This is a genomic window from Marinomonas alcarazii, assembly GCF_003208215.1.
GTDB classification, from domain to species: Bacteria; Pseudomonadota; Gammaproteobacteria; order Pseudomonadales; family Marinomonadaceae; genus Marinomonas; species Marinomonas alcarazii.
Genome location: NZ_QKLW01000001.1, coordinates 57,672 through 173,014 on the forward strand (window position 1 = coordinate 57,672; position 115,343 = coordinate 173,014).

106 protein-coding genes and 6 tRNA genes (1 of these 112 only partly in view) are annotated in these 115,343 nt (G+C 43.3%); 61 read left to right on the top strand and 51 right to left on the bottom strand.

All coding sequences use genetic code 11. The features are described 5' to 3' along the window. Positions 1-218 carry the 3' portion of a hypothetical protein gene (locus DFP75_RS00200; protein WP_110571504.1) on the top strand. The gene continues 58 nt to the left of window position 1, outside the view, so the window shows 218 of its 276 coding nt (coding positions 59-276); its start codon lies beyond the left edge, outside the window; the stop codon is at positions 216-218. 76 nt (positions 219-294) lie between these two features. Here DFP75_RS00200 and DFP75_RS00205 read toward each other — a convergent pair whose 3' ends face one another. Then, positions 295-1,497, bottom strand: coding sequence for an MFS transporter (locus tag DFP75_RS00205; protein ID WP_110571505.1), 1,203 nt, complete (start codon positions 1,495-1,497; stop codon positions 295-297). A 199-nt stretch (positions 1,498-1,696) separates the two neighbouring features. On the opposite strand from DFP75_RS00205, the gene DFP75_RS00210 reads away from it, so the two are divergent. Then, the gene (locus DFP75_RS00210; protein ID WP_245926895.1) at positions 1,697-2,914 is read left to right on the top strand and encodes an MFS transporter; all 1,218 of its coding nucleotides are present in this window, start codon (positions 1,697-1,699) and stop codon (positions 2,912-2,914) included. A 9-nt stretch (positions 2,915-2,923) separates the two neighbouring features. Here DFP75_RS00210 and DFP75_RS00215 read toward each other — a convergent pair whose 3' ends face one another. After that, on the bottom strand, positions 2,924-3,847 hold the full coding sequence (locus DFP75_RS00215; RefSeq protein ID WP_110571506.1) for a helix-turn-helix domain-containing protein: 924 nt from the start codon (positions 3,845-3,847) through the stop codon (positions 2,924-2,926). 217 nt (positions 3,848-4,064) lie between these two features. Between DFP75_RS00215 and exaC the strand changes: the two genes are divergently transcribed. The 5 genes from exaC to DFP75_RS00240 all read left to right on the top strand — a co-directional run bounded on the left by exaC (position 4,065) and on the right by DFP75_RS00240 (position 11,160). Next, on the top strand, positions 4,065-5,582 hold the full coding sequence (gene exaC, locus DFP75_RS00220) for an acetaldehyde dehydrogenase ExaC (RefSeq protein ID WP_110571507.1): 1,518 nt from the start codon (positions 4,065-4,067) through the stop codon (positions 5,580-5,582). A gap of 312 nt (positions 5,583-5,894) precedes the next feature. Beyond that, entirely contained in the window at positions 5,895-7,277 is a 1,383-nt protein-coding gene (locus tag DFP75_RS00225; protein ID WP_110571508.1) for an L-serine ammonia-lyase, read from the top strand. 304 nt (positions 7,278-7,581) lie between these two features. Further along, a complete protein-coding gene (locus DFP75_RS00230) occupies positions 7,582-9,156 on the top strand; it encodes an inorganic phosphate transporter (protein WP_110571509.1) in 1,575 nt (524 codons plus the stop codon). Positions 9,157-9,642: 486 nt separating this feature from the next. Further along, positions 9,643-10,425 carry a hypothetical protein gene (locus tag DFP75_RS00235; RefSeq protein WP_110571510.1) on the top strand — a complete coding sequence of 261 codons (783 nt, stop codon included), beginning with the start codon at positions 9,643-9,645 and terminating at the stop codon, positions 10,423-10,425. Between the two features lie 114 nt (positions 10,426-10,539). Then, positions 10,540-11,160 (top strand): LysE family translocator, encoded by a 621-nt coding sequence (locus tag DFP75_RS00240; RefSeq protein WP_181416986.1) that lies wholly within the window; start codon positions 10,540-10,542, stop codon positions 11,158-11,160. Positions 11,161-11,191: 31 nt separating this feature from the next. Here the strand turns inward: DFP75_RS00240 and DFP75_RS00245 are convergent, their stop codons facing one another. Then, positions 11,192-13,189, bottom strand: coding sequence for a DNA topoisomerase III (locus tag DFP75_RS00245; RefSeq protein ID WP_110571511.1), 1,998 nt, complete (start codon positions 13,187-13,189; stop codon positions 11,192-11,194). Positions 13,190-13,257: 68 nt separating this feature from the next. Continuing rightward, positions 13,258-13,740 carry a universal stress protein gene (locus DFP75_RS00250; RefSeq protein ID WP_110571512.1) on the bottom strand — a complete coding sequence of 161 codons (483 nt, stop codon included), beginning with the start codon at positions 13,738-13,740 and terminating at the stop codon, positions 13,258-13,260. 413 nt (positions 13,741-14,153) lie between these two features. On the opposite strand from DFP75_RS00250, the gene bamJ reads away from it, so the two are divergent. Then, entirely contained in the window at positions 14,154-14,774 is a 621-nt protein-coding gene (bamJ, locus tag DFP75_RS00260) for a BamJ family beta-barrel-assembly machinery protein (protein ID WP_110571514.1), read from the top strand. A 101-nt stretch (positions 14,775-14,875) separates the two neighbouring features. Here bamJ and DFP75_RS00265 read toward each other — a convergent pair whose 3' ends face one another. From DFP75_RS00265 to DFP75_RS00305, 9 genes are all read right to left on the bottom strand, one after another. Next, entirely contained in the window at positions 14,876-15,292 is a 417-nt protein-coding gene (locus DFP75_RS00265; protein ID WP_110571515.1) for a GNAT family N-acetyltransferase, read from the bottom strand. Positions 15,293-15,301: 9 nt separating this feature from the next. Continuing rightward, entirely contained in the window at positions 15,302-16,498 is a 1,197-nt protein-coding gene (locus tag DFP75_RS00270) for a cupin domain-containing protein (protein ID WP_110571516.1), read from the bottom strand. Positions 16,499-16,642: 144 nt separating this feature from the next. Next, on the bottom strand, positions 16,643-18,016 hold the full coding sequence (gene purB / locus DFP75_RS00275; protein WP_110571517.1) for an adenylosuccinate lyase: 1,374 nt from the start codon (positions 18,014-18,016) through the stop codon (positions 16,643-16,645). A 150-nt stretch (positions 18,017-18,166) separates the two neighbouring features. Continuing rightward, the gene (locus DFP75_RS00280) at positions 18,167-20,389 is read right to left on the bottom strand and encodes an NADP-dependent isocitrate dehydrogenase (RefSeq protein WP_110571518.1); all 2,223 of its coding nucleotides are present in this window, start codon (positions 20,387-20,389) and stop codon (positions 18,167-18,169) included. 246 nt (positions 20,390-20,635) lie between these two features. Next, on the bottom strand, positions 20,636-21,262 hold the full coding sequence (gene hflD / locus DFP75_RS00285) for a high frequency lysogenization protein HflD (RefSeq protein WP_110571519.1): 627 nt from the start codon (positions 21,260-21,262) through the stop codon (positions 20,636-20,638). 58 nt (positions 21,263-21,320) lie between these two features. Beyond that, positions 21,321-22,442, bottom strand: a complete 1,122-nt coding sequence (mnmA, locus tag DFP75_RS00290) for a tRNA 2-thiouridine(34) synthase MnmA (RefSeq protein ID WP_110571520.1) — start codon at positions 22,440-22,442, stop codon at positions 21,321-21,323. Positions 22,443-22,511: 69 nt separating this feature from the next. After that, a complete protein-coding gene (locus DFP75_RS00295; protein WP_245926896.1) occupies positions 22,512-22,955 on the bottom strand; it encodes an NUDIX hydrolase in 444 nt (147 codons plus the stop codon). Then, positions 22,849-23,577, bottom strand: a complete 729-nt coding sequence (locus tag DFP75_RS00300) for a pseudouridine synthase (protein WP_110571522.1) — start codon at positions 23,575-23,577, stop codon at positions 22,849-22,851. The genes DFP75_RS00295 and DFP75_RS00300 overlap by 107 nt, the downstream gene beginning before the upstream one ends. Positions 23,578-23,698: 121 nt before the next feature. Next, a complete protein-coding gene (locus DFP75_RS00305) occupies positions 23,699-23,953 on the bottom strand; it encodes a cold shock domain-containing protein (RefSeq protein ID WP_110571523.1) in 255 nt (84 codons plus the stop codon). Positions 23,954-24,251: 298 nt separating this feature from the next. Between DFP75_RS00305 and clpS the strand changes: the two genes are divergently transcribed. Together clpS and clpA are read left to right on the top strand one after the other, a co-directional pair. Continuing rightward, positions 24,252-24,602 (top strand): ATP-dependent Clp protease adapter ClpS, encoded by a 351-nt coding sequence (clpS, locus tag DFP75_RS00310; protein ID WP_110571524.1) that lies wholly within the window; start codon positions 24,252-24,254, stop codon positions 24,600-24,602. A 20-nt stretch (positions 24,603-24,622) separates the two neighbouring features. Further along, complete coding sequence (clpA, locus tag DFP75_RS00315) at positions 24,623-26,878, top strand: ATP-dependent Clp protease ATP-binding subunit ClpA (protein ID WP_110571525.1); 2,256 nt, start codon at positions 24,623-24,625, stop codon at positions 26,876-26,878. 125 nt (positions 26,879-27,003) lie between these two features. On the opposite strand, the gene infA is transcribed toward clpA, so the two are convergent. Continuing rightward, positions 27,004-27,222: a translation initiation factor IF-1 gene (infA, locus tag DFP75_RS00320; protein WP_110571526.1), complete on the bottom strand. Its 219-nt coding sequence runs from the start codon at positions 27,220-27,222 to the stop codon at positions 27,004-27,006. Between the two features lie 228 nt (positions 27,223-27,450). After that, complete coding sequence (gene aat, locus DFP75_RS00325) at positions 27,451-28,194, bottom strand: leucyl/phenylalanyl-tRNA--protein transferase (protein ID WP_110571527.1); 744 nt, start codon at positions 28,192-28,194, stop codon at positions 27,451-27,453. A gap of 539 nt (positions 28,195-28,733) precedes the next feature. On the opposite strand from aat, the gene DFP75_RS00330 reads away from it, so the two are divergent. The 7 genes from DFP75_RS00330 to cobA all read left to right on the top strand — a co-directional run bounded on the left by DFP75_RS00330 (position 28,734) and on the right by cobA (position 37,168). Next, positions 28,734-29,615: a hypothetical protein gene (locus DFP75_RS00330; RefSeq protein WP_110571528.1), complete on the top strand. Its 882-nt coding sequence runs from the start codon at positions 28,734-28,736 to the stop codon at positions 29,613-29,615. Between the two features lie 163 nt (positions 29,616-29,778). Beyond that, positions 29,779-32,520, top strand: a complete 2,742-nt coding sequence (locus DFP75_RS00335) for a DNA translocase FtsK (protein ID WP_425451206.1) — start codon at positions 29,779-29,781, stop codon at positions 32,518-32,520. A gap of 58 nt (positions 32,521-32,578) precedes the next feature. Next, positions 32,579-33,208, top strand: coding sequence for an outer membrane lipoprotein periplasmic chaperone LolA (gene lolA, locus DFP75_RS00340; protein WP_245926898.1), 630 nt, complete (start codon positions 32,579-32,581; stop codon positions 33,206-33,208). Then, positions 33,208-34,551 (top strand): replication-associated recombination protein A, encoded by a 1,344-nt coding sequence (locus DFP75_RS00345; RefSeq protein WP_110571529.1) that lies wholly within the window; start codon positions 33,208-33,210, stop codon positions 34,549-34,551. The genes lolA and DFP75_RS00345 overlap by 1 nt, the downstream gene beginning before the upstream one ends. Further along, a complete protein-coding gene (gene crcB / locus DFP75_RS00350) occupies positions 34,548-34,919 on the top strand; it encodes a fluoride efflux transporter CrcB (protein WP_110571530.1) in 372 nt (123 codons plus the stop codon). Before DFP75_RS00345 ends, crcB begins: the two co-directional genes overlap by 4 nt. A gap of 67 nt (positions 34,920-34,986) precedes the next feature. Beyond that, positions 34,987-36,288 carry a serine--tRNA ligase gene (serS, locus tag DFP75_RS00355; RefSeq protein WP_110571531.1) on the top strand — a complete coding sequence of 434 codons (1,302 nt, stop codon included), beginning with the start codon at positions 34,987-34,989 and terminating at the stop codon, positions 36,286-36,288. 136 nt (positions 36,289-36,424) lie between these two features. Beyond that, positions 36,425-37,168: a uroporphyrinogen-III C-methyltransferase gene (gene cobA, locus DFP75_RS00360; protein WP_110571532.1), complete on the top strand. Its 744-nt coding sequence runs from the start codon at positions 36,425-36,427 to the stop codon at positions 37,166-37,168. Between the two features lie 247 nt (positions 37,169-37,415). Here cobA and DFP75_RS00365 read toward each other — a convergent pair whose 3' ends face one another. The 6 genes from DFP75_RS00365 to hpf form a co-directional block, all read right to left on the bottom strand. Then, a complete protein-coding gene (locus DFP75_RS00365) occupies positions 37,416-37,736 on the bottom strand; it encodes a TusE/DsrC/DsvC family sulfur relay protein (RefSeq protein WP_110571533.1) in 321 nt (106 codons plus the stop codon). Between the two features lie 5 nt (positions 37,737-37,741). Continuing rightward, positions 37,742-38,029, bottom strand: a complete 288-nt coding sequence (locus DFP75_RS00370; protein ID WP_110571534.1) for a DsrH/TusB family sulfur metabolism protein — start codon at positions 38,027-38,029, stop codon at positions 37,742-37,744. 2 nt (positions 38,030-38,031) lie between these two features. Continuing rightward, on the bottom strand, positions 38,032-38,379 hold the full coding sequence (locus tag DFP75_RS00375; RefSeq protein WP_110571535.1) for a DsrE family protein: 348 nt from the start codon (positions 38,377-38,379) through the stop codon (positions 38,032-38,034). Positions 38,380-38,383: 4 nt separating this feature from the next. Next, positions 38,384-38,776, bottom strand: a complete 393-nt coding sequence (gene tusD / locus DFP75_RS00380; protein WP_110571536.1) for a sulfurtransferase complex subunit TusD — start codon at positions 38,774-38,776, stop codon at positions 38,384-38,386. Positions 38,777-38,861: 85 nt separating this feature from the next. Next, positions 38,862-39,518, bottom strand: a complete 657-nt coding sequence (locus DFP75_RS00385) for a Bax inhibitor-1/YccA family protein (RefSeq protein ID WP_110571537.1) — start codon at positions 39,516-39,518, stop codon at positions 38,862-38,864. 171 nt (positions 39,519-39,689) lie between these two features. Next, on the bottom strand, positions 39,690-40,001 hold the full coding sequence (gene hpf, locus DFP75_RS00390; RefSeq protein WP_110571538.1) for a ribosome hibernation-promoting factor, HPF/YfiA family: 312 nt from the start codon (positions 39,999-40,001) through the stop codon (positions 39,690-39,692). Between the two features lie 231 nt (positions 40,002-40,232). On the opposite strand from hpf, the gene DFP75_RS00395 reads away from it, so the two are divergent. From DFP75_RS00395 to DFP75_RS00465, 15 genes are all read left to right on the top strand, one after another. Beyond that, positions 40,233-41,042: a DnaT-like ssDNA-binding domain-containing protein gene (locus tag DFP75_RS00395; protein WP_110571539.1), complete on the top strand. Its 810-nt coding sequence runs from the start codon at positions 40,233-40,235 to the stop codon at positions 41,040-41,042. Further along, on the top strand, positions 40,951-41,766 hold the full coding sequence (locus DFP75_RS00400) for a replication protein P (protein WP_245926900.1): 816 nt from the start codon (positions 40,951-40,953) through the stop codon (positions 41,764-41,766). The genes DFP75_RS00395 and DFP75_RS00400 overlap by 92 nt, the downstream gene beginning before the upstream one ends. Positions 41,767-41,879: 113 nt before the next feature. Continuing rightward, the gene (locus DFP75_RS00405; RefSeq protein ID WP_110571541.1) at positions 41,880-42,521 is read left to right on the top strand and encodes a response regulator; all 642 of its coding nucleotides are present in this window, start codon (positions 41,880-41,882) and stop codon (positions 42,519-42,521) included. Positions 42,522-42,539: 18 nt separating this feature from the next. Beyond that, on the top strand, positions 42,540-44,363 hold the full coding sequence (gene uvrC, locus DFP75_RS00410; protein WP_110571542.1) for an excinuclease ABC subunit UvrC: 1,824 nt from the start codon (positions 42,540-42,542) through the stop codon (positions 44,361-44,363). Positions 44,364-44,426: 63 nt separating this feature from the next. Continuing rightward, entirely contained in the window at positions 44,427-44,987 is a 561-nt protein-coding gene (pgsA, locus tag DFP75_RS00415) for a CDP-diacylglycerol--glycerol-3-phosphate 3-phosphatidyltransferase (RefSeq protein ID WP_110571543.1), read from the top strand. Positions 44,988-45,083: 96 nt separating this feature from the next. Continuing rightward, positions 45,084-45,158 (top strand) — tRNA-Gly (locus DFP75_RS00420). A gap of 21 nt (positions 45,159-45,179) precedes the next feature. After that, a tRNA-Cys gene (locus DFP75_RS00425) sits at positions 45,180-45,253 on the top strand. An 11-nt stretch (positions 45,254-45,264) separates the two neighbouring features. Then, positions 45,265-45,351, top strand: a tRNA-Leu gene (locus DFP75_RS00430). 174 nt (positions 45,352-45,525) lie between these two features. Further along, positions 45,526-46,545 carry a tyrosine-type recombinase/integrase gene (locus DFP75_RS00435; protein ID WP_110571544.1) on the top strand — a complete coding sequence of 340 codons (1,020 nt, stop codon included), beginning with the start codon at positions 45,526-45,528 and terminating at the stop codon, positions 46,543-46,545. 33 nt (positions 46,546-46,578) lie between these two features. After that, positions 46,579-47,187 (top strand): hypothetical protein, encoded by a 609-nt coding sequence (locus tag DFP75_RS00440; RefSeq protein WP_146219948.1) that lies wholly within the window; start codon positions 46,579-46,581, stop codon positions 47,185-47,187. A gap of 17 nt (positions 47,188-47,204) precedes the next feature. Further along, positions 47,205-47,726, top strand: coding sequence for a hypothetical protein (locus DFP75_RS00445; protein WP_110571546.1), 522 nt, complete (start codon positions 47,205-47,207; stop codon positions 47,724-47,726). Positions 47,727-47,765: 39 nt separating this feature from the next. Beyond that, the gene (locus DFP75_RS00450) at positions 47,766-48,203 is read left to right on the top strand and encodes an HNH endonuclease (protein ID WP_110571547.1); all 438 of its coding nucleotides are present in this window, start codon (positions 47,766-47,768) and stop codon (positions 48,201-48,203) included. Positions 48,204-48,239: 36 nt separating this feature from the next. Then, positions 48,240-48,992: a hypothetical protein gene (locus tag DFP75_RS00455; RefSeq protein WP_110571548.1), complete on the top strand. Its 753-nt coding sequence runs from the start codon at positions 48,240-48,242 to the stop codon at positions 48,990-48,992. Positions 48,993-49,080: 88 nt separating this feature from the next. Beyond that, complete coding sequence (locus tag DFP75_RS00460) at positions 49,081-49,947, top strand: BRCT domain-containing protein (protein WP_110571549.1); 867 nt, start codon at positions 49,081-49,083, stop codon at positions 49,945-49,947. A 123-nt stretch (positions 49,948-50,070) separates the two neighbouring features. Then, positions 50,071-50,907 carry a hypothetical protein gene (locus tag DFP75_RS00465; RefSeq protein WP_110571550.1) on the top strand — a complete coding sequence of 279 codons (837 nt, stop codon included), beginning with the start codon at positions 50,071-50,073 and terminating at the stop codon, positions 50,905-50,907. 184 nt (positions 50,908-51,091) lie between these two features. Here DFP75_RS00465 and DFP75_RS00470 read toward each other — a convergent pair whose 3' ends face one another. Beyond that, positions 51,092-51,289, bottom strand: coding sequence for a CPXCG motif-containing cysteine-rich protein (locus DFP75_RS00470; RefSeq protein ID WP_110571551.1), 198 nt, complete (start codon positions 51,287-51,289; stop codon positions 51,092-51,094). A 149-nt stretch (positions 51,290-51,438) separates the two neighbouring features. Between DFP75_RS00470 and DFP75_RS00475 the strand changes: the two genes are divergently transcribed. From DFP75_RS00475 to DFP75_RS00485, 3 genes are all read left to right on the top strand, one after another. Next, positions 51,439-53,352: a methyl-accepting chemotaxis protein gene (locus tag DFP75_RS00475; RefSeq protein WP_110571552.1), complete on the top strand. Its 1,914-nt coding sequence runs from the start codon at positions 51,439-51,441 to the stop codon at positions 53,350-53,352. A gap of 178 nt (positions 53,353-53,530) precedes the next feature. Further along, a complete protein-coding gene (locus DFP75_RS00480) occupies positions 53,531-53,965 on the top strand; it encodes a YbjQ family protein (protein ID WP_110571553.1) in 435 nt (144 codons plus the stop codon). A gap of 92 nt (positions 53,966-54,057) precedes the next feature. Continuing rightward, positions 54,058-54,486 (top strand): acyl-CoA thioesterase, encoded by a 429-nt coding sequence (locus DFP75_RS00485; protein ID WP_110571554.1) that lies wholly within the window; start codon positions 54,058-54,060, stop codon positions 54,484-54,486. Positions 54,487-54,555: 69 nt separating this feature from the next. Here DFP75_RS00485 and DFP75_RS00490 read toward each other — a convergent pair. Together DFP75_RS00490 and DFP75_RS00495 are read right to left on the bottom strand one after the other, a co-directional pair. Beyond that, positions 54,556-54,640: transfer RNA gene (locus tag DFP75_RS00490), tRNA-Leu, on the bottom strand. Positions 54,641-54,770: 130 nt separating this feature from the next. Next, a complete protein-coding gene (locus DFP75_RS00495) occupies positions 54,771-55,997 on the bottom strand; it encodes an EAL and HDOD domain-containing protein (protein WP_110571555.1) in 1,227 nt (408 codons plus the stop codon). A gap of 250 nt (positions 55,998-56,247) precedes the next feature. Between DFP75_RS00495 and DFP75_RS00500 the strand changes: the two genes are divergently transcribed. The 7 genes from DFP75_RS00500 to DFP75_RS00530 all read left to right on the top strand — a co-directional run bounded on the left by DFP75_RS00500 (position 56,248) and on the right by DFP75_RS00530 (position 68,129). Continuing rightward, positions 56,248-56,323, top strand: a tRNA-Ala gene (locus tag DFP75_RS00500). 115 nt (positions 56,324-56,438) lie between these two features. Then, positions 56,439-59,852 carry an exodeoxyribonuclease V subunit gamma gene (gene recC / locus DFP75_RS00505; RefSeq protein WP_110571556.1) on the top strand — a complete coding sequence of 1,138 codons (3,414 nt, stop codon included), beginning with the start codon at positions 56,439-56,441 and terminating at the stop codon, positions 59,850-59,852. After that, on the top strand, positions 59,849-63,562 hold the full coding sequence (gene recB, locus DFP75_RS00510; RefSeq protein ID WP_245926901.1) for an exodeoxyribonuclease V subunit beta: 3,714 nt from the start codon (positions 59,849-59,851) through the stop codon (positions 63,560-63,562). Before recC ends, recB begins: the two co-directional genes overlap by 4 nt. After that, a complete protein-coding gene (gene recD / locus DFP75_RS00515) occupies positions 63,549-65,468 on the top strand; it encodes an exodeoxyribonuclease V subunit alpha (RefSeq protein ID WP_110571557.1) in 1,920 nt (639 codons plus the stop codon). Before recB ends, recD begins: the two co-directional genes overlap by 14 nt. A 163-nt stretch (positions 65,469-65,631) precedes the next feature. Further along, entirely contained in the window at positions 65,632-66,639 is a 1,008-nt protein-coding gene (locus tag DFP75_RS00520) for a tryptophan--tRNA ligase (RefSeq protein WP_110571558.1), read from the top strand. Positions 66,640-66,650: 11 nt separating this feature from the next. Beyond that, positions 66,651-67,514, top strand: coding sequence for a Tim44 domain-containing protein (locus tag DFP75_RS00525; RefSeq protein ID WP_110571559.1), 864 nt, complete (start codon positions 66,651-66,653; stop codon positions 67,512-67,514). A gap of 105 nt (positions 67,515-67,619) precedes the next feature. Next, positions 67,620-68,129, top strand: coding sequence for a chemotaxis protein CheW (locus DFP75_RS00530; protein ID WP_175404901.1), 510 nt, complete (start codon positions 67,620-67,622; stop codon positions 68,127-68,129). 95 nt (positions 68,130-68,224) lie between these two features. Here DFP75_RS00530 and DFP75_RS00535 read toward each other — a convergent pair whose 3' ends face one another. Continuing rightward, positions 68,225-69,523: an inosine/guanosine kinase gene (locus tag DFP75_RS00535; RefSeq protein ID WP_110571560.1), complete on the bottom strand. Its 1,299-nt coding sequence runs from the start codon at positions 69,521-69,523 to the stop codon at positions 68,225-68,227. Positions 69,524-69,610: 87 nt separating this feature from the next. On the opposite strand from DFP75_RS00535, the gene DFP75_RS00540 reads away from it, so the two are divergent. Together DFP75_RS00540 and trxB are read left to right on the top strand one after the other, a co-directional pair. Continuing rightward, positions 69,611-70,381: a HesA/MoeB/ThiF family protein gene (locus DFP75_RS00540; RefSeq protein ID WP_110571561.1), complete on the top strand. Its 771-nt coding sequence runs from the start codon at positions 69,611-69,613 to the stop codon at positions 70,379-70,381. A gap of 127 nt (positions 70,382-70,508) precedes the next feature. Next, complete coding sequence (gene trxB, locus DFP75_RS00545; protein WP_110571562.1) at positions 70,509-71,462, top strand: thioredoxin-disulfide reductase; 954 nt, start codon at positions 70,509-70,511, stop codon at positions 71,460-71,462. Positions 71,463-71,540: 78 nt separating this feature from the next. On the opposite strand, the gene ppa is transcribed toward trxB, so the two are convergent. Further along, positions 71,541-72,071, bottom strand: a complete 531-nt coding sequence (gene ppa, locus DFP75_RS00550; RefSeq protein WP_110571563.1) for an inorganic diphosphatase — start codon at positions 72,069-72,071, stop codon at positions 71,541-71,543. A 207-nt stretch (positions 72,072-72,278) separates the two neighbouring features. Between ppa and ihfB the strand changes: the two genes are divergently transcribed. The 5 genes from ihfB to DFP75_RS00575 all read left to right on the top strand — a co-directional run bounded on the left by ihfB (position 72,279) and on the right by DFP75_RS00575 (position 75,419). Beyond that, positions 72,279-72,587, top strand: a complete 309-nt coding sequence (ihfB, locus tag DFP75_RS00555) for an integration host factor subunit beta (RefSeq protein ID WP_110571564.1) — start codon at positions 72,279-72,281, stop codon at positions 72,585-72,587. 74 nt (positions 72,588-72,661) lie between these two features. Then, complete coding sequence (locus DFP75_RS00560; protein ID WP_110571565.1) at positions 72,662-72,985, top strand: lipopolysaccharide assembly protein LapA domain-containing protein; 324 nt, start codon at positions 72,662-72,664, stop codon at positions 72,983-72,985. Between the two features lie 5 nt (positions 72,986-72,990). Then, on the top strand, positions 72,991-74,169 hold the full coding sequence (lapB, locus tag DFP75_RS00565; protein WP_110571566.1) for a lipopolysaccharide assembly protein LapB: 1,179 nt from the start codon (positions 72,991-72,993) through the stop codon (positions 74,167-74,169). A 78-nt stretch (positions 74,170-74,247) separates the two neighbouring features. Further along, on the top strand, positions 74,248-74,955 hold the full coding sequence (pyrF, locus tag DFP75_RS00570; protein ID WP_110571567.1) for an orotidine-5'-phosphate decarboxylase: 708 nt from the start codon (positions 74,248-74,250) through the stop codon (positions 74,953-74,955). A gap of 149 nt (positions 74,956-75,104) precedes the next feature. After that, positions 75,105-75,419: a ComEA family DNA-binding protein gene (locus DFP75_RS00575; protein ID WP_110571568.1), complete on the top strand. Its 315-nt coding sequence runs from the start codon at positions 75,105-75,107 to the stop codon at positions 75,417-75,419. A 45-nt stretch (positions 75,420-75,464) separates the two neighbouring features. On the opposite strand, the gene DFP75_RS00580 is transcribed toward DFP75_RS00575, so the two are convergent. Next, entirely contained in the window at positions 75,465-77,177 is a 1,713-nt protein-coding gene (locus tag DFP75_RS00580) for a SulP family inorganic anion transporter (RefSeq protein ID WP_110571569.1), read from the bottom strand. A 251-nt stretch (positions 77,178-77,428) separates the two neighbouring features. Between DFP75_RS00580 and uvrB the strand changes: the two genes are divergently transcribed. The 3 genes from uvrB (at position 77,429) to DFP75_RS00595 (ending at position 79,820) form a co-directional block, all read left to right on the top strand. Then, complete coding sequence (uvrB, locus tag DFP75_RS00585) at positions 77,429-79,453, top strand: excinuclease ABC subunit UvrB (RefSeq protein WP_110571570.1); 2,025 nt, start codon at positions 77,429-77,431, stop codon at positions 79,451-79,453. Positions 79,454-79,472: 19 nt separating this feature from the next. Further along, positions 79,473-79,661, top strand: coding sequence for a hypothetical protein (locus DFP75_RS00590; RefSeq protein ID WP_072841210.1), 189 nt, complete (start codon positions 79,473-79,475; stop codon positions 79,659-79,661). Between the two features lie 82 nt (positions 79,662-79,743). Beyond that, a tRNA-Val gene (locus DFP75_RS00595) sits at positions 79,744-79,820 on the top strand. A gap of 120 nt (positions 79,821-79,940) precedes the next feature. On the opposite strand, the gene DFP75_RS00600 is transcribed toward DFP75_RS00595, so the two are convergent. The 4 genes from DFP75_RS00600 to DFP75_RS00615 all read right to left on the bottom strand — a co-directional run bounded on the left by DFP75_RS00600 (position 79,941) and on the right by DFP75_RS00615 (position 82,318). Then, entirely contained in the window at positions 79,941-80,192 is a 252-nt protein-coding gene (locus DFP75_RS00600) for a hypothetical protein (protein ID WP_220032602.1), read from the bottom strand. Positions 80,193-80,284: 92 nt separating this feature from the next. Next, entirely contained in the window at positions 80,285-80,482 is a 198-nt protein-coding gene (locus DFP75_RS18475) for a hypothetical protein (RefSeq protein WP_220032603.1), read from the bottom strand. A gap of 367 nt (positions 80,483-80,849) precedes the next feature. Next, the gene (locus tag DFP75_RS00610; protein ID WP_110571571.1) at positions 80,850-81,137 is read right to left on the bottom strand and encodes a hypothetical protein; all 288 of its coding nucleotides are present in this window, start codon (positions 81,135-81,137) and stop codon (positions 80,850-80,852) included. A gap of 80 nt (positions 81,138-81,217) precedes the next feature. Continuing rightward, positions 81,218-82,318 carry a Fic family protein gene (locus tag DFP75_RS00615; RefSeq protein ID WP_110571572.1) on the bottom strand — a complete coding sequence of 367 codons (1,101 nt, stop codon included), beginning with the start codon at positions 82,316-82,318 and terminating at the stop codon, positions 81,218-81,220. Positions 82,319-82,966: 648 nt separating this feature from the next. Here DFP75_RS00615 and DFP75_RS00620 point away from each other — a divergent pair. The 3 genes from DFP75_RS00620 to iolB all read left to right on the top strand — a co-directional run bounded on the left by DFP75_RS00620 (position 82,967) and on the right by iolB (position 85,612). Further along, positions 82,967-83,200: a hypothetical protein gene (locus DFP75_RS00620; RefSeq protein ID WP_146219949.1), complete on the top strand. Its 234-nt coding sequence runs from the start codon at positions 82,967-82,969 to the stop codon at positions 83,198-83,200. A gap of 371 nt (positions 83,201-83,571) precedes the next feature. Further along, the gene (locus DFP75_RS00625; RefSeq protein WP_220032604.1) at positions 83,572-84,741 is read left to right on the top strand and encodes a Gfo/Idh/MocA family protein; all 1,170 of its coding nucleotides are present in this window, start codon (positions 83,572-83,574) and stop codon (positions 84,739-84,741) included. A gap of 55 nt (positions 84,742-84,796) precedes the next feature. Then, complete coding sequence (gene iolB, locus DFP75_RS00630) at positions 84,797-85,612, top strand: 5-deoxy-glucuronate isomerase (protein ID WP_110571574.1); 816 nt, start codon at positions 84,797-84,799, stop codon at positions 85,610-85,612. 732 nt (positions 85,613-86,344) lie between these two features. Here the strand turns inward: iolB and DFP75_RS00635 are convergent. Then, a complete protein-coding gene (locus DFP75_RS00635; RefSeq protein ID WP_110571575.1) occupies positions 86,345-87,268 on the bottom strand; it encodes a DMT family transporter in 924 nt (307 codons plus the stop codon). Between the two features lie 126 nt (positions 87,269-87,394). On the opposite strand from DFP75_RS00635, the gene DFP75_RS00640 reads away from it, so the two are divergent. Further along, on the top strand, positions 87,395-88,225 hold the full coding sequence (locus tag DFP75_RS00640) for a LysR substrate-binding domain-containing protein (RefSeq protein ID WP_245926969.1): 831 nt from the start codon (positions 87,395-87,397) through the stop codon (positions 88,223-88,225). Positions 88,226-88,507: 282 nt separating this feature from the next. Here the strand turns inward: DFP75_RS00640 and DFP75_RS00645 are convergent, their stop codons facing one another. From DFP75_RS00645 to DFP75_RS00705, 13 genes are all read right to left on the bottom strand, one after another. After that, entirely contained in the window at positions 88,508-89,440 is a 933-nt protein-coding gene (locus tag DFP75_RS00645; protein ID WP_110571577.1) for a sugar ABC transporter substrate-binding protein, read from the bottom strand. Between the two features lie 73 nt (positions 89,441-89,513). Next, the gene (locus DFP75_RS00650) at positions 89,514-91,016 is read right to left on the bottom strand and encodes a CoA-acylating methylmalonate-semialdehyde dehydrogenase (RefSeq protein WP_110571578.1); all 1,503 of its coding nucleotides are present in this window, start codon (positions 91,014-91,016) and stop codon (positions 89,514-89,516) included. Between the two features lie 83 nt (positions 91,017-91,099). Further along, positions 91,100-91,999 (bottom strand): myo-inosose-2 dehydratase, encoded by a 900-nt coding sequence (gene iolE, locus DFP75_RS00655; protein ID WP_110571579.1) that lies wholly within the window; start codon positions 91,997-91,999, stop codon positions 91,100-91,102. A 27-nt stretch (positions 92,000-92,026) separates the two neighbouring features. Then, positions 92,027-93,877, bottom strand: a complete 1,851-nt coding sequence (gene iolD, locus DFP75_RS00660; protein ID WP_110571580.1) for a 3D-(3,5/4)-trihydroxycyclohexane-1,2-dione acylhydrolase (decyclizing) — start codon at positions 93,875-93,877, stop codon at positions 92,027-92,029. Positions 93,878-93,888: 11 nt separating this feature from the next. Next, on the bottom strand, positions 93,889-95,826 hold the full coding sequence (locus DFP75_RS00665) for a bifunctional 5-dehydro-2-deoxygluconokinase/5-dehydro-2-deoxyphosphogluconate aldolase (protein WP_110571581.1): 1,938 nt from the start codon (positions 95,824-95,826) through the stop codon (positions 93,889-93,891). A 278-nt stretch (positions 95,827-96,104) separates the two neighbouring features. Continuing rightward, positions 96,105-96,950: a sugar phosphate isomerase/epimerase family protein gene (locus tag DFP75_RS00670; protein WP_110571582.1), complete on the bottom strand. Its 846-nt coding sequence runs from the start codon at positions 96,948-96,950 to the stop codon at positions 96,105-96,107. Positions 96,951-96,960: 10 nt separating this feature from the next. Next, the gene (locus tag DFP75_RS00675) at positions 96,961-98,196 is read right to left on the bottom strand and encodes an NAD(P)/FAD-dependent oxidoreductase (protein ID WP_110571583.1); all 1,236 of its coding nucleotides are present in this window, start codon (positions 98,194-98,196) and stop codon (positions 96,961-96,963) included. A 26-nt stretch (positions 98,197-98,222) separates the two neighbouring features. After that, complete coding sequence (locus DFP75_RS00680) at positions 98,223-98,543, bottom strand: MocE family 2Fe-2S type ferredoxin (RefSeq protein WP_245926902.1); 321 nt, start codon at positions 98,541-98,543, stop codon at positions 98,223-98,225. Between the two features lie 85 nt (positions 98,544-98,628). Next, positions 98,629-99,675, bottom strand: coding sequence for a fatty acid desaturase family protein (locus DFP75_RS00685; RefSeq protein ID WP_220032605.1), 1,047 nt, complete (start codon positions 99,673-99,675; stop codon positions 98,629-98,631). Positions 99,676-99,928: 253 nt separating this feature from the next. After that, on the bottom strand, positions 99,929-100,738 hold the full coding sequence (locus DFP75_RS00690) for an AraC family transcriptional regulator (protein WP_110571586.1): 810 nt from the start codon (positions 100,736-100,738) through the stop codon (positions 99,929-99,931). Positions 100,739-100,830: 92 nt separating this feature from the next. After that, a complete protein-coding gene (iolG, locus tag DFP75_RS00695; protein ID WP_110571587.1) occupies positions 100,831-101,841 on the bottom strand; it encodes a bifunctional inositol 2-dehydrogenase/D-chiro-inositol 1-dehydrogenase in 1,011 nt (336 codons plus the stop codon). A 52-nt stretch (positions 101,842-101,893) separates the two neighbouring features. Beyond that, positions 101,894-102,790, bottom strand: a complete 897-nt coding sequence (locus tag DFP75_RS00700) for a sugar phosphate isomerase/epimerase family protein (RefSeq protein WP_110571588.1) — start codon at positions 102,788-102,790, stop codon at positions 101,894-101,896. Positions 102,791-102,843: 53 nt separating this feature from the next. After that, positions 102,844-103,650, bottom strand: a complete 807-nt coding sequence (locus tag DFP75_RS00705; protein ID WP_110571589.1) for a TIM barrel protein — start codon at positions 103,648-103,650, stop codon at positions 102,844-102,846. Between the two features lie 547 nt (positions 103,651-104,197). Here DFP75_RS00705 and DFP75_RS00710 point away from each other — a divergent pair. From DFP75_RS00710 to DFP75_RS00720, 3 genes are read left to right on the top strand one after another with little or no spacing between them, the layout of a single operon-like run. Beyond that, complete coding sequence (locus DFP75_RS00710; RefSeq protein ID WP_110571590.1) at positions 104,198-105,121, top strand: sugar ABC transporter substrate-binding protein; 924 nt, start codon at positions 104,198-104,200, stop codon at positions 105,119-105,121. 54 nt (positions 105,122-105,175) lie between these two features. After that, positions 105,176-106,729 (top strand): sugar ABC transporter ATP-binding protein, encoded by a 1,554-nt coding sequence (locus DFP75_RS00715; RefSeq protein ID WP_110571591.1) that lies wholly within the window; start codon positions 105,176-105,178, stop codon positions 106,727-106,729. A gap of 28 nt (positions 106,730-106,757) precedes the next feature. Continuing rightward, positions 106,758-107,801 (top strand): ABC transporter permease, encoded by a 1,044-nt coding sequence (locus tag DFP75_RS00720; RefSeq protein WP_110571592.1) that lies wholly within the window; start codon positions 106,758-106,760, stop codon positions 107,799-107,801. A 227-nt stretch (positions 107,802-108,028) separates the two neighbouring features. Here DFP75_RS00720 and DFP75_RS00725 read toward each other — a convergent pair whose 3' ends face one another. Then, positions 108,029-109,060 (bottom strand): LacI family DNA-binding transcriptional regulator, encoded by a 1,032-nt coding sequence (locus DFP75_RS00725; protein ID WP_110571593.1) that lies wholly within the window; start codon positions 109,058-109,060, stop codon positions 108,029-108,031. Between the two features lie 71 nt (positions 109,061-109,131). Continuing rightward, complete coding sequence (locus tag DFP75_RS00730) at positions 109,132-109,320, bottom strand: hypothetical protein (protein ID WP_110571594.1); 189 nt, start codon at positions 109,318-109,320, stop codon at positions 109,132-109,134. Positions 109,321-109,514: 194 nt separating this feature from the next. On the opposite strand from DFP75_RS00730, the gene DFP75_RS00735 reads away from it, so the two are divergent. Together DFP75_RS00735 and DFP75_RS00740 are read left to right on the top strand one after the other, a co-directional pair. Continuing rightward, the gene (locus tag DFP75_RS00735; protein WP_110571595.1) at positions 109,515-110,360 is read left to right on the top strand and encodes a MurR/RpiR family transcriptional regulator; all 846 of its coding nucleotides are present in this window, start codon (positions 109,515-109,517) and stop codon (positions 110,358-110,360) included. A 66-nt stretch (positions 110,361-110,426) separates the two neighbouring features. Further along, on the top strand, positions 110,427-111,401 hold the full coding sequence (locus tag DFP75_RS00740) for an IS5 family transposase (RefSeq protein ID WP_110571596.1): 975 nt from the start codon (positions 110,427-110,429) through the stop codon (positions 111,399-111,401). 165 nt (positions 111,402-111,566) lie between these two features. On the opposite strand, the gene DFP75_RS00745 is transcribed toward DFP75_RS00740, so the two are convergent. The 4 genes from DFP75_RS00745 to DFP75_RS00760 form a co-directional block, all read right to left on the bottom strand. Then, positions 111,567-111,818 (bottom strand): hypothetical protein, encoded by a 252-nt coding sequence (locus DFP75_RS00745; RefSeq protein ID WP_220032606.1) that lies wholly within the window; start codon positions 111,816-111,818, stop codon positions 111,567-111,569. Between the two features lie 54 nt (positions 111,819-111,872). Continuing rightward, positions 111,873-112,214, bottom strand: coding sequence for a helix-turn-helix transcriptional regulator (locus DFP75_RS00750; RefSeq protein ID WP_110572771.1), 342 nt, complete (start codon positions 112,212-112,214; stop codon positions 111,873-111,875). Positions 112,215-112,410: 196 nt separating this feature from the next. Beyond that, a complete protein-coding gene (locus DFP75_RS00755) occupies positions 112,411-113,367 on the bottom strand; it encodes a sugar-binding transcriptional regulator (protein ID WP_110571597.1) in 957 nt (318 codons plus the stop codon). A 317-nt stretch (positions 113,368-113,684) separates the two neighbouring features. After that, positions 113,685-115,169: an FGGY family carbohydrate kinase gene (locus DFP75_RS00760; protein WP_110571598.1), complete on the bottom strand. Its 1,485-nt coding sequence runs from the start codon at positions 115,167-115,169 to the stop codon at positions 113,685-113,687. Positions 115,170-115,343: the final 174 nt, after the last annotated feature.

A 115,343-nucleotide genomic window follows, 5' to 3' on the forward strand; every position in this document is an offset into this window, starting at 1 on the left:
AGCCTGCTACGTGGCAAGGGTGGAGTGTGCTGGTCACCTATTGCTTGGTTGTGATGCTGGTGAGTTTCAAGTTCGATCCAAAAGTTGAGTTGCTCAACTGGGCTATGGCTGTTGTTGTTTGTACGATTGGCTTACTGGGTATGTATGTCTGGAAAGGCGAAGCACCAAATTGGAAATGGAAAACCATCGAAAAAGAGAAACGTAAATGGTTTAAGTAGCCGCATATTACTGATCATTTTAAGAGCGGAAAGCCTAAAATGATCAGTAAGGGAAACGCTGAACACTTTAAGGTGTTTATTGTTCCAAGGTATCTCGTTTTAATAAATTGGGGAACAAGTACATCCATAATCCCACAACCGCAATGGTGCCAACACCGCCAACTATAATCGCGGGCACAACGCCAAACCATGCTGCGGTGACCCCAGACTCAAACTCTCCAAGTTGATTCGAACTGCCAATGAAGACAGAGTTGGCTGCGCTGACTCGGCCCCGCATGTCGTCAGGTGTTTCTAATTGAACCAATGTAGAGCGTATGACCACGCTTATCATGTCTGATGATCCAAGCAAGACCAGCGCGATCATAGATAAAATAAGATTTTCAGATAGCCCAAATAGAATCGTCGCCACGCCGAATACGGCAACCGCAGCAAACATGATTTTGCCCACGCTATGGGTCAAAGGTCGGCGTGCCAAATAGATAGACATGAGTAAAGCGCCAACCGCTGGTGAACACCTTAGTAAACCAAGCCCCCATGCTTCGGTATGCAAAATGTCTTTTGCCACAATAGGCAGTAAGGCGGTAGCACCACCTAATAACACCGCAAACATATCCAGTGATACAGACCCCAAAATGACTTTATTACCTCGGATGAAGCGCAGCCCACCAAACAAATGCTCCATACTTATAGGAGACTTAGTTTTCACGGTGAAGTTGTAATGTAAGAAAAACATAATGACGCAAGAGACTAAAAAGCAGCTCATGCTGGAAAGGTAAAGCGTGGTTGGTCCAATTAGGTAAATTAAGCCACCAAGCGCAGGACCCGCAATCACCGAGATTTCACGTGCAGAGGCGATGGCGCTAACAGCGCGAGACAATAATTCATTGGGTATAAGATTTGGAAGAATGGCTTGATTTGCTGGCATTTCGAATGCCCTTGCTGTGCCAAGAAGCGCGGCACAAAGGTAAATCATATTGGCGGAAATGCTGTCAGTGATATTTCCATAGGCCAAAATGCCAACCGTCATCGCCATGGTAAAGCGTGTACAAACACAAATAAGGCGACGGTTATAGCGGTCTGCTACGTGACCAACAACCAGTGTTAGTAGTAACTGTGGGAGAAACTGGCAAAGTCCCACTAGCCCCAATGCCATTGGGCTATTGGTGAGATCATACATTTGCCATCCAATACCAACACTGAGCATTTGAAAGGCAAATGAAGAGGCGATTTGCCCAATCCAGAAGTGAACAAAATTAGGGTGTTTAAACAGTGGTGGCATGGACTTTTTATCGCCTTATTCGTGAATGCTTGCACAGATTGAGCCATAAACTTTACCAAGAATATGGTAATATAGTCGTCTGCTTTATCAGGATGATAAATTGCCCTTAAGAAACTAACAAGCTTATACCCCAAGCCTGTTTTAAGTTAATCGACACTATTTGTGGGTTAATCGATCAGTTTGACACTAAGGAATCACATTGGATACCTCTCAAAATCCTAATGCTTTTAATGAAAAAATATCCCGCTGGCTCTTGCTGTCTTGTTTGATGGCGGCGGGAATCGGGCAATCGTTTATTTTCACCTCGTTGCCACCTATTGGTCGTGAGATTGGTTTGGCTGATGTTCGAATTAGTACACTCATCACAGCGGGCGCAGCGACATTTGTAGTAGCTGCTTTTCTATGGGGCGGTATTATTAACCGAATTGGTCGAATGCGTTCTGTCATTATCGGGATGAGCAGTTACGCGGTGACGATTGCCTTAACCGGTTTTGTTCTGCAAGAAGCGCTCGCTAGAAATTTGTCCGCAGAGCAAACCTATTATTTTGTGTTTGTATTACGTATTGTTTTTTCTCTTGGTATTGCGGGGGTTTTGCCTTCTATTCAAACCTATTTGATTGCGCATACTGATATCAAACGCCGTAGTTCAACAATTGCGATGATCGGTGCATCTTTCAGTATAGGAATGATTTTAGGTCCTGCCTTTGCTTCTTTACTGAGTAGCTTAGGATTGACGGCGCCTTTTTATATCATTGCTCTTTTGGCTGGAAGTGCGGCGTTGTTGGTGGTGTTGTTCGTAAGAGATTCTAAGCATGTTCGACAACGAGAAAAACCACCGGCAATAAATTGGCTTGCTCAGCCCGTCATGCCATTTTTGTTTATGTCCTCTTTATCGATTTTATCAATGACTGGCGTACAGCAAATCATGAGCTTTTTGATTCAGGATAGGTTTCAATTAGACGTCGCGCAAACGACTCATCAGTTAGGGTTTGCGATGATGACCATGTCTTGTTTTAGTATTTTAGTGCAAATGATCTTGGTTCCACGATTTCAGCTAGGTGTTGTCACGCTTATGTTTTCTGGTGTGGGGATTGGAGTGCTTGCACAACTGGCGTTTATCTATTTGGATTCGTATACAGGTGTGCTGATCGCGATGGGGTTATTTGGTGCAGGTTTTGGCTTCTTATTTCCTGGGATAGTGACCGCACAAACTCTTTTGGTAAAAGATGAACAACAGAGTCGCTTGGCCAGTATGAACGCATCAATGCAAGGGCTGGGCGCCGCGCTAGGTCCGGTTATTTTAGCGTCACTGTATCAGCTAGGGCAGTTGGTGCCATTTTTTGGGCTGATGTTTGCGTTACTCTTTATGCTGGTGGTTTTTGTTTATTGTAAACAGAAACTAAAGCATGTTTTTTAGCTAATTTTTTTAGGAATTGAGTTTGGCTTGAGTGACTTGTCTTGGGGATATCCCAAAGTGTTGATGAAAGCGTCGACTAAAGTGGCTCAAGCTTAAATAGCCCACTTCATAACTTACCTCTGTCACTGAACGTTTTTCTTGTAAGCGTTCATAGGCACGGCTCATTCTGCGCTGGTGCTGATACTCTAACGGTGTACAACCAAGTTGTCGTTTAAAGCTTTCGTAGAAACGGCTGCGACTCATGCAAGCCATCTTAGCCAGTAAGTTAATATCCATTGGTTGGGCGAGATTTTGTTCAATCCATTGGATGACGCAGGTTAAGCCTGTTGCGTCAGGTGAATGCTGCGTGAAACGCAACAGGGCATCTCTACCATGATGCCTAATAATGCGAGTAACCAACTCACTAACGCCAAAATCAACAAGCAAGTCTCTGTCTGGGTCATTGCGTAGAAAGTCACTGGTAAGACGGTCGATAATTTGTTGGGTAGCTTGAGTATGTAATGTATGTAGATGTTGGTTTGGGTCGATAGGGCTACCTGAAGGCAATGCGGATACCATGATGTCATTCATGCGGTCACATATTTGCGCGACTCTTTCTTGTGAAATAGCGATGGTCAAACAGGTGGTTGGGTTCTGGTATTGAGCCTCTGGGAAATCGATAAAGACTTCCTCTTCAGGCGCTAGGATGAAAGATTCGTGGGGCAGAAATGGAATATTGTCATGCTCTTTGGTATGCATGACCTTTGCTCCAGTGACCATGCCGCAATAAAGCAAGGTATCGGCTTTTAAGCTGACTTTTTGGGCCTGCTCATAGGTATCGTAAATACTCAATTCTGAATGCGGTCCTGCGAAGCAGACACGGTTTTCGATCAGTTGAATTGGCGCACGTTTGTGTTGCATCAATGTTTTCTCTGTCGAGATAGAGCGACTCATTTACACACCCCTTTCGTCTTAATATTTTTTATTCTAATTGTGTGACGTAGCGAACTCTCTTCTTATCATCACTCTTGGTTGCTCATGGGTCAATACAAAAGCAGAGCAGAAATGGATTGCTAGACAAACTTCATGGACTCACAGGCAAGTTTTCTGTTCGCTTTCTTCCTACTCTTAGTTCCAGTGTTAACGAAAAACAACAAAAATGGAGAGTGTTATGATCTACGCCAAACCTGGTACTAACGGTAGCCTTATTTCCTTTGAAGCTCAGTACGGTAATTTTATCGGCGGCGAATGGGTTGCCCCTGTTAAAGGTCAATACTTCGACAATATTAGTCCTGTTAACGGTGAAGTGTTCTGTCAAATTCCTCGTTCTACTGAAGAAGATATTAACCTTGCATTGGATGCGGCACACGCTGCACGTGCTGCATGGGGAAAAACATCAGTTACAAATCGCTCCAATATTTTGCTAAAAATTGCCGATCGCATCGAGCAAAACTTAGAAGCCCTTGCTGTGGCAGAGACTTGGGATAACGGCAAAGCGGTTCGTGAGACTTTAAACGCGGATATCCCACTAGCCGCAGATCATTTCCGTTATTTTGCTGGCTGTTTGCGAGCACAAGAAGGCAGTACGGCTGAACTAGACGAACATACTGTGGCGTATCACTTTCATGAGCCATTAGGGGTTGTAGGTCAAATTATTCCGTGGAATTTTCCGATTTTGATGGCTGCATGGAAACTGGCTCCAGCGCTTGCAGCAGGTAACTGTGTGGTTCTAAAGCCAGCAGAGCAAACACCTGCGTCTATCCTAGAATTAATCAAAGTGATTCAAGACTTGTTGCCGCCGGGTGTGCTGAATATCGTTAATGGTTACGGTAAAGAAGCTGGTGAAGCGCTTGCTACCAGTAAACGTATTGCCAAAATCGCCTTTACTGGCTCGACGCCAGTGGGTTCCCATATCCTAAAATGCGCTGCTGAAAACATCATTCCGTCTACGGTTGAGCTGGGCGGAAAATCACCTAACATTTATTTTGCTGATGTTATGCAGCAGGAAGACGCTTTTATTAGTAAGTGCGTGGAAGGTCTAGTGTTAGCCTTCTTTAACCAAGGGGAAGTGTGTACTTGTCCTTCTCGTGCTTTGGTTCATGAATCAATTTATGATGATTTCATGGCGCTAGTTATTGAGCGTACCAAAACCATTAAGCGTGGTAACCCTCTTGATACCGAAGTGCAAGTTGGGGCTCAAGCGTCGAAGCAGCAATTTGATAAAATAATGAGTTATATCGACATTGGTAAGAAAGAAGGCGCAGAGTTATTAATTGGCGGTGATATTGAAGCTGTCGATGGCTTAGATAAGGGGTTTTATGTTCAGCCAACCTTGTTTAAAGGTTCTAATGAAATGCGTATTTTCCAAGAAGAGATTTTTGGACCAGTGGTCAGTGTAACCACTTTCAAAGATGAAGCGGAAGCACTTGCTATCGCCAACGATAGTGAATTTGGCCTAGGTGCTGGCGTTTGGACGCGTGACACAAATCTTGCCTATCGCATGGGGCGTAACTTAGAAGCGGGTCGCGTTTGGATGAATTGCTATCACCAATATCCTGCTCACTCTGCGTTTGGTGGATACAAAAAATCGGGTGTGGGTCGTGAAACGCATAAGGTTGCTCTAGAGCATTATCAACAAACAAAAAATATGTTGGTTAGCTACGACATCAATCCTTTGGGCTTTTTCTAACCCTGTGGACGTTTAAGTTCGGATAGAAGGATACAAATAGTCTGCATTTCTATTTGTTGACTGTTTTGAGCTAAGCCAGTGTGTCACCCACACTGGCTTTTTTTGTTTTTAAGCAGGCTTTTATTTTTTGTACAACTAGTCTTGAAACGTCATAAATTTGCCTCTTTGCTAGATGTGCCGTTATATAGCTGAAAAAATGAAGTTTCCGATTGGAAACTTCATCTAAGAAGTGATAATTTCGCCTCATTAGTAGTCCGTGTTATACAACTTAAATGCCGTTCGAGAAACATTGATCGACAGAGGAATAAAGCGATGGCAATCAGTTTATTTGATCTTTTTAAGGTAGGGATTGGTCCCTCTAGTTCCCATACTGTTGGCCCTATGATTGCGGCGAACCAGTTTGCTCATCAAATACAAAACCTTAATCTGGAATCAAAGGTAAGTCGTTTGAAAATAGACTTATACGGTTCGCTCGGTGCAACAGGCAAGGGACACGGAACAGGTGTAGCTGTATTGATGGGACTGGAAGGGGAGTTGCCTGAGCTGATTGACCCAAGCGGTGTCAATGAACGAGTAGCGGCAATTGAAGCATCTTCAAAACTGAATCTATTAGCACAGTACCCTATCTCGATTAATGTTTCGGCGGATCTTATTTATCATCGAATTGATCGCCTCGATTTTCATGCAAACGGCATGGTGTTGGTTGCATTTGATGAACAAGGCAATACGCTTCATCAAGCGACTTTTTACTCTGTTGGCGGTGGCTTCATTGTCCAAGAAGACGAGCATGGAAATGTAGAGTTAGTTGAAGACACAACAAGGCTTCCTTATGAATTTCATAGTGCTGAGGAGCTTATTAAGCTTTGTCGAGATAATGACAAAACTATCGCTCAGATTATGATGGAGAATGAGAAGTACTGGAGAACGGAAGAGGAAATAAAACAAGGCATTCTTTCTATCTGGTCTGTGATGAAGTCCTGTGTTCAAGAAGGCATTCGTCATGAGGGGATTTTGCCTGGTGGCTTGAAAGTTAAACGAAGAGCCGCGAGCCTTTATCGAGATTTAACCAGCAAAACTCGTATGGATATGATTACTCCTTCTTTAGGGGCAATGGATTGGGTTAACCTTTATGCCTTAGCAGTGAACGAAGAAAATGCGGGTGGTGGGCGTGTTGTTACTGCTCCAACAAATGGTGCTGCGGGTATAATCCCTGCTGTGTTGCATTATTACTGGGAGTTTTGCCCACGTTCTTGTGAAGAGGGGGTTATAGATTTCTTTTTGACCGCAGCGGCAATCGGTTTACTGTTCAAAGAAAATGCATCTATTTCAGGTGCTGAAGTCGGCTGTCAGGGAGAGGTTGGCTCTGCTTGTGCTATGGCAGCAGCAGGACTTGCGGCGGCAACGGGTGGCTCACCTGAGCAAATTGAAAACGCTGCTGAAATCGGTATGGAGCACAATTTGGGATTAACATGTGACCCCATTGGCGGGTTGGTGCAAGTACCATGTATAGAGCGGAATGCCATGGGCTCGATAAAGGCCATTAACTCGGCAAGTATGGCGCTTCGTGGAGATGGTACTCATTATGTATCTCTTGATAAGGTTATTCGTACGATGCGAGATACAGGCAGAGACATGAATGACAAATACAAAGAAACATCGCGTGGTGGTTTAGCTGTGAATGTGATTGAGTGCTAATTTTTTTATAAAACATGGCTTGTAATAAATCGGTCATATTTCTGTAGTATCTTTGCAACAAGTGCCTTTGATAGGCACTTTTTTTTATCTCAGCGCGTACCATTGTACTGAAAAAGTTTAGGGGTTTTTATCTGTAGACTCCCAGTGTAGAATGACGCGAAATTTACATTTCACCAAAATGTAATGGGATGACTTGAGAGCCAGATGAAATTTAAATGCTGGGATGAGCATGTCATTACCTACTCAGGCTAGCCTTGGGTCAGTAGTGGTTTGGCAAAGATTAATGATAGAAAGAAGAGCCCTTATGGATCTTACAAATAACCCGAAAGAAGAATCCACTTTACTGAGTGGTCATGAGTACATCCGTGTACTAATTGCGTTAGCATTTGTGATGCTATCTGGATTTTATGCCTCAGCGAATGGCGTAGGGATTTCTAACTTATCTATTTTGGCTATTGCTGCTGCCATTGGTGCTTACATGGCCATTAACATTGGCGCAAACGACGTTGCCAATAACGTTGGTCCTGCCGTTGGCTCTAAAGCTTTGTCGATGACAGGTGCGATATTAATTGCTGCTATATTTGAAGCTGCTGGAGCGTTAATTGCTGGTGGTAATGTCGTTGGTACGATTAAAAATGGCATTATTAACCCTAACTCTATTGGTGATGCTGAAACCTTTATCTGGGTGATGATGGCAGCACTATTAGCGGGTGCTATTTGGTTAAACTTAGCCACCTACTTAGGCGCACCCGTTTCAACAACTCACTCTATTGTTGGTGGTGTACTTGGCGCTGGTGTTGCCGCTGGCGGTTTGGATATCGCTAATTGGGACAAATTGATTGCTATTGTTGCTAGCTGGGTTATTTCACCTGTCATGGGTGGTGTCATCGCGGCGTTGTTCTTGTTCTATATAAAGCGTTCTATTACCTACAAAAATGACATGATTGATGCAGCCAAAAAAGTTGTGCCTCTACTTGTTGGCATGATGGTATGGGCGTTTTCTACTTACCTTATCTTGAAAGGTTTGAAAAAGCTGTGGGAACTGGATTTCATCACCGCAGCCTTGATTGCTTTTGCTATTGCATTAACCGTTTATTTCTTTATTCGCCCAATGGTAGACAAAGCTGCGGCGGCATTGAAAAATGATAAGGACGCTGTGAATAGCTTATTTACTTTGCCTCTCATTGTGTCTGCTGCACTGTTGAGCTTTGCTCATGGTGCAAACGATGTCGCAAACGCAATTGGACCATTAGCTGCGATTAACGATGCTTTGTTGACTGGCGCTGTATCTGGAAAAGCCACTATTCCGCTATGGATTATGATGGTAGGTGGTATCGGTATTGCCGTTGGTTTGGCACTATTTGGTCCTAAGCTGATTAAAACTGTTGGTTCTGAAATTACGGAATTGGATAAGACCCGTGCTTTCTGTGTGGCAATGGCAGCAGCGATTACCGTTATTATTGCTTCGCAACTAGGCTTACCTGTTAGTTCTACGCATATTGCTGTGGGTGGTATCTTTGGTGTGGGCTTCTTGCGTGAGTATTTGAAGCAGTCTTATGAGAAAAAACTGGCGTCAATTATCTCTCACTCTGAATCTGCAGGTCACAATGGCCAGCAAACACAAGAGTTCGTAAGACGATTCACGCAGGCTGATGTTGCTGAAAAGCGCGCAATCTTGAAAGAATTGAAAGCTGCACAAGCCGCTTCGCCAATTTCTTCCGCTGAACGTAAAGGCCTTAAGAAAGCGACTAAGAAAGAGTTAGTTAAACGTTCTGCTCTGTTGCGTATTGCTGCGGCTTGGGTAATTACAGTACCTGCCTCTGCAATATTATCGGCAGCTATCTTTTATATGTTGCTTGGTTTTTCCGTTTCTCGATAGAAAAGCCCTCTCTATAAACAACAAAAGATCAGTATTTCTGGTCTTTTTTTGTTTTCAAGAGGGAAAGGGTGTTATATAAACTAGTATTGCTTGTTTAAATTTAGACTAACCTTCAATCTACTTCAGTCTATACTTAAAATACCTTCCAAAGTATTGTGCTACTCGGTGATACGATATTGCTGTTAAGTGATGCGTGTTTTGATAGTGAGACACGTTGGTTAAGTTAAGTAAACTCGATTAAATGTAGAAGACGATTTGTTCGATTGTGCTTTTCTCTTTTGGGCTACGAGAATGTTTTCCATGACAAGCTTTTTTAAAAAAAGAGACGGCGCGCCTTTAAAACCGATACAGGATGTTGAAGAAGTTTTGTTTGCAAAAAAAGGATAAGGCAGAGCTTAAGCAGAAATGATTTGGGACAATCTATTTTGTTAGAAATAGCGCAATAAAACGGTTCCATTAACAATGTTAAGGTAAAAAACCTACTATATGACTGCTGTCACCATCACGGTACTTTTGCTGGTTATCGGTGGATTTATTGCTTTTGCAATTTTTCTACAGCTTAAAGAGCAAGCAAGATTAGAGAAGTTACGTAAAGTGGCAGCTCTAAACAATCAATTGCGCCAAGTGCGTCGATATCTTGATGAAATGCCTCCTCAGTATCAACCTAAGGATATGAAGCTGTGGCTTTTTTCTAGGATGATTGCTCTTCATGATCAGCTTATTGCCTTGCAGCCCGATGCAACCTTGACTCGTCGTCGACAGAATTTGGCCACTGAGATGAAAGAGTTTCAAGCAAGTAAACAGAAGCGGCGTGCTAAACCGATGAATGATGAGTTAGCGATTATTGAAGTCAGACGTATGTTTGAGTCCTTCAAATCGTACTTAATCCTCGCGCAAAAAGAAAAGAACATCGATGCAGATGTAGCTAATCGCTATAAAAAGCTGCTTGATTTTTTTCATTACAAAGTAAACTCCGATTACCATTCCCATCTTGCTCGAAAGGCATTTCTAAGTGGGCAGATCAGTGACGCTTTAGAAAAATACAAAGAAGCGCTTGCACAGTTAAACCCCATTAAAGACTCTGCTGAAGCTCAGGCTACCATTCTGAAATTACAAGAATTGATTCAGGAAATAGAAGATGACCTTATCTTGCAAAAGGCGGAAGAGGAAGTTAGCCGTGATATGGATACCGCAGGCGAAGAAGAACTTGACGATGAATGGAACAAATTTATGGAAGAATCTACTTTCCAGCAAAAGAAACGCTTCTAGTAAAATCTAATCGCCTGATTAACCTTATTATTGATATTTTCTGCTTGCTAGTTAATCGCAGTCGTGACAATTTTGTCATTTCCCAATACTAACCATTTTTATAAAGGACTTTCTGTGAATTTTGCGCTTTTGTCGGCTTTTATACCGACCTTCTTTTTCGTGTCTGTTACACCGGGTATGTGTATGACATTAGCGATGACGTTAGGAATGACGATTGGCGTTAAACGTGCTCTATGGATGATGCTAGGCGAGCTAGTGGGTGTTGCCATGGTGGCTATTTTATCGGCTATTGGCGTTGCTGCATTGTTACTGAATTACCCTAGTGTATTTGTTGTATTAAAATATCTTGGCGGTGCTTATCTTGCCTATGTCGGTCTGCAAATGTGGCTGTCTAAAGGCAAAATGGCGATTAAAGCCGACTCAGAAGAAAGCAAGCCTGCATCGCGTGTGGATTTGATTTCCCAAGGTTTTGTTACTGCAATTGCTAACCCGAAAGGCTGGGCTTTTTTTGTCGCCTTATTGCCGCCATTTTTGGATGCGAGCCATTCTCTCGCAAGTCAGCTTATTGTGCTGATTAGTATAATCCTTACTTTGGAATTTATTTGTTTGCTGATTTACGCAACAGGTGGAAGAACTCTGAAGTCGCTTCTTATGCAAAGCGGAAATGTGCGCATAATGAACCGTATTGCCGGTACATTGATGATCGGTGTGGGAGTGTGGCTTGCCATCGGTTGATTGTTAACCGGCTTAAAACTTTCTAGTTTTATTAAGAAGACGCTTTCGAGCGTCTTCTTGTTTTTGTGCTGCTGCTTTTTGCTCCTGTTGTTTTTCTTGTGCTCGGTGCTTTTCTACTGGTTGTGTTTTTACGTTTGGCAAAAGGGTTCTTCGTTGGAGGAGGCAAGTTTTGCAAAGCGGAAGTGGGCATGTCTCTGGAAGCGTTAAGTAGTTGGTTTAAATTGACTTCTAAGCTCTCCATGAAAGCTTGATAGCTTGCTTCACCTACACTGATACTGTTAAGAGCTGACTCCCATTTTGCCGTCATATCAGGGGTGACCAGCTGTACTGGTAGACAATCAATAAAGCCCCGACCTGTTTGGCTGGCGTGAATTTGTTTTCCCTGTCTTATTAAAAATCCGCGTTTGAACAGTAATTCTATGATGCTGGCTCGGGTTGCTTCTGTGCCAAGACCGTCGGTGTCCTTTAATATGGCTCTAATGTCTTTGTCTGTGACAAACCGACTAATGCCTGTCATCGCTGCGAGTAAGCTGGCATCAGTAAATGCGGCGGGAGGTGTGGTGACTTTTTCTTGAACTTGTCCCTGTGTGCACCACAGCTCTTCGTTTTTATTTAGTTTTGGGAGTTCATTTTGATTTTCATCTTCCGGGTCATTATTTTTCTTTTTACTTGGTAAGAGAGTTTTCCAGCCAAGTGCGAGCGGTGTGTTGCCTTTTGCTTCAAATTGACCGCCTTCGATTTCCAGCTTGATATAAGACGCTAAGTAATCGTATTCAGGGTAAAACTGCATGAGATATTGACGAGCAATCAAGTTAAAGACTAAAGCTTCTGTTTTGGATAACGATGCCGCCTTGTGTGCCTGACTGGTTGGAATGATCGCGTGATGGGCTGTGACTTGTTTATCATTCCAAGCTTTGCTTTTTCTTGAAGCGTCAGCATGTTGGGCACCTTGTTGGATTTCACCACCGGATTTAGCCAGAGCGGCAAGAATAGCAGGCGCGTCTTTATGCTGTTGTGTCGGTAAATAGCGGCAATCAGATCTTGGGTACGTGATCATCTGATGGCGCTCATAAAGGGTTTGGCAAACATCTAACACTTGCTGTGCGGAAAGAGAAAAGGCTTTTGCAGCATCGATTTGTAGGGCTGACAAGCTGTAGGGCAGTGGCGCGGCTTGCTTTTTTTGCTTGTAATTCGCTTCCATTACAATCGCTGGTTTATTAGTAATACGGTTAGCAACGTTTTTTGCCAGTGGCAAGCTGAGCACTCGATTCTCTTCATCCATATAGGGCTGGCATGCCTCGCTAGGCAGCCACTTGGCTTGGAATACAGCGCCTTCAGGTGTCTGAATGTTTGCCCATACTTGATAAAAATCTTTAGGAATAAAAGCGTCTCTCTCCTTGTCTCTAGCAACAACCAGCCCTAATACTGGAGTCTGAACTCGTCCAATTGATAAAACGCCTTGATAACCTGCTTGGCGACCTTTGATGGTATAAGCGCGGGTGAGGTTCAAGCCAAATAGCCAGTCGGCACGTGCACGACCTAGTGCTGAACGTGACAAGGCCGCAAATTCATTGTTTGAGCGTAAGTTGTTTAGTTCTTTTTTAATGGCCGAGGGTGTTAAATCGTTTACTAACAAGCGTTTCGTGTTCTTTAATTTTTGCGCAGGAACCTTGGTGTAATGCAAAACCTCATCGACTAAGAGTTGCCCTTCGCGGTCTGGGTCTCCCGCATGTACTAATGTCGTTGCTTTTTTGATCAGCTTTTTCAGAATACCAAGTTGCTTTTTGGTGTTGGCTTTTTCTTGCCATTGCCAATCGGTTGGAATAATAGGGAGGTGATCTAGGTTCCAAGACTTATAGGCAGGGTTGTATTGATGAGGCTCCGCTTGCTCTAGTAAGTGACCGATACACCAGCTGATGCAATCGCCATTAGGTAGCCAAATACAACCTTCTTCTTTTTTCTGAGGTGAAGGGAGTGCGGCGGCGATAGCTCTAGCAAGGCTGGGTTTTTCTGCAATATAAAGAATCATAAATACACTTACTGTTTATATATACAGTAAGTGTATCGAACACGGAGAAGTGTGACCAGAGTTGACTGTTATTTAATTGGTACAACAAGTACTGGAATCGTACTGGAATGAATGACTTTATTGGCAGTTGAGCCAATAATCATTTGACTAATTCGACCATGTGTTCGGCTATTCATTATAATTAAATCCGCATTTTTTTCTTTGGCGAGGCGTTGAATAGATTCAGATGGAACGCCATTTACGATCACGGTTTCAGGCGGTGTTGCTAGGCTAGAAAGTTCTGCGGAATATTTCTCCATGAATTCAGCCAATAATCTTTCCATGCGAGCTTTGATGTCTTTGATGGCATCTTTTCGCATTGTTTCTCTGATGTCTTCGCTAATGTAATTATTCATCATATTGGATGCTTGAGCGTTCAATGGCTCTATTGCATGCATCAATATGACTTTGGCTCCATGTGTATTGGCTAGGCTAAGAACGAGCTCCATAGCGGCTTGTGTTTTTCCATCTAGATCACAAGCATAAACAATAGTGTTTATTTTAGGTAACATAACAAGGTCCTCTTTCAATGTACCTATAGCTTAATCCTTTTAGCTATGCCTGCTCTGATTTAGGTCAATCATTGTTGAGCTTGTCGATCAACTGTGATTGGCGAATAAAAAACAACTCATTGATGACAGAAAAATAAAACCAATAAACAGCATGCCCCAATAGTCAGTGGTTTTTTTGGTCTCAGCGTAATTATGGTGAGGTTGGACAAAGTTCTTGGATTTCATAATGTACTCCATAGTAAGAGGTTGACTTAGATGATAATGAATATCATTTATAAAGTCTATTACATCGATTAATATATTTTTCTGGGGAAGGTTTTTCGGCGTCAATTGTTTGAAACACAAGCCCATGAGATTTGCCTATGTTATGATGTGCACTCAATTTTTTAGTTAATGAATAAGAGAGTGTAATCATGTCTGAACTGTCGTTCGACTCTAACGAATCAAAAATCGCATACGGCATTGGTCGTCAAATTGGTGATCAACTACGTGGTAGCGATCTTGGTGAATTGTCTCTAACACACCTTTTTGCAGCGATTGAAGATGCCCTAAATGGCACTGAGATGCGAGTTCCTGGTGCAGAGCTAGAAGCTGCTTTTGCTGAACTACAGCAAAAAATGGAAGAAAAAAGCCGTGCAGCGTCTGAAGAGAACGTAAAAGCAGGCGAAGCTTTCCTTGCTGCAAACAAAGAAAAAGACGGCGTTCAAACAACTGAAAGCGGTTTGCAGTTTGAAGTACTTGAAGAAGGTACTGGTGCAACACCAAGCCGTGAAGCGACAGTTCGCGTACATTACGAAGGTCGTCTAATTGATGGACAAGTATTCGATAGCTCAATCGCTCGTGGTGAGCCAATTGAATTCCCTCTAACTGGCGTTATCGCTGGTTGGACTGAAGGTCTTCAGTTGATGAAAGAGGGCGCGAAATACCGTCTTACTATTCCTGCAGAATTGGCTTACGGTGCTCAAGGCGCTGGTGCATTGATTCAACCTTTCTCTGTATTGCAATTCGATGTTGAGTTAATTGCGATTGTTTAATCGTCGCATAAACTTCTAGCAGCAAGCAGAATGTAAAAAGCGAGTCGATCCAATCGGAACGACTCGCTTTTTTGTATAAAATAGATCGGTAAAGAGAAAGGCTATATGTCTCTTTCCATGCGAATGTGCATTTTTCCTGCCTCCAAAAAGACTTTCCCATCTGTGCGAAAGTTTTGCTTTTCATAGAAGGTTTGTACGTCAACTTGAGCGTTTAAAAATACTTTGCGAATGCCCATTTCTCTGGCGACTTTCACAGCACGAATTAACAGCATTTCACCGTAGCCCTGATGTCGATAGGCGGGTAATACTGCCAAGCGGCCGATTTGCCCTTCCTCGGTTAAACGGCAAGTGCCCGTAGGAACCGCGGTGGTACCAAAGGAGACAAAGTGCACAGCGTCTTCATCTCGATCGTCCCATTCGTCTTGCGGATCGATACCTTGTTCAATGATAAAGACCTGTTTGCGAACAAAGGTCAGTTGATCCTTGCTGCTGTTCCAGTCTGATGTTAAAACCTTCATTGCTTATCCTTATTCTTCAGGTGCGACTAATTCGATAAGCCCTTGCTGACCAATCAGAAAACGCACAAGAGGTTCTAGGTCGCTGTTCTGTTGTAAATCTAGGCCTGAAAAATCGAATTCAACTTGATGACAAACCGCTTCCACGAAACCGATTAGCTCAGCATCAACCTTTAGGTTTTCACCGTTACAAAATACGCGAATGGAGTTGTCATCGCTTTGTGGTGTGTAATAACAAATTCTGGCATCGCCAGGTCGAATAAAGGTTTGACCCTGTGTTGCGTTGGCGAATGCTTCGTCTACTTCTTGCTGGTTTAACGGTGTTAGATATTCAGGGTATTTGCTTTCACTCATGGTTTCACCTAACCATTCTGCAAGCAGATCAGGTTGACTAATGAGGTTTGCCAATTCGCTTTGTAAGTACTGGATATCGTCTTTGCTAATGTGCGCGCTGTGCTGGCGACTTGCGGTTTCTGGAGCCGCAAAGCGATCTTTAACGTTATCTGTTTCGCATAATTTATCGCGAATACCGGTTAAGACATCCTGCAAGCTTGGCGCACGAAATCCGATGGAGTAAGTCATGCACTCGTCATCCAGTGAGCGTCCATTATGGGCAAAGTTAGGTGGTAAATAGAGAATGTCACCGGCTTCTAATTCCCAGTCCATTTCAGGGTTAACCGGAAAGTTATCGAGAATATGCAGCTTAATGTTTGGAATAGCGGAATCTTGATATTCGTCTGGAGCCAATACCTGCCAGCGGCGTTTGCCTGATACTTGTACTAGGAATACATCGTATTGGTCATAATGTGGACCAACGCTTCCGCCTTCTGTAGCGTAGCTGATCATGACATCGTCTAAACGCCAGCTTGGCAGAAATTCGAATTGTTCTTTTAGAGCTTGGACTTCTGGAACCCAATGGTCAACGGCCTGAACTAACAGTGTCCATTCTTTTTCTGGTAACGTGGCAAAGGTATCTTCAGTAAAAGGACCTTGGCGCATCTCCCAAGGGCTAATTCCTTTTTCGATAACAATGCGTGACTCAATCTCTTCTTCCATGGCCATGCCTGCAAGCTCATCCGCTTCTAATGGTGGAGTGAAATCGACAAGGCCGCCACGAATCAATAATGGCTTTTTTTGCCAATATTCATCGATAAAAGTTTGGGCTGTCATGCCACCAAGAATAGACAGTGGTGTGTTTAGATTTGTCATAAGTCGCTCGTTAAAAAGAACAAAGAAAATGGTCTGATGCTTTAGTGTTTACTGCCTAAAAGGCAAAAAGAGCCGATAAATCGGCCCTTTTCATTACGCTCGTTAAGAATCCCAATATACCATTGGGAAATCCCGTAGAGAAAATTAGTTGCGAATTGCTTTTGCTTGAGCGGCCGCATTACCGATATAAGTGCTTGGCGTAAGCGCTTTTAATTCGGCTTTGGCTTGCTCTGGCATTTCTAGCGTATCAACAAAGGCTTCGATCGTCGCTTGATCGATAGTGCGACCACGAGTTAGCTCTTTTAACTTCTCGTATGGAGATTCGATGCCGTAGCGACGCATGACCGTTTGGATTGGTTCAGCAAGAACTTCCCAGGCATTGTCTAGGTCTGCTTCAAGACGAGGCGCGTTGATTTCCAACTTGCTGATGCCTTTTAGTGTTGCTTGATAAGCAATTAAGCTGTGCGCCAAACCAACACCAAGATTACGTAGAACCGTAGAGTCAGTTAGGTCACGCTGCCAGCGAGAGATAGGTAATTTTGCGCTCAAATGACCCATAATGGCATTCGCAATACCCAAGTTGCCTTCGGAGTTTTCGAAGTCGATTGGGTTAACCTTGTGCGGCATAGTAGAAGAGCCGATTTCGCCTGCAATGGTTTTTTGCTTGAAGAAGCCCATGGAAATGTAGCCCCACACATCGCGATCGAAATCGATCAAGATAGTGTTGAAACGGCAAATCGCATCGTATAGTTCAGCGATGTAATCGTGTGGTTCGATTTGAGTGGTGTAAGGATTCCAAGTCAAACCTAGAGACGTCACAAACGCTTCGGCGTGTGCTTGCCAATCAACATCTGGGTATGCAGAAAGGTGAGCATTGTAGTTGCCCACTGCACCGTTGATTTTGCCTAAAAATTCAACGTTTTCGATTTGCTTAAGCTGGCGCTTCAAACGTGCAGCTACGTTCGCCATTTCTTTACCAACAGTGGTTGGTGATGCTGTTTGGCCATGTGTACGAGACAACATAGATTGCTCAGCGTGCTCAATAGCCAGGTCTTCAATGGCGTTGATGACGTTTTTAAGCTCTGGAGCAATGCCTTCTTCCAATGCTTCACGCAGCATCAAAGCGTGAGATAAGTTGTTGATGTCTTCAGACGTACAAGCGAAGTGAACAAATTCAGAAATAGCGGCAAGTTCTGCGTTGTCCGCCATTTTGTTCTTAATGAAATACTCAACCGCTTTGACATCGTGGTTAGTTGTTTTCTCAATGTCTTTAATGGCTTGTGCATCAGCTTCACTGAAGTTTTCCGCAAGTTGATCCAATAAAGCGCTTGCTTCATTGCTTAATGCTGGAACTTCGATAATTTGTGGGTGTTTGGCAAGAGCCTGTAGCCAGCGAACTTCGACTATGACTCGCATACGCAGCAAACCATACTCGCTCACAGAGCGACGTAGTACGTTGGTTTTCGATCCGTAACGACCGTCGATAGGGGAAATTGCATTTAAGCTAGTTAATTCCATTGAGATAACGCCTCGAACATGGTTTTCAGGGAGCCGCTATTATAGGCAAAAGGGCGAAGGTAATACAGGGATTCACGGAAGGGATTGGCATAAAAAAGCCCAGATAGTATCCAAAGGATACTATCTGGGCTTGGTTTTTCGAGTTTTACTTTACAGTGTTGCTAATGCAGAGTTGAAGGTAGCGCTAGGACGCATGATCTTAGCAACTTCATTTAGGTCCATGTGGTAGTAACCAGATAGGCCAGAAGGTTTGCCTTGAACGGCTGCCAGTTCAGCGACAATCTTATCTTCGTTATCAGCAAGTTGCTTCGCTAGAGGTGCGAATTTCGCTGCAAGATCCGCATCTTCTGTTTGTGCAGCAAGCTCTTGAGACCAGTAAAGCGCTAGGTAGAAGTGGCTACCACGGTTATCGATTTCACCCACTTTACGAGAAGGAGACTTGTTAGTGTCTAGCAATTTGCCTGTTGCTTTATCTAGGCACTTCGCAAGAATTTTTGCTTTTTCGTTGTTGTGCTTGATACCAAGCTCTTCGAACGATACGGCTACTGCAAGGAATTCACCTAGCGAATCCCAACGAAGGTAGTTTTCTTCCATAAGCTGTTGAACGTGCTTAGGAGCAGAACCGCCAGCGCCAGTTTCATACATACCACCGCCATTAAGCATTGGTACGATAGACAACATTTTCGCAGATGTACCCAGCTCTAGGATTGGGAACAAGTCAGTTAGGTAGTCACGTAGGATGTTACCTGTTACTGAAATAGTGTCTAAGCCACGAATGATGCGTTCCATAGAGAAACGGATCGCTTCGTTGTAAGACATAATGCGAATGTCTAAACCGCTAGTGTCGTGATCTTTTAGGTAAGTTTCTACTTTTTTACGAAGCTCGTTGTCGTGTGGACGAGCATCTTCTAGCCAGAATACCGCTGGAGTATCAGACTGACGAGCACGAGTAACGCCTAGTTTTACCCAATCTTTAATCGCCGCGTCTTTGGTTTGACAAGCGCGCCAGATGTCGCCTTTCTCAACGTTGTGTTGCATTAGGATGTTGCCGTTTGCATCGACAACGCGCATCACGCCATCGGCTTTCATTTCATATGTTTTGTCATGAGAGCCGTATTCTTCTGCTTTCTGAGCCATTAGGCCAACGTTTGGAACAGTACCCATTGTTACTGGGTTAAACGCGCCATTGGTTTTACAGAAGTTGATTGTTTCTTGGTAAATGCGAGCGTAAGTGCTGTCTGGAATAACCGCTTTGGCATCGTGTGCTTTGCCGTCACGGCCCCACATTTTGCCAGAGTTACGGATCATTGCAGGCATAGAAGCATCAACGATCACGTCGCTTGGTACGTGTAGGTTAGTGATGCCTTTATCAGAGTCAACCATCGCTAATTCAGGACGAGTTTTGTAAACGTCTTGGATGGCTTGTTTGATTTCTTCTTGTTTCGCTTCAGGAAGGCTTTGAATCTTGTCGTATACGCTACCTAAACCGTTGTTTGGGTTTACGCCGATTTCTTTGAAAAGCTCACCGTATTTTTCAAAAACGTCTTTGTAAAAAACGGTTACCGCGTGACCAAATACGATCGGGTGAGACACTTTCATCATGGTTGCTTTAAGGTGCACAGACCACATGATGTTGTCTTCTTTCGCTTCTTGCATTGTCGCTTCAAAGAATTCACGTAGCTTCTTAGTGCTGATGTTCATGCTGTCGATGATTTCGCCAGCGAGTAGAGGAAGTGATTTTTTCACTTCTACCGAGCCATCTTTTGCAACGAATTCGATCTTAACAGTTTGAGCAGTTTCCATAGTGGTGGATTGCTCGGAAGAGTAAAAATCGCCTTCACGCATGTAGTCAACGTGAGAAATAGAGGTTTTGCTCCATTTGCCCATTGAGTGAGGGTTCTTACGAGCGAAGCCTTTTACTGCTGCTGGAGCACGACGGTCAGAGTTACCTTGGCGTAGAACTGGGTTAACGGCACTGCCTAGTACTTTAGAGTAGCGAGCTTGGATGTCTTTTTCTTCGTCTGTTTGTGGGTTTTCTGGGTATTCAGGAAGACCGTAACCTTCAGCATTCAATTCTTTGATTGTCGCATAAAGCTGCGGCAAAGACGCACTGATATTAGGCAATTTAACAATGTTTGCTTCTGGTTGTGCAGTTAGATCGCCTAGGAATTTTAGGCCGTCTTCTACTTGCTTGTCAGCTGGAAGAAGGTCTGAGAACGCAGCGATAACACGACTTGCTAAAGAAATATCGGTTAGTTTTAGTTCGATGTCTGCTTCTTTCGCGAAAGCGCCAAAGATAGGAAGTAGAGACGCTGTAGCTAACGCTGGCGCCTCATCAGTAAATGTATAGTAAATGGTTTGTTTCGTTGACATGTAATTCCCCTAACATTTCAGGCCTTAGCCCATTGAATCGAAGATGACTTTTAGCCGCCATTCCCTAATTTAAACTGCTCTAATACGTTAACCCACAAAGGTTAAAAATTTGCACGATATACTACATAAAAAACCAAGATAGAGATATCGACCCTAAGATATACTGGAAATTGATTTCAATTATTCCACTGTTTAAATAAGAATCTTTAGTGCTAAAAAAAGGCCTAATAGGCCTTTTAAATAAAATTAATGACGAGCTTCTAAAGCGCTTAGTAACGCTTTGCGTTTGAAAATTAAATGCCAGCGTTTACCGCCAAGTTGTCGCCAGAGCATTGCGGCTCTAATGCCGGCCATTAAAATGGCTCTGACTTGATTGGATATTTGTGGCTGCTGTAAGAAACGACTGTCCCCATGCACTTGAATACGAAACGGTAACTTGCTCAGTGTGTCCTGATACATGCCCGAAATAGACGCCAGCATATTGTCGTGTAACACGCTTTCGTAGTGGGCTTTTTTCTGTTCGATGTTGATAATGCTTTGGCCGATCTGTGACAGCATTTCCGGTGTCTTAGACAGCTTGTTTTCTAAGTGAATTAAACTTAATGCGTATCTAAGTGTGTCTGGGTTGACACTGCTGCGTTCTTTACCAAGAGCTTGTTGTGCAATACGTCGCCCCAGAGCAAGATTGCTTCGACAATCCCATTGCCCACCATAAATATCTTCTGTAGAGGCAGCGTTCAGCATCAAAATACTGTCTAAAAGTGGCTTTAAGCTTTCGTTATCGACTTTTCCTGTTTTGGCTAAAATAGACACCAGCTCCGCTGCTTGAAAGACAGCGGATAGGGCGATAGTTTGCTCTTTTTCTCTACTCACGTTTCGTTACTCTCAAAAACTTAGGTTAGGGTGGTGTTTCATTTGGGAGTGTTAAACATTACTTATTAAAAGCCACATTAATGATTCCACCGCCCAAGCAGACGTCATCTATATAAAATACCACAGACTGTCCTGGTGTGATTGCACGTTGTGGTTCAACAAAAGACACTTCAACACGCCCGTCGGCCAACTCGTTAATGGTGCAATCTTGGTCTGCCTGACGGTAGCGACATTTGGCTTTACAGGTTAATGGAAAGCTAGGTTTCTCTCTCGCGACCCAATCGAAGTTATCAGCGATCAAGTGGGTTTTGAAAAGAGAGTCGTGCTGACCACCTTGTGTGACGATCAAGACGTTTCGCTCTAAATCCTTTTCAACGACATACCATGGGTCGTCAGAGTAATTCGCCAAACCACCAATGCCTAAACCTTGGCGCTGGCCAATGGTGTGGTACATTAGGCCGTGGTGACGAGCAATTTTGTCGCCTTCTAGGGTTTCGATATCGCCTGGTTGAGCAGGTAAATACTGTTCGAGGAAGTCTTTGAAGCGACGTTCTCCAATAAAGCAAATGCCGGTACTGTCTTTTTTGTTATGAGTGACTAAGCCGTACTCTTCCGCTAGGCGGCGTACTTCCGGTTTTTCTAGTTCACCAACAGGAAAAAGTGTTTTGGCGATTTCATCTTTACCAACAGCATACAAAAAGTAACTCTGGTCTTTGTTGCCGTCTAAGCCCTTCAAAAGCAATGGCTCACCGTCTTTTTCACCACGACGAACATAGTGTCCAGTGGCAATATAATCGGCATTGAGTGCCATGGCGTATTCCAAAAATGCTTTAAACTTGATTTCTTTATTGCACAAAATATCTGGGTTTGGTGTACGTCCAGCTTTGTATTCGGCAAGGAAGTGCTCGAAGACATTGTCCCAATATTCTGCTGCAAAATTGGCGGTATGCAGTTTGATACCTAATTTATCCGATACGGCTTGGGCATCGGCAAGGTCATCTTTTGCAGTGCAATATTCAGTGCCATCATCTTCGTCCCAGTTCTTCATGAAAAGACCTTCAACCTGATAACCCTGTTGCATCAAGATAAGTGCAGATACAGAGGAGTCGACGCCGCCGGACATGCCGACAATGACTTTTTTTGAGCTGTTTGCGTTGTTCGCAATAGGACTGTCTTTCATGTGCTGTTATTTCTCGGCTGTTAATTTGGTCAAGCGAAGAGGCAAGACCACAGATTAATTTAATATTCGTTATTGTATCACTTTCTCAGGTTGAAGAAATTGATCCGATAGGAAGCATAAGGAGATAATGGGGTTATTCAATGAATCTTCAATGCAGGCCTTAATTAATGGGCTGCGATGAGGCAGTGCCATAATTTCTTCATAACTTAGCCAGTGGCTAGAAACAATGTCATCGTCGAGCGGTTCGTCGCTTTGGCTTACGGGCTCGCATAAGAAACACAGGCGATGATAAGTGTCGGCGCCTTCGAAAGGGGTAAATGCATACATACCCAGTAAACCGACGGGTTTTACTATCCAGCCAGACTCTTCTTTTGTTTCACGGATAACGGCTTCTATAACGCTTTCATTATTTTCGACGTGACCTGCTGGCTGGTTTAGAACTAGGTTTCCGTCTTGCCACTCCTTCACCATGAGATATTTTGTTGCCTTGGGGTCTTGAGTGTCCTTTCTCACTAGGGCGGCGACGGTTAGATGTGGCAGTCTTTCTCTTTCTTTGCTCTTCAAACTGAGTGACCTCTTTTAGTAAAATGTCCGTTGGCTCTATATGTTTCCATTGGCCAATTTCTGTGTTTTCTAAAGTGTATGGGCCAATGGCATAGCGAATTAATCTGAGTGTTGGAAAGCCAACCGCGGCGGTCATTCGGCGTACTTGTCTATTTTTTCCTTCTCGAATCTGCAGTGATAGCCAACTGGTTGGGATGGCTTCACGGTAGCGAACGGGCGGTGATCTTTCCCAAACATCGGGTTCTGCCATGCGTTCCGCCTTGGCGGGTTTGGTCAGCCCATCTTTTAGCTCAACGCCTTGCCTAAGTTTTTCTAATGCGCTATCTGAAATATCACCTTCTACCTGAACCCAATAGGTCTTTGGCATTTTAAAGTCTGGAGACGCGATAATATGCTGTAACGCACCTTGGTTGGTAAGCAGTAATAATCCTTCCGAGTCAAAGTCTAGTCGTCCTGCAGGATAGAATTCAGGCGCATCAATGAAATCTGCAAGGGTGGATTTATCTCCTTCTGCAGAAAACTGACTTAGAACTCGAAAGGGTTTATTAAATAAAATTAAGTTTGAAGGCATGGAGTAAATAGATGCTTATAAGCGGGCGTTTTGAGGTTAATAAAGACTCGAGTGATCGTCTCACTCCCCGTAAAGGGAGTAAGATAACAAATTCGTCTAAGGATAGCGATTAGGCTTGATGCTATGCTGGTTGTGTTTTTGAGTCGCTCTTGGCTGAATCCTCTTGATTTGAAATAGTTGGATTTATTTCAATAGCGTGCAACCCTCTTTCCCCTGGTTCGACATCAAATGTCACTGCCTGTCCTGCTTTTAGGGTTTTATATCCTTCTACATTGATCGCAGAATAATGAATGAATAAATCTTCATTAAAATCCTCCGAGACAATGAATCCATATCCTTTCGCATTATTAAACCACTTTACTGATCCGTGATGCATGAGCCACTCCTTATCCACTCAGAACATAGTTAGCCTGTAATAGCGAGCTGTTAGATTTAAAAATATAGTTCGGATAGCTTAGATTGCTAAATAGGTGCGAATTGTTTTGGTCAATCAGTGCTAGAATTTCATCAATAAGCATTGATTGCACATTTGGTCGCCCCAATAAAAGCGTAGAAGCCCTTTTGGTATTTGTAAAATTCAAGTGGTAATCTGTTTTTAAGAAACGGCCGTATATGAGTGATAATGTTTCATATTTGGCTGTTTATGTGAAAAATTGTAGCCTCAGAGGCGTGGAATGATTGTAGATCAGAAAATTAGACTAGTATCAGAAGATGATGAACAACACGGGCATTCGAGTATTGCGATTGCTCCAGAGGAAACAGAACTAAAACCGCCTTCTATGTATCAGGTGGTGTTGTTTAATGATGATTATACGCCAATGGATTTTGTCGTATTTGTGTTACAACGTTTTTTTTCTATGGATGGGGAGAAGGCTAATCAGGTAATGTTAGAAGTACATATGAAAGGGAAAGGTGTTTGTGGAATTTATCCCTTTGATATTGCTGAAACCAAAGTAGCAATGGTACAACAGTTCGTGGAACAAAATGAGCACCCCTTAATGTGTGACCTACAAAAGGTCGACTGATTCAGAGTGAGGGAATAGCAATGTTAGATAAAGAACTAGAGCAAACCCTGAACACAGCTTTCAAGGCGGCGCGTGACAAGCGCCATGAATTCATGACGGTTGAGCATTTATTATTAGCTCTTATCGAAAATGGCGCTGCTTCAAGCGTCCTAAAAGCATGTGGTGTCAATTTAGACATCTTAAGTAAGGAGCTTGAGGAGTTTGTTAATAGCACAACGCCTCTTATTCCTGAAGACGACGAAGAGCGTGAAGTTCAACCTACCTTAGGCTTTCAGAGGGTATTGCAGCGTGCTGTTTTTCATGTTCAGTCCTCTGGTAAGCGTGAAGTGACTGGTGCGAATGTGCTGGTGGCGATTTTTAGCGAACAAGAGAGTCAGACGGTTTATCTTCTTAAGCGACATGGCGTTGCTCGAATAGATGTGGTCAATTATGTGGCGCATGGCATTTCTAAAACAGGTGACGCGGCTTCTCAAGACTTGGATCATGATGACGAAGCTGACGATACAACAACGGCACCTCTACAAAAATTTGCTACCAATCTCAACGAAGAAGCTAAAGCTGGAAAGATTGATAAATTAATTGGTCGTGAATACGAAGTAGAGCGAGTGATACAAACACTTTCTCGTCGTCGTAAAAACAACCCTCTTTTAGTTGGTGAGTCTGGCGTTGGTAAAACAGCCATTGCTGAAGGTTTAGCAAAACGTATTGTTGATGGACAGGTGCCTGATGTTATCGCTGATGGCGTTGTCTATTCCTTGGATTTGGGTGCGTTATTAGCAGGCACAAAATACCGTGGTGATTTTGAAAAACGCCTAAAGCAGTTGCTCGGCGAACTGAAAAAATTACCGAACGCCATTTTGTTTATCGATGAAATTCATACCATCATTGGGGCTGGTGCGGCTTCTGGTGGCGTTATGGACGCCTCTAACTTGCTTAAGCCTGTCTTGAGTTCTGGTGGTTTGCGCTGTATTGGTTCGACCACGTTCCAAGAATTCCGTGGCGTATTTGAAAAAGACCATGCACTGGCGCGTCGTTTCCAAAAGATCGATGTAAACGAGCCAAGTGTTGATGATACTTATCAGATTTTGAAAGGCATCATTGGTGCTTTCGAAGAACATCACAAAATTAAGTATGAAGAACCGGCTTTATTGGCTGCGGCAGAGCTTGCTCAGCGCTATGTGACGGACCGTCATATGCCAGATAAAGCCATTGATGTTGTTGATGAGGCAGGTGCCTATCAGCGCCTTCAGCCGGAAGACAAACGTAAAACAGTTATTACTGTTGCCGATATTGAAGACATTGTTTCTAAAATTGCCAGAGTACCAGTTAGAGCGGTTAACTCAGACGACAGGCAAGTGCTATCTAACCTAGAGCGCAACCTGAAAATGGTGGTGTTTGGTCAGGATAACGCGATTGATTCCCTATCAGCTGCGATTAAATTGTCTCGTGCTGGGCTGAAAGCTGAGCAGAAGCCTATCGGTTCTTTCTTGATGGCTGGCCCAACGGGGGTTGGTAAGACGGAAGTGACTAAACAGCTTGCTAAGCAGCTGGGGCTTGAGCTTATACGCTTTGATATGTCCGAATACATGGAGCGTCATGCGGTATCGCGTTTGATTGGTGCGCCACCAGGTTACGTTGGTTTTGATCAAGGCGGCTTATTAACCGAAGCGGTAACAAAGAATCCGCATAGCGTGGTGCTATTGGATGAGATCGAGAAAGCTCATCCAGAAGTCTTTAACTTGCTTTTGCAGGTAATGGACCATGGTACTTTGACCGATAATAATGGGCGCAAGGCGGATTTCCGTAATGTGATCCTGATAATGACGTCAAATGCTGGTGCAGAAGAATTAGCGCGACGTTCTATTGGTTTCTCAAGTCAGGATAATTCGACAGATGGTATGGAAGTGATTAATCGCACATTCACGCCAGAATTTAGAAACCGCCTTGACGCTGTTATTCAGTTTCAGCAGCTTGATGAGCGTATTATTTTCAATGTTGTTGATAAGTTCTTGGTGGAGTTGCAGGCGCAACTGGATCCGAAAGGGGTCTTGTTAGAGGTCTCAGACACAGCCAGAGGCTGGTTAGCGAACAAAGGTTATGATCGTCAAATGGGTGCACGTCCGATGGCGCGAGTGATCCAGGAGCATCTGAAGAAGCCTTTGGCGGATCATATCCTATTTGGGGAGCTACACGACGGTGGTCATGTCAAAGTGTCTTTGGATGAGAAAAGTGATGAACTGCAGTTTGAGGTGATTAAAGAAGCTGTGGTTCATTAGTTGATAACCCTCCTTCCTAAATCAAAGGGAGGAGGGAGATGGTGAAAAGCAGACATAAAAAAACCGGACAGTGTCCGGTTTTTTTATGTCGTTTACTTTAAGTTGCTTTGTTAAGGCAGCTTAAATTAACGTGCGCGATATACGATACGGCCTTTAGATAGGTCGTAAGGTGTTAGCTCAACTTTAACTTTGTCGCCAGTTAAAATACGAATGTAGTTTTTGCGCATTTTACCAGAGATATGTGCGATTACGATGTGTCCGTTTTCTAATTCAACACGGAACATGGTATTAGGCAACGTATCAATGATAGTGCCTTCCATTTCTAAGCCTTCTTCTTTTGCCACAATATGTGTCCTATAGTGTTAACTTACTATTTGTTTAGTAGACGCCGACCTTAAGAGCGCCAAGGTCTGCAGACGAAGAAAAAAGATGTTTCTCTTGGTCGGTTGAGCGCTAAATATCTAAATCATAATTGTGTATTTAGCGACGTCTGAATTTTGATCGAGCGTATTTTGCCTAAAAATGCAGCGTAAGGCAAACCTAGTTGCATTCTGATTGCGTCTATTTTTGTATCACAGTGGGCATTTGCCTGAATTTTTTCCGATGTTGATGAGTTTTAAATTCTTTTCTATCTTGGGAATGAGGTCAGTAAGTGCTGCGCAAAAATCATTGCGAGGCAGCTGTTTAGCCCCTAGCGAAAGTAGATGCTCTGACTCGACCTGGCAATCGATGAGCTCAATATGACAATCCTTAGCGAGGTCGCAAAATGTTTTTAATGCAATCTTAGACGCATTTGGATGCAGTGAAAACATGGATTCGCCAAAAAACATTTTGCCCATAGCTACCCCATAAAAACCACCAACCAGTTTTTCATCAAGCCAAATTTCAATTGAATGGGCATAGCCCAGTTTATGGAGTTTTGTATAGGCTGCTTTGATGTCATTGGATATCCAGGTCCCTTCCTTGTCCGCTCGTAAGGAAGAGCAGTAGCCGATAACAGACTCAAAAGCCTGGTTGACCGAATACATCCAGTTTTCTTTTCTGCAGGCTTTTTTGAGTGATTTAGAGGCATGGAAATGTTCGGGAATCAACACGCACCTCAGTTCTGGGTGCCACCACAGAATAGGGTCTGGGTCGCTAAACCACGGGAAAAAGCCCTTACTGTACAAGTGAAGTAAGCGTGTTGTTGTCAGATCCCCACCAACGGCAGAGAGGCCTTCAGGCTCTTGAAGGGCTTTATGAGGGTCCGGCGTGTCGTAGGGTGACTCTGAAAGTAACAAGAGTTCGTGAGCGTCGTTATTTTCGGAATCTGACATTTGTCTAGCTAGCCTAAATGTTTAATGTGGTCTGAGGGCGTCAATTATAGTTTTTTTAGCGCGAAAAACTATCGTAGAGAAAAAAATGACAAAAAAATTAAAGAAAAACAATCTAACTCCGATATTTGAACTGAGGAGGAAAAAACATTCTACTTGCGACTTATTGACACAATGTTATGCTTAAAGCGTAAGAATGTGCATGAATAATTAGAGCGTTTTGACCTTTGTTGCCTTTATTGGGTGTTTTTTGCTCAATAAAGGGGGCAAAATGAAAAAAAAAAGAAAAAAAGTGCAAGGAAAGCTTGACCAGTAATGGAAAACTTGGTTTTAATCGATGCAGTCCTAAACGGTAGTTCGAAAAGATTATGGAATACGGTGTTGGGAACTGCAGATAATTTACTTTTTTGGCAGGTGTCACAAAAGTGAAACTGATCGGTTTTAAGATACATGAGTCGTTGATTTAGCAACGTTTCTTGGTTAGACGAAAATCAGTAAAGGGTCTACAAGGCCACACAATATAATATAAAGGGGAATCTTGAATGAAAGCGATTAAACTTGCTTCTGTGTTTGCAGTGTCTGCTGTTGCGGCTGCTGTTTCTACTGCTACTTTTGCTGCTGAGCCAGTTTTTACTGGTACTGCTGGTCTTGAATATCAATCTAATGCAGAAGGTAGCGGTGAAAGCGATGCTGCAGCTTCTCGTGGTGAAGTGAATATCATCGGTGATACTGGTCTTGTGTACTTTGATCTTGACATGGAAAGTGGTCCAGATGGTTTTGATCTAGACGAAATCTACGTTAAACAAGGTGCAGTTCAGTTTGGTGACTTCGATGGCACTATTCTAGACTCTGTTGCTTACAATGCTGGCGTTGAAGAAGATAATGACAATGCTAAAGAAGATTTTGGTGATGACCTAGGTGTTCGTTACATGGTTAACGAAAACCTTACAGTAGCACTAGAAATTGAAGAAGGTACAAATGTAGGTTCTTTGGCTGCTGCATACACAACAGAATTTAGTGGTGTAACTTTGGGTGTATCTGCTGGCTACAAAATGTCTGACGACGTCGATAACCAGCTTTTAACTGTTGGTGTTAAAGCACCTCTTGGTATGGCAACATTGTCTTCTTTCGTTCGTGTAGGTTCAATCGATGATGCAGATGTAATGAATACAGGTATTGGTATTGATCTACCTGTTACTGAACAGCTATCTTTTGCTGCTCAATATTACACTCGTGGTGGCGAAGCAAATGCTACAAACTCTGACGATGCTGGTTTGGTTGTTGGTTCAGATCTAGTAGATCAAGGACGTACTGAATTTACTGCTTACTACACTCCAGGCGATGTAACATTCTACGCTTCTTACCTATCATACGAAGCTGATGATTCTGACTACTCTGTAGTTGGCGCTAAAGTTTCTTTCTAAGCGATTCCCCTAAAGGTCTTCTCTGAAAATGGGAACACCTTTACGAGTTAAAGCGAAAGCCAACCCTTTGGGTTGGCTTTTTTTATGGTAAGCTTAGCAAACTTATGGCTCCTTTGAATGGAGCTTATTTTGTTTTGGTTAGCATGAAATAGGAAGGCGCGTTTTGTCAGAAAAAATGAGTGAGTCTGTACGATCACCAATTTGGGAGTTGTTTGCCAAACAGGCGGCCTTTATAGCTGCTTTATTGTGTTTATTCTTTTTTGGTTTGGCGACCTATACTTATAATCCAGACGATGCTGGTTGGTTTTATTCTGGCAGCGGAGCCGCTATCCAGAATTCTATGGGGCCAATTGGCGCCATTATTGCCGATTTGGCGTCCGGCTTTTTCGGGTCTTTATTCTATTCTTTACCGCCTTTGTTCTTTTGGGTGGCGATCATTTTGTGGCGTAACCCACATTCCTTATTGCCTCTTAATAACGCCTTGCTTTGTACCATCGGTAGTATTTTGTATTTATGTTTTGGATCCGTACTGTGTTTTTTGCATTCAGTCGGTGAACCTTCTTTGCAATATGGCACGGGTGGCATTTTAGGGCGCGCACTTGGCATTTTGATGTATGGCTTCATTGGTTATGATGGTGCGACTTTAGTTAGCTTGGCGTTAGTGATTTTGTCATTCACTCTGCTTTCTCAGGTGCATTGGTTAAGTTTGATGGACCGCTTAGGTGAAAAAGCGTACAACTTTGCTATGTTTGTCCGTCAAAAATGGATTAGCAGACGAGAGCTAAAGGCCAATAAGAGGAATGAGCTTGTTGATCTAGAAGCTGTTTCTGATGAAGTAGAAGAGCCTGCTATAGTCCGAAAAAGAAGAAAGGCACAGAAAGAGCAGCCAGCGGTGGATATTTTGTTTGAGGAATCGGTTGCGGAAAATGAAGGCTCAAGTTCCGATGACTCTAAGAAATCCAAATTTAGTATGTCTGCTTTGTTTTCAAAAGTGCGATCTTCAAAAGCTAAGGAAGATAAATCCGATAAAGAATTTGTCGCTCATACGGAGCCAGAGCTTGGTGGTTTTGATGATTTAACTTCCGATGGTTTAGCCTTTGACGATAAAGACGTTAACTTTGGTGACACGCTTTATATAGAAGAGTCTTGGTCAGATCAAAGTGACGACGTAACAAAAGCTACGAGCACACCGCAATATAAACAGCCAGTAAAAGAGCCTCAAACCCAACCTGAGGCTGCTGCTGTTTCGTCCGGTATTTCCAAAGAACAAGCTGATGCGATGTTGTTTAGTTCTGATAAAGCGGCACCAGCAGAGATCCCGCCAGCACACAAACCTGCTTTTCGTACTTTGTCTGAAGCGAAGCAGTTGGATTCTCTTGGCGGTCCTTACTCTGATGAAGCGGAAAGCAGTAAAAAAACAGAGGCTTACTCTTTACCGGATCGTTCCGTTTTGACTAAGCCAAAACCTAAGCAGGGCGGTTATTCTGAAGATGAATTATTAGCCTTGTCTGAATTATTAGAGCAGCGCCTACAAGATTTTGGTGTCAAAGCCGAAGTGGTTGAAGTGAACCCAGGTCCGGTCATTACACGGTTTGAAATTCAGCCAGCGCCAGGCGTGAAAGTCTCTCGAATTACCAACTTAGCAAAAGACCTTGCGCGCTCCTTGAGTGTGATGAGTGTTCGTGTGGTTGAAGTGATTGCCGGTAAGTCGACGATCGGGATTGAAATTCCGAACCAAGTTCGTGATACCGTCTACTTTTCAGAAGTGATTAATTGCGATGCCTACGAGCGATTGTCTTCGCCATTGACCTTATCATTGGGTCATGACATTTCTGGCGAGCCTGTTGTTGTCGACCTAGCTAAAATGCCTCATGTGTTGGTTGCTGGTACGACAGGTTCTGGTAAATCGGTGGGTGTAAATGCCATGATTTTAAGTATGTTATTGAAATCGACACCTGATGAAGTGCGTATGATCATGGTCGATCCGAAAATGCTTGAATTGTCGATTTATGAAGGTATTCCGCACCTATTAACGCCTGTTATAACTGACATGAAAGACGCTGCCAATGGCTTGCGTTGGTCGGTAGATGAAATGGAGCGTCGCTACAAACTTATGTCAAAGCTTGGTGTGCGTAATATTGCGGGTTACAACAAAAAAGTTCGTGATGCTATTGAAGCAGGCAAGCCAATCGAAGATCCATTGTGGCAGCCAGAAATGGCTATGTTTTCAGAAGATGGTGTGGCGCGAACGGTGCCGTATTTAGAGCCTTTGCCGTACATTGTTATTATAGTCGATGAATTTGCCGATATGATGATGATAGTTGGTAAAAAAGTAGAAGAGCTGATTGCCCGTATAGCACAGAAGGCGAGGGCAGCGGGGATTCACTTAATTCTAGCGACCCAGCGTCCATCTGTGGATGTTATTACAGGTTTGATTAAGGCGAATATTCCAACACGTATGGCGTTTCAGGTATCGTCGAAGATTGACTCAAGAACCATACTTGATCAAGGTGGAGCGGATCAGCTTTTGGGTATGGGCGATATGTTGTACCTTCCAGCTGGCTTGCCAACCCCAATTCGTGTGCACGGTGCGTTTGTATCGGATGAGGAAGTTCATGCGGTAGTAGAAGAATGGAAACAGCGTGGAGAGCCTGAATACATTCAGGATGTTGTTGTGAACCCAGAAGACTTAATGACCGATGGTGGCGGTGAAGACAAAGATGCACTTTATGATGAAGCTGTGAAAATTGTCATTGAAACGCGTAAAGCTTCGATTTCTTCTATTCAACGTCGATTGAAAATAGGTTACAACAGAGCAGCTAACTTGGTTGAAGCAATGGAGGCCGCTGGTTTGGTTGGTCCAATGGGAACCAATGGACAAAGAGATATATTGATTCCAGAGTAAAAGTCGATGGCCCTAGTTTCGTTCTGGGGCTTTATGTTTATATGAGTGGAGATACATTTTGGTTAATAAATTCGTCACTTTCGCGCTGTTTGGCTTTTTAGCTATTTTTCAATCGACGCTAGTGCAGGCAGAGGACAATGCGTCTGGTTCAATAGAAAGTTTACTGGAAATGAACCGAAATATTGAAGGTGAGTTCCGACAAGTGACATACGATGAAAAGGGGAAGCAGCTTCAAGTGAGTGAGGGTGTCTTTCTCTTGGCTAAACCTAATCAATTTGTTTGGGACAGTGTGACGCCTTTTTCCCAGCGTATTATTTCTGATGGCAAATACATCACTGTTTGGGATGTGGATTTAGAGCAAGCAACGAAAAAACCATTGTCAGGTGCGGTTGGTAATTCGCCAGCGGCTCTTTTAGGACAACCAGCAGCGGATGTGCTTCCTCATTATGATGTGAGTGTATTGGGGGCTGAGAAATTTCGCTTGGCACCAAAAGACGATCAAGACCTCTTTCAAGCACTGACTCTGTCTTTTAAAAATAAAGTGATCAGCGCCATGAGTATTTTAGATACCCTTGGGCAAACCACGGTTATCGAATTTAAGAATGTTGAGACGCATGAAGGCGTAGCAAAAGAAAACTTTGTGTTGGATTTGCCAGCTAACGTGGATGTTATTGTAGAAGGTCAGTAATGAAAGATCTTTTTTCGGATGTGCCGCCAGAGGCCTATCAGCCTTTGGCCGCAAAAATGCGGCCAGCGAGTCTGGATGATTATATTGGCCAGTCGCATTTGGTGGGTCCGGGAAAACCGTTGCGCAGAATGGTAGAAACAGGACACTGTCATTCCTTTATTCTTTGGGGTCCTCCCGGTGTTGGTAAAACGACCTTTGCCCAGCTTTTATCTCACGCCCTTGATGCGCAATTTATTGAAATATCAGCGGTCATGTCTGGTGTTAAGGAAATTCGTGCTGCGGTAGATCAAGCAAAGCAACTACGCATGATGAATGGCACTCAGACCGTTTTATTTGTTGATGAAGTACACCGTTTTAATAAGTCACAGCAAGACGCCTTTTTGCCTTATATCGAAGATGGCACGTTTTTGTTTATCGGTGCTACTACCGAAAACCCTGCTTTTGAATTGAATTCCGCTCTGTTATCTCGGGCGCGAGTCTATCGTTTAAAAACACCAAGTGTCGAAGAAGTGGAGCTTGTATTGGTTCGGGCCCTAAAAAGCCTCGAAAATGGCTTTCAGATAGAGGATTATTTTTTATCTGTGTTGGCTCAGGCTGCTGATGGCGATATTCGACGAGGGCTTAATTTTTTAGAGATTTTGTCGGATTTGGTTGAACCTGGTTGTAAAGTTACCCAAGAACAGCTTGAAGACGTCCTTGGAGGAAGTCTTCGCCGCTTTGATCGTAAAGGCGATGTGTTTTACGATCAAATTTCCGCCTTTCATAAATCGGTTCGTGGTTCTTCTCCTGATGGTGCCTTATATTGGATGGCGCGAATGCTGGATGGTGGCTGTGATCCTTTGTATATTGCACGACGTTTATTGGCGATTGCCTCAGAAGATATTGGCAATGCCGATCCACGAGCCTTACAAATCGGTCTAAACGCATGGGATGTTTTTGAACGTGTTGGCCCAGGAGAAGGGAATCGTGCGATAGCTCAAGCGGTGGTTTACATGGCGTGTGCGCCTAAGAGTAACGCGGTATACAAAGCGTTTAACCAAGCAATGTCAGATGTTGCGGCACAGCCTAGTTATGAAGTGCCTGCGCATTTACGCAATGCTCCCACTTCATTGGCGAAAAGCATGGGGCACGGTGATGAATATCGCTACGCTCACAATGAAGAGCATGCTTACGCTGCTGGCGAAAATTATATGCCAGAAGAATTGGCGGATATGCGTTATTATCAGCCGACAGATCGCGGCCTAGAGAAAAAGATCAATGACAAACTGGCTTGGTTGTCAGATTTAGATGACCAAAGTCCATTACAACGCTATGGTTTCTTGTCTCAAGAGGACAAACTATGATGTATCTAATGATAGCTGTTGGCGGTGCGCTGGGCGCATTGAGTCGTTATGGTATGTCTAAGTGGGTTAATACCCACTGGCAATACCATTTTCCCTTCGCCACTATGGTAGTGAACGTCTTGGGTTGCGTGTTGATGGGAGTGGCGTTTGTGCTGATTAGTGAGCGTCTGCCGTCACTTGAACCTTATCGTCCATTAATTATGGTGGGTTTTTTAGGTGCATTTACTACTTTTTCCACTTTTTCATTGGAAATTGTCTCCCTTATTAACATGCAGGCTTGGCTAACTGCAGTAAGCTATTTATTATTAAGCTGCATTTTGGGTATTGTTGGTTTGGCGGTTGGAATGACGCTCGCGCGTTTGTTCTGATCTCTTATATTATTTGAAAATACCCTAATTTATTTTTATACACTGTTTGAAGGATATTGTTGCAGAGATGTTAGACATTAAAGCATTACGCGCTGACCCAGAAGCCATTGCGGCTCAACTTAAAAAGAAAGGCTATGAGTTGGATGTGGCGACTTTTTCTTCCTTAGAAGAGCGTCGTAAAGCCATTCAAGTAGAAACGGAGCAGCTGCAACAAGCCCGAAATTCAGTATCCAAAGAAATTGGTCAGGCGATGAAGTCTGGCGATAAAGAAAAAGCGGCTGAATTAAAAGCGCAAACAGCGACGCTGGGTGACGACCTTGAAGCGGCAAAAGCACAACTAACCCAAATTCAAGACGAGCTGGAAAGCTTATTAGAAGGTATTCCAAACTTACCGCATGCTTCTGTTCCAGAAGGAAAGACCGAAGACGATAACGTAGAAGTACGTCGTTGGGGTACACCTAAGCAATTCGACTTTGAACCAAAAGATCACGTTGATCTTGGTGAAGCGATGGATATGCTGGATTTTGAAGCAGCAGTGAAGATTACCGGTTCTCGCTTTGCCGTTATGCATTCTGATTTAGCGCGTCTACACCGCGCTCTAACGCAATTCATGATCAACACTCATGCTGACTTGCATGGTTATACCGAAGTGTATGTGCCTTACTTGGTGAACGCTCATTCCTTAAAAGGAACAGGCCAGCTACCTAAGTTCGAAGCGGATTTGTTTAAAGTGCCAGTGGATAAAGAAAGCGGCAACAACGATCTTTATTTGATTCCAACAGCAGAAGTGCCTGTAACAAACCTGGTGCGTGATGAAATTTTAAACGATGCGGATCTGCACAAGAAGTTTGTTGCACATACGCCTTGTTTCCGCAGTGAAGCAGGCAGCTATGGTCGTGATACTCGCGGCATGATTCGTCAGCACCAATTCGAAAAAGTTGAGCTAGTCCACGTTTGTCGTCCAGATATCTCTGAGCAGGTGCTGGAGGAATTGGTTGGTCACGCAGAAGTGATTCTACAGAAGCTAGAACTTCCTTATCGTACTGTGATCTTGTGTGGTGGTGATCTTGGTTTCTCTGCGCACAAAACTTACGATATTGAAGTATGGTTGCCTGGTCAGGGCAAATACCGTGAGATTTCTTCTTGCTCTAATATGTGGGATTTCCAAGCCCGCCGTATGCAGGCACGTTGGCGTAATCCGGAGACGGGTCGCCCAGAGCTTGCTCATACTTTAAATGGTTCTGGTTTGGCTGTGGGTCGTACTTTGGTTGCTGTGCTAGAAAATTACCAAAATGCTGACGGTAGTGTACGTGTCCCGGATGTCTTGGTGCCGTATATGGGCGGCAAAACAGTATTGCAAAAAGCGTAATTGATAGGCTTGCAGTGCAGGTAAACCTTTCAGCTGGATGGGTTTGGTTGAGAGTGTTTCGTACTGATAAGTAAATTGCTTTAAAACAAAAAAGCCTCTTAAAGAGGCTTTTTTATGTGATTGGGTAAGAAAGATTATGACGGGTAAGGTGTATTTGATCGGTGCGGGTCCGGGTGATCCAGAATTGCTGACGTTGAAAGCGCATCGATTATTAATAAAGGCAGATGTGGTGCTGTATGATCGCTTGGTTGGCAAAGAAATTATTGAGCTAATTCCTGAGTCAGCAGAAAAAATGTACGTAGGTAAAGCCAAGTCTTTGCACAGCCTTCCTCAGGATGAGATCAATAGCTTGCTCGCAAGAAAAGCCAAAGAAGGGCACATGGTGGTGCGATTAAAAGGTGGAGATCCATTTATCTTTGGGCGCGGCGGTGAAGAGCTGGAAGAGCTGATCGAAGAGGGCGTTCCTTTTGAAGTGGTTCCGGGTGTCACGGCGGCGGCTGGTTGTGCTGCGTATGCTGGGATTCCGTTAACCCATCGTGATTATGCCCAGTCGGTTCGATTTTTAACGGGTCACTTGAAAGATGGTACGACGGAGTTGCCTTGGGAAGAATTGGTGCATCCTGCGCAAACTTTAGTGATCTACATGGGGTTAACTGGGCTTAAAGACATTAGTCAGTCGTTGATACGCTTTGGTATGAGTCCGTCTATGCCAGTGGCAATTGTCGAGAAAGGTACCACGCGTGAGCAACGTGTTTTTACATCCACAATTCAAGATGTTTATGACGTATCTGTGGTAAATGAAGCTAAATCACCAGCGTTGCTTATTATTGGTGAAGTGGTGGCTTTGCAGAGTAAATTAGAATGGTATGGTAAGTATTAGTAGTCGCAAGATACCATTTTGTAATTTTTTAGGTCTTCAGACCGACAAAAAAGCACTCTATATTTAATCTGAAACCTTGTCGCGCTAAAGCACGACCTACAAAAATCAGTCACCTGTAGGTCGGTCTTTAGGCCGACAAAAAAGCACTCTATATTTAATCTGAAACCTTGTCGCGCTAAAGCACGACCTACAAAAATCAATCATCTGTAGGTCGGTCTTTAGGCCGACAGAAACATTTACAAGTGACTCACAGGCAGTTCGCGGGTTTTGGAAGACCAGCAATTTTAGCGGCTAGCTTAGGTGGGCTACCCGGGAAAAGCGTCATCAAATAAATGCTACGGCCTTTTTCCGCGCCAAGTTTTTTGGATACGGCTTTGACTAATGGTCGCATGGCGGGTGACACTTCAAATTCTTCATAGAAATCTCGTAATAAATAAATGATTTCCCAGTGCGCGTCCGTTAGCTCGATTTCAACCTCTTGGGCGAGTTGGTTAGCAAGTTCTGGTGTCCAGTCTTGCAGGTTTAGCAAATAGCCTTCTTCATCTAAAACCAAAGTATTGTCTGTCATATTGATTACCAACTTATATTTGCTTCTGCTGCAAACGTTAACTCTACCCATTCTTCGTCTGTAAGTGCGACACCGACTGTTGGCGATAAGCCATAGGCAGCAACATCACTTTGCAAATAATAAAGAGTGATCTCTTTTTCTTTTATAAGAGTTTGCATCTTCTCAGCGTACTGAATGCTTTTTAGAAAACCGTCTTCAATCAGTAAGACTTGGTCACCTGCTTGCAGGCTATTTTGCCACGTTGTTTCTAGTGAGGCAGGGTAATCGAGTTGATTTATCTGGTGGAGTCGCATAATTAAAACCGAAAAACCTGTTGGTATTGTGAAAACATTGTCTGCCACTCGGTACTATCCAGTGGTGTGACGCCTTGCCATGAAGTGGTGCTATTCAGCCATGAATGGTTTTTTTCTATATAGACGTTTTCAATATCATAAAACTCGAGTCCAGCGAGCAGCTTGTGCAGGTTTTTGCCATGTTCCGCTGTTGGTTGTTGAGCGTCAGATAAAAGCGCCAACGCCGCGCCGGATAAGCATAAATCAACAGGTTGCTCGAATGTGGCCAATACGAGAGCTAGATCTAGTCCTTCTTTACAAGCCAAGCTCGAATAGGGGCTGGTATTTAGGTGGATCAAAGTGTGTTTCATGAGGCTACCTAAACTGAATAATTTTGTTGGTTGTGTTCATAAGATCAACAAGAGTCCCCAAGCCTTCAAGCTGAAAGTGCTCCGCAAGCGTATGCTGTTCTAGTTCATAGCGACGACTTTCACCTTCATTGATAATGCCACGTCTTACCGCCGCGGCAATGCATAAATACAGTGGAATGTTATTTTGTTCTGCTATTTCTTGCCATGCTCGGGTGAGGTTGATTTCATCCCTGGGCGGCTGTGCCACTTGGTTGCCAATTAATACAGCATCTTCATAAAAGAAGACACCTTTGATGCTATCGGGGGATTTATTCAGAGCAGCACGAATGAAGCGCAGTGCAGTGTGACAGGCTTTGCTGTGATAAGGCGAACCCGTAATGAGCAGAGTGTATTGCATTAAAAATAACCTTGGCATGAGATACGGTAAATTTTACACACAAAAAAGGCCGCAGTCAGCGGCCTTTTAAAAATGCTAATTAGGATTAATCGTCGTTAGCCATGCCAAGTAAAGACAATACGCTTAGGAACATGTTGTATAGAGAAACATACAAGTTCACAGTAGCCATGATGTAGTTAGTTTCACCACCACGTACGATTTCGCTAGTCTGCAATAAGATAACCGCTGCAGAGAACAAGGCAAAACCTGCAGAGATGAAGATTTGCAACGCTGGCATCTGAACGAAAAATCCGGCAATGACAGCAAACAGCAAGACAAAGAAGCCGACTGTGATGAATCCATTTAGGAAACTAAAGTCTTTCTTAGAAATAAGTGCGTAAGCTGACAAGCCTAGGAAAGATAGGCCAGTGATGCCTAATGCGCTCATGATCAAGCTAGAGCCGTTTGATAGGCTCAAGTAAGCCGTCAGGATTGGACCAAGGGTTAAGCCCATGAAACCAGTCAGAGCGAATACACACAAAATACCAGCAGAGCTGTTTTTAAACTTGTGTGTTAGGAAAAGTAAGCCATAAAAGCCTACAAGAGTAATAATGAGTCCCGGATGTGGGAGGTTTAATGCCATGCTCATGCCCGCAGTGAAGGCGCTGAACAAAAGGGTAAGCGACAACAGCCCGTATGTATTGCGGAGCGTTTTGTTTGCCGCTTGTGACGTATGTGTCGAAAGGGCTTCTGTGTAACGCATGAGATTACTCCTTTAAGGTTTAAGACATTCAATAGACTTAATATGAGGCTGAAAGTTCCAAACTTCAAGCTAGATTATTTATTCTATGCAAAATACCAAAAAAGCACCGAGGATATCGATGCTTTTTTGGTGTTTTGTTTGCTTGGCTACGACTTGTTTCGAAACCCGTGATTAAGATGTTAACGACTTGGTTGCAGAGGCTTGTTTGGTTTTGTGTTTGTCTACCTGTCTGGTTAATTTGTCTACCATTTCATCTATCGCGTAAAACAGTCTGTCTTCTGAAGACGCCGCCGCGAAAATTTCTTTGCCCGGTAAGTGTATGCAAGCTTCTGCTTTTTGGGATTTATTGTCTTTAAGAAGAGTGACTTGAACAGAAGTAATTTGATCGGTCAGTTTTGACACTTTCTCAAGTTTTTCATTGATGTGGTCTTTAATGGCTGGGGTGACGTCGATATGGTGTCCAGAAATTTTGGTAGTGTGCATACTACTTTCCTCCAGAGTAACGTTCGCGATGCAGCACGGAGAAAAAATCAAATGGCTCGATACATGAAGACTTGATGTTCACCTTGCTGTTATTTCAGCATAGGTGTGTTTTTTTATGCTGTCAAAGACGGACTATTTTTATTAAAAGAAGCGCAGTTTGCATGTAAGGTTGTCGTGCTAATGGCAAAGCCTTTTGATAGACTGTTGTGCTAATTATGCGAAGCGAGATTTATGTTGGATAACGACTATTCATTACCGATATCATTTTCAATGGCCGCCCAGATTGGTCTAGAAGAGACAGTATTGCTGACCTTTCTAAAGCAGCATACTTACCTTTCAGGCGCGAACGTAGTGCGAATTGAAATGAATCGACTTAGTGCACAGCTGCCTTTCTGGACAGTGCCTATGCTCATGCGTTTATTAACAAATTTGCAGATTAGTCAGTTGCTAAGTTTTCAGCGCCAAGAAGAAGTCCTAGAGATTCAATTGGCGTCATCCCAAAAAGTCGCTCAAGCGATGAAACCGGCAGTAGAAAAAGTGCCGAAAGAAGATCCATTGATGGAGAAAATGGACAGATTGCATCGAGCTTCTCGGGATAAGACGGAAGAATTTACTCCGCAACCAAAAAGCTATCCTGCAAAGCAACCGGTTCGACAATACGAAACGCCGTTCACTCCCCCTGTGGTGAATGACAGACGAGGCGTGACGGATTTTGATTTATACTTAGAGCAGAAAGAACGCGCTAGGCAACCCGACCAATGGCAGCCGGAAGAGGCAACATTAGAACAAATTGGTCAGGCTGGCATTGCTCGTGATTTTGCGCTGTCTCTACAAGCCGAATTTTTGCTAAGAATCAAAGAGCAGCGGAAAAATGTCAGAACTTGGAACAGCGAATTTTTTAAATACGTAAAACGTCAGTGGCAATACAAACAATCGGATAGGTCTTCATATGAAGGAACCTCAGGCAGTACAAAATTTACTAAAACCTCTAGAGAACAAGTTAGCGACGCCCTCAACAACATCCACGACACAGACTGGTGAGTATGGTTCGGCCGGAGCTGCCCGTGATTCCGGCCCGACAGAAGCAGATCAACAAACTCGCGTACTAGTAAATATGTTGTTTGCGCGCTTTAAAGCAATTTATACCCATAAATTTGCGTCAGCTTACAGCACCACAGATGAAGTGAAGCTTGCAAAGCGTGAGTGGGCCATTGCTTTAAAAGGCTTTCAAGAGCCTCTGTTGGCGTACGCAGTAGAGCGAACCAAAGAAGTTCATGCTTGGCCTCCGACCATTGCGGACTTTTTGAAGCTAATTAATACCGCATACAAAGCCTACGGTTTGGTAGATCCTCGTTCAGCTTACCTAGAAGCGTGTGCTTGTCGCACGGATCCTTTACGGTATAAATGGAGTCACCCTGCGGTATTTTTTGCGGGCTCTGAAGTGGGTTGGTACAAATTGAAATCCGAAGAAGAGCGTGTGAGCTGGCCTTTGTTTGAGCAAAGCTACCTGAAAGTCGTCGATCGAGTGATTGCTGGTGAACGCTTAGTCATTCCTAAAGTTGTCATGATTGAAAATAAGCAAACCCTCAACGTAAAAGACTTGGCAAACGTAATCGCCAAAGAACTCTCTGTTGATGAAGAACAGATCACGCCTTTGCTTTATTACACCCAAAAAACCAGCGGAACGGGTGTACGTGCAAGGTATAGAGAAATTTGTCAGCAAAAGCTGAAAGAAATGGGTTATAAAGGCCATCTTCCTGATTAAATGAGTTTTTCGGAAAGGTTGTTATCAATATAATTGGTTATCAGCAGGATGCTTTGTGTTTTATTCTTCCTTGAAGGAGAGGCGCAGATAGAGGACAGTTTGGTGAGGTTGTTATGCTAAAAGTATTGATTGTTGACGACCATGATGTGGTTAGCCAAGGAATTGGTCGCGTATTACAGGATGTAAAAGGCGTTGATGTAGTCGGGGTTGTACATTCTGGGGAAGAAGCAATAGCGCACAGTAAAACGCTTCAGCCAGATATTATACTCATGGATATTCATATGCCTGGAATTGGTGGATTGGGTGCCACAAAAGAAATTAAGCGCATTATGCCGAGAATTAAAATTATCGGTTTGTCCGCATTGGACGACAACTTGTATCCAGTAAAATTGCTAGAAGCTGGAGCGTCAGGGTATTTGACGAAAGGCACAAAAACCTCCGAAATATTAGAGGCGATTGAAATGGTGTCCAGAGGCGAGCATTACATATCCAAAAATATCGCCCAAAAAATGGCACTTTCTAAGTTCTCGATTGATGAACAAGGTTCGCCTTTAGGGCAATTGTCCGACCGGGAGTTACAAGTAGCTCAGATGATTATTGATTGTAAAAAATCCCATGAGATAGCTGATCTACTCAATGTTAGTCCAAAAACCGTGAGCACATACCGTACTCGCATTTTTTCCAAGTTAAACATAGACAGTGATGTGGAATTGATTCATCTAGCGATACGTTACAATGTACTTGGTATGGGCTAGGCGAAAAACGAGGTTTGTTTGAGCCATTCAGAATTTGATCCTAAGCATTTTGTTAGCAACTTAACCACACGTCCGGGCGTATATCGCATGTACGACGTAAACGGTGAGTTGCTCTATGTCGGAAAAGCAAAAAATCTAAAAAATCGTGTTGCGAGCTACTTCCGTGTGACAGGGTTAACGACCAAGACCATGGCCTTGGTGAGTCGTATTCACTCCATCGAAATTGCTGTTACCAAAAGCGAAACGGAAGCCTTGCTTCTGGAGCAAACGCTTATTAAGCAGCATCGTCCGCCTTATAATATCTTGTTGCGAGACGATAAATCTTACCCATATATTCTGTTGTCGAATCACCATCATCCGGCCTTATTGTTTCGTCGTGGCGATAAAACCGACAAAGGTACCTTGTTTGGCCCGTTTCCTAGCGGCAGTGCCGTCAAAGAAAGTCTGAACACCATGCAAAAGGTCTTCAAAGTACGTCAGTGTGAAGACAGCACGTATTCGAACCGATCTCGCCCTTGTTTGCAGTATCAAATCAAACGCTGCTCAGGGCCATGTGTGAACCTGATTAGTGACGAAGAATACGAAAACGATGTGCGTCATGCGCGCATGTTCTTACAAGGCAAAGACCAAGAGCTGACCGCTGAAATAAGCGCGCAAATGAGTGCCGCCGCCGCAGACATGGAATTTGAACGCGCAGCGGAGCTGCGAGATCAAATCATCCAGCTAAAACACATCCAAGAACAGCAGCACGTTTATGGGCAAACAGGCGAAGCCGATATCATCGCCGCCATTATTCAGCCGGGTGGCTTGTGTGTGCATGTGATGATGGTGCGCAAAGGTAAGGTGGTTGGCAGCAAAAGCCACTACCCAAAAATGCCGATCGAAATCACAGAAGGCGAATTATTATCGTCTTTTATCGCTCAATTTTACCTTGGTGGTATTCAAGAGTTACCTAAGACGCTTATTATTAGTCATCAACTAGACGATGCGGAAGCGCTGGTGGAAGGTATTTTTGCCACCACGCAGAAGAAAATCGAAGTACTAGATAACGTAAGAGGCCAACGTGCTCGTTGGTTAGAGCTAGCAAAACTCAACGCAGAACAAGGCCTGCAAGCAAGGCTTTCTGATAAACGTAATCATTTTAGTCGTATCACCGCGCTGCAAAAGCTATTAGGTTTTTCAGAAGCGCCAATGCACATGGAATGTTTCGATATCAGTCACTCTAGTGGTGAAGCCACTGTGGCATCTTGCGTGGTGTTTGGCCCCGACGGCCCCGATAAAAAACGCTATCGATCTTTTAACATCGAAGGTGTGGAAGCAGGGGACGATTATGGTGCTATGAAGCAGGCTCTAACTCGTCGTTACAAACGCGTGAAAAGTGGCGAGTTGGACGCACCAGATGTTTTGCTCATTGATGGTGGTAAAGGGCAATTAACGCAAGCCGAAGCCGTATTAAAAGAGCTTGGTCTGGTCGATATCTTTTTATTGGGTGTAGCAAAAGGCGATACGCGCAAACCCGGTCTTGAAACCTTATATATTGGTTCAAAAGAAGATGAAGTGGTGCTGCCGCCAGATTCGGCCGCATTGCACCTCATTCAGCATATACGAGATGAAGCTCATAGGTTTGCGGTAAAAAGCCATCGCCGCAGACGTGACAAGAAACGACGTCACTCCGTCTTGGAAGAGATTCCCGGTATTGGGCCAAATCGCCGTAAAGAGCTACTGACGGCTTTTGGGGGCTACCAAGAACTGTTGTCAGCGAGTCAGGAAAATATCGCAAAGGTAAAAGGGATTAGCGCGAAAAAAGCGGAAGAAATTTATCTCTACCTCCATAAGAGTTAAGCTTGGCTAAGTGTTGGTGCATTTAGCGTAATAACTAGGAATGCTTTAAAAATTAGGAATAACATGAACATACCGAATATATTAACTTCCGTGCGGATCTTTATGATTCCTGTTTTGGTAGCGATCTACTATTTACCATGGGAAGGGCGTTATTACACCAGTGCGATTATATTTGCTTTGGCCGCTTTTACAGACTGGTTAGATGGTTACCTGGCTAGGAAGCTGGATCAAACCACACCCTTTGGGGCGTTTTTTGATCCCGTGGCGGATAAGTTGATGGTATCCATTGCTTTGGTGTTGTTAGTCGCAAGCTACGCAAACCCATTATTGACCTTAGCCAGTGCCGTGATTGTTGGACGAGAGATCGTTATTTCAGCATTGCGAGAATGGATGGCGGAAATGGGGAAACGCGCCAGTGTTGCGGTGTCTTTCATTGGTAAGCTGAAAACCACCATGCAAATGTTGGCGATTTTCATTTTATTGGGCAGTCGACCAGACACGGTTTCTGCTCATGTTGGGGAAGCGGTTCTAATCGCAGCGGCCTTATTAACGCTTTGGTCTATGTATATTTACCTAAAAGCGGCTTGGCCTGCGCTAATGCCTAAAGAGTCGAACAAAAACTAAACAGATTTAGAAAAAGTGCCTAAGTTAGTTATTTATTTGGATTTTTTCCTTGACGTGAAAGCTCAAATACATAGAATAGGCACCGTCTTTTGAGACGCGGGAATAGCTCAGTGGTAGAGCACAACCTTGCCAAGGTTGGGGTCGCGAGTTCGAGCCTCGTTTCCCGCTCCATCAAAAGATAATCTGATAGAAGGCCGGATGGCAGAGTGGTCATGCAGCGGACTGCAACTCCGTGAACGCCGGTTCGATTCCGACTCCGGCCTCCAAAATCAGATATGCCCGGGTGGTGAAATTGGTAGACACACAAGACTTAAAATCTTGCGCTTTAACGAGCGTACCGGTTCGATTCCGGTCCCGGGCACCATTTATGGTGCCTTTTTTTATGCCTGCACTTTCTTATCTTGCTCAATCCCTTTAAATATCTACTCTCCAGCATTTTCTTAGTGTTACTTCAAATTGTAAGCTTTTCCGCTTATATGCTATCTTTTCTGAAATTCTGCACCGAAACTGCACCGCACATTGCACCGGAGAATATTCAGTGGCGTCTATTTTTAAAACCGATGATGGATCATGGCGCGCTCAAGTGAGCGTGAAAGGTAAGCGTAAGACGAAGCGAGGCTTCTCTACAAAGCGCGATGCACAAGCGTGGGCGTCAGACTTAGAGCGCGAAGCAAAAGAAAGCACCTCTTCTGATATTCCAGATCGTCCCTTTAGTGAAGCACTAGAACGCTACCGTGATACGGTCAGTGTGACCAAGCGTGGCCAGAAATTCGAAATCCGAAGAATCGAACGCTGGTTGGGCAAAAGCGCCGACGAACCAGCAGACCCGCTTTGTTTTATTTCCCTTCAAGACCTTCAATCCGAACATTTTGCCGAATGGCGAGACAGACGCCTACAAAAAGTGGCCGTTGGCACTGTGTTACGTGAATGGACCGTGTTGTCCTCTATTTGCAGTCAGTGTGCGAAAGAATGGGGCTGGTTGAGAGAAAACCCAATGACAAGGGTAAAGCGTCCCAAAGAGCCAGAAGCAAGAACAAGACGGCTGTTACCAGGCGAATTTGAACAACTGATGATCGCCACACAATACGACATAGACATACCGCCAGAATCCAAAAGCGAGCGCATCGGCGCGGCCATCGTCTTTGCAATAGAAACCGCCATGCGTGCCGGTGAAATTTGCGGCATAACATGGGAAGACGTGAATTTAGAAAGACGGACTGTTCATCTACCCAAAACAAAGAACGGTAACCCTCGTACCGTGCCGTTATCCACCACAGCGGTGAAAGTGTTGGAAAAGCTCAAAACCTTAGATGACTGCAGGCTAAAAGCGTTTAATCTAAAATCAGATTCGCTTGATGTGAATTTCAGAAAGATACGTAACAAGTGCCTAATAGACGATCTACACTTTCACGACCTGAGATGGGAAGCACTAACGCGACTGGCCACCAAAGTGGACGTACTTAATCTAGCGAAGATATCAGGCCATACTGATCTAAGAATCTTGCAAAGGGTGTACTACGCGCCAGATATGGGTGATATTGCGTTGATGTTGGATTAACTTGATGGATTTATATATATGGGGAGTAATAGCTTGGCTTTAGGCAATATGTCAGAAGGGCTAATAAGGCAGAGGAGAAATTTGATCTCTGTTTCTGGAGTTTTGATTTTTTTAAAGTTTGCTGGTGTTGAAATTAGTAAGTTAAGTTTTCTTGGGTTAGATTTTGATGAATTAAAAAATCCTTCTGCTTTTTATTTGCTTATATGGGTAGCGTACTTCTACTTTGCACTACGTTATTACCAGTACTTTTGGCAGGAAGGCAGGTCTAAGCTAACAAGTTATTATATTAGTGGTGTGGGGCATCTTACTATTGATAAAGTATGGACCAATGCGAAAAAGAACAAAATAAATGGAGAATTTCGTACATATGAACCTAACACTTTAGAAGAATTAGAAGGTAATGATTGGAAGTATGAAGCAACTTATAGAAAAGCTGATGGGACAGAGACTGTCGTAGGAAAGGTTCTGGAGAAAAAAGAACGTGTTAAATGTAGAGTGAATACAATTATTAATCTTACATTCCATACCAGTGCGGTGACTGATTACTTACTGCCATTCTTGTTCGCTATAGGTGCGCTTTCTTATTGCTTTACTGGGTCCACATCAAGCTTGCATTGGGCTTTTAAGGCTAGTTTTTTTTAAATTAGAGGTAAACAATTTTGAACTTGAAACAAGTCCCATTTTGGACATCAGAGACTATTGTTACTTCAGTATCAATAGGAGTATCAGTTACTTTAGCTATTGCTATCTTGTTAGCGAATCAATGGTATTCGAATCGTCGAGAACGAAAGAAGTTAACGTGTGAAAAAATCGAAGCTTTTTATGAGGCTACGATAAGTTATGAAAACGCATGTGATCAGCTACTTACAGACATTCAATTGATGAAATACAAAAGGGAAAGTGGGTATTATGAAAATGATCCATTCGTATATGCTCAATTTGAGAATGCTCTAACTAAGATGACAATGTTGCATGAACTATATTTTCCTTCCGCTGATTTTGATCCAAAAGCATATGGTATAGAAAAAATGTCAATTATCTGGGCCGCAAACTCAGGAGAAATAGCTAGAAAGACAGTAAATGCAGAGGAAGAGTTTTCAAAATCACGTCAGTATGTAGAGTCCAGCTCAAAGCATTTACGTAGTTTGTGTCTTAAATTGATGCGTGAACATATGGTATAAGCCGCCAAAACGATTTACTGTAAAGGAAGTGACAACAATATGAAGCAATCGTACACTCAGATTGCAGTGCATCCACTCCAGAAAATCGCAGCACGTCACACCAGTAGTACAAGGGAAGTTATGGCTAGCAATGATAAGGGACGTGTCTTCGGCCATATTCCTAGGACCACAGTAGGTCAAATCTTTAAAGATCATGCCGCTTTAGCGAAAGCCGGCATTCATAAGTCCAACCAAACCGGGTTGTATGCCGAAGCTGTCAACATCAAACAATTAGGTCAGCCTCACAATGGGCCCGATGTAGAAAGCAACATCCTCTGCCTTTGCCCAAATCACCACGTACTCTTTGATAACGGTGGGTTCACCATTGCTGATGACCTAAGTTTGATCGGCATAGAGGGTGAATTGAAGACAGTAACAAAGCACACAGTTGATCTAGCGTTTATCCAGTATCACCGTGAACACTATCAGGTAAATTAATAGTATTTTAACTTTATAGATTCCTTGGAGGATCAGTTGGATTTAGATTTTATTAGTGATTTTTTTAAGAAAAACATAATCGTGTTGGTGGTTTGTATTTTTATTTTTTCAGGAGCTTTTGTTTTTGTCTATGATGAATATAAAGAAAATCAGAAGAATATAATTTCTTTATATGATCTTAGGTCTGATTTTGAAAAAGAAAAACAAGATTTTGAAAAATATAAAATCGAAATTAATAAATCTATTTATGATGAAAGATTGGCTTTATCTAATTTAAAAAATGAATTTGAAAAAGAAAAAAATAAAGAAAAGTTAGATCTTATTGATAAGCGTAATTTAGTTGAAAAAAGAGAAAAGGCGCTTGATGAAAGAGCGCTTGATCTTGAGATTAAATACAACGAATTAAGAAAATCTTTCGATTCTGATAGCGCTGAAAATGCATTGTTGATTTCTGAAAAAAAGAAAGAGCTAGATAGATTAATTGCTGAAAATAATGAGAAATCAAAGGATATAGAGTCTTTATATAAACACTTTTCAGAAGAGGCATTGAGAGAAAAAGCAGAAAATCAAATTCAAGAATTAATAGCGGAGTTTAGGGTTCTAGGTGTGGATTTAAGTCGTAGGAATGAATGTGATGAAGAAGGTATGAAGAAATATCGTCAAGCTCAGTCTATATTAGATCAAATATCTGCAATTGCTAACAGTCAGAAAGTTGGTGCGGGATATATGCAATTCATAAGGAGTAAAAGCGGTGGGATGGTATCAGTGTATAGTTTTGGGTGTAACTAATTGAATTCAGAATAATTGGTTGCGCAGCCGGTATTTTATTATCATTAGATTTATAAAAATAACACCTCTTCAGGTTTAAGGAGTAATCATGGACAGTACAACACCAAACTACGCGTTTTCTAGCAATAAGAAAAAAGCCATCTACTCTTTGAAGGGGATTTTGCAAGGTGTGGCGGCGGACGCCACATTGAACACGATGGAAGCCCTTTACCTAAACACTTGGTTATTGGATTCTAAGGCTCTGCGCGATGACCCCGATGTATTTGATTTGCTGGAGTTGATTAGCGATGCATTGGCGGATGGTAAGTTCACTGCGGAAGAGCTGGACGATCTAAGCGCACTCATTACCGATATTATCGAGTTTCGATCCTATGAAGACGTCACCGCTTCTGACTACCTGAACGAGTTTCTAGGGTTGATCAGTGGTATCGTGTCAGACGATCAGATTAACGCAGACGAATTTGCCTACCTCATCGAATGGCTAAATAAGCATGCCGACCTAATAGACGACGCCACGGTAAAAAGCGTTGTGGCGAAAATGGTCGAGTTTTCCGCGCTTGACCAGGTCACGCCATCCGATAAAGAAGCCTTAGTGTCTTTCCTAAAACAGACAGTTGGGATTCGCTTCCTAGAAACGGGCGCCGCCGATGCACACCCCATGGACCACATCGCAGACAGCATCGAATCCATGAACCACGAGCGTGCGGCCATTTGTTTTACCGGTGTATTCAACACAGGCACCCGCAAAGAAGTAGAAGCCATTGCCATCAAGATGGGCGCTACGCCTCGCCAAGACCCGAGCAAATCGATTCATTATGTGGTGATTGGCTCTCAAGTGTCGCCAGATTGGAAACACACCAGCTTTGGCCGCAAGATACAAAAGGCAATAGAGCTAAGAGAAAGCGGGCATCCGCTTATCATCCTAACGGAACAAGAATGGGTTAGGTTTATTTAGTCTATTATCAATAGCTAATAAGTGATGCTTAATAAGTCGATTACAATTAGGTAAAGAGCAGAGCTAACAGTTAATTTTACTCTGACTCTATTTATTAAAAGAGAGTGATTTTAGGTGTAATAGATGGAAAGTATAGATTTTTGTACATTTGTAGAAAATAGCTCTTTGTATGAAGAGGCTGAAATTAACATCGATCTTATTAACAATCATGGATATGTTAGTTTAAATGCAGAAATGATTCCAAATTTTTATTGTTCTTCTTGTGCTAGAAATCAAAAATTTGATCTGATGAATAATAACGAATCTGAAAATTACTGGAAGAAAACCTTAAGTAATATTTTTAGGGTGGTTTATCGTTGTAGAAATTGTAAAAATAGTTATAAGACCCTTAGTCTAAGAGTTGTTTCACCTAGTGACCGTTATAACTTAGGCACAGGTACTCACTCTGTTAAAGTGCAGAAGGTTGGTGAGTTTCCTGAAAGAGTTATACCTATACCAAAAAGAATAGAACGGTTGATGGGAGGAGATAGAAAGCTATTCTATAAAGGGCTTAAGTGTGAAAATCTAGGGATGGGGATTGCTGCATTTGCATATTATAGGCGAGTTATAGATTCTAAAAAAAATGTGATATTTGATGAAATTATCAAAGTACTAAAAATTGATGGTTCTGATGAGCTATTAATTGAAGAGTTAACAGCTGCAAAATCTGAAACCCAGTTTACAAAAAGTATTGGTAGAATAAAAAAAGCATTACCGAACTCTTTAAAAATACAAGGTCAAGACCCACTTAAATTGCTTTACGCGGCTTTAAGTGAAGGGTTGCATTCTAAGCAAGATGAAGAGTGCCTGCAAAATGCAAAAGATATAAAAATCATCATTTTTTACTTGATAGAAAAAATAGAGCTTGCCTTAAATGATGATGATGCGTTGAAAGAGGCAGTTAAAAGACTAAGGAAATAATAAGCTTATAATATTTCTAAATGCATAAAAAAACCGATCTTGAAGTGACCTCCAATAGTTGGACTATCCAATAACTGGGGGTCTTTTTATGTCTGCTGTAAATCATTTCAATGTGTCATTTTCTGCGCCAGTGCCCAGGACATTACGTCGCTGGCGACCCAACGCCAGCTGGTGTTTCTTCTTCTCAATACGTCTCATTTTCCGAGTGAACGGAAACGGAGGTTGAGCCATCAAAGGCAGTGTCGATGTTGAAGACAATCGGTCGGCAGCAGACTTGGCAGTCTTCGATGTATTCTTGGCTTTCGTCTAGCACTTCTATGACGACGTCGATGCTTTCGCCGCAGTAAGGGCAGGAGATGTCTTGTTCTATTAATTCGCTCATTTGGGTCTCCAATATTTCTCTTTTTTTGATTATTACTGTGTCTGTGTAAGTGTCTAAAGTTGTTTTGTAGCGTTTTGCAGTCCTGACTATTTATCCGTCAATAACTTTCCTAAACTCAGCGAGAAATAATCAACTCTTAAAGGTTTGTAATGGATAAAATTCTCTCTTCCCTCAGTGTGCAAAAAAAGCTTTTTGTCCCTGTTGTTCTGCTTACTTTCTTGCTTGTTGTTGTGGCTGTTTTCTTTTATAGAAATGAAGTCGTTGTTGATAACGCTAAGCAAGAGTTGTCAGCAAATAAGAAGACGACGGATGCCATCTCTTCTTATTTTTCTAGCGCTGAAAGTTTTATTCAGAGCCAAGAAAACTATGAGGGCGTATCTGAAAAATACAAGTTGGTCACATCTAGCTTCTCCCAGTCGAATTTGCCTGAGAAAGCGTCTTTGTTGGCCGAAATGGCAAGCATTAACAATAAGCTAGAGCAAATTCATTCGATTTACCAGGATAATGGTAAGACGGCAACGGAGCTTGTGCAGAAGCTTAGAGAATCATCAAAGGTGTCTGATGACTATCTTTATTTACAATTTGAGAAGTTGGTTGATGAGGATCAGCGTAAGGATGTAACGACGTTTGAAAGGAAGATATTGACGGCTGCGTTGATCAATACGGTGGATAATTTTGAGCTAGAGTTGATCTTCCAAAAGGTGCAGAGTGATATTTCATATGCTTCCAGATTACTTGATTACATAAGTGGTCTAGAGGCTAACAATAAAGAGGCGATCATTCAGCTTGAGGGTTCACCCGCCAAAGCAGAGGCGGAGAAGGTGCGCGACTCTTTGGTTGGAATTCGTGCGTTATCTGAGAAGTACATTGAAAACTCCAAAAAAGTGCAGGCTTTGAATGCTGAGATAAGTCGTTCTCTGGGGGCTGTGATGAGTTCTTTTTCTCAGATTGAGGATGAGAATCTACAGGTAACGTTTGAGAAAATGTCAGCAAGTTTGTTGAATATTCTTATTATTCTGTGTGTTGTTGTGGTTGTTACCATTGTTTTGTCGGTATTGTTTGCGTCCTCTATTTCTAAGCCTTTGAAAGATTTAGAACAACATATTAATGATTTGGCGAAAGCGGGAGGGGATTTAACCTTCCGTATTAAGTTGGATCGTAAAGATGAAATAGGGAAGTTGGCTGTTGGTATTAATGCTTTTATCGAAACGCTTCATGATGTGTTTAAAGGTGTCGCAACGAACAGTAACCATATTGCGCATTCGGCTAAGGAGTCTTCGCAGTTAAGTAAGACGACCTTGAAAAGCATGATGCACCAAAATTCAGAAACAGAAACAGTGGCAGCGTCTTTTGGTCAGATGGAGAGTTCTATTCATGAGATCTCTAGTAATGCTTCGTCCGCAGCGCAAGTGGTTCAGGGCGCGGTAGATAAGGCGAAGTTGGTTGTAGCGAGCATTGGCTCTACCATCAGCAATGTGGATAGCGTAAGTCGTAATCTAGAAGAGGCGACGGCGGTTATCAATAAGCTAAATGGCGACACTCAGAACATTGGTAAAATTCTTGATGTGATTCGTGATATTGCAGAGCAAACGAATTTGTTGGCGTTGAATGCGGCGATCGAGGCGGCTCGTGCTGGCGAGCAAGGGCGAGGCTTTGCTGTTGTTGCGGATGAGGTTCGTTCTTTAGCGCAGCGCACGCAGTCTTCTATTGATGAGATTGGTTCTATGATCTCGAACCTTCAAGGGGCGGCTAATCAAGCTTCAGAGGTGATTGTTCGTAGTAATGAAAGCATGGGGCAAACAACGGATCAAAGTAGACAGACTGGTGATAATGTCGACGAAATTGCGCATATGATCTCTACGATATCGGATATGAACCTGCAAGTTGCAGCCGCTGTAGAAGAGCAAAGTGCTGTTGTTCAGGAAATCAATAAATCGATCAATGAGATTAATCAGTTGGCGATCAGTTGCAGTGACGCGGCTAGATTGTCTGATCAATCTGCTGATGAACAGGCTAAGCATTCTCAGGCGCTGCAAGGTTTAATCGGTCGCTTTAAGGTGTAAAAATACCAAGAACAGTCATGTGATTGAAGAGCGGCTCAGCTAGGTTGAGCTGCTCTTTTTTATTGGATGGATATTGGGTTTGATAGTGGTTGAGTCAAAAATTCATACTTTTATCGATCTGCTTGCGTTGTCTTTGTGCAACACTGTTATGATCTGATAGTCAAAATGAGGTGCGATGATGAGTGCTATTAAATATCTATCCGTTTTAGCGTTGCCTGCTTTGTTGTTTGGTTGTTCTTCTGGTTCTCATGTTGTGACTGGGCAGCAGTTGCCCGAGATCGAGGTGGAGGAGGTGACCGTATTTGAAGAGGCGCCAGCGTTTGACTATAAAGTGATTGGTACCGTGCGCGCGTCCAGTGATGGTGGTTTTACGGAAGACGCTAGAAAAGAAAAAGCCACGGAAGAGCTAAAGGAGCAAGCCGCTAAAATAGGGGCCAATGGCGTGATCTTGGATGAGGTAACGCAGCTTTCTTTTAGACGTTTAGGAACTGGTATTGGTGTGAGTGGCAGCAGTCGAGGTGGTCTTGGAACGTCGATAGGCTCAAGTTTTTCTTTCCCAACGACAGAAGCAAAAGGAACGGCCATATCTTACGATGTTTTGATGACAAAATAGTCTTAGGCTGTGGTGTGTCTTGATGAGTATTTTTAGTTGCCTGTGATATTATTTTGCAGTGAAATTTTACACTAAGTTTTTGAGAGAGTGTTATGTCAGGGTTAGAAGAAAAGGCAAAAGGTCGTCTTACGACTAGGACGGTTGCAATGCCGGGGGATACTAACCCTGCAGGCGATATTTTTGGTGGTTGGGTGGTGTCGCAAATGGATATCGCGGCCGGGATATGTGCAGGACAGCGTGCGCAATCGCGTGTGGTAACGGTTGCTCTAGATGGAATGAGTTTTATCCGTCCGGTAAAGGTGGGCGATATCTTAGGCGTCTACACAAAGGTTGAGTCCGTTGGTCGCACTTCTATGAATATTTTGGTGGAAGCTTGGGTGCGCCGTGGTCGTATTGGTCACCGTGAAAAAGTAACGGAAGGCATGTTTAAATTCGTTGCTATCGATGAATTTGGTAAATCGATGCCGATACCGAAAGAAGAAGATTTGCCCGATTATGTTATGCAAGGGTTTGATGACTGAGCCTGTTTTTCAGGCTATTTCTTCAAGACGAAAAAAAAGCGCTTACCGAAGTAAGCGCTTTTTTAATGTTGGTACCAGTAGGCGGACTCGAACCGCCACACCCGAAGGCAACGGATTTTGAATCCGTCGTGTCTACCAATTCCACCACACTGGCCTTGAAAAGGTGAAGCGCATTCTATATTTTTTTGTATGGGTGTCAATCATTTAACGTAAAAAAAAACATTTTATTTAATTTGCCCCTATTTTTAACCATATATGGGTGAGGCGGTACTCGTGCAGAGCCCTTAATTTATCGATTGCATGACCTCTTCTGACCACAACATGGCATCTAAAAATGCTCTGTTTAGCTGCGCTCTTTCTGCTGGGTTCATGGATTGTATGTTGTCCCAATGCTGCTCTTCGCAGTCGAGTGCCAAAGAAAGATAGCTTCCTAGCTCGCCTGTGCGGTGCATGATGGCGGCACGGGATAGGTTATCTAATGCGATTTGCTCCAGCACCACGGATTTTTCTACATTGAAAACGGCGTCTATGCCAGACATCAATCCCACCATGAATGCCGAGTCAGCAAGGGCAGGTTGTTTATTTTGTGCTAGCAACTGACAGCAACGTCCACGGGTCAGCAGAATTTTAAGCAATGCTTTTGGTTGGGTCGATGAGGAGGTAAGAGTGATGAGAAGTGCCCATTTTTTCAGTTGTACCAGCCCCAAGAAAATAATGGCTTCTTGGATCGATGTCACGGTTTTAGACAAACCGCAGACGGGGCTGTTGATGATGCGTAAGAGTTGATAAGACAGCTTGGGATTTTTGGTGACTAGGTCTGACACAGTGGCTATATCGACGTCTTTTTGTTGCAGCGCATTAACTAGATGAATGGCGCCATGTGTTGCCGAGTCAATTTTTTTGCCTTTGATGATTTCGGGGCGTTGCAGGAAGTAGCCTTGAAATAAATCAAAACCAATCTTTTTGCAAAGCTCAAACATCTCTTCGTTTTCAATCTTCTCTGCCAGTAATATTAAGCCGCGCGCTTTTAGCTCGTTAATTTCCTTAATGAAATTTTCTGGCGGTGTTAAGAACACATCTATTTTGACGATCGAAACCCAAGGCAGCAGTGCCTCATAATCGGCATTGAATTGGTAGTCATCCAGTGCAAACCGATAACCTGCACCGCGCCACTTTTTCAACGCTTCGAAAAACTCAGGGGTGAGCTTTTGACTTTCGAGTATTTCTATATAAACCGTGTCTGGGGAAATCGGAAAGAAAGCGTCAGACAGCATTAGCTCTGTTGTCATATTAATGAAGAAGGGCTTTCTTAGCTGAGATTCTAGGTTGGTAATCCCAATGCATAGGTTTACCAATACTTGGCTAGTTGCAGATTCACCGTCTGAAACATTGGCGCTTAATGCGTCCTTTCCACGGAATAGCAGCTCGTAACCAAATATGTCTTTGGACTTTTTCAATATTGGTTGCTGAGCCATCATTAGATCGTCTAAGACCGTTGGAAATTCGACCATATATCTCTCTTACTCGATTGCTTCGGGGAAGTGGTTCATGTTCAGTAAAACAATAACTTATAAAAACACATATTTCTTAATTTAGGCAATCAGGATTATGTAGCAATAAGTATATTTATGGCTCGATAAAAACTGAGATGAAGTGAGTCAAAAAGGTTGACAGAGCCAAAAAGCATCCATAAAATCCCCCGCTGTCAAAACATCTTTGAAATCTCAGGACATCATGTCCACCTACGCTTATGCGTTTTGTGGGGCCTTAGCTCAGCTGGGAGAGCGGTTCGCTGGCAGCGAACAGGTCAGCGGTTCGATCCCGCTAGGCTCCACCAATAAACTTCTTTATTACCCTTTTATTTAAAGCATTCAGTCCTTCTTTTTTGGTGCGTCCAAGGTTAGGCTTATCAGTATCTTATTAAGCTCCTTTCTAACACGTAGGATTCTTGCATGTTTCAACTTTACACAGGTAACCGTCTAGAGGATTTAGCCGTGTTGCTTGCGAAGATTCTGGCTGTTTCGCCGCCAGAGAATCCGTTTGATGATGAATCTATCTTGGTGCAAAACCCAGGTATGGCGCAATGGCTGAAGATGTTCTTGGCTGAGTCCCATTCGATTGCCGCGGGTTTGGTGTTTCCGTTGCCTTCTACTTTTGTTTGGCAGACGTTTTCTCAGACACTTAACGATATTCCCGCGCAAAGTGAATTTAATAAACCTTTCTTAGTGTGGCGCTTGATGCGCTTGTTGGATACTCGCCTTGGCGAACCTGAGTTTCAGGCGCTCAGTTGGTATCTTGAAGAAGACGATACACAAATTCGTCGCTTCCAGTTATGCAGCAGCATTGCGGATATTTATGACCAATATTTGGTTTACCGTCCAGATTGGATCAAGCTTTGGGAGTCTGGCGATGTCTCTTATGGTGGCACGGACAAGGCCTTAGAAGCCTTGTTTGAACAACAGCCTTGGCAGGCGATCCTCTGGCGAGATCTGGTGGCTGATGTGAGCCAGCAGGGCACCTCGCTTTATCATCGCGGTAATCTTATTGAAGCCTTACATGACGCGACTCAATCTTCTACGCGACCTGTTGGTGTGCCTGAGCGTATCTTTATTTTCGGTGTGTCTTCTTTGCCGCCAAATACCCTTGAATCTTTGCGAGTGTTGGCCGCTTCTGGCTGGATTGATGTGCATTTATTTTTGCAGAACCCTTGCCGCTTTTACTGGGGCGATGTGGTTGATAAACATTACTTAGGTCGGGAAATAAAACGCCAAACTCTCAAGCCTGGGTTGAGTACGGATACATTGCATTTGGATGCTAATCCGCTACTGGCGAGCTGGGGGCGTTTGGGACGAGATTATATTGCTCAGCTGCAAGAAATGGCCGACAACGAATTGGAAGTCTTTGAAGATTATCTGAGCGAGCAATCGAGTGGCTTGTTGCAGTGGGTTCAGCAAGATGTGCTGACGTTAGAAAACCACGGCTCGAAAGAAGAAAGAGACGCGAATATCGACAATGCTATGTATCGACATCCCGTTGCGGTGGATGATCAAAGCATTCGTGTTCATCTTTGTCACAGTCCGTTACGGGAAGTGGAAGTCTTGCATGATCAGCTGTTGCAAATGTTCGAGAGCGATCCAAGCTTGACGCCAAAAGACATCATCGTCATGTTGCCCGACGTCAACACCTACAGCCCGTTCGTGAAAGCAGTCTTCGGTAATGTTAAAGGTAGCGCACAGGGCAGAAAACAGATTCCATTTGCTTTGATTGACCAATCTGGCGGTATGGAAAACCCAATTGTTGATGCCTATTTGTATTTGCTTGGTTTGGGCGAAAGCCGTTTCACTTTGTCTGAATTAATCAGCGTACTTGAAGTTCCAGCGGTGTTGGCGCGGTTTGAATTAACCGTTGAGGAATTAGAGCGTATTCGCCAATGGTCGACAGAAGTCGGTATTCGTTGGGGATTGGATGGTAAAACCGCTCAACAGCATGATTTGCCAATACAGGAATCACACACTTGGCTAAATGGCGTGCGTCGCATGTTATTGGGTTACGCCATGGGCCACGACCATATTTGGGAAGGCACGCTAAGTTACGGTGATGTGGAAGGTTTAGAAGCCTCGGTGGCGGGGAAACTGGCTGAGTTTTTAGTTGCCATTGACGACGCTCAAGCTAGGTTGATGGAATCCCTTGTTCCAAAAGACTGGGTTTCGACTTTGTATTATTTAGCAGAGCGTTTCTTTTTGTTGGAAGAAGATGATGCTTTTCAAGTTTTGCTGACTAAGCAACTCGACACTCTAACCTTGCAATGGCAACAAGCGCATTTTGATGCCCCATTGGATCAGCAAGTGATCCGTCAGTTGTTATCGCCTTTGTTGCAAGAGTCTCAAGGTGGTCAGCGCTTCTTAGCAGGTCGAGTGAACTTTTGTACCTTGATGCCTATGCGTTCCGTGCCCTTTAAGGTTATCTGTGTATTGGGGTTAAACGAAGGGGATTATCCACGCAGTGTTGCGCCTATGGGCTTTGACCTTATGGTTGGGCAATATCGCAGTGGCGACCGAAGCCGACGCGAAGACGATAAATATTTGTTCCTTGAAGCGCTGATGTCAGCACGAGATTGTTTCTACATCAGTTATGTGGGGCGCAGTATTCAAGACAACAGTGAGAAAAATCCGTCTATCTTGGTGAGTGAGTTATTAGAATATATCGGTCAGAGTTGCGTGTTTGAAGGCGATCAGGCATTAGCGCCAGACGAAGCGCAGAAAGCCTTGCTAGAGCGATTGATTCTGGAGCATCCTTTGCAGCCCTTTAACGCAGCCTATTATTATCAACCACAACAACATGTTCAGGAACAAGAATTGGCTGTTGCGTTTGATAAACGTCTTTACAGCTATGACGAACAATGGCTGCCAGCCTTGCTTAGCGCTCCTGTGGACGATGAACACGCTGAGTTTTCACCGCTGGATGGTTTGGAGCAGCCAAGGCTGGATCTTGCTCTGGACGAGCTGTCGCGCTTTATTGGTCATCCGACGCGTTACTTTACGCAACGCCGCTTAAAAGCCTATTTAAGCTTGCAAGAAGAGGAAGAAAAAGAAGATGAACCGTTCGCCTTGGATGGTTTGGCAGGCTATCAATTACGCGAAGGTTTGCTGCAAGCCATGCTAAAAGGCGATGAAGATCAGTTTGTCGAGCGTTTGTCCTTGATGGGCGCTTTGCCTTATGGCGCGCTCGGGCGTTTGTCTTTGGAGCAGAGTCGTGGGCAATGCCAGCGGTTGATGACTGTGTTGCAAGGTTATGCGCTGGAAGAATGCGAACCTATCGAATTGAACTTGACCCTTGGCAGTGTTGTTTTGCAGGCGTGGTTGGATTTACCAACGGCGACCACGCGTTTGTCTTATCGCATTGGCGACTTATCCGCCCATCAAAAAATGCAGGCGTGGATAGAGCATTTGGCTTTATGTGCACAAGGAACGCCAAAGCAACATCATCTTATTAACTTGAGCAAAACGGGCAAATTGCTTCAGCACAGTTTTATTGTTATCCCGCCAAAGGATGCTCAAGACTATCTAAACACGATGCTGGCGTTAATGCAGCAAGGCTTGTGTCAGCCGATTGCCTTGCCTGCCAAAAGCGCCGACGCATGGTGTAAAAGTTATTGTTCGAGCAAAACGCAAGAAGACGCAGACATAGCTTGGGAGCAGGCGTTGAAGCTGTATCAAGATAACAGCAGTGCTTTTACACGTAGTGAAGTAGATGATGCTTATTGGCAACGTTATTTCCCAGATTTGAATCGCCAAAAAGAACAGTTTGTCGCCTTGTGTGAGCAGATTTGGTTGCCCATGCACCGTCATTTGGAGGTGATCGAATGAGTCTTTCTAACGACCTAGCTTCTGTTAATGAGTCTTCAGCCAATGCCGAAGCCTTAAGTATGATACCTGAGCCGCTCGACGCCTTAACTTTTCCATTGTTTGGCAAGCGCTTAATTGAAGCCAGCGCAGGCACAGGAAAAACCTATACCATTGCGAACTTATATCTGCGATTGTTGGTGCCAACGGGTCAAGCGGGCGATTTAGACAAGGCGCTAACAGTCGATCAAATTTTGGTGGTGACCTTTACCGAAGCCGCCACCGCCGAGCTAAAAGCCCGAATTCGTGGGCGCATACGAGCGGCACGAAAAGCCTTGTTACAAGGTGAGAGTAGTGATGTGTTTTTGGCGGTTTGGCTGGCGCAAATGTCAGACGAACAACGCGCTGGTGCCATTGAAAAACTGCTGTATGCCGAGAAGCAAATGGACGAAGCGGCAGTGTTCACCATTCATGGTTTTTGTCAGCGTATGCTGAGCCAGAACGCCTTTGAAAGCCGCATGTTGTTCCAGCAAACCATTGAGACCGATGAGCTGGCGCCATTGTCTATGGCAGTGAAAGACGTTTGGCGCAGTGTGTTTTATCCGATGGACGACACCAAAGCCGCCTTGATTCAGCCCATTTGGTCAAATCCAGACGCCTTGCTGAAAGATTTGTACTTACTGAACAATCAGCCTGACGCCAAAATCGCCGTGCCAGATTACGATTGGGAGAATGCCATAAGCGAGGCGCAAGAAACCATGGCGGCGGTGCGCGCTATGTGGCTTGCTCAGTCGCAAGATATTATCGATGCTCTTGAGCGCAGCGGTATCAAGCGAACGTTTTGGCGTAAAGATCCTTCAAAAGACATTCACGCCATGACGCAATGGGCGAACTCAACGCGTTTTGAACTGGATAAGAGTTTAGAGAAATTCGACACAAATGAGCATGCTAGCCGATTGAGCAAAGGGGGCGATTTGCCCGCTCACGAATTCTTTGGCTTGGTGCAGTCTTTGCGTGAAAGTTTTCCCGATGCTGGTCGATTAAAAGCGGTCTTGCTGACTCAGCTTTGGCAGCAGACCCAAGAGCGTATGAAACGCTGGAAGCACAGTACTCAATCGCTGACGTTTACCGATTTGCTAACCTCTCTCGATGCGGCATTGTCTCAAGACGAAGCCGGTAAATTAGCCGAGCGTATTCGTCATCTTTACCCCATCGCCTTGATCGATGAGTTCCAAGACACGGATGCCGTGCAGTATCGGATTTTTTCATCTATTTATGCCCCAGCTCAAGTGGATCAAAATGCCCTTGGCTTGATCATGATCGGCGACCCAAAACAGGCGATTTATGCCTTTCGCGGTGCGGATATTTATACCTATTTGGCGGCCAAAAAACGGGTCGATAGTGTGTATTCTTTGGCAACCAATTATCGGTCTTCCGCGGCGATGATTCAGTCGGTGAATGGGCTTTTTAGCACGCAAGCGGAGCCCTTTCGAGTGGCGGGTATTCCCTTTGTTGAAGTGCAAGATCGTGGCGTTGCCAGTGGTTTTGCTCGACAGGGGCAAGCGCAAGCAGCGCTGCAATTTTTGTATCAACGCAGCGATGAGCCCGTGTCGACAAAAGACTATCGTCAGACCATGGCGGAATCTTGTGCGGCGCACCTTCATGAACTTTTGCTGGAAGGGCAGCAAGGAAAGGCGCTGATTGATGGCAAAGGCGTACGACCCAAAGATGTTGCCTTATTGGTGACTAATTTTAGCCAAGCCAATGCCCTAAAAGACGCGTTACGCCAACGCGGTATTGCCAGCGTGTATTTGAGTGATAAAGGTTCCGTGTTTGAAACCGTCGAAGCGCGAGAGCTACTGATTGTGCTGACGGCGATTTTATCCAATGGACAAGAAAGTAAACTGCGTTCAGCGTTGGCAACCAGTTTGGTCGATTGGTCACTGGAAGATTTAGACACGCTCAACCACGACGATGTGGTGTATGAAAAATGGGGACAAGCCTTCCGTGATTATCTAGAAATTTGGGATAAGCAGGGCTTGCTGCCTATGTTGCGTGAATTCATGCAGAACGTCGCTCTGGCTGCGAATATGCTCAGTCATACTGGTGGCGAGCGTCGCTTAACGGATTTTCTGCATCTGACCGAGAAATTGCAGCAGAAATCCCTTGAGCTGGATTCCAAAGAAGGCGTATTGCGTTATCTCAGGTTGGCGATTCAAAACCCGAATGGTAACAGCGACGAGCAAAAGATCCGTCTTGAAACCGATGCGGAACTGGTTCGAATCGTTACCATCCACAAAAGTAAGGGCTTGGAATACCCACTGGTGTATTTGCCGTTTGCCTTTACGCCATATCGAGACCAAGACAAATCGGCTTTATATCATGATGCGCAGCAGCAATTGTGGATTGCTATTGACCCCGATGAAACGCAAACCGACATGCATAAAGAAGAGTTATATGCCGCGGAAATTCGCTTGGCTTATGTGGCGTTAACGCGCTCTAAAGAAGCGTGTTTTATTGGCTCGATGGATGTGGGAAAAAGCGCGAATAAATCCCGAGGTGCTGTGTCAGATGTTCATCTTAGTGGCGTTGGTGCTTTGATTAGTGAAGGCGAACCAATGGAAGCAGGAGACTTGTACCCGAGTATCGAGCGCCTTTGCGAGCGCTACCAAAATGGGCAAATGTGTTTGCTGGAATTGCCTGATGAACCACCGCGCTTGCCGCGATTTAAAATGGCACAGGCTGAGTTAATTGAACCTCATGCTAGACACTTTACGGGGCGTGTAGAGCGTGATTGGTGGGTGGGGAGTTATTCCTCCTTGGTGGTGGAAGATAAAGAACACCACGATGAAAGTGTGCCAGGCTTGGATGAAATGACGCGTTTTGTCGATCCTTTGCTGGATGATATGGAGGCGCTCGATCAGGCATTAGAAGCGCAACAAAAAGAGCCACAGAAGAATCGCTTCACTTTCCCCAAAGGCGCAAAGCCGGGGACATTCTTACACGATACATTAGAAGGTAAAGCCCTGCATGATGTGTCAACTAACCCGAGCTTTAAGGATTTATTAAAAACCAGCCACCATAAATTGATGGTCGATTTTTACCAACGTCAGGGCTTTGATGAATGGCAAGATGTGCTCAGCGAATGGTTACCAGATATCGTGAATACCGAGTTAATGGACGGTATGAGCTTGGGGAGTTTGTCCCCATCGGCTTGCCGAAAAGAGATGGAGTTTTTTATTCCGGTGACAGGGATGAACGCCTTGCAGTTGGATCGGATTTCTCGTGAGCATGATGAGGTATCGCGTGTTGCACCTATGATTCAAGATCGTCCATTAAAAGGCATGCTAAAAGGCTTCATTGATTTGTTGTTCGAATATCAAGGCCGTTATTACGTGTTGGATTATAAGTCGAATTATTTGGGCGATGACTTTGCCGATTACGAAGCAGACAAACTGGTTCATGCCATTGCGGAGCACAGATACGATCTGCAATACCAGCTTTACACTCTGGCTTTGCACCGATTATTAAAGCAACGATTGCCAAATTATGATTATGAAAAACATGTGGGTGGCGTGGTGTATTTGTTCCTCCGCGGTATGCAGCCAGAACAGCAAACAGGCGTATTCAAAAGCCGATTAAGCATTGAACATCTAACCGCCCTAGACAAGCTGTTTAGCGGTGAAAGCGATAAGCCAGAAAATCACGAGGCGGTACAATATGGACTTTTCTAATCAGCTAGGTTTGCTCGACGCTTTTGAAGAAAATACCGCTAAAGTTACGTCATTTAGGCTTGCTGATTGGCAGGCAAAAGGTGTTTTGCGTGCAATTGATTGTCAGTGGATTACGCAGCTTGCGCACCATGCTAAAGAGGACAATCCAGGCAAGGGTGACAGTGCTGTTCATATCGCAGGTGCTTTGTGCAGTGCGTATCTTGGCGCGGGGCATATTTGTATCGATCTAGCCACCATTTGGCAACACCCACCAGAAGGTGTTGAGCTTGAAGAATTAAGAGCGGCATTGGCAGATTCTGGTGTAAACAGCGTGTCTTCTTGGTGTAATGCTTTGCAAGGGAGCCGTTTGGTGTCCTTGGCTGGCAATGTTGCTGAACGACCTATGGTGCTGGCTGGTACTCGCCTGTATTTATATCGTTATTTCCAATATGAGCAACAGGTGCTGAATTATCTTAAGAGCCAATTTTCCGTTGTACCTTTTGATGTTGATGCGAATTTGTTGGCGCAATTGTTCCCAGATACATCCCAGTCGGTAGATTGGCAAAAGGTCGCGGTTGCCAACGCAGCAAGTTTGCCTTTCTCGGTGATCAGCGGTGGCCCTGGAACAGGCAAGACAACCACAGTGACTCGTCTTTTGGCGCTGCTGGTGGCTCAATCATTGGCGGAAGGGAAAGTACTGCGAATTGAGCTTGCAGCGCCAACAGGTAAAGCGGCGGCGCGGCTAACAGAGTCCATCTCAAAAGCGAAAGCGGATTTACCATTAAGCGGTGACATTAAAGACGCCATACCAGAGCAGGCCAGTACTTTGCACCGCTTGTTAGGAAGCGATTTTGGTCGCAGTCGTTTTAAGCACAATAAAGCAAATCCTTTGCATTTGGATGTGTTGCTGGTGGACGAAGTATCCATGGTGGATTTGCCGATGATGGCAAAATTGATCGATGCAATGCCAACCCATGCACGACTGATTTTGCTTGGTGATAAAGATCAGCTTGCTTCGGTGGAGGCGGGCAGTGTGCTCGGTGATTTATCTTACGGCATTGATAATGTGTACTTTCAACCGGAGTGGGCCGATCGCCTTACGAGCCTTACCAGAGAAAATATTGTGCCGTTTGGTAACCCTTCAGCACCGCCAATTAGCCGAGCGCTGACGTTATTACGCACCAGTTATCGCTTTGATGCAAACAGCGGTATCGGACACTTGGCGAAAGCGATGAACGCTGGTGATAGCCAAGCGGTATTGAGCTGCCTTCAATCTGGGTACGCCGATGTGGAGTGGCGAGTACCAGAAGAAGGGCAAACGAAAGCAGACATTGCGGCATTGGCAAAAGGTTATGACGATTATTGGGACGCTGTGCGCCAGAATCTTGATATTGCCAAACTCTACGAAGTGTTTACTCGCTATCAAATTTTGACAGCGGTTCGACAAGGTGAGTTCGGTGTCGAGAAAATTAACGCACAATTAGAGAATTATTTTTATCAGCGTGGACGAGTGAAAGATCCCCATGTTTGGTATCCGGGCAAAGCGGTGATGCTGACCAGAAACGATGCGGCATTAGGCTTGTTTAACGGCGATATTGGCCTTTGTATGCCCGATGAGTTTCAGCGCCTTCGGGTGTGGTTTATGCAGCCAGATGGCTCTTTTACTGGCTTGTTGCCGAGTCGCTTAAGTGAGTTTGAGGTGGTCTTCGCCATGACGGTACATAAATCCCAAGGTTCTGAGTTCGAGCAAGTAGCCTTATTGTTGCCTATGACACCCTCGCCAGTATTAACCAAAGAATTGCTTTATACGGGCATCACTCGGGCGAAAAAGTCGTTTAGCTTATGGGGATCGAGCGGATTGATTCGGGCGGCAACCGGTGCGTGTATCCAACGTGACTCTGGTCTTATCAGCGAGCTTTGGCATTGATATTTCATTATTCGGATCCATTATGGATAAGATATTGAATATAGGAATAAATAATCTTGTTGTGCGATTCTTGATGTGATTTTTTTATGTTAGGGTAAGCGGCATTTCAACACTATAAAATTTCAAATTTCGACATTATGTAAAGTAGGAAAGAGTAGCAACAATGGCAAAAGAAATTGTTTTAACCGGTGTTACCACCACAGGCACTCCTCACTTAGGTAACTTTGTGGGTGCAATTCGTCCTGCGATCGAAGCAAGCCGTCAAGAAAATACGGAATCTTACTTCTTTCTTGCGGACTATCATGCGTTGATCAAATGTCAGGATCCTGAACGTGTGAAACAGTCTCGTTTAGAAATTGCGGCGACTTGGCTAGCGTGTGGCTTGGATACGGATAAAGCAACTTTTTATCGCCAGTCCGATATTCCTGAAATTGCTGAGCTCAATTGGTTGCTGACTTGCGTAACCGCAAAAGGTTTGATGAACCGCGCTCACGCTTATAAAGGCGCAGTGGATGAAAACCTTGCCAATGACCAAGACCCAGATTTTGGTATTACTATGGGCTTGTTTTGCTATCCAGTATTAATGGCGGCGGATATTTTGGCGTTTAATGCGCATAAAGTGCCTGTTGGTCGTGACCAAATTCAACACATCGAAATGGCGCGCGACATTGCTGGGCGTTTTAACCACTTGTTTGGTGAGCATTTTGTCTTACCTGAAGCGGTTGTGGGTGAAGAGGGCTCTATCTTGAAGGGCTTAGATGGCCGTAAGATGAGTAAGAGTTACAACAATACGATTCCATTATTTGATACCGAAAAGAAACTGCAAAAAGGTATTAATAAGATCAAAACAAACTTGCTAGAACCAGGTGAAGCGAAAGATCCTGACGACTCTACCGTGTTTGATATTTACAAGGCGTTCGCCACACCTGAGCAAACGGCGCAGATGCGTCAGAATTTTGCTGATGGCATTGCATGGGGCGAAGCGAAGAAGGAACTTTTTGCTCTGGTCAATGGTCAACTATCTGAGCCACGTGAAAAATACCTTGAGTTAATGGCTAATCCATCTCATGTAGAAGAAGTTTTACAGGCAGGGGCGGAAAAAGCACGAGCTCGTGCACGTGGAATGATTTCAGACTTACGCAATGCCGTTGGTTTGGTCAATTTTAAATAAAGGAGAGTTTTGTGAAAACAACAGTATTTGCCATGTTAATGGCGTTTGTTTTGGCAATCGGCGCTGGCGGTTATAGTGCAGATGTTCAGGCAAAGAAGTTTGGTGGTGGTAAAAGTTTTGGTAAAAGCTTTTCTATCTCTAAACCTAAAAGCACAACGAACAGCACAGCCGGTACAACCAATACAACAGCTGGCGCTAAAAAGCCTGGTTTCTTAGGTGGAATGGGCGGTGGTCTGTTAGGCGGATTGTTAGCTGGTGGTATTTTTGCTGCTTTGCTAGGAAGCGGTGCTTTTGACGGCATTTCTTTCGGTGATATTCTGCTATTTGCCTTGATTGGTTTCTTGGTTTACAAGTTCTTCATCGCACCAAAACGTCGTGCAGCTCAAGCGAACGCGGCAGGTGCTAATGGTATGTTCCGCGAAATGCCGAACTCAACCCGCGATGGTTCCCAGCCTTCTCCAATGTCTGGTATCAGTGGTTTTGGTTCTCAGCCAGCGATTCAGCTTCCGCCAGGCTTTAATGAGCAAGCGTTTGTTGCTGAAGCGAAAAACCATTACATCACTTTGCAAAAAGCATGGGATGACAATAATTTCGATGAGATTCTAGATTATGTCAGCCCAGAACTATATAACTTGTTGGTGACTGAACGTGCTTCATACGGCAATGATAAGCCTCGTACAGAAGTTGTTTCCTTGATGGTTGAGATTGTTCGTGGTGAGTATATTGGCTCTATTGCCTCTATATCTTTGCAATTCTCAGGCTGGATCAAAGAAGGTGATCAGACTTCCGAAACCAATGAAATTTGGCATTTGGAAAAGAATATGTCTGATGCAAATGGAAATTGGACAATAGTTGGGATACAACAAGACAACTAATTGTTACTTAACTTTGCTCGTAGACTCATCACATTTTGTTTACACTAGACAAAGCTCGTGATGAGTCCTACATTACTCTTATTAAACTAAATATGGATGTGAGCCATGTCTGAATTAGCGCCTATCAAAGAAAACGGGAAAGCCTTATCTGAATCGAATAAAGGTGAGTTGTTACAGTATCTAACTTTTAAGCTGATTGACGAGACTTATGGTATTAACGTCATGCAGATAAAAGAAGTACTACGCTATAGCGAAATAGCTCCGGTTCCTGGTGCGCCTTCCTATGTTTTAGGTATCGTTAATTTACGTGGTAATGTCGTGACGGTAGTCGACACTCGAGTTCGTTTTAGCTTGCCTGAGTGTACAATTACTGACGACACTCGCATTATTATTATTGAGCACGATGGTGAGCAAGTTGGTTTGCTTGTTGATGCTGTTCAAGAAGTGTTCTATTTGTACCAAGGCGAGATTGAGCAAAGTCCTAGCGTTGGTAATGACGAAGCATTGAAGTTCATTCAAGGTGTTTATCAAAAAGAAGAAGAGTTGGTTATTTTGCTTGAGCTTAACCGCATGTTTGAACGCAATGATGCACTTGGCATCGAAGCGATGAGCTAAGCGAAGCGCTTCTTTTTAAAACGATTCTCTTTTAAAGATCGAAAAAAAACCATGCATGGCATGGTTTTTTTGTGTCTGTAATAAGCGCGGTAAGCTTATCTTTCCCAGTACGCTTCTTCTAAGCTGTCTTCTCGCTCCGGCAATCCTTTTGATAAACGAGACGCGTTTTGAGCCAGTATTTCATAACTCACACGGTTTGAATATTTGCAAATTTGCGCGAAAGAAGAGTATGCCAAAAAGGGCGCTAAATGCTTGCTAGAGTTTGGCACCACTTCTTTGTGAAAGTGATTAGCAGATATGTCGTGAAGCAAGGCGGATAGAGCGCCGTCACCTGCACCATTGGTATTGCGAATTTTTTCAGGTCCGCCCATGTATGGGTCGATGTGAGAAAACACTTTTACTGGTTGCTTGCAGGCTTCTCGTAACATTGGTCGACTGAATTCCCAGCGATTGAAATCGGCCAAGCTGCCAGATTTAATCGGATTGGTGGTCTCGCGTTTTAGCTCATCATCGGTGTAACCACATAAATACATGCCATCCGGACCTGCTGTCAGCAAAACAATATCAACATACTCTAGAATCGCACTGGCGGCTTGTAGCGGATCAGCTAGACCTGTTAATGCTTCGGCTTCCAGTTCATTCATGGCGAGCACATTAACGTGCTTTTTGATGATCTCGAGTAGCTCGTCTCTGTTTTCTTCTACTAGGTGTTTGGTGCCTAGGGTTAAGACGGTTGGAACCTGATTGTTATGGGCGTATTCCAAGGCTTTCAGCATGGCTTTTTTGATCGGTTTGCCTTGATGGCGTAGTGGGTACGCACAAGTTACCAATGCGGCACCGCCTGCTATGATATGCTCTGGAATATGGTCTTCGTCCAGTTCGTCCATGTCTCCTGGGGCAATGGCAAAAGTTCGTTCGCCATCTGGTGTGATTAGGGTAATACCGCGACCAATATCACCAGCGACACCTTGTAGATGATTCATATCTACTTTGCTGCTGGTATGGCAGATATAATGGTAAGCTGGTGAGCCTAAAGTGATGTTGGCTGACATAACGCCCAGTAGAACCGATTTATCATCGGCCAATACAGAATAGTTATGGATAGTGTTGCCAATCGTTCCGCCAGCAAAGTGATCTGAGATGCTGTTCTGTGCGGTTAACTCATCATAGATAGCAGACGCTGTGTCCGCATCGACAAGGTTGGATAATCCTTTTTGGATGTTGAAAGTTTCTAAAAATTGATCAGACACATTGGCGACCACATCGACAATGGTTTCATCCAAGCCAACAATGTAGGTGTCTTTATCGGGTCTAACTTCCGATGTCGGCAAAACAGGTTTGGCTTGAGAGACTGGAAAATAGTGTTTTAGTTTGCGTCTACCGGGAAACTTCATACTGGTACTCGTGGGTAAGGTAATTAAGCGAGTTTAGCAAAGAATTGACCAGTCGGGCAGGATGATTGATAAGAAAGTAAGGTGAAAATGAACGAATCAGAGTTAGATCGTTATTGTCGACAGTTACTATTGCCGAATTTCGATATTCAAGGGCAACTTAACCTTGCTCAGACCAAGGTATTGGTTATTGGTTTGGGCGGGTTGGGGAACATTGCGGCAACTTATTTGGCAACGTCTGGCGTGGGGCATCTGATCCTTGCGGATGGGGACCAGCTAGAAAGCAGTAATTTACCTCGCCAAGTCCTTTACAACGAACAGCAGCTTGGCTTGAACAAAGTTGATGCGGCGGCGGAGCAAATAGCGCAGAAAAATTCTGCGGTTCATGTCGAGGTTTTGACGCAAAAGTTATCTGGTGAGCTTTTGTTAAACACGGTAGAGCAAGCGGATGTGGTATTGGATTGCACCGATAACTTCACTGCTAGACAGGCGATCAACCGGGCTTGTATGGCACTAAAGAAGCCTTTAGTAAGCGCCGCTGCGATTCGCTGGGAAGGGCAGTTGGTAAACTTTTTATATGATCAGCAATCGACGCCTTGTTACGAGTGTTTGTATCCATCATTGTCGGATCAACAGTTAAGCTGTAACGAAAGCGGCATAGTTGCGCCTGTGGTGGGTATGTTAGGGGTTTATCAGGCACTGGAAGCACTGAAGCTGGCAAGCGGTTGTGGAAAGGTGAAGCATGGCGTTCTGAGGTTGTTTGATGGTTTTGAGGGAAGCTGGCGTGAAATGCGTTTAACCCAAGACCCCGAGTGCTCTGCTTGTGCAATTGAAAGCAGTGAGGCGCTTGAAAACTCATAGATAGTCCCTATGTTAATAATTAATATTTTTCTCTAAGAATTTCAGTAGATTTTCGTTAGAATTCATCACAGTCTTTTTAGCCGACCATTTTAGAGTCTGGCAAGCATACATTTACAGGAGCAATAACATGAGCGATGTTAAACACGCTAAATTAATGATTTTAGGCTCTGGCCCAGCAGGTTACACAGCGGCTGTATACGCGGCCCGCGCGAACCTTAATCCTGTGATGATTACAGGTATGCAAATGGGTGGTCAGCTGACGACGACAACGGATGTAGACAACTGGCCTGGTGATGACCAAGGCGTGCAAGGTCCAGAACTGATGGATCGTATGCGTAAACACGCTGAGCGTTTTGAAACAGAAATTATTTTTGACCATGTAAACAAAGTAGATCTTAAGAATCGTCCTTTCCGCTTGGAAGGCGATAGCGGTGTTTACACTTGTGATGCCTTGATCATTTCTACTGGCGCAAGTGCTCAATATTTGGGTCTAGAAAGCGAAACGAAATTCATGGGCCAAGGTGTATCAGCTTGCGCAACCTGTGATGGTTTCTTTTACCGTAACCAAGACGTCGCTGTGATTGGCGGTGGTAACACGGCTGTAGAAGAAGCGCTTTACCTTTCTAACATTGCTAAAACGGTTACGGTTATTCACCGCCGTGACAAATTCCGCTCTGAAAAAATTCTTGCGGACAAGTTGATGGAAAAAGCGAAAAACGGCAATGTGAAAATCGAATGGCATTCCGAGCTTGACGAAGTGTTAGGTGATGACGCTGGTGTAACGGGTGTGCGTATTAAGAACACTCAAACAGGTGAGAAAAAAGAGCTAGCCGTTGCTGGTTTGTTCGTTGCTATTGGTCACAAGCCTAATACTGATATTTTCCAAGGCCAGTTAGATATGAAAGATGGCTACTTGACGGTGCAGTCTGGTTCCCATGGCAATGCGACTCAAACAAGTGTTGAAGGTGTGTTTGCTGCAGGCGATGTGTCTGATCACATTTATCGTCAAGCAATCACTTCTGCTGGTACGGGTTGTATGGCAGCGTTAGATGCAGAGCGCTTTTTAGATTCTCAAAACTGAGATCAAAGTCTCTAAACAAAAAAACCGATCCTAAGATCGGTTTTTTTATGTCTGTAATAAAACGTTTAAAAAAACGAATTACTGTGCGTTGTAAGCTTCGATGCCTTCAACGATGGCTTTTCTAGCTTCTTCAGCGCTCGCCCAACCTTCTACTTTTACCCACTTGCCTTTTTCAAGGGTTTTGTAGTTTTCGAAGAAATGTTCGATCTGATCACGTAGTAATTGTGGAATGTCGTTCACATCTTGGATATGACCGTATTCTTTGCTTAGTTTCTCGTGAGGAACGGCAACCAATTTAGCGTCCATGCCAGCTTCGTCAGACATGTTCAATACGCCAACAGGGCGGCAACGAATAACAGAACCAGGAACCACTGGGTAAGGAGTGATAACCAATACGTCAACTGGGTCACCGTCATCAGCCAATGTGTTGTTAACATAGCCGTAGTTTGCTGGGTAAAACATCGGCGCTGTCATGAAGCGATCAACAACAAGAGCGTCCATGTCATGGTCCACTTCGTATTTTACTGGGTTCGCTTGAGCTGGGATTTCGATGATTACGTTGATGTCGTTTGGAGCATCTTTGCCCGCTGGGATCTTGTTATAGCTCATTTTATTTCTTCCAATGTGGTAAATATTGGCGATATTATAAAAGCTAGAGTGCATCTATGCTAGTTGTGGAAGCTGTCCATTCGTAATATTCTCTATTTCTTAGGAATTAAATACGTAAAAACAGCCTTATAATACGTTAACTTATTGCTTTCTTTCTGAATTTAGCTAGTCTTACAGTGTGATCAAATTATAGTCGCGAGGACAGTAATGACAAAATCTGAGCTGATAGAGCTACTAATCGATCAGCAATCTCATTTGCCAGTGAAAGATGTGGAACAAGCCATCAAGGCGATGCTTGAACATATGTCTGATTCTTTGGCAAATGGTGAGCGCATAGAGATAAGAGGCTTTGGTAGTTTTTCTCTGCATTATCGAGCACCTAGAATAGGCAGAAACCCTAAAACAGGCGAGTCTGTTGATCTGAGCGCGAAGTATGTGCCGCATTTCAAACCGGGTAAAGAATTAAGGGAGTTGGTTAACTTGGCTCCTGGTGAAGAGATTAGCGAACTTAACTAATTTACATCTTATGCCTCGAAATCTTTGAGCTATCACGGCATAATATCGCCATTCTATTGTTGGTAGGTTGTTTTATGCTTAAATGGCTGAAAAGAGTTATTTACATCGTTCTTGTTACTTTTTTTCTCGCTGTTGGTGTGTTTTTTGCCATCCGTAACCCACAATTGATTCACCTTGACCTTGTTTTTTGGCAAGGCCCAGAGTTGAGCGTTGCTCTTTATACTATTTTGTCTTTCACCGTTGGGGCATGTTTGGCTCTGTTTGTGAGTTCGGTTGCTTATTTGCGCAGTGAGCGTCAAATCCGAGTATTGACTCGTCGATACGAAAAAGCACGTGATGAAGTAGATGCCTTACGTAAAGCTTCTATTACCAAAGAGCTTTCTGTAGGGAAGGAGTAATTGCGTTGACCGAAATAGGATTGTTTCTGGTTCTTTTTGTCGCGCTCTTTGTTGGCTGGGCAATGGGGCGAAAGAGTCCGACTAAAAAAAATAAGCAAATAAAGAAGAGTATTCCAACAGACTACTTTCGTGGTCTTAATCATCTGCTTAATGATCAGCACTCCGAAGCGATTGACGCCTTCGTTGATTCCTTAGAAGTCAATTCTGATACCTTTGATATTCACCTTACATTAGGGAATTTGTTCCGTAAGAAGGGCGAAATACAAAAGGCGATTAATATTCATCAAAGTTTGTTGGCACGCCCTGAAATATCTCAACGTGAGATGCGCATGGTGCAGCTAGAGCTAGCCAGCGATTTTATGTCTGCAGGCTTGCTCGATAGGGCGGGGCGTTTGTTGTTGAACATGGCCTCTACGTCACGAAAAAGTGAGTTTCATCCCAAAATTCTAGCCTTGTTGGTTGACCTGTACGAGTTTGAACAAAGCTGGGATAAAGCAATCCAGATCGGATTGGAGCTAATCAAAGAAAGCCCTAACAAGAAAGAAATCAAGCGTCTTGCTCATTTCCATTGTGAAATGGCGCAAGAGCTACAGAAGAAAGAGCATTGGAAGCCTGCTTTTCAACACTACAAAGAAGCCTTGGGTGTGGATTCCAGCTGTATTCGAGCAAGTATTGGGGCAGCGGACGTATTGAACAGTCAAGGCCGTTATCGTGATGCTATCAAAGAGCTTAAGCACGCAGCGGAGCAAGACCCTGAGTTTATTTCAATCATTATTCCTAAGTTAAAAGAGTGCTACCAGAAAGTCTGGGGAAGCGGTGGTTATATCAAGTTTTTGCAAGAGCAAAACCAAAAAAAGCCCTCTACCGCATTGATTATGGCGCTTGTACAACATTATATGGAAACAGATAAAGATTATGCCGAGATGTTTTTGGTTGAGCAGCTTAGACTGCACCCAACGATTAAAGGTTTTAAGGAATTAATTAGTCTCCAACTTGCTGATTCACATGGCTATAACCAACAGCACTTAGTGGTCTTGTTTGAGCTTATTGACCAGTTAGTGCAGGTAAAGCCGAAATTTCAATGCCGCCAGTGCGGTTTCCCTGGGCATCAATTGCATTGGCAATGTCCAAGCTGTAAAAACTGGGGTGTGGTTAAGCCTATTCATGGCTTAGAAGGCGAGTAAAATACAGCATTTGTATGTAGATGCTATTTATATAAATAACACTGAAATATTGATAAAACTGAAAAAAGAGGACACTGAATGAGCTGCCAATCCCCTATTGTGGTTGCCCTAGATTATCCAACCATGGCGCAATCAATCGAGATGGCGAAACGACTAGATCCAAAGCAGTGTCGAGTAAAAGTCGGCAAAGAGTTGTTTACGACATCAGGTCCTGCAATTTTAGATGAGCTACACAAACTAGGCTTTGAAATATTTTTGGATCTGAAATTTCATGATATTCCAAATACGGTAGCGAATGCCGTTAGTGTCGCGGCGAGAGCGGGTGTATGGATGGTCAACGTGCATGCGACTGGTGGTCGTCGAATGATGGAAGCTTCTGCCAATGCTTTGCAGCAACTGCCTGATAATAAAACATTGCTTATCGCTGTGACGGTACTGACCAGCATGGATCAAGCGGATCTTTTGGAAATCGGTATAGATTCAACACCTGAGCAACATGTTAAGCGTCTTGCTGCGTTGGCGAAATCGTCTGGTATGGATGGTGTGGTTTGTTCGGCTCAAGAGTCTAGTGTGTTGTCTGCCGATCTTGGCAAAGACTTTGTTTTAGTGACCCCAGGCATTCGTCCTGTTGGATCTGAACAAGGTGACCAGAAACGAATTATGACACCAGCTGAGGCAATGGCGGCTGGAAGCCATTATCTTGTGATGGGTCGTCCGATTACTCAGGCGAGCGATCCTATTGCTGTGCTGACTCAGACAAATACAGACTTGGGTGTAATCGTTTAAATAGTCGTGTTAGCGGTTGAAGTCTGGATAAAAAGCTTTTAATCTAAAAACCACTTACTTGTTTTGGCTTGGTTGCTGATTCGGTGAGTGGTTTTTTTATTGGCATGATGCTGATTTTTGTTATCAAAACAGTTTAAAAGGAATTTAATATGACGAAACTTAATCGTACCTTCCGTGTTTTTGTGTCTCGCACACTTTTGGTTATTTCATTGGTGCTTGCACCTTTCTCACTTTTTGCCGCGACGCCTTTAGATATTAATACAGCAACTGCAGCACAGCTGACCGCTGTGATGTCTGGTGTTGGCACTAAGAAAGCAGAGGCGATTGTTGCTTACAGAGAAGCAAATGGCCGCTTTGAATCTGTTGATCAGTTATCTAATGTAAAAGGGATTGGTGGTGTGCTATTGAACCGCAATCGAGAGTTACTGCAAGTCGCTACAGCTGATGGTGATTCAGATAAATAGTTCGGAGCATTATTAATACCGAAAAATAAGCGGATTGAGGTCCGCTTATTTTGTTGTTAGGGATTTTGTCGCCTGATGCTGGGTCAAAAAAACTTGTCCACTTAGGTTTTTGATTAAACTTGAGCCTGTCAGTTTATCCATGACGGGGCCTTTGATCTCAGAGAAATGCAAGGTAACTCCCGCTGATTTTAATCTATCATCTATGGCTTCTAGGCTTGCCAATGCACTAGCATCAATCATATTAACGGCATTACACATAAGAATTAAATGCTTAATGTCGTTGTGCTGAGATACAAGGGTTAAGACATAGTCTTCTAGTACTCTTGCATTCGCAAAGAATAGATTTTCATCGATACGAACGGTTATAACGCTTGGTGTTGTTTCTACATCAAAGCGCTTAACGTTACGAAAATGCTCTGTTCCCGGAAGGCGACCGACTACAGCAATATGTGGGTGGCTGGTATGCCAAAGAAAAAACAGTAGCGACAAAGAAACGCCAACGATTATTCCTGTCTCCATACTGATAAAGAGTACAACAAAGAAAGTGGCCAATAGTCCCACGGCTTCCTGTTTAGAAAAATGATATAACCGAGTAAACTCTTTAAAATCGATAAGTTGCAAAATAGAAGTGATGATACAGCTTGCTAATACGGCTGTTGGTAGGTAATAAAACAGCGGTGTTAAAAACAGCAGGGTAAAAAGCATGAGTAGCCCTGTTAATATCCCCGCCATTGGGGTTGTCGCCCCCGCACTAACGTTGACGACTGAGCGTGAAAAACCGCCTGTCACAGGAAACGAACCACTGAATGCCGCCCCTAAATTTGCTAAACCTAATCCGACAAGTTCTTGGTTTGGGTTGATATTTTGTTTGCGTTTTGCTGCAAAGGATTGGGCTACCGAAACAGAGCCGACGAAGCCAACGATGCTTATTAAAAACGCCCCAGGTAGCAGATCAATCATATTGTCTAAGGTGAAATATTCGACAGGAATAATGGGTAAGTGGTTATTAATATCTCCGACGATTTTGATGCCTAACGAATCGAGTGAGAAGGCGCCAACGCAGCTGGTGGTTGTTATAACTACAATGACCGGACCAGACTTGCCAAGCATATTAGATGTGCTCTCTGATAGGCCAAGTTTGCTTAACATAGGTGTTAGGTGGCGCTTGAATAGAAGTAAGGAAAAGATAGAGATAATGCTTAAAATCACGGTGGGGAGATTAATGTCATTAATATGCAAGATCATGCTTTTACCAAGCTCGATTAGGTTGTTGCCTTGAGCTTGAACACCTATTAAATGTTTGAACTGTCCAACAGCAATCAAGATGGCTGAGGCGCTAATGAAGCCAGAGATAACTGGGTGGCTGAGTAGGTTGGATAAAAAGCCCATTTTTAATAGGCTCATTAATATCAAAAATATACCAGATAAAAACGCCAGCATTATTGCAATGGCTACATAATGCTCGCTTCCAGCTATGGCGAATGGTGCCAGTATCGTTGCTGTCATCATGGATGTTATGGCGACAGGGCCAACGGCGAGAGTGCGGCTAGTACCGAATAAGGAATACAAAATAGAAGGGATGATGCCTGCGTATAAACCCACTACAGCGGGCAGCCCTGCTAACAAGGCATAACCCATACTTTGTGGAATCAAAAGTATAGTGGCAATAAAGCTGGCCATGGTATCGGCTTGTAGCTTGTCTCTTGAATATTCTTTGATCCAAGCCATTGCAGGTAAGTATTTTTCAAGCTTATTCATGAGGCGTTCTCAGGATAGATGCAGAAAAAGGCGTCATAAGAATACAAGAATCCATCTGGTGTCTATTAGGAATATGAATATTTCCTTATGTTATATATGGTGGCTTTGATGGTAAAGACGAATCTCTGTTGTTTTCTTTTTTTATGTTCTTTTTTGTTTTAAAGGAATAAGAATAAAGGCGTAAACATCGGACGCCTTAAGCAAAATTTGTTAATCTATTGCGTCGATTGTAAAGCTTAGGGAAAATATCCGTGTCGCAAGAGTTTCAAGTTGTTTCATCTTATTCACCTGCAGGCGACCAGCCAAAAGCCATCGAAAAACTTGTGAGTGGCGTAGAAGCTGGTTTAGCACATCAAACACTGCTTGGTGTTACAGGTTCAGGTAAAACCTACACCATTGCCAATGTGATTTCTCAAGTGAAGCGCCCAACCATTGTAATGGCGCATAACAAAACCTTGGCGGCACAGCTTTATGGCGAATTTAAAGAGTTCTTCCCCAATAATGCCGTAGAGTATTTTGTTTCCTACTACGATTATTACCAGCCAGAAGCCTACGTTGCTGCATCTGATACTTTTATTGAGAAAGACGCGTCCGTCAACGAGCACATAGAGCAAATGCGTTTGTCTGCGACCAAGGCTTTGTTAGAACGCGATGACGTTATTATTGTTGCTACTGTTTCGGCGATTTATGGCTTGGGTGATCCGCAATCCTATTTAAAAATGATGTTGCACCTTGATCGTGGCGATCGTATTGATCAACGAGATGTGCTGCGTCGTTTGGCCGAGCTGCAATACAGCCGCAACGATTTGGTTTTAGAACGTGGTAATTTCCGAGTGCGTGGCGATGTGATTGAAGTCTTTCCTGCTGACTCGGAAGACACCGCAATCCGTATCGAATTGTTCGATGACGAAATTGAAGCTTTGTCGATGATCGACCCTCTGACGAACAAAACCATTCGCAAAGTTCCACGAGTCACTATATATCCGAAAACGCACTATGTGACGCCAAAAGAAACCGTACAAGCGGCTATTGAGCGTATTAAAGTGGAGTTGGATCAGCGCCTTGAACAGCTTAAATCTCTAAATAAATTAGTGGAAATGCAACGCCTTGATCAGCGTACGCGATACGATTTAGAAATGATGCAAGAGCTGGGCTACTGCAACGGCATAGAAAACTATTCCCGTTATTTATCGGGTAGGGAAGAGGGCGCGCCACCGCCAACGTTATTTGATTATCTGCCAGCCAATGCTTTGCTTGTTATTGATGAATCCCATGTAACCGTGTCGCAAATTGGCGCCATGTATAAAGGGGACCGATCTCGTAAAGAAAACCTTGTTGAATATGGCTTCCGTTTGCCTTCGGCCCTTGATAATCGTCCTATGCGTTTTGAAGAGTGGGAACAAATTAAACCACAGACGATCTTTGTGTCGGCTACACCAGGAAAATACGAAGAAGAGCATCAGGACTGGATTGTTGAGCAGATTGTTCGCCCGACTGGCTTGATAGACCCTATTTTAGAGGTGCGTCCTGTCGCCACTCAGGTGGATGATTTATTGTCTGAGATAAACTTACGACTGCCTGCCGGTGAGCGAGTATTGGTGACGACGCTGACGAAACGAATGGCGGAAGATTTAAGTGATTACTTGAGCGATCACGGCATTCGCGTACGTTATCTTCATTCTGATATCGATACTGTTGAACGTGTCGAGATCATTCGAGATCTGCGTCTTGGCGAGTTTGATGTTTTGGTCGGCATCAACTTGTTACGAGAAGGTTTGGATATACCAGAAGTGAGCCTAGTCGCGATCCTTGATGCCGATAAAGAAGGCTTCTTACGCTCGGAAAAATCACTGATTCAAACCATTGGTCGTGCGGCTCGTAACGTTAACGGTAAAGCTATTTTATACGCAGACCGAATTACCGGTTCCATGGAGCGTGCGATAAGTGAAACCGATCGTCGCCGTGAAAAACAAAAAGCCTACAACGAAGAACATGGTATTACGCCAACAGGTATTACCAAATCCGTTGAAGATATCATGGAAGGTGCCTACAACCCAGGTGCAGGCAAACGCGGTAGCAAAACGAAGAAAGTGGCTGAGACGGCAAAAGATTACCAAGTGGAAAGCATGGAAGACGTGGCTCAAGTTCGTAAAGCCATGATTCAGCTACAAAAAGAAATGATTCAAGCATCTGAAGAGCTGAAATTTGAACTGGCAGCGGGTTATCGTGACCAGATTCGCCAGCTGCAGAAAAAGTTAAAAGACGTTGGTGAATAATAGAATCGGAGAGAAAAACGTGGCGATTACCTTAAGAAACTACAACATCATCCGAGTCATCGACAACGGTGTTATCGTCAACTGCACCGTGATTGAAATGTGCTACGACTACGCACTGGTTCGGTTTAAAGACAAAAAATACAAAGTGCCTTATGGCTTAATTGATGAAGTGATTGGTCACGAACTACTCGTTCCAGTTAGTGAATAACAGTTTTAAAACAAAGGCTTCAAAAAATATCAACGAGGGCTTGTCAAAAGCAAACCTCTGCGTATAATAGCCAACACTTTTTAGGACTATAGCTCAGTTGGTTAGAGCGCTACCTTGACATGGTAGAGGTCAGCAGTTCGAATCTGCTTAGTCCTACCAAATTACGAAGCCTCGACAGTTAGTGGTCATTCACAACGTCGGGGCTTTTTTGTATCTGAAAACGATAAAGCCTCTTCTGCTTATTTTACTGACCTCCCAAAAAACGATTTCCTAAAACGCTTAAACTCGAAAATCCTCATGAAGCCTTTGCCAATGTTGTCTTAGCTGTTGTTTGTGATCTTCATTCATTGGTAGGTCTTTTAGCGCGTTTGGCCAAAGGCTTCTGGCTTTTTCCATTACATCATCCAAATGCGGTTTGATCGCTCGCCATGGAATATCTGATTTGGTTGCCCAATGTTCAAAGTGTTTATAAAGGAGGAAATGCTGTACTAGATTGATAGCTTTCAGCAAAATGAAGAAGATTACGCCCATTTTTTGCTTGCCAAATACCCCACTAGATGACCATGCAACGTCAACTTAAGAACACTAATTTCCGTTGTCATCTTCGTCTACATCTTTGTCTTCTAGTAGTCCTTTCCATGGATCATCCGATAGCTTTTTTGGTCATCCCTTTCAAGTACGGCCAAAACGGCTGTGAGCTTTTCTTTTGGGATTAGCATGATGTCGCTGTTTAGGTCTTTGGCAATCAGTTCAAGCGTATCGAGTCTTGGATTGCCTTTTACTTCAAGTCGTTGGTAATTGCTGCCTAGTAATACCAACACGCATTACCATGTCATTCTGTTTGAGTTTCAGTGCTAAACGGCGGTGTTTGATTTGCTGTAGTAGATTTATCATAAGGAAACTAATAAGTTGCTTTTTATAGAATAGAAATATATTAGTTTCTATTTTCATGTAAGGTAACTTAAGAGTTTCTTTTTCCGATATCTACAAGTGCGGAAATATGAGGAAGTATTTTTAGTCTATGGGGTTCCTGAACAGCAGGTTAAACGAACTCCCCTAGATCTACTTTTCGTAAGATGTGCCTTACCAACTCGCGTCCAGCGTGAGTATCAAGTATCTTCGCCGGTACTTCTCCACCTAGGGGCAGGAATAGATGAGTGAATCCATTCTTTTGCCAAATCTGCTGATTCATAGAGATTTACTACTTGTATATACACGTAATGTATCAATTAGGCTGTCAGAAATAGCAGAAGAAAGTCGTTTAACACGATAGCTTTTGCTTACACTTGAAGCACTCTTTCCTTTCGCGTGAGCAATCAGCTCTTTTTCACCTGTTAACTTAATGATCGCTTGCAAATTTTCTCCACTAACACCGGATCTAACAATAGAAAGGTAATCTGTTGAAGACATGATATTAAACCCTGGAAAAAGGCTATTAATAAGGTCAAGTTGTGATTGAAGTTCTAGCGTTTTCATTTTGAGCTCCAAAATCATAGTCCCTTTTTGCTAAGTTTAGGCCGTATTAGAACAGACAGACATATATATAGGTTCTGTGTTTACTGAACGAGTAAATATCGCGTACTGCGTCCACCTGATTCAGATCTGACCAAACAACCTTGTTCAACTAACGTCGCTAAATGACGTGTTGCTGTCGGTTTACTGACTTTGGCAACTTTATGATATTGAGTCGTGTTAATACCCTGTTCAAAGTCCCCATCGAGCATGCGATTCAAGACTTTGACCTGCTCCGACGTTAGCTTTGTTTGGTCGATTTTTTGCCAGTAGTTTGATTTGAAAATGGTCTGATCTATTTCTCTTAGCACGTCATTAAAGGTTTCGTTTAGCGTGTTAAGAAACCACGCTAACCATGCTGTGATGTTTACGCTACCCTTCTGCGTCTGTTCAAGTGTTTCATAGTAGCTTTTACGCTTTGCCGATATGCTCACTGACATAGCGTAAAATCGAACCGATTGGCTTTCAGCTTGAGCTAATGCTAAGTCTGTAAGCAATCGAGTTATACGACCGTTTCCATCATCTAGTGGGTGTATAGTGACAAACCAAATATGAGTGATGGCGGCTCTTAATAATGGATCTAATGATCCTTCTTTTATTGATTCATTAAACCATCGGATAAAATGCTCTAATTCTTTATCAAGCACTTCTCGTGGAGGGGCTTCAAAGTGAACGGTAGGTCGATCAATTCGACCAGAAACCACCTGCATGGGTTCACTTCCTCGTAACTGGCCACCTATGATAGGGCTGAGCATGGTATAGCCTTTAGGAAATAGTTTTTCATGCCAATGTAGAATTCTCTTTAAACTCAGTTTTGAATCAAGGTTCTCAATGGCATCGACCATTATCTCAGCGATACCATCGGTTTGTTCAGTAGTAGGAAACGAGTTTTCTTCTGTCAAACCGAGTTTATTGGCTAGTGAGGAGCGTACTGAAAAGGCATTCAGTTTCTCACCTTCAATGGCGCTTGAGTTTATAATGTTAGCCAAAAGTGTATCGAGCATGTTTTGCTTTGCATCGTGAGATTGACTGGCCATCTTACCTAATAGTATTCCTTGGTTAAGGCGAGCTTCTCTTAACATGGGTTCTATAGTGTTTTTATCCCATGTAAAGTGAGGCCAATTTTCTTGCTGCCATATCCACATAACATCCTCTATGATTTGAATAATATGATTAATCTACTCACACTTTAGTGTGAATATTGTAGTTAATCAAATCAAAATTTAAGTTGAATGGTGTCGGTAATCACATCATAGACGTTCTGAAGAGTGATTAAATGGAAGTAGCTATAAAGGAATATTGAGCGTGAATAGAATGGTGGTCTTGAGCAAATGCTGGGAAGTCCAGTTACAGATCTCAAAGATAACAACGTTCCATATGTTTGGTTGTACGAGTGGTGTCGAAAAGCCTGACCCAGGAGCATGAGAAAAAGTTAGCAAAGCAAACGGAAGAGCTTAGATTGCATCGAATTCGTAGTGCTTACAACGCCGCCTTAACGATCGAAAAAGAAAAAATATACGATTGCCTGCGCTAGAACAAAAATTTATTTATGAAGCAGATGGTTATCGTTTTGAAAAATAGAGAGCTTGGTTTTATGTTTGATGCGCCAGACATAACTGGTTGGCACCTGAAGCTACTTGGACGCTTTGGTGATTGACGTGTATGAAGTTGAGAGTGTCCGCACACTACTAAAAAGTAGTGTTGGAAATGTCGAGTTTGATCACCCTAAATTTAAGGAAAAGCCTCCCAGTGATAAAAAGCCTATTAAATAGGTGAAGGGGGAAACGCCACCTGTGGATATAGATCCGGAACTTGATACGGGTGAAGTCTTGAACCAACAAACGTTATTTTTTCTGATTCGGGTTCAGTTGGGTTCATCGGTTACCCTGACCCTTATCATAGGTCGTGTTTGTGCCGTTAGAACAATTGTTAGTATTCTGTTGTTTTGCGGTGATGTTTTGTTAGACATAATGAGCTCCAAAATTTATTTATCTAAAACTGATACCTTCATGCTTGAGGGCTACTAAAGTATGTAAAAATTGCCTTTGTCGCGAAATGAAAAGTAACGTCTCCTCCCTAGAAAGCTGGATCCATACCAATTGAAATAGCACAGATAGATACAGACATTAGAAACAGGAGACCTGTATTGGTGAATGTAGCGGTGATCAGTACAGTAGTGTCGCAACCGCGTATGAAGTCACTGATTCAGGTCTTAGATAACCTTTTTAACTTTTATATCTTTTGTTTTGTATGGTTTTATTTTTCATTGTTTAATCGCGCTTTTTTATCTATTGAAATAAATATTCCATGATGTCATCATGTTTGGAATGAAAATATTAAAATCTGTATATTAATGATTTACTTAGTTTGGTGTAATTAATACAGCAGGATATGAGGTATGGTTGAAACAATAAAAAAAATGCGTGTTGGCTTGGTTGGCTCAGGCTATATGGGAAAAGCTCATGCCATTGCCTACCGAAATGCGATGGCAGCTTTTGGTATTCAACAAAGCCAATTACATTGTGAGATGTTAGCTGACGCGACGCCTGAATTAGCTAAAATGAAAGCCTTGGAATTGGGTTTTAATCGCTCTACAGGGGATTGGAAAAGTCTAATTAACGATCCGGTTATTGATGTAGTCGATATCTGTGCTCCGAATTTTCTACATAAAGAAATCGCAATGGCTGCCATTGCAGTAGGTAAACATGTTTATAGCGAAAAACCGCTAGCACTAAATGCTTCCGATGCGAAAGAAATGACTGAGGCTGCTGAACGAGCAGGAGTAAAAACACTGGTTGGTTTTAATTACATCAAGAATCCAACCGTGCAATTTGCTAAGCAGCTCATCGATCGTGGTGATATTGGTGACGTGGTACATTTTCGAGGTGTATTTAATGAAGACTATCTTGCTGACGCAAATCTACCCTTTAGTTGGCGTTTGCAAAAACAGTTTGCCGGAACAGGAGCGCTGAACGATTTAGCGTCTCATTTAGTGCAACTGGCGACTCATTTGGTCGCTCCAATCACGTCATTATGTGCCGATCTTAAAGTGGTGCATCAACAGCGTCCTTTAGTTCAAACTTCAAGTGGTTCTAAAGCCAGCGCTGGCGAAGTTGAAAACGATGATCAAGCTCATATGATGGTGCGCTTTGCCAATGGTGCGCAAGGCACATTAGAAGCGTCTCGCATTGCATGGGGAAGAAAAAATGGTTTGTTTTTTGAAATCACAGGCACCAAAGGAAGCTTGATTTTCGATCAAGAAACCTTGTCTGAATTGTCTTTGTATGTCGCCGAAGGAAACCCACAAACTCAAGGCTTTAAGCGAATTTTAGTTGGGCCTGAGCATCCTGATTATCAAGCATTTTGTGTTTCAGCTGGTCATGGCTTGGGTTTCAATGACATGAAAGCGGTTGAGATTCGAGACTTATTCCAAGGGGTTGTTCATGGCGCTCCTTTATGGCCGGATTTTCGAGCAGCAGCTCAGGTTAATGTCATTCTCGATAGTGTAGTGGAATCCCACGAAAAAAGAGCATGGGTTGAGGTAGAGCAATACGATGTGAGTCGATAGCACTTTTGTCGACTGGAAAAATGTTCTCGATAAAATAACTACGATAGAGGTTTGTATGTCACATTTACTAAGTAAGAAACGCCAACTTGACGGCACAACATTGACGCAACATGTAACGCCACAAAGTGCGAATTGGCGTTATATAGGCTTTGAAGCGCATCTGCTTAAGGCCGGCGAATCTGTAGTGATTCAGACTGAAACGGATGAGGTGTGCGCGGTGGTTTTATCAGGCAAAGCGAACGCCAGTACCAAGCAGGAAGCGTGGAAAAACATAGGTGATCGAATGAGTGTATTCGAGCAAAAAGCACCTTATTCGGTGTATTCGCCTGCACAAGACGAGATTCGTATTGAAGCCATTACCGATGTGGAAGTGGCTTTTTGTAAGGCGCCAGGCAAAGGCGGATTCCAAGCGAAATTGATCACACCGGAGCAATGCCAATACGAAACGCGAGGCGTCACCAGCAACACTCGCCATGTGTGCAATATTTTATTCGGCAACGAACCTGCCGATAGCTTATTAGTGTGTGAAGTGATTACGCCAAGCGGTGGCTGGTCAAGCTATCCACCGCACAAACATGATACCGATGCGGCTCCCGCTGAAACTCAGCTGGAAGAAACTTATTATCACAAGATTGATCCGCCACAAGGCTTTGCTTTTCAGCGAGTTTATACGGATGACAGAAGTATTGATGAAACCATGGCTGTGGAAGACGGAGATCTCGTGATGGTGCCAGAAGGCTATCATCCAGTAGGTGTGCCACATGGTTATCAATCCTACTACCTGAACGTTATGGCAGGGCCTAGTCGTAACTGGATTTTCCATAATGATCCGGATCATGAGTGGATTATTAAACGAGATAAAAAAGCTTAAAAGCACAAATCGAGCTGCGCGCTTTAATATTCTGAAAAGTCCAATCGCAGTCATCAGTGTGGCTGGTTTATTACTGTTTTACCACTAAACGAGACAATTGAGCCTTGTTTAGTGGTATTTAAACGGATCAATCTCTTACAGTTCTTGTCATCATCTGGTCAACTCTAAACATAATGGTAATAGCAAGCAACATGGCGAGCTTTCTGTTATTTTTTGTCTGCCTACAATAAATAGCTTTTCTAAAACTAAGCTGACACTTGATGATTCTAAAGGAAGTCCGACTTTTGCTCGAATACTGGCTTTGGTACCTTTTAGCTCTTCACGCTTTGAGCTCCACGATAGCCAGAATCCGCCGAGACAAAACACTCTTCGCTGTGAAGAAGATTGGCTGCTGTTGTTATGAGTTAACTCCGTTCTAGCGTTAATAGCAATATGGGCTTTAAGACAAATACCTGATCTATTCACTTTTTTAAAAAACTGACTCGATAGTTGAATCAGTGCCGGCAATTCATGATTGTGGTGTGATCAGGAATGGAGTTATTTAACGATGAGTCAGTAAATAATCGCTTCAAGTTGACCCCAAGCATAAATTTATTCATGCGAGAAAGGAACATTTCTTCACGTGTTTGATAATGTTTGTTGTTAAATTCGATGCCGACAAAGGTGGGTTAGTGCGACATGGCAGAGTGCTCGAAGCGCTCTTTCTCATAAGAGAGCTTATTTTCATGATTCCTAGTTTTTCATCGCAGTTCGACAGTTTAAGCCCTGACGCCATTTAGCAAAAGGGATATTACCAATAATGGTACCGGTTAAAATCAGTATCAAGGCAATTATTAACCCCAGTGTCCAATGCTCACCAAACAGTGGTACGGCTAATACGCTGGCAAACACAGGAACCAAGGCCATCAACCCACCCATTTTCGTCGCACCTAAAATATGTACTGCGCGTCCGTAAAATACCATTTGTACTGTGGTTGCCATCACTCCTTGGTAGAAAGCCTGTAAACCGATCATTTCCCAAGAAGCGTCAGTTAAATGATGTGGTAAAAACAATATGTAAACCGGTGCAAATAGTAGCGTTGTGACAGCAATAATGCCTAATGTTGCCTGCCAAGGCGCAAATTTCCAACGGCGGAGCAAAACAGTAAAAATACCCCAAAAGACACATGCGATTACAAAGCTGATATCCCCTAACCAATAAGATGCGTCAGATAGCATTGTCTCGGTTAGCAAGGCAAGAATACCTAAACTGCTTACCAGAATACCAACCCAAGATGCTACTGTGTGGCGCTCGCCCGCTAAGAAGTAAGCAAATACCGCTATCATAATAGGCATTAACCCTGGCAAAAGCAGCGCAGCGTGTGTTGCTGGTGCATGTTGAAATCCATTAAACACGGATAGCGCATAAGCCAAACCACCAATGCTGCCTAAAACAAACATACGCCATTGCAAAATTGTTTTACGGTGTTGCCAAATGAACGGAAAAAATAAGATAAACGCTGTTCCAAAGCGCACTATCATCATGTCTGGCAACGCTAACGCGGCCAATGCCCCTGCTTTAGATACCAATATAAAACCTGTCCAAATGGCCACAGCCGCTAAAGCGTACACCAGCCCAGCAACTGGCAAGGGGGATTTAACCGTTGATTGATTCATTTTTTGATCCTCTTGTTTGATTTTTTTACATTATAGAGTTATCTTATTTTCATTAATAATGAATAATAAAGAACAATACCTTCATTTAATGTGAAAGAGTGAGCCATCATAGATATTTCAGACCTGATTGTTTTTAAGGCCGTTGTTGAACATAAAGGCGTCACTCGGGCAGCAGAAGCCTTGCATCGAGTGCCATCTAATGTCACCGCTCGGCTTAAAAAACTGGAGAGTGAGCTCAATATAGATCTCTTTTTAAGAGAAAATAATCGCCTTTCTGTTACCTCCGCAGGTCTTCGCTTGCTGGACTACACGGATAAAATTTTGCAGCTGCAAAAAAGTGCCATCGCAGAATTAACACAGGCGGAACCGTCTGGATTATTACGTTTGGGATCTATGGAAAGTAGCGCTGCCTCTCGCCTGCCAAACATACTTTCGCGTTATCACGATAAGTACCCAGCCGTGCAAATTGAACTGATGACCGCTGCGTCTATGCCGTTAATAGAGAGAGTTTTAGAAGGCGAACTTGATCTTGTTATGACCTCTGATCCACCAAATGATCCAAGGCTTTCTTGTACTCATTGCTTTGATGAAGAGTTGGTGCTTATTATGCCGTTGGCTTGGGGAGGGCAGGAAGAACTGCCTGATTCTTTGACTATGGTGGGTTACAACAAAGGGTGTTCTTATCGCGATAGGCTCGAGAAGTGGCTTAAAGGTCAAGACCGTACTTGCGAACGTATCATCGAAATACCAAGCTATTACACCATGATCAGCTGTGTGATTGCTGGAATGGGCATTGGCATGGTGCCGCGCTCGTTATTGGCATTACATAAAACCGGAGGGTTAGCGTTTCGTCCCGTCGAAACAGAAATAGCTCACGCGCAGACGTATCTTGTATCGCGTAAAGACAATCCATCCAGCGCGATTAGCGCGTTTGTGGAGTGTACTTTACAGACTTAGTTTTCATTGTGCATATGAACTTTTTATTTCATACCGCCAACAGGCATTGCATATCGTAAACTAATTACATTATAGATTTTCATAATGGGTTCAATGCTTTGTATTACTCTATTTATAAGCATTCTTTTTCGAAGAGCAGCAGAGCAAAATATCCTCTTTACAGATGCTTTTTATTCCAATTAATCTTTAATAATTAAAAAAAGCCCACCAAATGGTGGGCTAAAAAGTCGCTTACTAGAGAGTTAGACAATAACAATCTGCGACTGAGCTAAGGTATTCCCATTACTTTGAAGAGTATTGGGAAAGATTCTGTTTTGTTACCAGTTCAAATGGCACCCAAAGGTTACGATCTACAGGGTCGCCATGAACCATTTTGTAAGCGGTCTGAACAGCTACTTGGCCTTGTTTAGTTGCATTCTGAAAAACGGTGACACTCAGTTCACCAGATCTCATAGCCGCTAAGCCATCAGCTGTTGCATCAATGCCAGCTACAACAATATTGTCGATGTTAAGACTGGATGCTTCTATTGCTTGAATGGCACCGATGGCCATTTCATCATTGTTGGCAATGACTGAATTAAACTCTATGCCAGAAGTAATCCAATTGGTCATTAGGTCATAGGCTTGTGTTCGAGACCAGTTCGCCACTTGCTTATCAAGAATTTTAATGCCTGAGCATTCAGGGCGTGACAATACCTTTTCTACATCTTTAGTACGTGTTAGCGCTGCATGATTCTCAAGAGGACCTATGATGACCAACGCGTTACCTTTACCATTTAATAGACGACAAACTTCTTCTGTTTGTAAGGTGCCTGAATCTAGCTCATTAGAGCCGACAAAACTGGCGGTATCAGGTAATTGATGAATGTCAATAGGTGGATGATTTACATAAACTAAAGGTATGCCCGCTTCATTTGTCATTTGCGTGATTGCCATAGTGGAATCACCATCTACAGCGTTAACGATAATGGCATCAACACCACTTGCAATAAAACTTTGGACTTGGTTTAGCTGACGTCCAATATCACTATTGGCGTCTTCAAATTGTAGTGTTATATCGTCATTAGATTGGTCCGCGGACTTCATTCCGTTGATCAAAATATTTAAAAAGGGGTTATCAAAGGATGTCATGCTTATGCCTATATTTGTGGCCTGAGCATTACTCATTGTTCCTATTGATAAAAGTAGTAATGCTATTTTATTTATTTTGTTCATGCATAACTCCTGTTAAATAACGATATAAATATTGAAAGGGAATGAGCGGCGTAGATACACCGCCCACTCATGCTTACTTCATCGTTGGCATTGAAAACTCTGCACCAGCGCGAAGACCTGTTGGCCAGCGTGCTGTGATGGTTTTCATACGAGTGTAGAAACGAACACCATCTGGTCCGTGCATGTGTAATGGGCCAAATAAAGAACGTTTCCAGCCACCGAAACTATGGAAGGCCATAGGTACTGGAATTGGCACATTCACGCCAACCATTCCTACTTGAACGTCTTCACAGAATTGACGAGCTGTATCGCCATCACGGGTGAAGATTGAGGTGCCATTACCGTATTCGTGGGCATTAATCATATCCAATGCTTCTTGGTAACTGTTGGCGCGAACAACACATAAAACAGGGCCAAAAATTTCTTCGTTATAGATGCGCATACCTTGTTTCACATTGTCGAATAAGGTTGGTCCAACGAAGTAACCATTTTCATTGCCTGGATAGACAAAATCACGACCATCACGAACCAAAGTAGCGCCTTCTTCCACACCGATACCGATGTAGTCTTTGATTTTTGCGCAATGTTCTTTGGATATGACTGGGCCCATGTGGGCCTCTTCTGGTAAGCCAACCCCCGGGCCGACGCGCATTCCGTCAATTTCAGTACTTAAACTGTCGATCAGATTATCGGCAACGTCATCACCAACACAAACTGCGACAGAAATCGCCATACAGCGCTCACCAGCAGAACCATATGCAGCACCCATTAGGGAACCAACAACTTGGCTTGGGTCCGCATCCGGCATCACGATCATGTGGTTTTTGGCACCGCCAAGCGCTTGTACTCGTTTGCCATGGGCAGAAGCTGTGGCGTAAATGTATTCTGCAATAGGTGTTGAGCCAACGAAGCTAACCGCTTGAACTCGTTCATCCGTTAGCAACACATCTACCGCTTCCTTATCACCATTAACGATATTGAAAACGCCATCAGGAAGGCCTGCTTCAGTAAGTAGCTCTGCCAATCGTAGTGGTACAGAAGGATCTTTTTCTGATGGCTTCATCACAAAAGTGTTGCCGCTGGCAATGGCAACAGGGAACATCCACATTGGAACCATGGCTGGGAAGTTAAACGGTGAAATGCCCGCACACACGCCAAGCGGCTGCATCAAAGACATACTGTCTACACCACGACCAACGTTTAGGCTGTGTTCACCTTTTTGTAGATGTGGAATGCCGCAAGCAAATTCCACTACTTCGATACCGCGCGTTAATTCACCTTTAGCATCAGAAAACACTTTGCCATGCTCATTAGTGATCATCTCTGCAATTTCATCTGCGTGTTGTTCTAGCAATGTCTTAAATTTAAACATGACTCGAGCACGGTTAAGTGGTGTGACTTTACTCCACGCTTTGAACGCTTCTTGTGCAGATTCAATCGCTGTGCGAGTTTCGTCGGCGCTAGAAAGCGCAACGCTAAGGCTTTGTGCGCCAGTAGCTGGGTTGTAAACTGGACCTGTGCGACCACTTTGGCTGGCAATTTGCTTACCGTTAATGTAGTTACCTAATGTTTTCATGAGAATACCTAACGTTTGCATGTGTTTTTTGTTGACGCTAAAGCCAGTAATCTAGAATTAGCGTCATGAATAAATATCGTCGGTTATTTGACGATTTCTAACCCGGACTCGGCGCACAACGCTTTCAGGTTGTTTGCCCCAAGTGTTGCGTACGTTAATGGGTGCGCAACACTTGGATCTTGCTCTGCTTCCACAACTAACCAGCCAGAATAGTTACTTGCTTTTAGTTGTTTGAATAAACTGCCGTAATCAATAAAACCATCGCCCGGCACAGTAAAAACGCCATTTAACATAGCATTCAAGAAGCTGATGTCACGGTTCTTAGCATCTTTTAGGATTTCAGGGCGAAGGTCTTTGCAATGCACGTGAATAATGCGATCGGCGTGTTTTGCTTGAACTTCTAATGGATTACCGCCAGCAAAAGTCATATGGCCAGTATCCAAAAGTAGACCAACAGAAGGACCTGTGTATTTCATTAGTAGGTCAACTTCGTGTTGACTTTCAATGACAGTCCCCATGTGATGGTGATAAGCAATTTGTACACCTTGAGATAGGCAGTAGTCTGCAACTTGAGTAAGCTTCTTACTCATTTCAGCGATCTTTTCTTCGCTAATAATAGGGCGGTGTGAAAGAGGTGTTTCTATTTGCCCATGGACACAGTCTGTTATCTCGCAGTAAACCATGGCTTTAGCACCAAGAGATTTTAGCAAGTGAAGATGAGGTTTTATGGCCTCAATTTCTTCTTCTACACTGCGAGTCAATAATTCACCACTGAACCAACCAGAAACCAAGCTTAAATCGTGCTCTTGTAAAATAGGACCAAGCGCTTCTGGTGTGCGAGGGAATTTGTGGCCTAATTCAAAACCACTAAACCCGGCTTGTTTACCTTCGCTTAGGCACGTTTCAAGCGGTGTTTCAGCACCCAGAGTTGGTAGGTCGTCATTAGTCCAAGTCAGCGGGTTTATACCGATTCGTACGTTCATTTTTATTCTCCAATCAGTAATAGTGTTTTATAGGTTTTTAAACTGACGTGCTTTGTGAGCGTCATAGGTTTTTCTAGCCTGACGTACTTTCTCGCGCTCAGATACTTCTGGTACAGCTACATCCCACCAGTGACCACCATTTTCTGTTGTGATGTCTGGGTCTGTGTCAAGGGTGATCAGGTAGCTAATTGGTGATGCTTTGGCACGTACTAGAGCTTCTTCAAGTTCCGCTATAGTGGTCACTTTTTCAGAGCTTGCACCCATTGATTTGGCGTGTGCGGCAAAATCTATCTTTGGTGCGCCTTCAGGAATGGTTAAGCAATCATCCAGCATGTTATTGAAGCCAGGGCCGCCACAGAATTGCTGAAGGCGGTGGATACAACCATAGCCTCGGTTATCTAGGACGACCATAATGATTTTTTGTCCTATCATTACGGATGTAGCAATTTCAGAGTTCAGCATTAGGTAAGAACCATCGCCTACCATAACAAACACTTCAGATTGAGGGCTTGCCATTTTTGCCCCTAGCCCGCCTGCAAGCTCGTAGCCCATACAGGAGTAGCCGTATTCCATGTGGTAGCCACGACTGTAACGGGTGCGCCACAACTTTTGTAGTTCGCCAGGCAAACCTCCAGCAGCACAAACCACCATGTCTTTTTCGCCTGCAGCGCGGTTTACCGCACCGACGACTTCACCATCGCTTGGTAAATCAGTTCCTCGATCTGTGGTGACTTTATCTATGACCTTTTGCCATTCAACCCGTTCTGCTTCAGCTTTATCGCTCCAACTAGTATCGATTTTCCAACCTTGAAGCGCTTTACTTAAGTGAGTAAGTGTTAGTTTTGCATCACCAACTAAGGCTTGACCTTTGTGCTTAATAGCATCAAAAGATGCCACGTTGACACTGACGATTCTGGCATCTGGATTTATCATCGAGCGTGAACCCGATGCAAAATCACCCAATCGAGTTCCAACGGCAATAATTAAATCTGCTTCAGCACACAATTTATTTGTTGATGCCGCCCCCGTAACACCTATGGTTCCCATGTTATGCTTGTGATCCCAAGGTAAAGTACCTTTGCCAGCTTGAGTTTCGCCAACAGGGAGCTGGAACTGACTAACAAAGCTGTCAAATTCTTTCAGAGCGCCGGAATAATGCACGCCACCGCCAGCAATTACGACTGGCTTTTTAGCCTGACGAATCAGTTTTAGGGCATCATTTAATTCATAAAAATCCGGCTCTTGGCGGCGTAGACGATGTACTTTTTCATCAAAAAAGCTTACTGGATAGTCGAATGCCATGGTTTGCACATCTTGCGGTATGGCAAGTGTCGCAGGTCCGCATTCGATAGGATCCATTAAAACTCGCATCGCTTGAGGTAGTGAAGTCAATAATTGTTCAGGACGAGTAATACGGTCAAAGAAACGACTAACTGGGCGAAAACAATCATTTGATGTGATTGTCATGTCTTGAAAGTTTTCCACCTGCTGTAACACCGGATCTGGCATACGCGTTGCGAAAGTATCGCCAGGAAGAAACAGGACTGGGATACGGTTCACATGAGCAACTGCGGCGGCGGTTACCATGTTAACAGCGCCAGGACCTGCAGATGCGGTACAGGCCATCATTTGCTGACGGTTTTTAGTTTTTGCATAAGCAATGGCGGCATGTGCCATACCTTGCTCATTGTGTGCACGATAAGTTGGAAGTTTATCTTTTACATGGTAAAGCGCTTCACCTAAACCGGCGACGTTACCGTGTCCAAAAATACCCCAAACACCGGCAAACATAGGTTGAATACCGTTGTCTGTTTCTACTTTTTGCGCCATCATGAATCGGACGACGGCTTGCGCCATGGTAAGTTTTATTGTTGTCATGTGGGTTTCCTTTAAGCCTGTTTCTGTTGTGGCTGAGCGCTGTGTCGTTCTTTCCAGTAGGATACGAGTTCCAAATAATTCGATACGATAGCGTCTATAAGTTGCTGATCGCTATAACGATTTCCTAACCATGCACGGCTTGGTTCGCTAAAAATAGATCTTCCTACAGCGAAGCCTTTACAAATATCGAATCCTGCACTGTTTGAAAAACCTTCTTTGAGCTCGTTCATTGGAGCATCTAAACCTAACATCACTACACCACGGCAATGTTTATCATGATGATTGATAATTTCAGTAATTGCCCTCCAATTTGACTTAGACTGAGGTGGAAGTTTCCACCAATCTGGGCGCACATCTAAGTGATAGAAGCGTTTGATCGAGTCAGTGAATAGACTGTCGTCAAAGTCCTTGTCGCGTGGCGGAATAATTTCCAGTAAGAGTTCGTGGCCAGAAGCACAGCAGGCTTTATACAACTCTACAACTTGACGTTCTTGAGCGGCACGCATTTCTATTTCATCTTGAGAGTGATAGAAAACAAGGCATTTTACGATGTGTTCTTTTGGCCAGCTTTTTAGACGTGAGCCAATACTGCGACCACCTTCTAATTCGATAGGACGAGAGCTTGGCAACTCGACAGGGCGACCAATCCAAAGACCACGACCTGTAACGGCATTTAGTGCATCTTGACCATAAGTGTCGTCGATTAATACGCCGTATTGGCTACCGCCTAGCTCGCGAGCGCCAACATCTAATGCATCAACCAATAGGCGTTTGAGTCTTTTAATGCGAGAAGGATCTGCACCTTCTTCACGAGCCATATCAAAGAGTTGTTTACGATGATCAAAAGCAAAAATACATAGGTCTTGCCAGTCGTACGGTAATCTTTCTGTGGTGACTCGATGTAAATGGTTGAGTTCACGATCCAAATCTGGACGTTTAATTTGTGCTGCACGAGCTATGTAATTATCTAATTCTTCTGCACTTGGAATCGCTGGAGCACAACCATGGCGAGATACAACCAAAGCGCCACATGCATTTGCATAAGTGCAAGATTGCTCTGCTGACTCGCCTCGAATCCAGCCTCGCAAGAAACCACTCATGAAAGCATCGCCAGCACCAAGCACGTTGAGTACATCTACGCGAACGCCAACATGCAGTTCAAATTCATCCATAGAGTCAGGGATTGTACCTTCAAGTACTGTACAGCCTTGAGAACCAAGTTTAAGTACGATAGTGGCACTACTTAGCTCACGGATCTTTTTCAGGGCCGTGATAGTGTCTGTGCTGCCACCTGCAATATGAACTTCTTCTTCTGTCCCAACGATAAGATCAAAATCAGCCAAAATACTTTGTAAGTGAGCAGAGACTTTTTCATTGGAAATAAAACGTGTTTCGCCATCGCCAGGGCTGGTTAATCCCCAAAGAACTGGACGGTAGTCGATGTCCAAAGCGCATTTTGTGCCCGCTTGTTTAGCGTAGGCAATAGCTTGTTTACTGGTTTCGTAAGTGCTTTCTGTAGAGAAGTGAGTGCCAGTAATAACAAGCGCTTTTGCAGAGCCAATAAAATCAGCGTCAAAGTCGTCTTTACTGACGGCCATGTCGGCACAATCATTGCGGTAGAAAATAAGTGGAAAAGTGTCTTGATCTTTAATGCCAAGAACGACTAAAGCGGTTAAGCGTTCAGGGTCTGTGATGACATGGCTGGTATCGACACCGGCGCGGGCTAATTCTTCTTTTACGAAGCGCCCCATGTGCTCATTACCAACGCGCGTTAACATGGCGCTTTTTAAGCCAAGACGCGCTGTACCAAATGCCATGTTGCCTGATGAGCCACCAAGGTATTTTGCAAAACTGCTAACGTCTTCTAAACGGCTGCCTATTTGCTCTGAATACATATCGACTGCTGCGCGTCCAAGACAAATAAGATCTAACGTTTTATCTTTGAGCATGGTTCTTCATCTCCCATATCAGCCGAAATGACAACAAGGTGAGTAGTACTTTGTCAAAAGTGAAGTGGCTGTTTTTTTTATTGTTAATATATCTACAATGATATTAGAATATATATTCTATATTATCAATAGATTGGAATGAAAAAATCATAATTAGTTTTATTTTCAAAAATATTTTTAAAAAACAAAAGCTTGCATTTATTTTTTCGTGTTTATATGCTCTTTTTATGGCATATAAATGAAACATTTTTTTATTTATATGAAAAATCTGTTTTTTTCTAAATTTTTGACAACGAATAAGTTTCTTGCCAAATGTCTTCGGCCATTTTCTTTAGTATCAAGGACTCATTCCAGCGATCTGTAATGTCTTGATTATGTTGATCTGTTATTGAATAGGGGCGTGTTCCTAATTCACAGGTGAACGACAAGGTATCACCTTGATTGGCACGTTGTTGCCAATTAGCGAAGCCCCATTTCCATAAATCATAAAAAGCATCGACCCAGAGTTTGTGCTGAGGAAAGCTGATAGGGATTTGCACCTGCTCGCGATTGGCAACTCTGCCATGGTAGGCATGGCAGTGAGACATAATGATTTGCAAGTGTTTGATATCTTCACTGGCGTCTTCATCGAGTGGTATTTCATGCCCTGCAACATAATGAGAGAGGTCACCTAGCAACTTCAGATTGGGCATTTCTGCTAATATTTCTAGAGTGAAAAGTAAGTCATTCGTAAGTCGGTAGCGGTGAGTTTCAACTAATACAGGTGTGTCAATTTGTTCTGCTAAGCGCTGCCAGCCTTCTAACAGCTGAATCGCTTCTTTCATATTGCGAGTACGGATATTGGGCTGGATGGTGATGTGATGGGGCTTATAACGAGCGGCTAATTCAATGGTGGGTTTTAGTTCATCAATGTTAGCTGGAAAACATTGCCCTTCCATGGTTAATCCATGTGCTTTTAGTTCAGTCATCAAAGGTGCGACTTTTTTAGCTTCCATCATATGGTCTGTTACACCATGGAATCCATGTTGAGCAATGCGAGTCACTGCGTCAGGCATAGGCAGAGTTTTACCGTTAGGTAATATGTTTTCCATTGCCCACATGGACTGCAAAATAATTAAATTCATTGATAGCCTGCTACTTTTTCAAAAGGTCTTTAAGTTTGAAGGACGGATCTGCTAACTTTTCTATTGATACTGTTTTTCTTTGGTTAATAAGGCGTTCAGAAAGTTTTATGTCTTTGGCTATTTGGTTTCCGACACCGATACCGCAAGCGGATAAAAGCTGATTTTCGTCGTTTACTTCAAAATGTAGGCAAGATGAGGTGCCTAATGTGCGAGTAACTGGATGCGCTGCGCCCTCAGGCAATCCCACCATTTGTAAGCCTAAATCGTATTGATCAGACCAGAACCAAGGTGCAAGATCATAAACAGTGTTATTACCTAACATATTCTGCGCCGCAATGGCGGCTTGTTCTTGGGCACAACGCCAAGACTCTAGACGAACTCTCTGCTGAGTAAGGGCATAAGGAAAGGAACACACATCACCAGCGGCATAAATATCTTTGTGTGAGGTTTGCATATGAGTATCCACTTTGATGCCGTTTTCAATGGCCAGTCCTGCTTGCTGTGCAAGATTGACGTTGGGAATCGAACCGATGCCGACCACAAGCCAGTCGGCCTCTATCTGCTTTCCTGACGTTAGTTTAATGTGTGCTTGATGATCAAAAGTGACATTTTCAATAGACGAATTAAGCTTAATTTCGGTACCGTTTTGATGGTGCGCTTTGTGCAGTATTCGAGCAACCGCTTCAGGTACTGCTCTTTGTAGAATTCGTGGCTGAGTCTCGAGTACAGTGACCTTTATTTGTTGTGCTCGAAGGCTAGCTGCTAGCTCTAAACCAATAAAACCTGCGCCAATTAGAACGACTTTTTGTCCTGCTAATACCTTGCTACGTATGCGTTGGCAGTCGCTTGCGGTTCGTAAAGTAAACACGAAGTGCTCAAGATCCTCTTCAGAGGTATTGGCGAATGATAGGGTGCGTGCAGATGCCCCAGTGGCTATGAGTAACTTACCGAACATTAATTTTTTGTGATTAGATAAGGTTACCTGCTTAGCTTGAGCGTCAATGGACGCAACAAACACACCTGTTATAAACTGAATGTGTTTCTCTGCAAGCTGAGCTTTTGTCACAATGCTTTTAGGTTCGAATAACGCGTCGGTTAATCCCGTTTTTGACAGAGGTGGACGTTCATATGGATCGCCTTTTTCGGTTTCAACTATGGTGATTGGAACATTTGAGTCTAATTCGCGCAACGTAATTGCGGCTCGGACACCAGCTTCTCCCGCCCCGATGATTAACATTGAGTTCATGGAATATTTACCTTTAGGCAGTGTAATTATAGGTTTTGTAGTTCAAGATAAATAACGTCATTTTCAACCTTGGTAGGAAAGGTTTTCAGGTGTTCGCAAACAGGGGCACCTAATGCCTTGCCGCTTTTGTAATTGAAACGGCCATTGTGCTTAGGGCATTCGATGATGTCATCCATGACCAAACCATCTGCAAGGTGAATACGCTCATGAGTACACAAACCACTGGTAGCAAAAACCTCGCCTTTTGGGCAACGATAAATAGCAAAGGTTTGTTCACTGTGGTTAAAAGGCATGACGTCTTCTTCGTCGATGTCATCCAAAGGGCATACTTCAATCCAGTTAGACATAATGTTCTCCCGTTTTTTAATTGCTTTTTAATGGAATAATTAGGCGTTTTTTTAGTATTGAGTCGGCTGATGCATTAAGCATGCATCATGATTCGTAGCCATTAGGGACTTCCCGTTTCACGTAATAGCCTGGATCCTTGCGTTGTCGCCACATCGCGGCAACTACTTCTTTTAATGCGCTCCAAGTGCTTGGGTAAACGGGTGGGCAGTCTTCTTTCATCAATTTGTGAAGTTGGGGGAGTTGATGGTAGGGCACCATTGGAAACATATGGTGCTCGATGTGGTAATTCATATTCCAATAGAGGAAGCGTAGCACTGGGGGCATGTAAATTGTGCGGCAATTTTGGCGATGATCTAAGACATTTTCGGCCAATCCAGCGTGTTGGGTTAAGCCAAATATATAGGCTAACCATACACCAGCCATCGCAGGTAATGGGCCAATCATCATGGCAAAGTACCAAGAGCGAAAGTACAACGCTGTCGCAATGACAACTACGTATAGAATCAGCATGAGACGCGCAGTTTGAAATATAGACTTATATTCAGAGGCCGGAACAAAACTGTTCTCATCGGTAGATAGTCGGCCTAACGCATGACGAGTTAAGCTTTTTAATGTTTCCCATGTTTGTGGAAGACCAAATAGGGCAAGAATATGACGTAATACACGCGTTGGGCGACGCCCCATAATTTCATAATCACGTCCAACCACAATAGTGTCTGTATGATGGCGGGCATGGCTCCATTTCCAAATTTTGGGCTCGCGAATTACCATAAAGCTCGCAATATAATAGACAAGATTATTCATCCAAGGGGTTTTGAATGCTGTGCCATGACTACATTCGTGCCAACGAGAATCTGAGGCTGTCCCATAGAGTAACGCATAGATAAAAAACAAAGGAGCCACCCACCAAGTTCCCCAGGCGAAATTTATCATCCCTGCGAAAACAAAAAGCGCAATAAACCAAATTGAGGTATCGCGAACCGCAGGCGCATCCGAACGCTTCATCAAAGCTTTCATGGTTTTTCTTGGAATGTCTGTTTGATACCAGGTGGCAGACACGAGACCTTGTTGCTGTGCTTTTTGGCACGCATCGCCCGTCAAACTGTAGTCATAAGTTACTCTGGTTGGCATATGGAGCTCCATAAGTAATATCAGGTTTGCATTAAGCAACTGATATCAGTTGTTATTTTTTTTTGGCTATAAGGTGATATTGAGTGCGGCATCACGCTTATCTTATGGTTTTATTGTGCGCCACTTATAATGTGTTGGTACATGACTGGGATTTTGAAATAGATATCTAGGATCACATAGAGTGCTAATTTTACGATGCGATTCGCTTTATCAATGCAGCGTTAGAGGAATTCAAATTTACTTACTTATAAGGTTATTCAGTTTTAGCTTGGCGATACTGGCTGGGCGATAGCTGATGCCGAAGCTTAAACAGACGTGAAAAGTGAAAGGGAGAGGCAAAGCCGCATTGTTCTGCAATCACTGAGATGGGTAGGCTAGTGTGACGCAGCAAGCCTTCAGAACGGTCTAGCCGAAATTGCCAAAGGTAGCGCATAGGTGTCATGTGAAAGCTGGCTTTGAACTGGTTGATCAAATGATTAATTGAACAATAAGAAGCAGAGGCTAGATCTTCAAGTTGAATGTTAGTTGAGAAATTCTGTTGTATATAGTGAATTGCACATCTGACTACACGTGAGGTGGGATGAGGGCGAGCACTTTTGTCTAAGTAAGCAATTTCTTGATAATATTGTAATAAGGTTTCGCCCAGTCGATATAAAATCGTCTGATTATTAACTGTTTGTGTATTTGTGATACTTAACCCTAACTCCACTAATTGCTCAATCTCTTGGGTTACAGGTAAAATACAAGGTAAGGACGCTAAGTGCTCGATAAGTTCATCAGGACATTCGTGAAAATCTAATTGGCACCAAGAATGTTCTGTTTGCTGTTCGCTATGAAAAATAAACAGTTCTTCTTTTTTTGGAAGTTGCATCGCCATATGACCTGGCATTAGAGAGTATTGCTTCCCATCAACAACAATGTCTATTTTGCCTGTTAGTACATATACAAACTCTACACCTCGTTGAATGCGAGGTCCTAAAGTGCTTTTTGCTGGGTGTTTGACAAAACCAAAATAGACTTCGCGCACGCTAGGGATAAGAGATAAATCTGGTTGAGTCACCATAATTCAGCCTCTTATAGATGATCTGTCAAACAATTTTTGTATCATGAGGAAAAGTCGCCACGCTTATTTGCGTGGCGACACAAGCCTAATTATTAACGGTAAAACTCTGGGCGATCTGGCAAGTTGATTGGTTCAATCAAACCGCTTTCCTGTGCTTTAACGCATGCATCTCCAGATACGGCTGCAGCAAGACCATTCCAAGAAGATGGGCCAGTTAATTTACCTGCTTGAACACCATTCACGAAGTCTTGTAATTCAACGTCGTAAGATTCAATAAAACGGTCTTTCCAGTCGGTTAAGATAGACTGCCCTAAGTTGGCGTTTTTACGCATGCTTAGTGCTTGAGGTTCAGGTAAATTTACTACACCTTCTTCACCTACTACAGAACACTGGATGTCGTAACCGTATTGACAATTTACGAAAACCTCAACGTCTATACGAGTGCCTTTTTTAGTTTCCAGCATAACGATTTGTGGATCAGCGACTTTATCGTGCGCGTATTTAGATTTACGAGGGAAAACGACTTGTGCAGATACATACTCGTCATCTAGTAACCAGCGGAATACGTCCAATTCATGTATTAGTGTGTCATGGATTGCCATCGGAGTGATGTACATTTCTGGTACGCTTGGGTTTCTGTGAGCAGCATGAATCATTAATGGCTCACCAATAGCACCAGAGTCAATGGCCTCTTTTAGCATTTTGTAGCCAGAGTCGTATGGACGCATGAAGCCAACTTGTACAAGGCGTTTTCCTGCGGCCATTTCTGCATCAACTATGTTCTGACAGCCTTGTGCTGTTGTGGCCAAGGGCTTTTCGCAGAAGACGTATTTTCCTGCCTTGATCGCAGCCAGCACGTATTCTTCATGAGTGCCGCCCCAAGAAGTAACGAGTACTGCATCAACACCACTTTTTTCAATAAGCTCATGGCCATCTTTATAGACAGTGGCATTTAGTCCTAGAGATTGTTTTACTTTCTCTGCCTGTTCTTGGTTCACGTCTGTCAGTGCAATGACTTCTGCACCGGTTAGTGTATTTGTGATGCGTCGAGTGTGGTCCGCGCCGATAGCGCCTGTGCCAATTACGCCAATTTTAAGTGTCATGTTGGTTTCCTTTATCATTATTTTATTAGTGATTGTCGTTTATAGGTGTCTATTACTTCCAATACTTGTCGACGTAGCGTTGGATTTCATCGCGCATAAAGCGAGAGGATTGTTCTGCTCTTTCATCCCAAGCAAAGACACAGCTAGACAACACGCCATCAAACCCAATTTCGTGTAGTGTCTTAAAGAAAGTATCCCAGTCGACTTCGCCTTCGCCCATATCTAAATGCTGATGTACTCGAGCATTAGAGCCTGGCGGATTGACGATGTAACGTAATTGTGAGGAGCCTTTATGGTTGTAAGTATCTGCTACACGAGCGTGTTGCAAGATGCCCTTTGTTGAGCGAATTGTCTCTGCCAAGTCATCTCCGTAATAAAACGAGTGAGGTGCAATGTATGAACACTGGACTGCAGGCGAATTAATAGTTTTGATAATATCGATAGCAGGAGCCATCTCTTCCACCCAGTCTTCTGGGTGAGGCTCCACACACAAGGTTAAACCTTCTTTTTCTAGCAGAGGGACAAGCACATCCATAGAGCGCCAAAATGCATTTTCACAAGCTTCTGGTGTGTGAATACCCTGACGGTCAGCATTGGAGCGTTCGGGAGATCCGCCACGACCAAATTCAGAAATTAGTAACGGATTATCCAGTTCAACGGCAATTTCTATGGTTCTTTTCCAGTTATCCATAGCCATTTTCCATTCGTCTTCGTATGGGCTGGACCAACGATACATGGGTTGGATAGTGGACAAAGAAACGTCATGATCTTTCATGGCTTTTTTAAAGTTTTGCAAACGTTCAGGATAGACGCGTGGGCGCGTCCACCACTGTAAGAAATCTGCTCGAGGCGACAGTTCGATGTGGTCGTAGCCCATTTCTTTCGTCGCTCGGCACAAATCTTCTAAAGAAAGGTGACGGTGCATATAGGGATCGAGTGCTATCTTCATGTTAAAACCTACTTTTTATTTTTAATTTTTTCTCAATTAGGACAATAAAAGGTCTAGTTTGTCAGTGCTTTATTGACGTAATCGATACTATCTTGGACTGCCTGTTTTGGATTCTCTACATTCCAGACTTTCTTAGAAAATGGTTCAAATGAGACTGGGCCATTATAGCCAGCTGCAAGTAGGGTACGAAGCTGCCCAACGTTATCTAGTCGATCATTTGGCCCGACTAAAACACGGTCACCATCAAGCATGTCGTTAAAGGTAATGCTATCTTCTAATCCTGATATGTGAACTAAACCTGTACGTTCTGGGAAGAATTCATCTTCACCTGCTCCTTTGTGGTGGAAGGTGTCATGAACCAAAGAAAAGAGGTCCTGTTTACCAACTGCGTCAATCGCTTCGAGGGCAACTCTTTTAGAGCGCAGTGAGGAAATAGGGAAGCCTAGTGGCTCAACAAATCCTTTAAGGTTAAATTCTTCTAAGATTTTTGCCAGTTCCGATAAGGCGTATTTAAGGTCCTCAAAGCTGACCTCATTGCCATCATTTAAAGGGCAAACAACTAATCCTTCTGCATTGGCTGCTTTTGCAAGCTCTGCCATTTCTCTAGCCTGCTGAGCGCGTTCGTCATTCCAAACGTTAAATGGGTAGAGTGCATTAATGGATAACACTTTGATATTGAGCTCACCGGCCAGCTTTCCTGCCATTTTTGCAGAGGCTAGGTCTGTTAGGCTGTTATCGCCAACATCGTTGCGAAATTCGACTGTTTGAGCTTTAAGTTGAGACGAAAGGGTTAGGAAATCTTTAAGGGAATAAGAAGGACAAACCATATGGTTTAAGCCAAATTTAGGTAGCGTAGACATGTAATAATACCTTTATTAAGTGTCGCTTATCATCAGCCCTATTGAGGTGAAGAATACGCGAAAGTGGTTTTTTAGAATTATTTTTCTATTCGCATAGTACAGCTGAGAAAAAAAAATCGTCAATCAAGTTTGTAGAAAACCACTCACAATCTATCAAAACACATCATTTTTATGTTAATTCATCAAAATGGTTCGAATACGCCTTCTAAATGCGCCTTCTATCGATGTAGACTAATTTCGTGAATCATAGAGTTCAGGTGGAAGTTAATGTTGGTAAAAAATACCCTCAAATTTTCCTATCAAATTAAATCAAAATTTAAGCTTGACAAAGCACATCACATGAAGCAAATTGGAATATATATTCCATGATTGTCTATTATGGAATATATATATTCGAATCGCTTGTGTTAATTAAATATAAGCAAGTCGGATGTTTAGAGGTGGATGGTCAACTATGAGTTTTTTGGCTTGATCTCTAAGCGCGTTTTACCGGAAAAAATAAAAACAACTAGAGCGTATCAGCGCTCGCTTTCGAGGAAATCGCATAATGAAAAAATTACTTCTCACAGCTATTACATCTTCACTTTTGGCGACATCTGTTTCTGCAGCTGACATGAAAATCGGTGTCTCAATGGCCCTTTTTGATGACAACTTTTTGACGGTTTTGCGTAATGGCATCCAGGATTCAGCAAAAAGTCAGGGCGTTGATGTTCAGATTGAAGATGCTAAAAATGGCGTTGGCAATCAATTGAATCAAGTTCAGAACTTTATTGCTTCTGGCGTAGATGCCATCATTATTAACCCTGTTGATACCGATGCTACTGTATCCATTTCGGATGATGCTCAAGCAGCAGGTATCCCTCTTATTTATGTTAACCGTCAACCAATCAATGTTGATTTACTTCCAGAAAATCAAGCATTTGTAGCGTCTGATGAACGAGTATCAGGGACACTTCAGACTAAGGAAGTATGCCGTTTGCTAAATGGCAAAGGCAAGGTTGTTGTAATGATGGGTGAATTAACTAACCAAGCCGCATTGCAACGTACTCAAGATATTCATGATGTGATTGCTACACCAGAATGCTCAGGCCTTAAAATCGTTCAGCAACAAACTGCTGAATGGTCTCGTACTAAGGGTAGTGATTTGATGACTAACTGGATAGCAGCAGGTATTCAATTTGATGCTGTTATCGCAAACAACGATGAAATGGCTATTGGTGCGATTCAAGCATTAAAAGCATCAGGTCGTTCAATGGATGATGTTGTAATTGCTGGTATCGATGCAACTACCGATGCGTTGGCTGCAATGAAAGCGGGTGAACTGGATGTTACTGTTTACCAAAGCGCAGATGGTCAAGGTCGTGGTGCAGTGGATGCGGCAGTTAAACTAATTAAAGGTCAGAGTGTTGATCGTAAGGTTTGGGTTCCATTTGAGTTGGTTACACCTCAAAACCTGAAAGATTACCTTTAATCACATTTGTTAGAAAACTCATTCAATTAAAATAAAAATAGGAGGGATTGCGTTATGAATAGCGCAGCAGTTGAGGAAACCGTGTCTGTAAGTGGCGCAACTCCTCCCAGAGATCACTCGTGTGAATATGTATTAGAAGTCGTAAATGTTTCTAAGTCGTTTCCAGGTGTGTTGGCATTGGATGACGTGCAGCTAAAGATTCGCCCAGGTACTGTCCATGCTTTAATGGGGGAAAATGGAGCTGGAAAATCTACTTTAATGAAAGTTATTGCAGGTATTTACCAGCCAGATAGCGGTGAAGTTAAGTTGAGAGGTGAGACTATTACTTTAGAAACGCCTTTGAAAGCACAGCAGTCCGGGATTGCCATGATTCATCAAGAATTACTCTTGATGAATCAGATGACGGTAGCTGAGAATATTTGGATTCGCCGTGAACCTAAAAATGCCTTTGGTTTTATTGATCACTCTGAAATGCATAAGATGACTGAGGATTTGTTTGACCGTCTTAATATACATCTCGATCCAGACGCTGAAATCAGCACGCTATCCGTAGCAAACCGTCAGATGGTGGAGATAGCGAAAGCCGTCTCTTTTAACTCTGATGTGTTGATCATGGATGAGCCAACGTCAGCAATTACCGAGACGGAAGTGGCTCATTTATTTGAAATTATTAGAGGCTTACGTAAACAAGGTATTGGCATCGTTTATATTACTCATAAAATGAGTGAGTTGTTTGAAATTGCTGATGAGTTTTCTGTGTTTCGTGATGGAAAATACATTGGGACGCACGCTTCTGCTAACGTCACTCGTGATGAAATTATTCACATGATGGTCGGCCGTAATGTTGACCAGATGTTTCCAAAAGAAGAAGTCGAGTTAGGAGAAGTTTTACTGTCTGTAAAAAACCTGACTTTAGAAGGTGTGTTTAATGATGTGTCGTTTGACGTAAGAGCCGGTGAAATTTTAGGTTTTGCAGGCCTTGTTGGTTCAGGTAGGTCTAACGTCGCGGAGGCTATTTTTGGCGTAACTCCGGCAGATTCAGGTACAGTCTGGATTGAGGGTGAAGAAGTTCATATCAAAAATCCAAATGACGCAATTATGAAAGGCATGGCTTTTCTAACAGAGGACAGAAAAGAAACGGGTTGTTTCTTATCATTAGATATTCAGGAGAATATTCAGTCTGCTGTTTTGCATGAGAATTTTGTTAATGGCGGTGGTTTTGTTGACCAAGCAAAGCTAAATATAGAGTCTGAAGAGCTGTGTAGAAAATTACGCGTAAAAACCCCAGATATGGAAGAGGCCATTGAGAATCTTTCAGGCGGTAATCAACAAAAAGTATTAATTGGCCGTTGGTTGCTTACCCACCCACGTATTTTGATTTTAGACGAGCCTACTCGAGGTATTGATGTCGGAGCAAAAGCTGAAATCCATACCTTGGTCACGCAGCTGGCTCACAAAGGGGTGGCGGTTATCATGATTTCTTCCGAGTTACCGGAAGTATTAGGTATGAGCGATCGTGTGCTTGTTATGCACGAAGGGCGTGTTACTGGCATTTTAGATCGCTCTGAAGCAGATCAAGTCTCAGTGATGAAATTAGCAGCACAATAATACAGAATTAGAAAAATAAGAGGTTTTTATGTCTACAGTAGATAACACCATGAAAGAGGCTAATGACGGCCAGGAAGTCTGTAAGAAAAAACGTATTCCTGCAGAAGTTAGTATTTTATTAGTACTAGTCGGTATATCAATTATGTTTGAAATATTGGGCTGGATCTTCGTAGGCCAAAGCTTTTTAATGAACATGAGCCGCCTACAAATCATAATATTGCAAGTCTCCGTTATCGGTATTATTGCTATCGGAGTGACCATGATCATCATAACTGGTGGCATAGATTTATCCTCTGGGTCCGTAGTCGCCATGTCAGCCATGATTGCTGCAACTTTTGCGCAATCAAGCAGTTGGCCTAAAGTGATTTCACCATCGTTAACAGATCTACCATTTGTTATACCTTTAGCAGTTGGTTTAGCCGTAGGTGCTGCTGCTGGTTTTGTTAATGGTTGGTTGGTTACAAAAACACGTATACCTCCATTCATTGCCACATTGGGGATGATGGTATCTGCTCGTGGTGTGGCTCGCTGGTATACTGATGGTAGCCCAGTATCTGGTTTTACAAATGAATTTGCTATGTTAGGGAATGCATTAGACCGTTGGATGCCTGTTGTTATCTTTATAGTTGTGGCGATTATTTTTCACGTGGTCATGCGATATACACGCTTTGGTAAGTTTACTTATGCCATTGGTGCAAACCCTCAAGCGGCCCGTGTTTCAGGTATCAATATTGATCGTCACCTAATCAAGGTCTATGCCATTGCTGGTTTGTTGGTTGGGTTGGCGGCCATGGTTGCGATTGCACGTATTAAAACAGCTCAAGCTGGTATGGGGCTGATGTATGAATTGGATGCCATTGCCGCAGCGGTTATTGGTGGGGTTTCTTTATCTGGTGGACGCGGTCGAATTGCTGGAACTGTGATTGGAGCCTTAATTCTTGGGGTGATGCTTTCTGGTTTTACCTTCCTTCGAATTGATGCTTATTATCAAGATATAATCAAAGGCGCCATCATTGTTACCGCTGTTATTATTGATCAGCAACGCCAGAACAAGCGTAAGAAAACTACGTAGCATTATTGTTTACCATAACATTGCAGGAATCCGAACTCTCCCGTTACCGCTCAGTGTTTCATTGAGCGGTTTTTTTGTGTTGGTCGAAAACTTTCGCATTTCGCATAAGGGCGGTGGTCGTTAATACTTTATTAAAACAGACTATTGAATATTTCTATAACCCATAAATTCGGTTTTGGTGTTGCTGAAAATTATGGGTTAGAAAACATAGAGCGGTTTGACGGATTCTATAGGTTTTCTGCGACGTGTAGCTCGACTGATAGTTTAACTGGTGCAATTGTTTGGTGTTTTTTACTGCTGAATGCTTCTGCAAACAGGTCGGAAAGTCTATAGGCTAGCTTTTGTACTGGCGTTGCAATGATCATGTCGATTGTGTTATCACTCAGAGCTAAGCGAGTGTAAGAGGTGAGTTCGTTACAAATGAGCGTTATTTTTTGATCTTTTTTGTCTTCTTTTAATGCTCGTATTATGCCTTTTACTCCACCGCCAGCGCTATAAATAGCGGTCAAATCTTGATGTTTTGCCAAGAGTTCTTTTGTGGCTTGATAAGCCAGATTTTCGTCATCTAAATTTGTCAACGGCGGAAGCAAATGAAAATTGTGCTGAATTTCTCGAAAATAGGATATGAAGCTAATTTCGGCGATATCTTGATTTAAATAACGATGACTGCCCAAGAGAATTCCAATTTTCCCTAGTGTGGTCGTTAGTCTTGAAATAGCCCATGCTGCGGTACGTCCTGCTTTTCGATTATCAACTCCAATATGGCCTGTACATGTATTGGTTGATAGAGGGGACAAAATAGTAAAAACGGGAATCCCCCGTTCAACGAGCTGTTCAATATGACGATTTAATGTGTGGTCGTCTAATGCCACAAGCGCAATGCCATCTGCATGTTTGCCTTCTTTAATGACTTGTTTGGTAATGTATTCAGGCGTAACTTCATCCATAAAAACAATTTTCGTTTCGAACTGAAATTGTGTTTCTTGCGAGCATGCGCTACAAATCGTCATGCCAAGTCCTTCATAGAATTCATCATTACTGCGTTGCAGTAAAATGGACAATCGTTTAACTGGTTTCGATTCGCGAACACGCCTTTTGAGTAAGCCGGAAGCATGATAACCAATGTCTTCAGCTGCTAATAGTACACGCTGAGATGTTGACTCCCGTACTTTAGAGCGCTTGTTCAATACTCGATCTACAGTTGCGATGCTAACGCCTGCTGCATCAGCTAAATCGTGAATAGTCGGTCTTTTAGACATAGAAAATAACCTGATATTATGCAGTTCGTGGTTGTTATTAGGGCGGATATCTTAGTGTGGAATTTAATGTCTTATGCACCTTGGTTTTCATCGAATTTATAAAAAAAGTGCCATAAACAATAAAAAGTGATACCTGCAGCAATGATCCCCCAGAATGGTTCTTCTGATAACCACTCGACCAATGTCCAGCCAAAACAGAATATAGTAGTTGCAACACGACGCCATTTTGGGCGAAAAAATTTACGATCTGTTTCGTTCAATTTCAATATCCTATTTCATAATTTTTATTGAATAAATATCTTTGTCTAGGCGTTTTGATACTAGACATGTTAGTAATTACTAAGTTAGAATTTTTATTCTAAAATTGCAATAATTACTTCTCTCTATAGGCTCACTATTTCCCTATGTGTCTATGCTTGGTTTTTGAGAGAACTTTGAATAGAGAGAGTATTTTATGTCAGATGTCCTTGCCCCAAAATCTTTAACAGATTTGAAAGAGGCTATTAAACAGCATTATTCAAAATTAAGTAAACGACTTCGCCAGGTGGCTGAGTTTGTATTAGATGCGCCAAGCGAAGTTGCCTTTGGCACCGTTGCTACCTTATCTAAAGATGCTGGAGTGCACCCTTCTACTTGGGTTCGATTTGCTAATGCTTTCGGATTTAGTGGCTTTAGCGAAATGCAGAAATTATTCCAGCAGGATTTGATGGAGGAAGCACCGAGTTATCAGGATCGAATTCGTTTGGCGAGAGAGGCATTTGGGGAGGAAAATACTGAGCAGTCTCCGTCTCAACTACTGACTCGTTTTTCACACGCTAATGCAATCGCCCTTGGGCATTTGGGTGAAACGACAGCTGCAGAGGATTTGGATAAGGCAATACAAATATTGTCTCAAGCTCATGCCGCGCATATTGTCGGGGTGAGACGGGCGTTTGTTGTCGCCAGCTATTTTGCTTATGCCTTGCGTCATATTGATCAAAAAGCGTATTTGGTCGATGGAGTGGGCGGGATGTATAAGGAACAGGCTAGTGCTTTAGACAAGAATGATGTGCTTATTGCTGTGAGCTTTCACCCTTATGCTGAGGAAACGCAAAGTGTTGCGAAAGCGGCGGCAGAGAAAAATGTTCCTCTTATTGTTATTACGGATAATCAAATTAGTCCGTTGGCTTCTATTGCGACGGTGTGCTTTGTTGTAAAAGAAGCAGAGATAGATTCTTTTCGTTCTTTATCTTCATCACTTTGTCTGGCGCAGGCATTATCGATTGGTTTAGCTTATGAACTGGAGAAAAAGAACGCTTAGACTAGGGAATATGCGAATAAGTCCTAGCCATACGATAATCGCGCTTTAAGTCTTAGAGCCTCAACCATGTCACACCAACTCACTTTTGTCGACAGCGAGTTCAACAACAAACGCCGTAAAACACGTAAGGAAATTTTCCTTTCTCGCATGAATGAGTTGATGCCTTGGGATCAACTAGAAGCGGTTATTGAGCCGTTTTATCCTAAACCAGGGAATGGCAGAAGACCTTATCCGCTATCAACCATGTTCCGCATTCACTGTATGCAACATTGGTACAACATGAGCGATCCAGCGATGGAGGATGCTTTGTATGAGATCACGTCCATGCGCTTATTTGCTGACTTATCGTTAGAGAATCCAATTCCTGATCACACCACCATCATGAATTTTAGGCACTTATTAGAGAAACACAAACTCTCGCGCCAGCTTTTTAAAGAAGTGAATAGGTGGCTGTCTGATGCAGGTATTTACCTCAAAGAAGGCACCATTGTGGATGCGACTATTATTGAAGCGGCCAGCTCTACGAAAAACAAAGCCAAAGAAAGAGACCCTGAAATGCACCAAACTCAAAAAGGTAAGCAGTGGTTCTTTGGCTTAAAAGCCCATATTGGTGTTGACGCTAGAACAGGGTTAACTCACAGCGTGAGTACAACGGCGGCCAACGTTCATGACATCACGGAAACAGTGAACCTTCTTCATGGCGAAGAGTGTTTTGTTTCGGCTGATTCTGGCTATCGTGGTGCTCAAAAGAGAGAAGAGTTAAAAGGTGTCAAAGCAGACTGGTTGATTGCGGAGACTCCGAGCAAAATAAGAATCTTAAAAAAACATCCTAGAAAAAATAAACAGCCCATCCGAACGGAATACATCAAAGCCAGCATTCGCGCAAAAGTCGAACATCCGTTTAGAATCATCAAGTGTCAGTTTGGTTTTAGAAAAGCTATTTATCGTGGATTGGCTAAAAATGACAGTAAGCTCACCATGCTGTTTGCTCTTGCAAACGTGTTTCGAGTTGATCAGATGATCCGAGCCGCAAGGGGGTAATCCGTTAAAAAACCACTAAACAAGGTTTGATTATCTTGTTTAGTGGTAGAAAAGTGATAAACCAGCCACATTAGTTAGTGATTATTCACAACGTCGGGGCTTTTTTGTATCTGAAAACGATAAATCCTCTGTTACTTACTTCCCAAAAAATGATTCCTAAAACGTCTAAACTCGAAAATCCTCATCAAGTCTCTGCCAATGCGCTCTTAGCTGTTGTTTGTGTCCTTCATTCATCGGTAGGTTTTTCAAAGCTTCAGGCCAAAGGGGTCTGGCTTTTTCTATCGCATCGTCCAAATGCGGTTTGATCGCTCGCCATGGAATATCTGATTTAATTGCCCAATGTTCAAAGTGTTTATAAAGTAGGGCGAGCTGTACTAGATTGATAGCTTTCAGCAAAATGTAAAACATTACGTCCATTTTTAGCCTGCCAAATACCCTACTAGATGACCATGTAACGTCAACTTAAGAACACTAATTTCCGTTGTCATCTTCGTCTTCTAGTAGTCCTTTCCATGGATCATCCGATAGTTTTTTTTGTTCATCAGAATGATCAGGCTGTTTGTGCGTTAAAGATGTGTTGTTACCATCACTTTCAAGAACTGCTAAAACAGCATTCAGCTTTTCTTTTGGAATCAGCATGACGTCACTATTGAGACCCTTGGCAATCAGTTCAAGAGTATCAAGTCTTGGGTTGCCTTTTGCTTCAAGCCGTTGGTACTGCTGCCTAGAAATACCAATACGCATAGGCATGTCATTCTGCTTGAGTTTCAGTGCTAAACGACGATTTTTGATTTGCTGTAGTAGATTTATCATAAGGAAACTAATAAGTTGCTTTTTAATATATAGAAACATATTAGTTGCTATTTTGATTAAAAGCAATTTAAGTGTTTCTTTTATGCACTTACAGGTGCGGAAATATAAAGAGGTATTTTTAGCCTACTTATAAAAAAATTACAGGTGGTGATGTTAGAGAATTAGTGTCTTCCTAAGTCGTAGACAAGGCATCTTATTAGTCATCTAACTCAAGCAAGGCTTTAGCGGTAATCCTATCTGTGATCAGCACATCTAAATAGCCTCCTTTTAAAGCGCCATGAATAGATGACACTTTTTCATTTCCTCCAGCAAGACCAACGACACGAGGGCATTTTCTTAGCTGCTCTAGTTGCATTGAAATAACTGGATCTTCGTCTTCTGCAAGTATTGCTACGCCGTTTTTATCGTAATAATGTAGGCCAATATCGCCAACCGCACCGCGATTACTTAATAGTTCAGTCATTTCTTCGTGGTAATAGTTGCCTGAGTTGCGTAATAAAGACGATGGCTCTGTTGAACCTATCCCTACAATTGCCAAGTCTACCTCATCAAATTTATTTACAACATTGGCTACTTCAATGCTCTGCAGTAGGCGCTGTTTGTCTTCAACAGAACGCTCGATACTTAATGCTGGAAGTAAAAAGGATTCGCAGCCAAGAATGTTGGCCAGTGACTGAGTGAGCATGGTGGACTGTAAGTTACCATTTTGTCCCACTCCGCCCATAAGCTGAATAACCCCAGAAGCACTTATTTTTAGCGGGTGTAATGCATCAATCATGGCTCGAATGGTAGTGCTCCATGATGAAATGCCGATTAATTCATCTTTCATTAATGTTGTTTGTAGATAGTGGGCTGCCATCGAACCTATGGCTCGTTTGATTTGATCATCGCTTGGCTCTTCATCAACATCAACAACAATGACTTGTCTTAACCCATAAAGTTGCTGAAGTTGGTGCTCAAGACCAATAAAGATATTCGGCGGTTGAACGACGGAGATTTTTACAAGTCCTTCTTTCAGGCAACGGGTAAGAGCACGTGAGACTTGGGATTGAGATACATTTAACAACTGCGCTACTTCAGACTGTTTTTTGCCTTCGTTGTAGTAGAGGCTGGCAATTTTAACCAGCAGGCGTAATTCGCTTTGTGTCGTCATAATGTTCTCCTGAGCAGCGGGCTTTGCATCAGGTTACGTAGGTTAGTTACCTGTATCTGATTGCCGCATTTGGGGTCTAGTTACACGTTGTGTCTATGGAGTGGAAAATCCGAGTAGTATACTAGAATAAATATTCACAATTAGCATCTTAAATCCTATATGATTTTTTATGCAAAACATTCCAAATAACGCTTGTATGCTCTTAGTTTACTGGATCTTGCTGAATCAGCAGTGAAGAGATATCAAGCTAAATTGTAAGGATTCCCCAAATAAACTATAGCTACGTGGTTATTGTGCTTTGTTCTTTTACATCCTTTCTAATTCGTTTTGTAGAGCGTGCGTTCTACTGCTTCTTTCCAGCCTGCGTAGCTATTTATTAGGTCACTTTGTTTGCTAGTAGGTTCGATAATTTCAATATCACGTTTGAGTGAAGCGAGTTGTTCTCGGCTTGACCACCAACCTAACGCTCTGCCTGCTAAATAACCTGCGCCCATTGCTGATAGCTCTTCGGTAAGGCTGCGAATAACTGTTTTTTGTAACAGGTTTGCTTGTAATTTCATTAACCAGTGATTTCGCGTGGGACCTCCGTCTACCAGTAATGTATCAAGTTTCACGCCGCCCATTTTTTCCATTAAATAGAAAACGTCAGCTACTTGAAACACTATAGCTTCAAGTGCTGCTCTGGCTAGAATGGCAGGGCTGGAGTTGTCAGTTAAGCCTGTAATTAACCCCCGCGACTTTGAGTTCCAGTGTGGCGCACCTAAGCCTGAAAGTGCGGGAACGAAATAGACGCCATCATTATTTTTAGTGGACGCTGCTAAGTTCGAAAATTCGCTTAAGTCGCTGATACCTAGGAGCTTAGACATAAAACCAACTCCTGCACCTGTGTGAGTAATGTTACCCTCAAGCGCATAGCTCAGAGCCCCATCATTCCAAGCAACTGTGCGTCCTAAGCTAAAATCTGTACTCTGGCTAAGTTCTGCTATAGGTGTCATTAACGAACTGCCTGTGCCATAGGTCGTCTTGATCGCTCCAGGGGAAAATCCACCTTGACCATAGAGTGCGGCATGTGAATCACCAATTTGCGATAGCAATGGAATACCATCGGCTAGATTGTCAAAGCCAAGTGTTTCTCCACGATGGCCAGAAGATGGCATGATGTTTGGCAAACAGGCTTTAGGGATGCCAAATACAGCGAGGAGTTCGTCATCCCAGCTTTGAGTGTAGATATTAAACAGCTGGGTTCGAGAAGCATTGGATACGTCAGTACAGAATGTTTGTTTGCCACTTAGATTCCATGCTAACCAGGTATCGACAGTGCCAGCACAGAGCTCTCCGGATTCAGCACGAGACATGCCATCTGTTAAATTGTCTAGCATGTAGCGTAATTTTGCTGCTGGGAACAGAGGGTCGATTGGTAGGCCTGACTTTATTTGTACCCGTGATGCGTTATCACTCTTAGCCAGTGTTTCACAAAAAGGGGCTGACCGACGGCATTGCCAACTAACGAGAGGCGTAATAGCTTTACCTGTTGCTCGCTCCCACACCAAAATAGATTCACGCTGGTTACTAATGCCGATTGCTTTGACATCGGCATTAGGTATTTGCGCTAATGCTTGGTCAATGGCGCTAGATACAGCTGTTATTATTTCATTTGGATCTTGTTCTGACCAAGCCGCTTTAGGGTGGCTGATCGTCAGTGAAACGGATCCTTTAGCAATGATTTCTCCATTTTGGGTAATACAGACGGCTTTCGCGTTTGTAGTCCCTTCATCAATGGCGATAATTATGGGCACGGTCATTATTATTTTTCTCCGGCTAATTGACGTTTAGTCGTCGCCTTTACGACTCATTAGTTCTATTAAGTCATATTGTTATTGATTTTAGTAAGTAGGTGCATAGAGCTTAGCTAGTCTGTTTTGCATTTTCACTTACATAGGTCGATACAATGTCGATTGAATATATATTCATTTTTG

What these genes read in the sequence shown, in the direction of transcription:
- DFP75_RS00205 (WP_110571505.1), bottom strand. Translation starts at nt 1,497, where the DNA reads ATGCCACCACTGTTTAAACACCCTAATTTTGTTCACTTCTGGATTGGG.
- DFP75_RS00215 (WP_110571506.1), bottom strand. Translation starts at nt 3,847, where the DNA reads ATGAGTCGCTCTATCTCGACAGAGAAAACATTGATGCAACACAAACGT.
- exaC (WP_110571507.1), top strand. Translation starts at nt 4,065, where the DNA reads ATGATCTACGCCAAACCTGGTACTAACGGTAGCCTTATTTCCTTTGAA.
- DFP75_RS00225 (WP_110571508.1), top strand. Translation starts at nt 5,895, where the DNA reads ATGGCAATCAGTTTATTTGATCTTTTTAAGGTAGGGATTGGTCCCTCT.
- DFP75_RS00230 (WP_110571509.1), top strand. Translation starts at nt 7,582, where the DNA reads ATGGATCTTACAAATAACCCGAAAGAAGAATCCACTTTACTGAGTGGT.
- DFP75_RS00235 (WP_110571510.1), top strand. Translation starts at nt 9,643, where the DNA reads ATGACTGCTGTCACCATCACGGTACTTTTGCTGGTTATCGGTGGATTT.
- DFP75_RS00245 (WP_110571511.1), bottom strand. Translation starts at nt 13,189, where the DNA reads ATGATTCTTTATATTGCAGAAAAACCCAGCCTTGCTAGAGCTATCGCC.
- DFP75_RS00250 (WP_110571512.1), bottom strand. Translation starts at nt 13,740, where the DNA reads ATGTTACCTAAAATAAACACTATTGTTTATGCTTGTGATCTAGATGGA.
- bamJ (WP_110571514.1), top strand. Translation starts at nt 14,154, where the DNA reads ATGTCTGAACTGTCGTTCGACTCTAACGAATCAAAAATCGCATACGGC.
- DFP75_RS00265 (WP_110571515.1), bottom strand. Translation starts at nt 15,292, where the DNA reads ATGAAGGTTTTAACATCAGACTGGAACAGCAGCAAGGATCAACTGACC.
- DFP75_RS00270 (WP_110571516.1), bottom strand. Translation starts at nt 16,498, where the DNA reads ATGACAAATCTAAACACACCACTGTCTATTCTTGGTGGCATGACAGCC.
- purB (WP_110571517.1), bottom strand. Translation starts at nt 18,016, where the DNA reads ATGGAATTAACTAGCTTAAATGCAATTTCCCCTATCGACGGTCGTTAC.
- DFP75_RS00280 (WP_110571518.1), bottom strand. Translation starts at nt 20,389, where the DNA reads ATGTCAACGAAACAAACCATTTACTATACATTTACTGATGAGGCGCCA.
- mnmA (WP_110571520.1), bottom strand. Translation starts at nt 22,442, where the DNA reads ATGAAAGACAGTCCTATTGCGAACAACGCAAACAGCTCAAAAAAAGTC.
- DFP75_RS00300 (WP_110571522.1), bottom strand. Translation starts at nt 23,577, where the DNA reads ATGCCTTCAAACTTAATTTTATTTAATAAACCCTTTCGAGTTCTAAGT.
- DFP75_RS00305 (WP_110571523.1), bottom strand. Translation starts at nt 23,953, where the DNA reads ATGCATCACGGATCAGTAAAGTGGTTTAATAATGCGAAAGGATATGGA.
- clpS (WP_110571524.1), top strand. Translation starts at nt 24,252, where the DNA reads ATGATTGTAGATCAGAAAATTAGACTAGTATCAGAAGATGATGAACAA.
- clpA (WP_110571525.1), top strand. Translation starts at nt 24,623, where the DNA reads ATGTTAGATAAAGAACTAGAGCAAACCCTGAACACAGCTTTCAAGGCG.
- aat (WP_110571527.1), bottom strand. Translation starts at nt 28,194, where the DNA reads ATGTCAGATTCCGAAAATAACGACGCTCACGAACTCTTGTTACTTTCA.
- DFP75_RS00330 (WP_110571528.1), top strand. Translation starts at nt 28,734, where the DNA reads ATGAAAGCGATTAAACTTGCTTCTGTGTTTGCAGTGTCTGCTGTTGCG.
- DFP75_RS00345 (WP_110571529.1), top strand. Translation starts at nt 33,208, where the DNA reads ATGAAAGATCTTTTTTCGGATGTGCCGCCAGAGGCCTATCAGCCTTTG.
- crcB (WP_110571530.1), top strand. Translation starts at nt 34,548, where the DNA reads ATGATGTATCTAATGATAGCTGTTGGCGGTGCGCTGGGCGCATTGAGT.
- serS (WP_110571531.1), top strand. Translation starts at nt 34,987, where the DNA reads ATGTTAGACATTAAAGCATTACGCGCTGACCCAGAAGCCATTGCGGCT.
- cobA (WP_110571532.1), top strand. Translation starts at nt 36,425, where the DNA reads ATGACGGGTAAGGTGTATTTGATCGGTGCGGGTCCGGGTGATCCAGAA.
- DFP75_RS00365 (WP_110571533.1), bottom strand. Translation starts at nt 37,736, where the DNA reads ATGACAGACAATACTTTGGTTTTAGATGAAGAAGGCTATTTGCTAAAC.
- DFP75_RS00370 (WP_110571534.1), bottom strand. Translation starts at nt 38,029, where the DNA reads ATGCGACTCCACCAGATAAATCAACTCGATTACCCTGCCTCACTAGAA.
- DFP75_RS00375 (WP_110571535.1), bottom strand. Translation starts at nt 38,379, where the DNA reads ATGAAACACACTTTGATCCACCTAAATACCAGCCCCTATTCGAGCTTG.
- tusD (WP_110571536.1), bottom strand. Translation starts at nt 38,776, where the DNA reads ATGCAATACACTCTGCTCATTACGGGTTCGCCTTATCACAGCAAAGCC.
- DFP75_RS00385 (WP_110571537.1), bottom strand. Translation starts at nt 39,518, where the DNA reads ATGCGTTACACAGAAGCCCTTTCGACACATACGTCACAAGCGGCAAAC.
- hpf (WP_110571538.1), bottom strand. Translation starts at nt 40,001, where the DNA reads ATGCACACTACCAAAATTTCTGGACACCATATCGACGTCACCCCAGCC.
- DFP75_RS00395 (WP_110571539.1), top strand. Translation starts at nt 40,233, where the DNA reads ATGTTGGATAACGACTATTCATTACCGATATCATTTTCAATGGCCGCC.
- DFP75_RS00400 (WP_245926900.1), top strand. Translation starts at nt 40,951, where the DNA reads ATGAAGGAACCTCAGGCAGTACAAAATTTACTAAAACCTCTAGAGAAC.
- DFP75_RS00405 (WP_110571541.1), top strand. Translation starts at nt 41,880, where the DNA reads ATGCTAAAAGTATTGATTGTTGACGACCATGATGTGGTTAGCCAAGGA.
- pgsA (WP_110571543.1), top strand. Translation starts at nt 44,427, where the DNA reads ATGAACATACCGAATATATTAACTTCCGTGCGGATCTTTATGATTCCT.
- DFP75_RS00450 (WP_110571547.1), top strand. Translation starts at nt 47,766, where the DNA reads ATGAAGCAATCGTACACTCAGATTGCAGTGCATCCACTCCAGAAAATC.
- DFP75_RS00460 (WP_110571549.1), top strand. Translation starts at nt 49,081, where the DNA reads ATGGACAGTACAACACCAAACTACGCGTTTTCTAGCAATAAGAAAAAA.
- DFP75_RS00465 (WP_110571550.1), top strand. Translation starts at nt 50,071, where the DNA reads ATGGAAAGTATAGATTTTTGTACATTTGTAGAAAATAGCTCTTTGTAT.
- DFP75_RS00470 (WP_110571551.1), bottom strand. Translation starts at nt 51,289, where the DNA reads ATGAGCGAATTAATAGAACAAGACATCTCCTGCCCTTACTGCGGCGAA.
- DFP75_RS00475 (WP_110571552.1), top strand. Translation starts at nt 51,439, where the DNA reads ATGGATAAAATTCTCTCTTCCCTCAGTGTGCAAAAAAAGCTTTTTGTC.
- DFP75_RS00480 (WP_110571553.1), top strand. Translation starts at nt 53,531, where the DNA reads ATGAGTGCTATTAAATATCTATCCGTTTTAGCGTTGCCTGCTTTGTTG.
- DFP75_RS00485 (WP_110571554.1), top strand. Translation starts at nt 54,058, where the DNA reads ATGTCAGGGTTAGAAGAAAAGGCAAAAGGTCGTCTTACGACTAGGACG.
- DFP75_RS00495 (WP_110571555.1), bottom strand. Translation starts at nt 55,997, where the DNA reads ATGGTCGAATTTCCAACGGTCTTAGACGATCTAATGATGGCTCAGCAA.
- recC (WP_110571556.1), top strand. Translation starts at nt 56,439, where the DNA reads ATGTTTCAACTTTACACAGGTAACCGTCTAGAGGATTTAGCCGTGTTG.
- recB (WP_245926901.1), top strand. Translation starts at nt 59,849, where the DNA reads ATGAGTCTTTCTAACGACCTAGCTTCTGTTAATGAGTCTTCAGCCAAT.
- recD (WP_110571557.1), top strand. Translation starts at nt 63,549, where the DNA reads ATGGACTTTTCTAATCAGCTAGGTTTGCTCGACGCTTTTGAAGAAAAT.
- DFP75_RS00520 (WP_110571558.1), top strand. Translation starts at nt 65,632, where the DNA reads ATGGCAAAAGAAATTGTTTTAACCGGTGTTACCACCACAGGCACTCCT.
- DFP75_RS00530 (WP_175404901.1), top strand. Translation starts at nt 67,620, where the DNA reads ATGTCTGAATTAGCGCCTATCAAAGAAAACGGGAAAGCCTTATCTGAA.
- DFP75_RS00535 (WP_110571560.1), bottom strand. Translation starts at nt 69,523, where the DNA reads ATGAAGTTTCCCGGTAGACGCAAACTAAAACACTATTTTCCAGTCTCT.
- DFP75_RS00540 (WP_110571561.1), top strand. Translation starts at nt 69,611, where the DNA reads ATGAACGAATCAGAGTTAGATCGTTATTGTCGACAGTTACTATTGCCG.
- trxB (WP_110571562.1), top strand. Translation starts at nt 70,509, where the DNA reads ATGAGCGATGTTAAACACGCTAAATTAATGATTTTAGGCTCTGGCCCA.
- ppa (WP_110571563.1), bottom strand. Translation starts at nt 72,071, where the DNA reads ATGAGCTATAACAAGATCCCAGCGGGCAAAGATGCTCCAAACGACATC.
- ihfB (WP_110571564.1), top strand. Translation starts at nt 72,279, where the DNA reads ATGACAAAATCTGAGCTGATAGAGCTACTAATCGATCAGCAATCTCAT.
- DFP75_RS00560 (WP_110571565.1), top strand. Translation starts at nt 72,662, where the DNA reads ATGCTTAAATGGCTGAAAAGAGTTATTTACATCGTTCTTGTTACTTTT.
- pyrF (WP_110571567.1), top strand. Translation starts at nt 74,248, where the DNA reads ATGAGCTGCCAATCCCCTATTGTGGTTGCCCTAGATTATCCAACCATG.
- DFP75_RS00575 (WP_110571568.1), top strand. Translation starts at nt 75,105, where the DNA reads ATGACGAAACTTAATCGTACCTTCCGTGTTTTTGTGTCTCGCACACTT.
- DFP75_RS00580 (WP_110571569.1), bottom strand. Translation starts at nt 77,177, where the DNA reads ATGAATAAGCTTGAAAAATACTTACCTGCAATGGCTTGGATCAAAGAA.
- DFP75_RS00600 (WP_220032602.1), bottom strand. Translation starts at nt 80,192, where the DNA reads ATGGGCGTAATCTTCTTCATTTTGCTGAAAGCTATCAATCTAGTACAG.
- DFP75_RS00610 (WP_110571571.1), bottom strand. Translation starts at nt 81,137, where the DNA reads ATGAAAACGCTAGAACTTCAATCACAACTTGACCTTATTAATAGCCTT.
- DFP75_RS00615 (WP_110571572.1), bottom strand. Translation starts at nt 82,318, where the DNA reads ATGTGGATATGGCAGCAAGAAAATTGGCCTCACTTTACATGGGATAAA.
- DFP75_RS00625 (WP_220032604.1), top strand. Translation starts at nt 83,572, where the DNA reads ATGGTTGAAACAATAAAAAAAATGCGTGTTGGCTTGGTTGGCTCAGGC.
- iolB (WP_110571574.1), top strand. Translation starts at nt 84,797, where the DNA reads ATGTCACATTTACTAAGTAAGAAACGCCAACTTGACGGCACAACATTG.
- DFP75_RS00635 (WP_110571575.1), bottom strand. Translation starts at nt 87,268, where the DNA reads ATGAATCAATCAACGGTTAAATCCCCCTTGCCAGTTGCTGGGCTGGTG.
- DFP75_RS00645 (WP_110571577.1), bottom strand. Translation starts at nt 89,440, where the DNA reads ATGAACAAAATAAATAAAATAGCATTACTACTTTTATCAATAGGAACA.
- DFP75_RS00650 (WP_110571578.1), bottom strand. Translation starts at nt 91,016, where the DNA reads ATGAAAACATTAGGTAACTACATTAACGGTAAGCAAATTGCCAGCCAA.
- iolE (WP_110571579.1), bottom strand. Translation starts at nt 91,999, where the DNA reads ATGAACGTACGAATCGGTATAAACCCGCTGACTTGGACTAATGACGAC.
- iolD (WP_110571580.1), bottom strand. Translation starts at nt 93,877, where the DNA reads ATGACAACAATAAAACTTACCATGGCGCAAGCCGTCGTCCGATTCATG.
- DFP75_RS00665 (WP_110571581.1), bottom strand. Translation starts at nt 95,826, where the DNA reads ATGCTCAAAGATAAAACGTTAGATCTTATTTGTCTTGGACGCGCAGCA.
- DFP75_RS00670 (WP_110571582.1), bottom strand. Translation starts at nt 96,950, where the DNA reads ATGAATTTAATTATTTTGCAGTCCATGTGGGCAATGGAAAACATATTA.
- DFP75_RS00675 (WP_110571583.1), bottom strand. Translation starts at nt 98,196, where the DNA reads ATGAACTCAATGTTAATCATCGGGGCGGGAGAAGCTGGTGTCCGAGCC.
- DFP75_RS00680 (WP_245926902.1), bottom strand. Translation starts at nt 98,543, where the DNA reads ATGTCTAACTGGATTGAAGTATGCCCTTTGGATGACATCGACGAAGAA.
- DFP75_RS00685 (WP_220032605.1), bottom strand. Translation starts at nt 99,675, where the DNA reads ATGCCAACCAGAGTAACTTATGACTACAGTTTGACGGGCGATGCGTGC.
- DFP75_RS00690 (WP_110571586.1), bottom strand. Translation starts at nt 100,738, where the DNA reads ATGGTGACTCAACCAGATTTATCTCTTATCCCTAGCGTGCGCGAAGTC.
- iolG (WP_110571587.1), bottom strand. Translation starts at nt 101,841, where the DNA reads ATGACACTTAAAATTGGCGTAATTGGCACAGGCGCTATCGGCGCGGAC.
- DFP75_RS00700 (WP_110571588.1), bottom strand. Translation starts at nt 102,790, where the DNA reads ATGAAGATAGCACTCGATCCCTATATGCACCGTCACCTTTCTTTAGAA.
- DFP75_RS00705 (WP_110571589.1), bottom strand. Translation starts at nt 103,650, where the DNA reads ATGTCTACGCTACCTAAATTTGGCTTAAACCATATGGTTTGTCCTTCT.
- DFP75_RS00710 (WP_110571590.1), top strand. Translation starts at nt 104,198, where the DNA reads ATGAAAAAATTACTTCTCACAGCTATTACATCTTCACTTTTGGCGACA.
- DFP75_RS00715 (WP_110571591.1), top strand. Translation starts at nt 105,176, where the DNA reads ATGAATAGCGCAGCAGTTGAGGAAACCGTGTCTGTAAGTGGCGCAACT.
- DFP75_RS00720 (WP_110571592.1), top strand. Translation starts at nt 106,758, where the DNA reads ATGTCTACAGTAGATAACACCATGAAAGAGGCTAATGACGGCCAGGAA.
- DFP75_RS00725 (WP_110571593.1), bottom strand. Translation starts at nt 109,060, where the DNA reads ATGTCTAAAAGACCGACTATTCACGATTTAGCTGATGCAGCAGGCGTT.
- DFP75_RS00735 (WP_110571595.1), top strand. Translation starts at nt 109,515, where the DNA reads ATGTCAGATGTCCTTGCCCCAAAATCTTTAACAGATTTGAAAGAGGCT.
- DFP75_RS00740 (WP_110571596.1), top strand. Translation starts at nt 110,427, where the DNA reads ATGTCACACCAACTCACTTTTGTCGACAGCGAGTTCAACAACAAACGC.
- DFP75_RS00745 (WP_220032606.1), bottom strand. Translation starts at nt 111,818, where the DNA reads ATGGACGTAATGTTTTACATTTTGCTGAAAGCTATCAATCTAGTACAG.
- DFP75_RS00750 (WP_110572771.1), bottom strand. Translation starts at nt 112,214, where the DNA reads ATGATAAATCTACTACAGCAAATCAAAAATCGTCGTTTAGCACTGAAA.
- DFP75_RS00755 (WP_110571597.1), bottom strand. Translation starts at nt 113,367, where the DNA reads ATGACGACACAAAGCGAATTACGCCTGCTGGTTAAAATTGCCAGCCTC.
- DFP75_RS00760 (WP_110571598.1), bottom strand. Translation starts at nt 115,169, where the DNA reads ATGACCGTGCCCATAATTATCGCCATTGATGAAGGGACTACAAACGCG.